129 protein-coding genes, 1 other RNA gene and 1 pseudogene are annotated in these 114,169 nt (G+C 43.2%); 18 read left to right on the plus strand and 113 right to left on the minus strand.

What is annotated here, in order from left to right:
- Window positions 1-278: 278 nt before the first annotated feature.
- From Q7S57_01155 to Q7S57_01175, 5 genes are all read right to left on the minus strand, one after another.
- Window positions 279-983: a DUF3800 domain-containing protein gene (locus Q7S57_01155; protein ID MDO8511853.1), complete on the minus strand. Its 705-nt coding sequence runs from the start codon at window positions 981-983 to the stop codon at window positions 279-281.
- A 47-nt stretch (window positions 984-1,030) separates the two neighbouring features.
- Window positions 1,031-1,426, minus strand: a complete 396-nt coding sequence (locus tag Q7S57_01160) for a hypothetical protein (GenBank protein ID MDO8511854.1) — start codon at window positions 1,424-1,426, stop codon at window positions 1,031-1,033.
- Window positions 1,423-1,611, minus strand: a complete 189-nt coding sequence (locus Q7S57_01165; protein ID MDO8511855.1) for a hypothetical protein — start codon at window positions 1,609-1,611, stop codon at window positions 1,423-1,425. The genes Q7S57_01160 and Q7S57_01165 overlap by 4 nt, the downstream gene beginning before the upstream one ends.
- A 410-nt stretch (window positions 1,612-2,021) precedes the next feature.
- Entirely contained in the window at window positions 2,022-2,783 is a 762-nt protein-coding gene (locus tag Q7S57_01170; protein ID MDO8511856.1) for a hypothetical protein, read from the minus strand.
- 86 nt (window positions 2,784-2,869) lie between these two features.
- Window positions 2,870-3,151: a hypothetical protein gene (locus Q7S57_01175; protein MDO8511857.1), complete on the minus strand. Its 282-nt coding sequence runs from the start codon at window positions 3,149-3,151 to the stop codon at window positions 2,870-2,872.
- A gap of 286 nt (window positions 3,152-3,437) precedes the next feature.
- On the opposite strand from Q7S57_01175, the gene Q7S57_01180 reads away from it, so the two are divergent.
- From Q7S57_01180 to Q7S57_01190, 3 genes are all read left to right on the plus strand, one after another.
- Window positions 3,438-3,614, plus strand: coding sequence for a hypothetical protein (locus Q7S57_01180; GenBank protein ID MDO8511858.1), 177 nt, complete (start codon window positions 3,438-3,440; stop codon window positions 3,612-3,614).
- Window positions 3,615-3,956: 342 nt separating this feature from the next.
- Window positions 3,957-4,727, plus strand: a complete 771-nt coding sequence (locus tag Q7S57_01185) for a hypothetical protein (protein MDO8511859.1) — start codon at window positions 3,957-3,959, stop codon at window positions 4,725-4,727.
- Window positions 4,724-5,302, plus strand: a complete 579-nt coding sequence (locus Q7S57_01190; protein MDO8511860.1) for a DUF3800 domain-containing protein — start codon at window positions 4,724-4,726, stop codon at window positions 5,300-5,302. The genes Q7S57_01185 and Q7S57_01190 overlap by 4 nt, the downstream gene beginning before the upstream one ends.
- Window positions 5,303-5,411: 109 nt before the next feature.
- On the opposite strand, the gene Q7S57_01195 is transcribed toward Q7S57_01190, so the two are convergent.
- The 5 genes from Q7S57_01195 to Q7S57_01215 all read right to left on the minus strand — a co-directional run bounded on the left by Q7S57_01195 (window position 5,412) and on the right by Q7S57_01215 (window position 8,747).
- Window positions 5,412-5,957, minus strand: coding sequence for a hypothetical protein (locus Q7S57_01195; protein ID MDO8511861.1), 546 nt, complete (start codon window positions 5,955-5,957; stop codon window positions 5,412-5,414).
- A complete protein-coding gene (locus Q7S57_01200; GenBank protein MDO8511862.1) occupies window positions 5,954-6,355 on the minus strand; it encodes a septum formation initiator family protein in 402 nt (133 codons plus the stop codon). The genes Q7S57_01195 and Q7S57_01200 overlap by 4 nt, the downstream gene beginning before the upstream one ends.
- Window positions 6,339-7,394 carry a S1C family serine protease gene (locus Q7S57_01205; GenBank protein MDO8511863.1) on the minus strand — a complete coding sequence of 352 codons (1,056 nt, stop codon included), beginning with the start codon at window positions 7,392-7,394 and terminating at the stop codon, window positions 6,339-6,341. The genes Q7S57_01200 and Q7S57_01205 overlap by 17 nt, the downstream gene beginning before the upstream one ends.
- A gap of 202 nt (window positions 7,395-7,596) precedes the next feature.
- Window positions 7,597-8,325, minus strand: a complete 729-nt coding sequence (locus Q7S57_01210; protein ID MDO8511864.1) for a hypothetical protein — start codon at window positions 8,323-8,325, stop codon at window positions 7,597-7,599.
- A 278-nt stretch (window positions 8,326-8,603) separates the two neighbouring features.
- Window positions 8,604-8,747, minus strand: a complete 144-nt coding sequence (locus Q7S57_01215) for a DUF5679 domain-containing protein (GenBank protein ID MDO8511865.1) — start codon at window positions 8,745-8,747, stop codon at window positions 8,604-8,606.
- 292 nt (window positions 8,748-9,039) lie between these two features.
- Here Q7S57_01215 and Q7S57_01220 point away from each other — a divergent pair, with 292 nt between their 5' ends.
- Window positions 9,040-9,225 (plus strand): hypothetical protein, encoded by a 186-nt coding sequence (locus Q7S57_01220; GenBank protein MDO8511866.1) that lies wholly within the window; start codon window positions 9,040-9,042, stop codon window positions 9,223-9,225.
- A gap of 144 nt (window positions 9,226-9,369) precedes the next feature.
- Here the strand turns inward: Q7S57_01220 and Q7S57_01225 are convergent, their stop codons facing one another.
- Entirely contained in the window at window positions 9,370-10,326 is a 957-nt protein-coding gene (locus tag Q7S57_01225) for an FAD-dependent oxidoreductase (protein ID MDO8511867.1), read from the minus strand.
- Between the two features lie 10 nt (window positions 10,327-10,336).
- Window positions 10,337-10,588, minus strand: a complete 252-nt coding sequence (locus tag Q7S57_01230; protein MDO8511868.1) for a glutaredoxin family protein — start codon at window positions 10,586-10,588, stop codon at window positions 10,337-10,339.
- A gap of 166 nt (window positions 10,589-10,754) precedes the next feature.
- Here Q7S57_01230 and Q7S57_01235 point away from each other — a divergent pair, with 166 nt between their 5' ends.
- A complete protein-coding gene (locus tag Q7S57_01235) occupies window positions 10,755-11,009 on the plus strand; it encodes a hypothetical protein (protein MDO8511869.1) in 255 nt (84 codons plus the stop codon).
- Between the two features lie 29 nt (window positions 11,010-11,038).
- On the opposite strand, the gene Q7S57_01240 is transcribed toward Q7S57_01235, so the two are convergent.
- The 4 genes from Q7S57_01240 to Q7S57_01255 all read right to left on the minus strand — a co-directional run bounded on the left by Q7S57_01240 (window position 11,039) and on the right by Q7S57_01255 (window position 14,508).
- Window positions 11,039-11,782 carry a prolipoprotein diacylglyceryl transferase gene (locus tag Q7S57_01240; protein ID MDO8511870.1) on the minus strand — a complete coding sequence of 248 codons (744 nt, stop codon included), beginning with the start codon at window positions 11,780-11,782 and terminating at the stop codon, window positions 11,039-11,041.
- A gap of 305 nt (window positions 11,783-12,087) precedes the next feature.
- Window positions 12,088-13,311 (minus strand): trypsin-like peptidase domain-containing protein, encoded by a 1,224-nt coding sequence (locus Q7S57_01245; protein MDO8511871.1) that lies wholly within the window; start codon window positions 13,309-13,311, stop codon window positions 12,088-12,090.
- A gap of 19 nt (window positions 13,312-13,330) precedes the next feature.
- Window positions 13,331-14,290 carry a serine hydrolase gene (locus Q7S57_01250; protein MDO8511872.1) on the minus strand — a complete coding sequence of 320 codons (960 nt, stop codon included), beginning with the start codon at window positions 14,288-14,290 and terminating at the stop codon, window positions 13,331-13,333.
- Between the two features lie 14 nt (window positions 14,291-14,304).
- A complete protein-coding gene (locus Q7S57_01255; GenBank protein ID MDO8511873.1) occupies window positions 14,305-14,508 on the minus strand; it encodes a hypothetical protein in 204 nt (67 codons plus the stop codon).
- 271 nt (window positions 14,509-14,779) lie between these two features.
- On the opposite strand from Q7S57_01255, the gene Q7S57_01260 reads away from it, so the two are divergent.
- Window positions 14,780-15,373 (plus strand): L-threonylcarbamoyladenylate synthase, encoded by a 594-nt coding sequence (locus tag Q7S57_01260; GenBank protein ID MDO8511874.1) that lies wholly within the window; start codon window positions 14,780-14,782, stop codon window positions 15,371-15,373.
- 37 nt (window positions 15,374-15,410) lie between these two features.
- On the opposite strand, the gene Q7S57_01265 is transcribed toward Q7S57_01260, so the two are convergent.
- The 55 genes from Q7S57_01265 to rplC all read right to left on the minus strand — a co-directional run bounded on the left by Q7S57_01265 (window position 15,411) and on the right by rplC (window position 56,877).
- Window positions 15,411-16,145, minus strand: coding sequence for a hypothetical protein (locus Q7S57_01265; protein ID MDO8511875.1), 735 nt, complete (start codon window positions 16,143-16,145; stop codon window positions 15,411-15,413).
- Between the two features lie 157 nt (window positions 16,146-16,302).
- Window positions 16,303-17,661 (minus strand): exodeoxyribonuclease VII large subunit, encoded by a 1,359-nt coding sequence (gene xseA, locus Q7S57_01270; GenBank protein ID MDO8511876.1) that lies wholly within the window; start codon window positions 17,659-17,661, stop codon window positions 16,303-16,305.
- 16 nt (window positions 17,662-17,677) lie between these two features.
- Entirely contained in the window at window positions 17,678-17,899 is a 222-nt protein-coding gene (locus Q7S57_01275) for a DUF5652 family protein (GenBank protein ID MDO8511877.1), read from the minus strand.
- Window positions 17,900-17,903: 4 nt separating this feature from the next.
- Entirely contained in the window at window positions 17,904-18,134 is a 231-nt protein-coding gene (locus Q7S57_01280) for a hypothetical protein (GenBank protein ID MDO8511878.1), read from the minus strand.
- Between the two features lie 80 nt (window positions 18,135-18,214).
- Window positions 18,215-19,009, minus strand: a complete 795-nt coding sequence (locus Q7S57_01285) for a helix-turn-helix domain-containing protein (protein MDO8511879.1) — start codon at window positions 19,007-19,009, stop codon at window positions 18,215-18,217.
- Window positions 19,010-19,246: 237 nt separating this feature from the next.
- Window positions 19,247-19,855 (minus strand): hypothetical protein, encoded by a 609-nt coding sequence (locus tag Q7S57_01290; protein ID MDO8511880.1) that lies wholly within the window; start codon window positions 19,853-19,855, stop codon window positions 19,247-19,249.
- Window positions 19,852-20,973, minus strand: coding sequence for a glycosyltransferase (locus Q7S57_01295; protein MDO8511881.1), 1,122 nt, complete (start codon window positions 20,971-20,973; stop codon window positions 19,852-19,854). The genes Q7S57_01290 and Q7S57_01295 overlap by 4 nt, the downstream gene beginning before the upstream one ends.
- Window positions 20,974-21,140: 167 nt before the next feature.
- The gene (locus Q7S57_01300; GenBank protein MDO8511882.1) at window positions 21,141-22,526 is read right to left on the minus strand and encodes a sugar transferase; all 1,386 of its coding nucleotides are present in this window, start codon (window positions 22,524-22,526) and stop codon (window positions 21,141-21,143) included.
- 147 nt (window positions 22,527-22,673) lie between these two features.
- Window positions 22,674-23,051, minus strand: an RNA gene (rnpB, locus tag Q7S57_01305) — RNase P RNA component class A.
- A gap of 40 nt (window positions 23,052-23,091) precedes the next feature.
- Window positions 23,092-23,484 (minus strand): ribonuclease HI family protein, encoded by a 393-nt coding sequence (locus Q7S57_01310; protein MDO8511883.1) that lies wholly within the window; start codon window positions 23,482-23,484, stop codon window positions 23,092-23,094.
- Between the two features lie 51 nt (window positions 23,485-23,535).
- Window positions 23,536-25,200: a single-stranded-DNA-specific exonuclease RecJ gene (gene recJ, locus Q7S57_01315; protein MDO8511884.1), complete on the minus strand. Its 1,665-nt coding sequence runs from the start codon at window positions 25,198-25,200 to the stop codon at window positions 23,536-23,538.
- Window positions 25,197-26,258: a glycosyltransferase gene (locus Q7S57_01320; protein MDO8511885.1), complete on the minus strand. Its 1,062-nt coding sequence runs from the start codon at window positions 26,256-26,258 to the stop codon at window positions 25,197-25,199. The genes recJ and Q7S57_01320 overlap by 4 nt, the downstream gene beginning before the upstream one ends.
- 54 nt (window positions 26,259-26,312) lie before the next feature.
- On the minus strand, window positions 26,313-27,578 hold the full coding sequence (gene eno, locus Q7S57_01325) for a phosphopyruvate hydratase (GenBank protein ID MDO8511886.1): 1,266 nt from the start codon (window positions 27,576-27,578) through the stop codon (window positions 26,313-26,315).
- 14 nt (window positions 27,579-27,592) lie between these two features.
- Window positions 27,593-28,846, minus strand: coding sequence for a phosphoglycerate kinase (locus Q7S57_01330; protein MDO8511887.1), 1,254 nt, complete (start codon window positions 28,844-28,846; stop codon window positions 27,593-27,595).
- Window positions 28,785-29,789 carry a type I glyceraldehyde-3-phosphate dehydrogenase gene (gap, locus tag Q7S57_01335; GenBank protein ID MDO8511888.1) on the minus strand — a complete coding sequence of 335 codons (1,005 nt, stop codon included), beginning with the start codon at window positions 29,787-29,789 and terminating at the stop codon, window positions 28,785-28,787. Before gap ends, Q7S57_01330 begins: the two co-directional genes overlap by 62 nt.
- 346 nt (window positions 29,790-30,135) lie before the next feature.
- On the minus strand, window positions 30,136-30,657 hold the full coding sequence (locus Q7S57_01340) for a hypothetical protein (protein ID MDO8511889.1): 522 nt from the start codon (window positions 30,655-30,657) through the stop codon (window positions 30,136-30,138).
- 145 nt (window positions 30,658-30,802) lie between these two features.
- Window positions 30,803-31,831 (minus strand): hypothetical protein, encoded by a 1,029-nt coding sequence (locus Q7S57_01345; GenBank protein MDO8511890.1) that lies wholly within the window; start codon window positions 31,829-31,831, stop codon window positions 30,803-30,805.
- A gap of 236 nt (window positions 31,832-32,067) precedes the next feature.
- Window positions 32,068-32,382: a hypothetical protein gene (locus Q7S57_01350; protein ID MDO8511891.1), complete on the minus strand. Its 315-nt coding sequence runs from the start codon at window positions 32,380-32,382 to the stop codon at window positions 32,068-32,070.
- A 239-nt stretch (window positions 32,383-32,621) separates the two neighbouring features.
- A complete protein-coding gene (locus Q7S57_01355) occupies window positions 32,622-33,956 on the minus strand; it encodes a Fic family protein (protein MDO8511892.1) in 1,335 nt (444 codons plus the stop codon).
- 339 nt (window positions 33,957-34,295) lie between these two features.
- Complete coding sequence (locus tag Q7S57_01360; GenBank protein ID MDO8511893.1) at window positions 34,296-34,823, minus strand: hypothetical protein; 528 nt, start codon at window positions 34,821-34,823, stop codon at window positions 34,296-34,298.
- A 19-nt stretch (window positions 34,824-34,842) separates the two neighbouring features.
- Window positions 34,843-35,343 (minus strand): hypothetical protein, encoded by a 501-nt coding sequence (locus Q7S57_01365; GenBank protein ID MDO8511894.1) that lies wholly within the window; start codon window positions 35,341-35,343, stop codon window positions 34,843-34,845.
- Between the two features lie 5 nt (window positions 35,344-35,348).
- The gene (locus Q7S57_01370) at window positions 35,349-36,266 is read right to left on the minus strand and encodes a hypothetical protein (GenBank protein ID MDO8511895.1); all 918 of its coding nucleotides are present in this window, start codon (window positions 36,264-36,266) and stop codon (window positions 35,349-35,351) included.
- A 151-nt stretch (window positions 36,267-36,417) separates the two neighbouring features.
- On the minus strand, window positions 36,418-37,290 hold the full coding sequence (locus tag Q7S57_01375) for a class II fructose-bisphosphate aldolase (protein ID MDO8511896.1): 873 nt from the start codon (window positions 37,288-37,290) through the stop codon (window positions 36,418-36,420).
- Between the two features lie 154 nt (window positions 37,291-37,444).
- Entirely contained in the window at window positions 37,445-38,221 is a 777-nt protein-coding gene (gene tpiA, locus Q7S57_01380) for a triose-phosphate isomerase (GenBank protein MDO8511897.1), read from the minus strand.
- A 77-nt stretch (window positions 38,222-38,298) separates the two neighbouring features.
- Window positions 38,299-39,339, minus strand: a complete 1,041-nt coding sequence (gene galT / locus Q7S57_01385; protein MDO8511898.1) for a galactose-1-phosphate uridylyltransferase — start codon at window positions 39,337-39,339, stop codon at window positions 38,299-38,301.
- The gene (locus Q7S57_01390; GenBank protein ID MDO8511899.1) at window positions 39,314-40,129 is read right to left on the minus strand and encodes a glycosyltransferase family 2 protein; all 816 of its coding nucleotides are present in this window, start codon (window positions 40,127-40,129) and stop codon (window positions 39,314-39,316) included. Before Q7S57_01390 ends, galT begins: the two co-directional genes overlap by 26 nt.
- A 169-nt stretch (window positions 40,130-40,298) precedes the next feature.
- Window positions 40,299-40,700: a Holliday junction resolvase RuvX gene (gene ruvX / locus Q7S57_01395; protein ID MDO8511900.1), complete on the minus strand. Its 402-nt coding sequence runs from the start codon at window positions 40,698-40,700 to the stop codon at window positions 40,299-40,301.
- Window positions 40,700-41,482, minus strand: a complete 783-nt coding sequence (gene map, locus Q7S57_01400; GenBank protein MDO8511901.1) for a type I methionyl aminopeptidase — start codon at window positions 41,480-41,482, stop codon at window positions 40,700-40,702. Before map ends, ruvX begins: the two co-directional genes overlap by 1 nt.
- Window positions 41,479-42,144, minus strand: coding sequence for a nucleoside monophosphate kinase (locus Q7S57_01405; GenBank protein MDO8511902.1), 666 nt, complete (start codon window positions 42,142-42,144; stop codon window positions 41,479-41,481). The genes map and Q7S57_01405 overlap by 4 nt, the downstream gene beginning before the upstream one ends.
- Before the next feature lie 182 nt (window positions 42,145-42,326).
- The gene (gene secY / locus Q7S57_01410; protein ID MDO8511903.1) at window positions 42,327-43,622 is read right to left on the minus strand and encodes a preprotein translocase subunit SecY; all 1,296 of its coding nucleotides are present in this window, start codon (window positions 43,620-43,622) and stop codon (window positions 42,327-42,329) included.
- A 206-nt stretch (window positions 43,623-43,828) separates the two neighbouring features.
- The gene (locus Q7S57_01415; protein ID MDO8511904.1) at window positions 43,829-44,629 is read right to left on the minus strand and encodes a hypothetical protein; all 801 of its coding nucleotides are present in this window, start codon (window positions 44,627-44,629) and stop codon (window positions 43,829-43,831) included.
- 455 nt (window positions 44,630-45,084) lie between these two features.
- The gene (locus Q7S57_01420) at window positions 45,085-45,612 is read right to left on the minus strand and encodes a thermonuclease family protein (GenBank protein MDO8511905.1); all 528 of its coding nucleotides are present in this window, start codon (window positions 45,610-45,612) and stop codon (window positions 45,085-45,087) included.
- Window positions 45,613-45,908: 296 nt separating this feature from the next.
- Window positions 45,909-46,349: a 50S ribosomal protein L15 gene (rplO, locus tag Q7S57_01425; protein ID MDO8511906.1), complete on the minus strand. Its 441-nt coding sequence runs from the start codon at window positions 46,347-46,349 to the stop codon at window positions 45,909-45,911.
- 1 nt (window position 46,350) lies between these two features.
- Entirely contained in the window at window positions 46,351-46,875 is a 525-nt protein-coding gene (gene rpsE / locus Q7S57_01430; GenBank protein MDO8511907.1) for a 30S ribosomal protein S5, read from the minus strand.
- Window positions 46,876-47,032: 157 nt separating this feature from the next.
- On the minus strand, window positions 47,033-47,413 hold the full coding sequence (rplR, locus tag Q7S57_01435) for a 50S ribosomal protein L18 (GenBank protein ID MDO8511908.1): 381 nt from the start codon (window positions 47,411-47,413) through the stop codon (window positions 47,033-47,035).
- 20 nt (window positions 47,414-47,433) lie between these two features.
- The gene (gene rplF / locus Q7S57_01440; protein MDO8511909.1) at window positions 47,434-47,991 is read right to left on the minus strand and encodes a 50S ribosomal protein L6; all 558 of its coding nucleotides are present in this window, start codon (window positions 47,989-47,991) and stop codon (window positions 47,434-47,436) included.
- A 155-nt stretch (window positions 47,992-48,146) separates the two neighbouring features.
- On the minus strand, window positions 48,147-48,533 hold the full coding sequence (gene rpsH / locus Q7S57_01445) for a 30S ribosomal protein S8 (protein ID MDO8511910.1): 387 nt from the start codon (window positions 48,531-48,533) through the stop codon (window positions 48,147-48,149).
- A gap of 14 nt (window positions 48,534-48,547) precedes the next feature.
- Entirely contained in the window at window positions 48,548-48,835 is a 288-nt protein-coding gene (locus Q7S57_01450; GenBank protein MDO8511911.1) for a hypothetical protein, read from the minus strand.
- A gap of 22 nt (window positions 48,836-48,857) precedes the next feature.
- Window positions 48,858-49,043: a type Z 30S ribosomal protein S14 gene (locus tag Q7S57_01455; GenBank protein MDO8511912.1), complete on the minus strand. Its 186-nt coding sequence runs from the start codon at window positions 49,041-49,043 to the stop codon at window positions 48,858-48,860.
- 24 nt (window positions 49,044-49,067) lie between these two features.
- Entirely contained in the window at window positions 49,068-49,682 is a 615-nt protein-coding gene (rplE, locus tag Q7S57_01460) for a 50S ribosomal protein L5 (GenBank protein MDO8511913.1), read from the minus strand.
- A 149-nt stretch (window positions 49,683-49,831) separates the two neighbouring features.
- Complete coding sequence (rplX, locus tag Q7S57_01465; GenBank protein MDO8511914.1) at window positions 49,832-50,185, minus strand: 50S ribosomal protein L24; 354 nt, start codon at window positions 50,183-50,185, stop codon at window positions 49,832-49,834.
- Entirely contained in the window at window positions 50,179-50,550 is a 372-nt protein-coding gene (gene rplN / locus Q7S57_01470; GenBank protein MDO8511915.1) for a 50S ribosomal protein L14, read from the minus strand. The genes rplX and rplN overlap by 7 nt, the downstream gene beginning before the upstream one ends.
- Window positions 50,547-50,855 (minus strand): 30S ribosomal protein S17, encoded by a 309-nt coding sequence (gene rpsQ, locus Q7S57_01475; protein MDO8511916.1) that lies wholly within the window; start codon window positions 50,853-50,855, stop codon window positions 50,547-50,549. Before rpsQ ends, rplN begins: the two co-directional genes overlap by 4 nt.
- A gap of 147 nt (window positions 50,856-51,002) precedes the next feature.
- Window positions 51,003-51,284 carry a 50S ribosomal protein L29 gene (rpmC, locus tag Q7S57_01480; protein MDO8511917.1) on the minus strand — a complete coding sequence of 94 codons (282 nt, stop codon included), beginning with the start codon at window positions 51,282-51,284 and terminating at the stop codon, window positions 51,003-51,005.
- A 147-nt stretch (window positions 51,285-51,431) separates the two neighbouring features.
- Window positions 51,432-51,854, minus strand: a complete 423-nt coding sequence (gene rplP, locus Q7S57_01485) for a 50S ribosomal protein L16 (GenBank protein MDO8511918.1) — start codon at window positions 51,852-51,854, stop codon at window positions 51,432-51,434.
- A 4-nt stretch (window positions 51,855-51,858) separates the two neighbouring features.
- The gene (locus Q7S57_01490) at window positions 51,859-52,119 is read right to left on the minus strand and encodes a hypothetical protein (protein ID MDO8511919.1); all 261 of its coding nucleotides are present in this window, start codon (window positions 52,117-52,119) and stop codon (window positions 51,859-51,861) included.
- Between the two features lie 10 nt (window positions 52,120-52,129).
- A complete protein-coding gene (gene rpsC, locus Q7S57_01495; protein MDO8511920.1) occupies window positions 52,130-52,771 on the minus strand; it encodes a 30S ribosomal protein S3 in 642 nt (213 codons plus the stop codon).
- Between the two features lie 210 nt (window positions 52,772-52,981).
- Entirely contained in the window at window positions 52,982-53,512 is a 531-nt protein-coding gene (gene rplV, locus Q7S57_01500) for a 50S ribosomal protein L22 (GenBank protein ID MDO8511921.1), read from the minus strand.
- Window positions 53,512-53,844, minus strand: a complete 333-nt coding sequence (gene rpsS / locus Q7S57_01505; GenBank protein MDO8511922.1) for a 30S ribosomal protein S19 — start codon at window positions 53,842-53,844, stop codon at window positions 53,512-53,514. Before rpsS ends, rplV begins: the two co-directional genes overlap by 1 nt.
- 1 nt (window position 53,845) lies before the next feature.
- Window positions 53,846-54,112, minus strand: a complete 267-nt coding sequence (locus Q7S57_01510) for a hypothetical protein (GenBank protein ID MDO8511923.1) — start codon at window positions 54,110-54,112, stop codon at window positions 53,846-53,848.
- A 9-nt stretch (window positions 54,113-54,121) separates the two neighbouring features.
- Window positions 54,122-54,958, minus strand: coding sequence for a 50S ribosomal protein L2 (gene rplB, locus Q7S57_01515; protein MDO8511924.1), 837 nt, complete (start codon window positions 54,956-54,958; stop codon window positions 54,122-54,124).
- 1 nt (window position 54,959) lies between these two features.
- A complete protein-coding gene (locus Q7S57_01520) occupies window positions 54,960-55,181 on the minus strand; it encodes a hypothetical protein (GenBank protein ID MDO8511925.1) in 222 nt (73 codons plus the stop codon).
- A 5-nt stretch (window positions 55,182-55,186) separates the two neighbouring features.
- Window positions 55,187-55,621 (minus strand): 50S ribosomal protein L23, encoded by a 435-nt coding sequence (gene rplW, locus Q7S57_01525; protein ID MDO8511926.1) that lies wholly within the window; start codon window positions 55,619-55,621, stop codon window positions 55,187-55,189.
- Between the two features lie 4 nt (window positions 55,622-55,625).
- Entirely contained in the window at window positions 55,626-56,267 is a 642-nt protein-coding gene (rplD, locus tag Q7S57_01530; GenBank protein ID MDO8511927.1) for a 50S ribosomal protein L4, read from the minus strand.
- A 1-nt stretch (window position 56,268) separates the two neighbouring features.
- A complete protein-coding gene (gene rplC, locus Q7S57_01535; GenBank protein ID MDO8511928.1) occupies window positions 56,269-56,877 on the minus strand; it encodes a 50S ribosomal protein L3 in 609 nt (202 codons plus the stop codon).
- A 454-nt stretch (window positions 56,878-57,331) separates the two neighbouring features.
- Between rplC and Q7S57_01540 the strand changes: the two genes are divergently transcribed.
- On the plus strand, window positions 57,332-57,961 hold the full coding sequence (locus tag Q7S57_01540) for a hypothetical protein (GenBank protein ID MDO8511929.1): 630 nt from the start codon (window positions 57,332-57,334) through the stop codon (window positions 57,959-57,961).
- A gap of 267 nt (window positions 57,962-58,228) precedes the next feature.
- On the opposite strand, the gene Q7S57_01545 is transcribed toward Q7S57_01540, so the two are convergent.
- From Q7S57_01545 to Q7S57_01560, 4 genes and pseudogenes are all read right to left on the minus strand, one after another.
- The gene (locus Q7S57_01545) at window positions 58,229-58,540 is read right to left on the minus strand and encodes a hypothetical protein (GenBank protein ID MDO8511930.1); all 312 of its coding nucleotides are present in this window, start codon (window positions 58,538-58,540) and stop codon (window positions 58,229-58,231) included.
- A gap of 247 nt (window positions 58,541-58,787) precedes the next feature.
- Window positions 58,788-58,964, minus strand: a pseudogene (locus Q7S57_01550) (30S ribosomal protein S10).
- Between the two features lie 97 nt (window positions 58,965-59,061).
- On the minus strand, window positions 59,062-60,744 hold the full coding sequence (locus Q7S57_01555) for a GH3 auxin-responsive promoter family protein (GenBank protein ID MDO8511931.1): 1,683 nt from the start codon (window positions 60,742-60,744) through the stop codon (window positions 59,062-59,064).
- The gene (locus Q7S57_01560) at window positions 60,719-61,480 is read right to left on the minus strand and encodes a hypothetical protein (GenBank protein MDO8511932.1); all 762 of its coding nucleotides are present in this window, start codon (window positions 61,478-61,480) and stop codon (window positions 60,719-60,721) included. Before Q7S57_01560 ends, Q7S57_01555 begins: the two co-directional genes overlap by 26 nt.
- A gap of 146 nt (window positions 61,481-61,626) precedes the next feature.
- Here Q7S57_01560 and Q7S57_01565 point away from each other — a divergent pair, with 146 nt between their 5' ends.
- Window positions 61,627-62,952: a radical SAM protein gene (locus Q7S57_01565; GenBank protein ID MDO8511933.1), complete on the plus strand. Its 1,326-nt coding sequence runs from the start codon at window positions 61,627-61,629 to the stop codon at window positions 62,950-62,952.
- A gap of 66 nt (window positions 62,953-63,018) precedes the next feature.
- On the opposite strand, the gene Q7S57_01570 is transcribed toward Q7S57_01565, so the two are convergent.
- The 8 genes from Q7S57_01570 to rpsL all read right to left on the minus strand — a co-directional run bounded on the left by Q7S57_01570 (window position 63,019) and on the right by rpsL (window position 70,823).
- A complete protein-coding gene (locus Q7S57_01570; protein ID MDO8511934.1) occupies window positions 63,019-64,125 on the minus strand; it encodes a hypothetical protein in 1,107 nt (368 codons plus the stop codon).
- 13 nt (window positions 64,126-64,138) lie between these two features.
- A complete protein-coding gene (locus tag Q7S57_01575) occupies window positions 64,139-65,485 on the minus strand; it encodes a radical SAM protein (protein ID MDO8511935.1) in 1,347 nt (448 codons plus the stop codon).
- A 195-nt stretch (window positions 65,486-65,680) separates the two neighbouring features.
- A complete protein-coding gene (rpsJ, locus tag Q7S57_01580; protein ID MDO8511936.1) occupies window positions 65,681-66,004 on the minus strand; it encodes a 30S ribosomal protein S10 in 324 nt (107 codons plus the stop codon).
- Window positions 66,005-66,093: 89 nt separating this feature from the next.
- Window positions 66,094-67,299, minus strand: coding sequence for an elongation factor Tu (tuf, locus tag Q7S57_01585; GenBank protein ID MDO8511937.1), 1,206 nt, complete (start codon window positions 67,297-67,299; stop codon window positions 66,094-66,096).
- 153 nt (window positions 67,300-67,452) lie between these two features.
- Window positions 67,453-69,573 (minus strand): elongation factor G, encoded by a 2,121-nt coding sequence (gene fusA, locus Q7S57_01590; protein ID MDO8511938.1) that lies wholly within the window; start codon window positions 69,571-69,573, stop codon window positions 67,453-67,455.
- Between the two features lie 81 nt (window positions 69,574-69,654).
- A complete protein-coding gene (gene rpsG, locus Q7S57_01595; protein MDO8511939.1) occupies window positions 69,655-70,125 on the minus strand; it encodes a 30S ribosomal protein S7 in 471 nt (156 codons plus the stop codon).
- 13 nt (window positions 70,126-70,138) lie between these two features.
- Window positions 70,139-70,381 carry a hypothetical protein gene (locus Q7S57_01600; GenBank protein ID MDO8511940.1) on the minus strand — a complete coding sequence of 81 codons (243 nt, stop codon included), beginning with the start codon at window positions 70,379-70,381 and terminating at the stop codon, window positions 70,139-70,141.
- Window positions 70,382-70,394: 13 nt separating this feature from the next.
- A complete protein-coding gene (rpsL, locus tag Q7S57_01605; GenBank protein MDO8511941.1) occupies window positions 70,395-70,823 on the minus strand; it encodes a 30S ribosomal protein S12 in 429 nt (142 codons plus the stop codon).
- Between the two features lie 308 nt (window positions 70,824-71,131).
- Here rpsL and Q7S57_01610 point away from each other — a divergent pair, with 308 nt between their 5' ends.
- Window positions 71,132-72,109 carry a hypothetical protein gene (locus Q7S57_01610; protein MDO8511942.1) on the plus strand — a complete coding sequence of 326 codons (978 nt, stop codon included), beginning with the start codon at window positions 71,132-71,134 and terminating at the stop codon, window positions 72,107-72,109.
- A 40-nt stretch (window positions 72,110-72,149) separates the two neighbouring features.
- Here Q7S57_01610 and Q7S57_01615 read toward each other — a convergent pair whose 3' ends face one another.
- Entirely contained in the window at window positions 72,150-72,773 is a 624-nt protein-coding gene (locus tag Q7S57_01615) for a site-2 protease family protein (GenBank protein MDO8511943.1), read from the minus strand.
- A 287-nt stretch (window positions 72,774-73,060) separates the two neighbouring features.
- Here Q7S57_01615 and Q7S57_01620 point away from each other — a divergent pair, with 287 nt between their 5' ends.
- Window positions 73,061-73,237, plus strand: a complete 177-nt coding sequence (locus Q7S57_01620; protein MDO8511944.1) for a L28 family ribosomal protein — start codon at window positions 73,061-73,063, stop codon at window positions 73,235-73,237.
- A gap of 67 nt (window positions 73,238-73,304) precedes the next feature.
- On the opposite strand, the gene Q7S57_01625 is transcribed toward Q7S57_01620, so the two are convergent.
- Together Q7S57_01625 and Q7S57_01630 are read right to left on the minus strand one after the other, a co-directional pair.
- The gene (locus Q7S57_01625) at window positions 73,305-74,063 is read right to left on the minus strand and encodes a hypothetical protein (GenBank protein MDO8511945.1); all 759 of its coding nucleotides are present in this window, start codon (window positions 74,061-74,063) and stop codon (window positions 73,305-73,307) included.
- A gap of 256 nt (window positions 74,064-74,319) precedes the next feature.
- The gene (locus Q7S57_01630) at window positions 74,320-74,664 is read right to left on the minus strand and encodes a hypothetical protein (GenBank protein ID MDO8511946.1); all 345 of its coding nucleotides are present in this window, start codon (window positions 74,662-74,664) and stop codon (window positions 74,320-74,322) included.
- 182 nt (window positions 74,665-74,846) lie between these two features.
- Here Q7S57_01630 and Q7S57_01635 point away from each other — a divergent pair, with 182 nt between their 5' ends.
- The gene (locus Q7S57_01635; protein MDO8511947.1) at window positions 74,847-75,215 is read left to right on the plus strand and encodes a hypothetical protein; all 369 of its coding nucleotides are present in this window, start codon (window positions 74,847-74,849) and stop codon (window positions 75,213-75,215) included.
- Here the strand turns inward: Q7S57_01635 and Q7S57_01640 are convergent.
- Entirely contained in the window at window positions 75,179-75,349 is a 171-nt protein-coding gene (locus Q7S57_01640; protein ID MDO8511948.1) for a hypothetical protein, read from the minus strand. The two genes, Q7S57_01635 and Q7S57_01640, sit on opposite strands and share 37 nt — an antisense overlap.
- On the opposite strand from Q7S57_01640, the gene Q7S57_01645 reads away from it, so the two are divergent.
- Window positions 75,348-75,959, plus strand: a complete 612-nt coding sequence (locus Q7S57_01645; protein ID MDO8511949.1) for an AIR synthase-related protein — start codon at window positions 75,348-75,350, stop codon at window positions 75,957-75,959. The genes Q7S57_01640 and Q7S57_01645 overlap by 2 nt on opposite strands.
- A 53-nt stretch (window positions 75,960-76,012) precedes the next feature.
- On the opposite strand, the gene Q7S57_01650 is transcribed toward Q7S57_01645, so the two are convergent.
- The 22 genes from Q7S57_01650 to lepB all read right to left on the minus strand — a co-directional run bounded on the left by Q7S57_01650 (window position 76,013) and on the right by lepB (window position 100,560).
- The gene (locus Q7S57_01650) at window positions 76,013-76,951 is read right to left on the minus strand and encodes an SDR family oxidoreductase (protein ID MDO8511950.1); all 939 of its coding nucleotides are present in this window, start codon (window positions 76,949-76,951) and stop codon (window positions 76,013-76,015) included.
- Window positions 76,952-77,679: 728 nt separating this feature from the next.
- A complete protein-coding gene (locus Q7S57_01655) occupies window positions 77,680-78,324 on the minus strand; it encodes a nucleoside-diphosphate kinase (GenBank protein MDO8511951.1) in 645 nt (214 codons plus the stop codon).
- Between the two features lie 201 nt (window positions 78,325-78,525).
- Window positions 78,526-79,389, minus strand: a complete 864-nt coding sequence (locus Q7S57_01660) for a ComEC/Rec2 family competence protein (GenBank protein MDO8511952.1) — start codon at window positions 79,387-79,389, stop codon at window positions 78,526-78,528.
- Window positions 79,386-80,927 (minus strand): ComEC/Rec2 family competence protein, encoded by a 1,542-nt coding sequence (locus Q7S57_01665; GenBank protein ID MDO8511953.1) that lies wholly within the window; start codon window positions 80,925-80,927, stop codon window positions 79,386-79,388. Before Q7S57_01665 ends, Q7S57_01660 begins: the two co-directional genes overlap by 4 nt.
- 260 nt (window positions 80,928-81,187) lie before the next feature.
- A complete protein-coding gene (ftsZ, locus tag Q7S57_01670; GenBank protein ID MDO8511954.1) occupies window positions 81,188-82,360 on the minus strand; it encodes a cell division protein FtsZ in 1,173 nt (390 codons plus the stop codon).
- Between the two features lie 316 nt (window positions 82,361-82,676).
- Window positions 82,677-83,921 carry a cell division protein FtsA gene (gene ftsA, locus Q7S57_01675; protein ID MDO8511955.1) on the minus strand — a complete coding sequence of 415 codons (1,245 nt, stop codon included), beginning with the start codon at window positions 83,919-83,921 and terminating at the stop codon, window positions 82,677-82,679.
- A 50-nt stretch (window positions 83,922-83,971) separates the two neighbouring features.
- Complete coding sequence (locus tag Q7S57_01680; protein MDO8511956.1) at window positions 83,972-84,355, minus strand: diacylglycerol kinase family protein; 384 nt, start codon at window positions 84,353-84,355, stop codon at window positions 83,972-83,974.
- Window positions 84,352-84,798, minus strand: coding sequence for an rRNA maturation RNase YbeY (gene ybeY, locus Q7S57_01685; protein MDO8511957.1), 447 nt, complete (start codon window positions 84,796-84,798; stop codon window positions 84,352-84,354). The genes Q7S57_01680 and ybeY overlap by 4 nt, the downstream gene beginning before the upstream one ends.
- A gap of 18 nt (window positions 84,799-84,816) precedes the next feature.
- Window positions 84,817-85,977, minus strand: coding sequence for a hypothetical protein (locus Q7S57_01690; protein MDO8511958.1), 1,161 nt, complete (start codon window positions 85,975-85,977; stop codon window positions 84,817-84,819).
- Between the two features lie 136 nt (window positions 85,978-86,113).
- A complete protein-coding gene (locus Q7S57_01695) occupies window positions 86,114-86,557 on the minus strand; it encodes a GatB/YqeY domain-containing protein (GenBank protein ID MDO8511959.1) in 444 nt (147 codons plus the stop codon).
- A 13-nt stretch (window positions 86,558-86,570) separates the two neighbouring features.
- Window positions 86,571-86,816: a 30S ribosomal protein S21 gene (gene rpsU, locus Q7S57_01700; protein MDO8511960.1), complete on the minus strand. Its 246-nt coding sequence runs from the start codon at window positions 86,814-86,816 to the stop codon at window positions 86,571-86,573.
- Window positions 86,817-87,137: 321 nt separating this feature from the next.
- Window positions 87,138-88,955 (minus strand): hypothetical protein, encoded by a 1,818-nt coding sequence (locus tag Q7S57_01705; protein MDO8511961.1) that lies wholly within the window; start codon window positions 88,953-88,955, stop codon window positions 87,138-87,140.
- Entirely contained in the window at window positions 88,939-89,253 is a 315-nt protein-coding gene (locus Q7S57_01710) for a DNA translocase FtsK 4TM domain-containing protein (protein ID MDO8511962.1), read from the minus strand. Before Q7S57_01710 ends, Q7S57_01705 begins: the two co-directional genes overlap by 17 nt.
- Window positions 89,254-89,278: 25 nt before the next feature.
- Window positions 89,279-89,413, minus strand: coding sequence for a hypothetical protein (locus tag Q7S57_01715; GenBank protein MDO8511963.1), 135 nt, complete (start codon window positions 89,411-89,413; stop codon window positions 89,279-89,281).
- Window positions 89,414-89,423: 10 nt separating this feature from the next.
- Complete coding sequence (locus Q7S57_01720) at window positions 89,424-90,029, minus strand: hypothetical protein (protein MDO8511964.1); 606 nt, start codon at window positions 90,027-90,029, stop codon at window positions 89,424-89,426.
- 5 nt (window positions 90,030-90,034) lie between these two features.
- Window positions 90,035-92,569, minus strand: a complete 2,535-nt coding sequence (locus tag Q7S57_01725) for an N-6 DNA methylase (GenBank protein MDO8511965.1) — start codon at window positions 92,567-92,569, stop codon at window positions 90,035-90,037.
- A 121-nt stretch (window positions 92,570-92,690) separates the two neighbouring features.
- Window positions 92,691-94,130, minus strand: a complete 1,440-nt coding sequence (locus Q7S57_01730; protein MDO8511966.1) for a putative DNA binding domain-containing protein — start codon at window positions 94,128-94,130, stop codon at window positions 92,691-92,693.
- 2 nt (window positions 94,131-94,132) lie between these two features.
- Window positions 94,133-96,682 carry a DEAD/DEAH box helicase family protein gene (locus Q7S57_01735; protein ID MDO8511967.1) on the minus strand — a complete coding sequence of 850 codons (2,550 nt, stop codon included), beginning with the start codon at window positions 96,680-96,682 and terminating at the stop codon, window positions 94,133-94,135.
- 522 nt (window positions 96,683-97,204) lie between these two features.
- Window positions 97,205-97,810 (minus strand): NYN domain-containing protein, encoded by a 606-nt coding sequence (locus Q7S57_01740; protein ID MDO8511968.1) that lies wholly within the window; start codon window positions 97,808-97,810, stop codon window positions 97,205-97,207.
- Window positions 97,811-97,999: 189 nt separating this feature from the next.
- A complete protein-coding gene (locus Q7S57_01745) occupies window positions 98,000-98,338 on the minus strand; it encodes a histidine triad nucleotide-binding protein (GenBank protein MDO8511969.1) in 339 nt (112 codons plus the stop codon).
- 87 nt (window positions 98,339-98,425) lie between these two features.
- Window positions 98,426-99,889 carry a histidine--tRNA ligase gene (hisS, locus tag Q7S57_01750; protein MDO8511970.1) on the minus strand — a complete coding sequence of 488 codons (1,464 nt, stop codon included), beginning with the start codon at window positions 99,887-99,889 and terminating at the stop codon, window positions 98,426-98,428.
- A gap of 23 nt (window positions 99,890-99,912) precedes the next feature.
- Complete coding sequence (lepB, locus tag Q7S57_01755) at window positions 99,913-100,560, minus strand: signal peptidase I (protein MDO8511971.1); 648 nt, start codon at window positions 100,558-100,560, stop codon at window positions 99,913-99,915.
- Window positions 100,561-100,846: 286 nt separating this feature from the next.
- On the opposite strand from lepB, the gene Q7S57_01760 reads away from it, so the two are divergent.
- Window positions 100,847-102,430: an LCP family protein gene (locus Q7S57_01760; protein MDO8511972.1), complete on the plus strand. Its 1,584-nt coding sequence runs from the start codon at window positions 100,847-100,849 to the stop codon at window positions 102,428-102,430.
- Between the two features lie 8 nt (window positions 102,431-102,438).
- Complete coding sequence (gene pth, locus Q7S57_01765; GenBank protein MDO8511973.1) at window positions 102,439-103,038, plus strand: aminoacyl-tRNA hydrolase; 600 nt, start codon at window positions 102,439-102,441, stop codon at window positions 103,036-103,038.
- A gap of 345 nt (window positions 103,039-103,383) precedes the next feature.
- Here pth and Q7S57_01770 read toward each other — a convergent pair whose 3' ends face one another.
- The 3 genes from Q7S57_01770 to Q7S57_01780 are packed head-to-tail and all read right to left on the minus strand — an operon-like array spanning window position 103,384 to window position 105,365.
- A complete protein-coding gene (locus tag Q7S57_01770) occupies window positions 103,384-104,655 on the minus strand; it encodes a hypothetical protein (protein MDO8511974.1) in 1,272 nt (423 codons plus the stop codon).
- Window positions 104,656-104,661: 6 nt separating this feature from the next.
- Entirely contained in the window at window positions 104,662-104,805 is a 144-nt protein-coding gene (locus tag Q7S57_01775; GenBank protein ID MDO8511975.1) for a hypothetical protein, read from the minus strand.
- 41 nt (window positions 104,806-104,846) lie between these two features.
- On the minus strand, window positions 104,847-105,365 hold the full coding sequence (locus Q7S57_01780; protein MDO8511976.1) for a hypothetical protein: 519 nt from the start codon (window positions 105,363-105,365) through the stop codon (window positions 104,847-104,849).
- Window positions 105,366-105,600: 235 nt separating this feature from the next.
- Here Q7S57_01780 and mfd point away from each other — a divergent pair, with 235 nt between their 5' ends.
- Complete coding sequence (mfd, locus tag Q7S57_01785; GenBank protein ID MDO8511977.1) at window positions 105,601-108,807, plus strand: transcription-repair coupling factor; 3,207 nt, start codon at window positions 105,601-105,603, stop codon at window positions 108,805-108,807.
- Window positions 108,808-109,083: 276 nt separating this feature from the next.
- On the opposite strand, the gene Q7S57_01790 is transcribed toward mfd, so the two are convergent.
- On the minus strand, window positions 109,084-110,088 hold the full coding sequence (locus tag Q7S57_01790) for a hypothetical protein (protein ID MDO8511978.1): 1,005 nt from the start codon (window positions 110,086-110,088) through the stop codon (window positions 109,084-109,086).
- Window positions 110,089-110,198: 110 nt separating this feature from the next.
- Between Q7S57_01790 and dprA the strand changes: the two genes are divergently transcribed.
- From dprA to topA, 3 genes are read left to right on the plus strand one after another with little or no spacing between them, the layout of a single operon-like run.
- Complete coding sequence (gene dprA / locus Q7S57_01795) at window positions 110,199-111,467, plus strand: DNA-processing protein DprA (GenBank protein MDO8511979.1); 1,269 nt, start codon at window positions 110,199-110,201, stop codon at window positions 111,465-111,467.
- Window positions 111,468-111,491: 24 nt separating this feature from the next.
- Window positions 111,492-111,881, plus strand: coding sequence for a four helix bundle protein (locus Q7S57_01800; protein ID MDO8511980.1), 390 nt, complete (start codon window positions 111,492-111,494; stop codon window positions 111,879-111,881).
- A 24-nt stretch (window positions 111,882-111,905) separates the two neighbouring features.
- On the plus strand, window positions 111,906-114,137 hold the full coding sequence (gene topA / locus Q7S57_01805) for a type I DNA topoisomerase (protein ID MDO8511981.1): 2,232 nt from the start codon (window positions 111,906-111,908) through the stop codon (window positions 114,135-114,137).
- Window positions 114,138-114,169 lie beyond the last annotated feature (32 nt).

A 114,169-nucleotide genomic window follows, 5' to 3' on the forward strand; every position in this document is an offset into this window, starting at 1 on the left:
TATTCTAAATCCGGCGCGAAAAGAAAGTTTTTCTGCGGTGTTGCGCGCAGGGCGCGCGGTGGCGGGGCTGGCCTCCATTATTCGGTTACGTTCAGCCGTTTCGCATAAAATGGGTTCGAGCCGTTTCAAAAAGACGCTCCAGAATCTGACTTTCCGTTTTTTGACCGCTAGAATTTGACAAACTAATAACTTACGCCGATACTAATCTTATAAACGTCCCCTCCTGATAACAAGAGCCCCTGGGCTCTGCCTCGCGAAAGCGAGGGTAGTCAGGGGGGTCATTGTTTTTTATACTGATAAAATTCGGAATTACCTTTTTCGAAAATAGAAAATTGGGTTTTAATAATTTGATTTTGCTGAACAATGTCATATGAACGCGAATCGCCGGACTCCCACTTCCGATAAATAGCCCAACCAAAATAATCTACCGCCTGATTGCACAAATCAAACTTTGAATCATGAAAATACAAAGCAAATGAGGTTTTTGCGTATTGTTTGATAAGTGACTTAAAAGTTTGTTTCAAAACTCCGCGTTTCTTTTTATCAAAGATGCTACTGAATACCAATACAACATGATCATATCCTTGCCATGTAGCGCGATTAAAAGAGTACTTTAACAACGCTTCGCCCATCTTCATGTATAACTCAACCGGTTGCTGATGAAACCGCGGGTTTGCCTTGTTTTTTTGCGCGATAACTGAATCAATTCTCATTTGATGATCTGGCTTAACGATAATCGAAAAAACTTGATCTCGGACGGCCTGTGTATCTTCGGAGGCGTGAAAATATCCTCTTTCTTCCATGCTTGTGCCACAACTGTAATTAGGCAGAAGATTGTAACGAAGATCTAAAAGCGGCGATGCAATATCAAATGGTTTTATGGCGCTTAGCGCCGTCAAAATAAAATATTTTGTCCCCGTCGGACTGAAATCAAAATTACCGGATTCATCAATGAAAATATAAAGGGTTTTTATATCTTCCATCTATCGTCAATAAATATTTTATAGAGCATTTTATTCAATTATTAGATTTACTTTTCTTTTTTCCTCAACTCATCTAGGTCAATATCTAAAATCATTTCAACTAAATCTTTTTGAGATTGCCAAATGGTTTGTGTAATAGATATAACTTGTTCATTACTGCGGTCTTTGTCTAACTTCTCGGATAATTTATCGTTGCTTTCCATCACCATTTTTACAAGATTGCTTTCACGAACCAGTTGAATGTTCATCCTAAAACAAGAAAGCTTCCATGCCAAAATAAATAACGCTATTCCGATAACTCCAAATAAAATTTTACTCTTAAAATCACCAACAAATAAACCACCAAGGGAAACCAAACCCGCAACATACGTTAAAACTCCTATTGGTCCAAATTCTCTTAAAACTTTTATTAAACTATCAGAAATTAATTTCCACATATTCATATCACAATTATTTTGCTAAAAAATAGCTCACCTGCCAATACGCCCTGTTTGTCCACAAATAATTTTTGTTCGATCATATCTTTTATTGTTTCTTTTATAACCCCTTCTTCGAAAGACAACTTAGTGACTGTGTAGAGATACCCTCCGGCGGCCTCTATTTTATTAATTTTCAGCTCACGATTCATCGCCTATTTAGAAGCAGATAAATCAATTCTAATACTAAGACAACAATTATTATTGAATTAATTGTTGACCAACCACTCTTTAAATAAACAAAATACAATAAGCACAAAACGAGAAGACAGGGTATGCACCATTTTAGAAACTTTAGAATCCAAATAGAATATTTATACGCAAAGATCAAGATAAGATTATTCGTTTCCTTTCCAGCTAATGTCCAACAAATCGGAGAACTTGATAAGATAATAAACTCAACAATTAAAAGGGTTCCTGGATATTGCGAATCTAGCACTCCTCTCAACAAGTAAACAGTTACGATGAGCCACCCAATCAATGGAATTAAGCCATAATCAAAATCGTAGTCATCAAGCACAACTTTATTCTTAGTAACAAGATATGGGATGTTCATATAAAATTATTTAATTCCAAAATTGTTCTTTAATTGTTTAACTTTTTCAGGATCTTCTGCTTTTTGAAGTTCTTTTTCGTATCTCTGTTTATTAATTTCCTTCTTTAATAATTCGAAATCTTTTAGCCAATCACCGTCTATGAAAGCCTCAACACCAAACTCACTCCACTCGCTGTCCATATCTGTATATTCAAGAGAGCAGTTTAAAGCTAATATTTTTGTTTCTTCTCTAAACAATTCGAGCAAGCCGTTCGTATTATTTTCTCCATCCGGTGTAACAAAAGTTGATTGATGAAATTCAAAACTGTAATTTTTTTCATTTAATACAATACTTGTAACTTCTTTTTCTTTCTTGTTTTCATTAGACTTCTTTCTAGACTTAGTCGCGTTAGTAATAATTTTTGGTACACACTCTCTTCCCTCATGTGCAATCCAGCTTGGATAGTATTTAATATCCCTAAAATAAAGTTTAGATATAAGTTCAGGAGCACCTTTCTGGTGGGCAATGTTTATACACTTCTCAACTTCCCCTTGAATCCGATATGCTTCTGTGCCCTCTCGAGGATTTGTACCAAAATAACTTAAAGGAAATTCATCGTCACTATTGTTTGTGTTACTTTTTTTAGCATTATTGTATCCATCGGTACCTGCATAAAAGAAAAAAGCAATCAACAAAGACCAAAAAACACTCCAACCTAAACCGACTCCGAAGAATACCTCCAGTAAAAAAACAACTAAAAATACAATTATTGTAGCTAGTGAACGCATGCCACTATAAACTTTCTATCAAAATACATTTATTTATAATATTTCATAATTTTATACAACTAATTCACTAAAAGCAGGCTGTTGTGTTATTTACTTAACTGTTCATTTATTTTTGAAATTTCTCTTTTCAGTGGTTCCACTTCCTCAGCTACCTGTTTTTTTACCATACGATTAAATTTTTCCATTAATGGTTTTCTTAACAACAAGGAGGTCACAATGATTGCTATTAACCAAACACTTTCAGAAGAAAAATTCATTATTTCACTCATGAACGAAATAATAAAATAACCCACTAAAACCGGAATACCATATATAAAAATATACAACAACAGAAATGGCCAAATTTCGTAAAGTTCGCGTAGTTTCATATGTTTGGAATAACACTTAATGGGCAGAAATACAAGAGACTAACTCATGTCATCCCCATCAAAAAGCGCCGTCGCTAAAAACCCGTTGCGTCCACGTTCGGATGTCGCGCGGGGGGGGCACGCTCGAACGACTACGAATGTTGCTCCACTTTGTTCGCGGTTTGGTTTCGTTCAGCCGTTTCGGATAAAATAGGTTCGAGCCGTTTCATAAAGACGCTCCAAGACCTGACTTTCCGTTTTTTGACCGCTTTTGCAGACTTAGCGGGTTTGTGTATAATAATGAATAATGTCTAAACAAATTAGAAAGAAGCGAGAGGATGCTAAGATGGGTAATATTGAAAAGCAATATAGCCGTGATTTTGGCGTTAGATCCGATAAAAAACTTGGCAACTACCTCAAGGAAAAAGGATTTCCCTCACTAAGTAAATTAATTGAAAACGCAAAACAACCCCCCAAACGTTGAGGTATTGGACGATCTTCACCCTTAGGCCTCGTCCATAAATAAATTTCCCATCTTATACTCACTGCATCTTTAACTGCAAGTACTTCTCAATCGTAAAACCTCTCACCGTACTGCTAGTACGCCTCAAGGTTTTACTCAATCAAAGTCCTCACATTTAAAGCGCATTGAGCATAATCTTGGGGAATTTATTTACGGACGAGGCCTTAGGAAATATTTGCGAAAAGGTTTTGTTTTATTGACAATGAGACGCTTAAAATTAATATTGCCATAGCTTTTGAGTACATCGTTTTTCTTATTGATACAGCAAGCAACGAAAGACACAAAAAATTAATTAAAAGTTCTTTGTATAAAGACGCAACCGTTTATACCGGGACGGTCGTTGAAGCTTGTTTACTCTATGTACTCACAAAATATTTAACACTTAATAAGGTAAGCAAGAGCAAAGTATTGACTCCCATCTGGAAGGAAGAGGCTTCTGGGATCATATATGATTTCAGTAAAAGACGAAGAATAAGACATATCCGAGAAAAACTAAGTAATGAAAGTCTTAAAGATTCAGTAAATTTTATTGAAATAAATCGGGCGTGCAAGAGGTTAAAGATACTGTCAAAAAAAGAATTTGAACTTGCGGAAGAAATAAGGACAGCGAGAAACAAAATCCATGTTTCTGGCCTAAAGGAAATAGATAATTCATACAGCAAGGAGCAACTTGATGCGATTTTTAATAAAGCAAACAAAATAATAAGAAAGGTGGAAAAAAAAATTAGGAAAACTAAAAAGAGGCACTTCCACATAGCGTTGTCGTTGCATACATACAGGTTGATTGGAGGCGCAAGGCGCGCGGTGGCAGGGCTGGCCTCCGTTGTTCGATTACGTTCAGCCGTTTCGGATAAAATGGGTTCGAGCCGTTTCAAAAAGACGCTCCAAGATGTAACTTTCCGTTTTTTGACCGCTTTTTTCGTTGGCAACGCCCGACGCCGAGTTTTGACCCATTCGACGCCACTCAGGGTTTACCCCGAGCAATCGTCGAGGGGTAAACAACCGCGCCTCCCAACGCGAACAGCGCGACCAAATCTGAACGGAACACAAATAGTGTATAATTTCAGTATATGAATCAAACTATACAAAAACTATATTGTTATGTTGACGAAACGGGACAGGACGCCAGATCGAGTGTATTTATTGTTGCGGTGGTGGTGAGCGAACAAGAACAAAATACGGTACGTCAACAAATTTTGAAGGCTGAACAAGAATCGGGTATTGGTCTTAGTAAGTGGAGTAATGCCGGTCAAAACAGGAGAATCAAATTTTTAAACATTGCACTTGAGCGAAATATTGGCAGTGAAGATTTGTTTTACGCCTCCTACAAAAAACCTATTCCCTTCTTTTTTCCAATGCTTGATCTCACGGCTAAAGCAATAAGAGCAAAAACTAAAAAGGAATACAAAATTAAAGTGTACGTTGATGGTATTGACCGCAAAAAGGCACGGGAACTGACAAACGCCCTGCGAATTGGAGGCATCTCGTTGGAGATGGTCAAAAGCAGACGCGACGAAAGTGAACCTTTTATTCGTTTGGCTGACCGGTGGGCGGGTTGCGTACGAGCCGGGCTAGAGGGAAACAAAGAAGCAAGGTTTTTGGTTGAAAAGGCAAAACAAGAAAAATATCTACGAGAAATCGAACACTAAAAAACCTCGGCTATTCCCTTGCGGGACCAATCATCGCCGAAACGGGCGAGCCTTTGCCGAGGTCTTATGAAGTTAACCTAGCCCAAATTACAAATCCTGTCAAGGTCGCCTATTTTGTCACCACGGTCTTACTCGCCTCGTCCCACTTGAGCCCCACATTCCACACTGTTACATTGGGGGCGTATTTGCTTTCCCAGGGGCTTATAATCCCCAACGCGGACATTTTCTCACGTAACAATATCGCACTAATTCCCTTTTCGGATAGATAAGTCGCCGAATTACCGCCATAAATCTCGTTCAACATATTTTTTCCGCCCGGAATAGCGTTAATTGTTTTTTCAACCGCCAAACTTGCCTGCTTGATATCCGCCTTGCTAATCCGCACTTTTTCATAATAAGCCGTTACTTGCGTCGCCTTATCCAGTAACAACGCGGACAAAAGCACCTCCGGTTTTTTACCAGAACCGTCTTTTTTTATCGCCTCGGTCCATTCTCGATAAGTTACGCAATAATATCCCGCGCAGACAACCGGTATCGGCACCCATTTTTGCAAACCAAACGGCGCTGTTGGATACACGGACAAGCCAACCAAGCCAAAAACCACAACCACAATAATAAGCACAAACCACACAACCGATACAAGAATGTTTTTCATAACACCGTTGACGCAAAAAACAAATTCCACCACTGACGCGGTATAGATATTTGCGCGTCAAAATTTTGTACCTGAATACCTTGCGCACCGGCCACGATTCCACTATTTGGAACAACTACGACATGTTCCCCGGGCGCTTGAAAACCTAATTTTTCATGAGCCGTTCTTTCCACATAATCATCCGTTTTAAGGTATTCAAGCAGATTTCTCAAATCGGCGATTTTCTGATTATTGTCTGTAATTTCCTTTTTTAAGCCACTCACATGTTGCTGTCGCTCCACCCTGCGTCTTAACTCTTGGCCATAAGAGACCATCACCAAAACAATGGAAATTCCTACGACAAAAGCAATAATCAATCGTAGGGGCTTATTTTTTTTTACTTTACTGTTGTTTTGCATTTAGGGCTTGGTTCAATACCGGAATCTTTAAGAAATCATTTCCCCTAATTACCCCCAATGTTACAGACTTACTTAAACGCGCGCCTTCGAGAAAAGTGCCCCAGAGCTGTACGGTTGGAAAAGTTTTGTCATTAATAGAATTAATGATATCGCCGTTTTCCAAACCGGCTTTTGCAAAACTGGAACTCTTGCCAACCGAATCAAGTTTAAACGCCGGACTTGTTTTACCATCTAAACCCTGTTGAATTGTCCACGCGCCATTTAGGTCGCTCAAAATAACAACTGCCTCTTCAGCACCATGCTTCAAATAATCTTGAAGCAAAAGATTAATTTCACTGGCGGGAAGGACGATCCCTTTTCCCGTATTTACGACGACTCCCAATAAATTACGCTGGGCGTCAAAAAATGGCGCTCCCAAATAGTTATTGCTTGGACGAGTAGCTAAAACAATTTGCCGCTCTCTAAAAATAAGATTATCCAAAGATTCCTCGGCCGAGAAATATTCTACCATCCCCGGAATTACAGTGGGGCCTGAACTACCGGTCGAACCAACAACGACACCTTGAGTTCCTGCCAAAATGGTTTCCACGGCCGGAAACTGGGGGGCAGAGAATGAACCTTCAGCACGATAAAACGAAATGCCTTTTTCAGGATAAACGCGCACCAATAAAGCATTAACGATTTTTCCATCAACAAGCATCACTGACATTGAACGCTTTTGATTGGCAATCATGGGCGTTATAAAAATTCCATCGACAGTTAATACTGTCCCAAATTGTACGAAATTATTATTTTCGTCTAAAACACGCACAACATTACCCTTTTCCGAATCAATTACGTCAAAAAACGAAGATGCGCCTTGTGTTTGAGTTTGAATTGTTTGAACAACACGATCGCCTTGTGGATTTTTTTTCAAGAACGCTTGCGTTTCCAGACGCGCCGTAATAGTCCCGGTAATTAATCCCAATACTGTAATAACGACCAATGTAATTAAGAGCGCTTTTACTGTTATGGTGTATGGTTGCTTTTGTTCATTCATAAAGTTTTTAGGGCTTGGTAATTAATAAACGCTTCAATATTATGTTCAATGCGCTTCAAAGACGACTGTCTTTGATTGAACAAAATCTTGAGACGTACTATAAGTACGTTGAAAGATTTTTGATTGAGAAGCAGTTGTATTTGAAGATGGATTGGACATAAGATGAAGCGTTTATTAATTACCAAGCCCTAATTACCGAGCCCTATATTACCGCCCAACGAGCCGTTCCTAAAATTAAAGTAATGGCGACTGTCGCGAAAAGAAGGTATTCCGTCGCCAGCTTGAGCGTTAATGTGGCATAAATATGGCTCTGGAGCAAATGAATTGCCACGTAAAATATGATGAAAAGTGCCCCACTAACCACCAAATAAGATAACGGCAAAAAAGAGAAAACACCCAAAAATTCACACATCAATAACGCCAGCAAAATACTCCAAAAAAATACTCCCGAGCGAGACAATTTCGCTCTACCCAAAACATGCAGTGATAATAAAAATGTTGATGCGCCAACCAGAAGTAAAACAACCGCCAAGGAAATTTGCAAATGGAAACGAAGTCCATATGCGCCGGCGGTAATTAAAAAAAATGTAACCGATGTAAAAAACCAATTCCAGGTTGGAAACGCCCATTCTATTCCCCGCGCCACCAAAAAGAAAAACCCGACCGTGCTGGCGATAATAAAGACTTGTTGAAACAATCCTTGCGACACGAAAAGATTAAAAAGAAAAACACTCGCGATATAGGCAAGAGGGAGAATCGTGACATAAAGCCCTCGTTCTTTTACATCCTCGCGTTGCGTTAAAACTGTCCCCAAAATCAGAAGTATGCAAAACAAAGCAAAATAACCCCAATAGTAATCAAGCCGAACCGTTAACAACTCAAGAAACAAAAAAAACATAATCGTTAGCGTAAGTGATGATTTGTCCGCCATATGAAAATGCACCCTTACAGCATACCACAAAATGGGCACATAAGGCCTCGTCCGTAAATAAATTCCCCATCTTATACTCACTGCATCTTTAACTGCAAGCACTTTTCAATCGTAAAACCTTTCACCGTACTGCTAGTACGCCTCAAGATTTTACTCAATCAAAGTACTCACATTTAAAGCGCATTGAGCATAATCTGGGGGAATTTATTTACGGACGAGGCCTAAAAACAAAATAGCCGACATGTTTAGTGTCGGCTATTTTTTATTTTGTTGCGAAATTACGCAGGCTTACCAATTCTAAACATCCCTGTGCCACAAACCGGGCATACGCCTTTTGTTGCAGGCTTACCATTCTTTAGGGTAACAGGTTCTGCATTTTTAATTTCCTGTTTCGCCTTACACTTCACGCAATACGCTTCCATTGGAATTTTACTTAAGAATCAATATGACAATTATAGCACTATTGCAAAATCAAGTCAAATATGTCTTAATCACCGTTTTTATGCTACAAAAATATCTAGCAATCAACGAACATTATCATGATCCCGAACACCAATTTTTAGGTCTTTCGTGGTATAAATTAGCTATAGTTTCTAAACATAATATAATTTTGGCTATTATCCAGTTTGGCGTGTAGACGCATTTTACTGCGTCCTGTGGTAGAATGAGCATAGACAAGTAAAATGATAATTTTTAAAGAAGGAGGTGTTTAAAATGGCAGAAGAAATAGAAGTACTAGTGGTGGTTAGTAAAGTTCGCGCTTTCTTGAAATCCAAGGACGCGATGATGTCGGGAGATCTGCTCGAAGCTTTAAACAAAAAAGTTTATGCACTCCTTGAGGACGCGGTAGCACGTTGTAAGGGGAATAAACGCTCCACAGTAAAACCACAGGACATCTAGGTAACCACTGATTTCAATTAAACTAAATCAACCACGGATAATACCCGCGGTTGATTTGTATTTATCGACACCCAAAAATTTTCCGCCATCAGGCGGACCCGCCGTGTTGGCGGGCAAAACACACACTACACTCAATTGATTTTGTTATTCAAAATTCTGCACGTACTCTGCGGCGGATAGGGCGGCGGTGCATCCTGAACCGGAGGCAACTATTATTTGCTTATCTCGCAGATCACTTACATCTCCTGCCACAAAAAAACCGGGGATATTAGTTTTCATTTCACGATCAGTTTCGATTTCGCCGATTCGATTCATCGCCAGACGCAATTCTTTCACGGGACCAGTAATCGGTATCAATCCTATTTCCACAAAGACGCCCTGCACGGCAATTTCCTCCATCACGCCCGTGTCCGTATGTTCAACAACAACTTTATCCACAAACTTTCCATTGCCTTTTACTTCCTTTGTTTTACCGTTCACGATCAGGCGCACCTTCCCTTCCGCCTGGGCTTTCTCCAGTTGCTTGATGCTGATTTGCTCGCCACTAAACTGCGGATTGATCGACACCACCGTGACACTCTTGGCAATATTCAACATCATCAACCCGGCCTTCAGCGCGGAATTTCCACCCCCGATAATCGCAATATCTTTGCCGTGATAAAGCGGACCGTCACAAGTGGCGCAATAAGTCACTCCCTTATTGCGATATTCTTGCTCACCAGGAATGCTTAACTTTCGCGATTCACTTCCCGTAGAATAAATCACCGCCTTGGCGGAAAATTCCGTGCCGTCTTTATCTAGGACACGAAACAAATTCCCTTGCTTCTCAATTGTTTTGACAAGCGAACGCTTGATGCAGGATTCGTCGGGAGAATAATGTTTAATTTGTTCCTCAAATTTTTCTGCCAATTCAAAACCGGTAGTATGCACAACTCCCGGCCAATTCTCAATTTCCCCCGAAACAAGCGTCGCCCCTCCAAAGGTTTCTCCAATCATCAAGGTTTTAAGATTATTGCGTAACGAATAAAGACCCGCGGTTGTGGCGGCCGGCCCGAGCCCGACAATAATAATGTCGTAGATAACACTTGATGAATCCTGCATTTTTTTAATATTATGCCGTTGCGACCAACGAAACCGTCAAACGTTCCTCGTCAAAACCAACAATTACTTCGTCTTTACCATCACCTGATATAAGCGTGACGGGAACGCCCATCTGCCCACTCTTATCAATCATTTCCTGCGCGGCGGCCTGATCTGTGGCAACATTTTTTTCCGTATACTCGATATTGTGCTCGGTAAAAAATTCTTTGGTCATTTTGCAGTAAATACAGGCGGAGGTTGTGTAAATTGTTACGTTTTTCATCTTGTTTTAGATAATTATTAGGATCCCTTTATTAAGGGGACGATGGACTAAGGATACTACTACCATTAAGAAGGGCAAGATGTATTCGCTTGTTTTTTTTCGCGAAGAATGTATATTGAAATGTCGTTTGTTTTTGATTAGTTCATTCTTTTGCAAAGGAAAAGCAATGCTTCAATATCTCGTGATTCCGCTAAGTGAAGGATACGACGTGAAACAATGGGTAACCATCCAGCGTCTACATGAGATAATCCGTGTCAGACTAAAGATGGAACACGGACCAGCTGTGATAGCAAAACAATTTTACTTAGACACCGGTGGTGAAGCAATAATTTACGAAAACGTCGGTGCTTTGGCCCACTCTTTGAGCTACTTCATCGCCGAACCAATCGTTCTCACGTTCGACGAAAACGAGCTACTGTAACCCACCGCGCCACCAACGACGCGGTTTTTTTATTGTTCTTCGGAACGAACAATAAAATAGGCAAAACCCAAAATTACAAAAATTGAAACATACTGCATCAAGGACAACCCCGCATACTTCTCCACCCCGAATTGACCGCCATTTTCATATAAAAATTCCAACAAGAAACGTGCGACAAAATACCAAATTAACGACAACCAACTAACCACACTAGCCGGTATTTTGCGGAATTTTTCCAAACTAATTATCACAATAAATCCAAATAAAGAAGATAAGGAAAAATACAAACCAAGATCGTGTCGTGAGATATCGCCAGTCCTAACTGCTAAAAAGAAGTTTGCTACGCGTCCAAGATGTTCATGAATCAAAAAACACCCTATACGATTGACACCCTCCGTCAAAAGCAGGGGCGGGCCAAGAATTTTTATAATCGCGCTTGGTAAAACGCGGTACTTTCGAATAAAGAAAAAAGTGATAACTATCCCAACAACAACTGCCCCCAAACTCGAAAAACCGCTTCCAGAACGTTCAACTAAGCCGGATAAGCTGAAACCCTTATTTAACAACACAAAAACCGCCCTACCGCCAACAAACGCACCAAGAGTTAACCAAAAAACCAGATCAACAATTGTTTTGGTTTTAATGTTGAATTCTTTTGCCCGTTTAATCGCGACCAATGTACCGGCAATTATTCCCAACGCTAAAAACAAACCCCAAACCTGAACAACTAAAAACCCAAGCGTTATTTTATCGATATAAAAATACGGGATCATGACAACAGTATACTCTTGGTGGTTAAGGTGACGTACGGCACCACGCCAAGTAATTCATTAAGCGGATTTAAAAACATTTTTCGCAAAAATGTTTTTACCTCGGAGACCGCCTTCAGGCGGTCGAGAATGAGTCTTAATGAATTATTTGGCGTGGTGCTACAGATTGATCTCATCCAAATTGATTTTACGCACCCGCACGGATCCCCTATGTCGCTCGAGAATTGGATCCCCGATCGCGGTCGGGGATGAAAATGCGAACTTGGATCCTCGATGTCGCTCGAGGATGATTTTGCGAACACGCAAAATCACTTTGCTTCGGTGAGGAAAACGGTAATATTTTTTTCTACATCTTTCGACAACACCGTCAAGACTAACGTGTCGCCTGGTCGCTTATCGCCAACAAATGATTGTAGTGATTTTTCACTTGTAACATCTTGCCCTCCAACCTTAGTAATAATATCCCCCTCTTTTATTCCCGCCTTTTCCGCCCCGCTACCGAGAAGCACCGCCGGAGCTTGTGTTCCACCACTCACAACCAATGCACCATGATCAACCGCTAATTTATTTTGATCTTTAATTTCCGGAGTAATAGAAACATAACGAACGCCGAGAATCGCGCGGACAACACGCCCATCTTTCTTATAATCACTGATTGCTCTCGATGCCTCATTCGCGGGAATAGCGAAACTGATATTTTCCGCGCTTCCCGCCGTCGCAGAATTCACCCCCACCACCTGTCCACTCAAATCCAATAGCGGTCCACCGGAATTCCCGGGATTAATCGCCGCGTCGGTTTGAATCACAGAATTTAAGGTCTCCACTTCGCCTGTATACGAATTACCGGCCTGCACCTGTCTGCCGATACCGGAAACTATCCCCGCGCTAACGCTATTGGGAAATTCACCCAGAGGATTACCGATTGCCACCACTATCTGACCAACTTTTATTTTACTCGAATCAGCGAACTGCAACGTTGGCAAGTTTGTCTTTTCCACCTTCAATATCGCCAGATCAAACAATGGATCTTGCGCGACCACTTTTGCCTTCAGACGATCCCCACTCTTCAAAACAACCTCATAACTGGCGCTTTCATCGCTGACCACGTGTTTATTGGTAATTATCAGACCACTGCTGTCAACAATAAACCCGGATCCGCCACCTACTTCTTGCGGAATCGGTGTGCCGGTAGGTTGTTGAACCTGAATTCTAAACGGCGATTGCCCAAAAAATTGACTGTCAAATGGATCAACGGGAACATTCCGCACTTGTTGGATGTTTTTGATAATTGAAATTGCGACAACGGCAGGACTGGTTTGATCAACAACATTAACAATCGAATCGCCACTTCCTCCACGCTGAGGCATCGCTGTATTCAAATTTACACCGGTATTAATTGGGTTTTTACTTACTCGCTGATTTACCACACCGGCACCGACCAAACCACCGATAAACCCGAGTCCCACACAAACCAAAAGCAACACCATCGTGCTACGATCATTTTTTACGCTAAGATTTTGGTCCTGTTCCATTTCTTCCTTATGTTAATGATTAATATATTGCCCCAACACTAACAGCCTCTCCTCTTTTTAATAATTGTAAAGTCTCCCTTTCGCTATCGACCTTATCGGCATTGCCGAGTGTTACGGCAATTATCATACCGTCTGGAGTCAGTTTTGCCAGTACAAGACAATACAATGCCTCATCCAAATAGCCGGTCTTGCTGGCAAGAAATTGGCCAGGTGTTCGTTCAAACAAATCATCCGGATTTTTGATTGTGTGCTCTCGCTTGGTGTTTTGTGTAATTATTTTATATTCTTTTTGAGAGGCGGCATCCAAGATCAACGGGTAACGCGAAAAAGCATATCCCGCCATCCGCGCGATATCATATGCCGTACCGGTATTTTTCGGCGAAAGACCACTCGCCTCTTGAAAATGTAATGACTCTAATTTCAACTCAACCGCTTTGCGATTCATCGCCGAAACAAAATCAGTCGCCGATAAATTAACATGCTTAGTAATAGACAGCGCGGCATTGTTTGCCGAACCGGTAATACTCGCGTAAAAAAGATCTTTTACGGTAACCGTCTCTCTTCCTGCAACAATACGAAGATTGCCCCCGATTGTATAATCATCCTGTAGAATAGTAACAACTTTTTTTAATGGAATTTTGTTGTCTAGCGCGACCATTCCACTCATTAATTTTGTAATACTCGCCATTGGCAACACTTCAAAAGCGTTTTCGGCGTATATCACCCTTCCCGTATCGGCATTAATAACAATCCCCGCTTTAGAGTGAAGGGTTTTTACCACAGGAACTGAATCAAAATTTTCACTAATCCCAACCTCTGACACAGTGTCTGTTTTTTGTACACCTTCGCCAAATACCCCCCAATTATCTTGTCCAATGGTTTTTTGATCCCGAGAATAAACAATTTGTATCCCAAAAATTACAACGACAAACACCACCACGACCGCCATCACAAATTTCGTGATTGCTGCCAATCGCATCTGACTATCGATTATTATTCGTCACCAAATTCAGCCTCTTCTTCTTTCTTTTCATCTTCATCTTCCACAACGGCGTGAACCCACTTACCGTTATCGTCTTCACAGGATGGACACACCGAAAAGTCGTCATCCCGCTCAAACTCGGTCATTTCCCCGCATGATGTACAGACATATTCTCCAGTCTTTAGAGTTGTATCTGAAATATCATATTCTGCCATTTTGTTTCTTTTTTAATAGTTATAGCCCCCAATTGTTTTAACTGTTTCGCATAATAGCAATGAGTGGAAAAGAATACAACAGGGAACTTTTATTTCTCAATTTTTTCGATGTAGTTCTATTAGATCCGAAATCTCTACAATATTAATTAGCCGCCCAAATTATCAATTTTCAATTCCCAATTTTCAATGAATGATCAATTTTGATAATTATTAATAAGATAGAAAAATGTTTTCTTGTATGTTTTTTACGTGAAGATTAAACTTAGCCCATATGATTGACACCCTACCCATCCACCATCATTCACGGGTTTTATTTCTCTTGAATAAAAGTGAGATCGTAGCTTTTCCCACCGGCACATCATATGGCTTGGGGGTGAATGCGCTCGATAAAGTGGCACTTGAAAAACTAGCGGAACTCAAGGGTCGCACGGGAGAAAAAGCCTACAGCATTTTGCTCCCAACAAAGGATAAGAACAAATTTGTTGATATTACGGAACAAGAAATAAAAGTTTTAGAAAAATTCAATGACAAACCGTTAACTTTGCTGGTAAAACCACAGGCAATCCTCGCGCACCTCGCAAAAGACGGTCGAATCGGCGTGCGAACGGCAGATCACCCATTCACTAAGGGCCTTGTGGATTTATTGGAATTCCCCATTACCGCCACCTCCGCAAACCATACGGGTGAAAATCCCGCCTATTCCACTGATGAATTAACAAAAATGTTTACCAAAGAAACCTTTATGGCGGTTGATGGGGGAAAATTGCCGGTAAACGCCCCCTCCACGGTAGCAAAATTTGAAGATGGCAAATGGATAATTTTGCGCGAAGGTTCAATCAAGAAAAAAGAACTGGAAGCGATATAGACCCCACAAAATACCGCTCTCTATTTTCCGGTTTTGATTATTTTAATGTTGTGATCGAATCGACAAGAGCCATAAATGCTGTTTCATCGAACAAGGGCTCTTCAGACCCGTAACTCATTTGCACCGCAACCAACCGACCATCAGCTAATTTTAGGTACACGACATCGTAGGGCGTCGATCCTTCTACTCGAACATAACGCGTTCCGGAAATTCCTTGTGCCGTAGTTATCTTTTCCTGTCCTTTAGAGAGTTTAGCATCGGAATCTTCCGCGTTCTTTGATGTTGGATATAGAGATATTGTTTGACCGGGAAGAAATTGTGGTAATTCATTTGCGGGAGGAACTTCTGCACCACCCTGCAACCGATTGACCAAGTTCACATAATCACTCTCTTGTTGTTCGGTGCCTTTAGTAATAGTGAGCGCGGAAAAACCTTTTGGCGAATTTTTTTCATCCATTGCGACAATTTTTGATGCCACACGATACCCTACGGGTACCGAATAACTAAATTTTCCACTTGAAAAATAGTCCGAAACGGTTTTTGACACAGCAATACTTGAGGGACTAGTCGACGAAATTGGAGTTGGTGTATTCAATTGAACAACTGAACTGGCGTTTGGTGTTCCCGTAACAGGGGGTTTAATGGATACTTTATTTTCAACAGTCGCCCTATTTCCAGCGCCAATCATTGAGAGCACAAGAACGATTATTATTCCCCCAAAAAGCGCCCCCATTATTCCGTACAAAAAAAGGTTTCTTGTTGATTTGCGCATATCTTTTTAGATTAAGGCTCTTTTTCTTCCTGCGCCGTGTCGGTCTTCAAGTGAAACGTGTTCTCAATTTTGCGAACGTGATTTTCCAGTTCCTTTAAACGGTCACGACAGCTTTTGGCGAGTTCCAAGCCTCGTTCAAATTTTGGCAAATCACGCTCTAAATCAATGTTGCCTGTTTCAAACTCCGCGACGATTTTTTCGAGTTCTTCGTAGGATTTGGTGAAATTTTGGGGGGATTTTGTAGACATTTTTCTGATGAATTTATGATTGAATCAATTATACCACGATGTAATACTGTTCTAATACTATCACCATTTTTAAGTTCCAGCGCGTCCCGAATCACTTTGCCGGCACTGGTTTTCGTTATCGAATACCCGCGCGCCAAAGTTTTTTCGGGATGCATCGAGTTGAGTACCCGCTCAACGGCAACTACTTTCTGCCCATATCGGTTTAGGCTTTCCGTATAAGCTGTGCGCATATTTTTCTGCATATTTTGCAAGCCTGACGCATTTTTTTGCAATGATAAAGAAAATATACGCCCGACATTAACCATTTGTTGCGCTAAAAACTGAACCTTCTCCACGGAATTGGCAACGGATTCGTGCAATCTATTCACGGCCCTCTGCACACCTCGCTCTTTTGTGTTGATATTTTCTTGCACATTATCCGCCATACGCTTGGTTAATTGATTGATTGACGCAATCAAATCTTCTCTTGTTGGGGTAAGCAATTCCGCGCAATTTGACGGGGTTGATCCTCGCACATCGGAAACATAATCGACTAGGGTCACATCGCGTTCATGGCCGACTCCGGTCATGGTTGGAATACGCGACCTGGCCAGCGTCCGCACGACACCTTCATCATTAAAAGCGTGTAAATCCTCTATACTACCGCCACCGCGCACCAAAACCAACGCATCCAAATCAGGCAAACTTTCATTTAGCTGCTCAATCGCCGAGCAAATTTCTTTTGTAGCCTCACGTCCCTGAACGGCCACAGAGATAAAATTTATTTCGATCCCGCCCCGACGCGCTTTAAGCACTTTTATGAAGTCTGTATATGCCGCGGCATCTGAAGAAGTAATCAAAGCAATTTTCTCCGGAAAACGCGGAAGACGCCTTTTGCGTGCCGGATCAAAAAGCCCCTCTGCCTCCATTTTTCTTTTTAATAACTCAAAAGCGCGCTTAAGTGCGCCTTCCCCGGAAGGCTCAACTATTTCAACGTTGATGCTAAATTTTCCAAATTTCGGGTAAATTCTCGGCACACCCCAAACCCGCACTTTCATTCCTTCTTCAATCGGCGTCCGAACGCGAAAAAGCATCGCGAAACAATTCACGATTGACGCTTCGTCTTTCAAACTAAAATACATCCACTTGCCTTGTGAAATATGCAAATCACAAACTTCCCCCTCTACCCAGGCCACCTGATCGGCCATAACCGCGTTTACCTGTTCAATAAACTCCGTAACCGTTAACGGTTTTACGGCTGTTTCTGCATTTTCATTTTGTCCAACCATTCTGCTTTTGAAAAAACTATTTTTCTTCGCTAGGCTTTTGGAAAAAAGCGAGATACAGTATTTCTAAAATGCCAAATGTATTAACTACCATAATCCCAATAAACCACGGCAGTTGTTTGTTGCGAGCAGAACGCCAAAGCGCGAAACCCTTCCAAGGGATCGTCCAAATAATTAGTAAAACCAGCCATTGCATTTTTGCCGGATCATTTAAAAGTGTGACAATAGCGTTAGTATTCATGGGGTCAATTATACATCTCCCTGCTCTCTTTTTCCAATCTACCAAAGTGAAAACCGCCGTAATCACTCTGCCCAGGGGCAAAAAAAGCGATAAACGGCGGTGATTGGTCTCCTGACCGTTGCGACGGATTCTTCCATGGGCCGTCAAGGCTTAATCGACCATGGCCCCACTCCTTTCCAAAAAAATGTGCAGTTGTCGAACACGACGCGCAACCGGTGCTACTTCCTGTTTCCACCCTTTTCTCCTTTCGGGCTTACGCACCAAGTACCCACAACCGTAGCGGGCACAATCAACCTAGCACAATTATTTTTTCTGTCAAGTAGCCTTGTCCGTTTTTTCTTTATTGTCGCCTAATTGTTTCCAAGCAACATCAAAAATCGCTTTAAATGAGTCCGCGATATCCACATGTTCAATCAAAACGCCGATTATTTTTTTTCTAAAAGAAACAATCGATAAAAGCGGTCCGTGCACGGAAAAATGCGCCTTGATCGGTAATTTTTCCTTTTCAATATAGCGACTTTCCCGCAAAGCTTTTTTATCAGATTCAGGTGACCGTTTTTCGCCGTCAGAAGTCGTGTAGATATTAAAAGATTTAATCCCCGCTTTAACCCGTACACCACGAATCTCTTCATCATACTCATTCGATGCCCTTGGAAAAAGATTTTCCATCACATCATCCGACCCCATTCCATACATCGGTTCACTGCTGATCTCAACAAACTCACGTTGCAGATTTTTTAGTCCTTCTTTACCCTCAAAAAGACGAATTGAGGGGCGTTCTTCCGACAGCGCATACAAAGCCCTTAGTTCCGGCAAAAGATGGTGCAATCGTACCCGTTGCTCGTGCGCGTCGCGTTCTCGCTTACGAATCAAATTATCAAGATCTTCCGGAGGTGAAGCGATAAATACCGTCTTTTTCCCGATTAGTCCTTTTTTGCAAAGGCCTTTGTGAATAAGCGAATCCAAAACAACATAGGCCGTAGGACGAACAATATCCGCCTTTCTTGAAATGGTTTGAACCGGCGCTTGCCCAAGTTGAAGTAAAGCAAGATACACCGCCGCTTCTTTTTCAGTCAAACCAAGATTTTCAATATATGACTTTATTTCCATAGTCTTTAATTAACACACATCGGGCTATTTATCAATGGCTCTTATTGTAAACACTCATTAGTTAAGGAAAGAATCGTCGCGTCCGATCACGGAACGGAGCAAGGTTGCTCCGTTCCGTGATCGGTGTTGGTTAGCGTCGACGACGAACACGGATTCCTGCTTGCGACAGGAATGACAACGCGGAAGTGGACACGACGGCTGTTTCCTTTTTTTCCTTGACCTGTGAGCGGTTACCGCTTATTTATTATTCTTAAACGCGTCTGCGATAATAACAGCATTAAAACCAAACACGAGCACTACCAGGCCGGCAATTAACGCATCTAAATATTTATCTCTCTGATGTAACACAACCAACGGTTTACCAACCAATACGGAAAATATTAACGAGCTATTCCCGTTATCATTAAGCAATTCAACGCGATCCTTTACGTTTACCACGATTGACTCTCCGATATCGTTTGCTTCTTTTGCGTTCTTCGCGGAAAAACTAAGATTAATAAATTGACCGGAAACTTTTTTAACGGTAAAAACTTTTTCCACATTACGAATTGAGCCCGTTAATAAAGGTACATTCGCTTTTTCATAAATTCGCGCGACAAAATCCGGCGATTTAAACCAACTGGCCAAAGTATTGGAAAATAAATCCGTCGCCTGCAAAGCATAATATCCATCATATTCGTAATTATTAGTCACCGGTCTACGCGGAACAGGGATTGAAATATCAACCGAAACATCCTGATACTGTGAGAGACGCGGAATAATCAAAACCGTTGCGACCATCGCCAAAACCGCAGAAATTATTATCATCTTGACGCACTTGCCAATTAAAATGGAAAATGGCGTCATACAGATACTTGTTTTTCAACACGCTTTCGAGGAAATTTATTCCACTCACGATTAATCATTTCCATAAAATTCACCTTAAATCTTTCGGTACTAAAAAGCAACGCTCTTTCGCGGATTTTATTAGGATCCAAATCCATTTTTAATACTTTTTGCACTGACGCGCTTAAAGATTCGACCGTTTGATCCGCGAAGAAAATTCCGGTATCAGAAGTAACGGTTTCCAACGCGCCACCGCCGGCAAAGGCAATAACAGGTCTGCCCGAAGCGGCGGCCTCCAAGACTGTTAATCCAAAATCCTCCTCCTGCGGAAATATAAACGCCCGACATTCGGAAAACATTTTTTTTATTTGTTCGTCGGACAGGAACCCATGAAACTTAATATCGGGTCCGGCAATTTTTTTAAGTTTTTCCTCCTCCGGACCGGTACCGACAATATCCAACGGTAATCCTAATCTATTAAAAGCCTCGATGGCCAAATCGATACGTTTATATGACATTAAACGGCTCACAATCAAAAATCGATTACCGATTGTTTTAGCAATATAATATGCTCCACAATCCACGGGCGGATAAACAACCATCGCGTCACGTTGATAATATTTCTTGATTCGCTTAGCGACAAAATTTGAAATTGCGACAAATGAATCAACTCTATCCGCGGCAAAGGAGTCCCAGAGGCGAACATAAGTTAATGGGAACGGGATAAGAGATCTCAACCAACTCGGCACCGTAAACTCTCTAACATAACGATGACTATCATCCCAAACATACCGCATAGGAGTAAAACAATACGAAATATGTAAAGTGTTTGGACCGGTAATAACTCCCTTACCGAAGGAGTGCGACGCGGAAATTACTAGGTCATATTTCGATAAATTAAATTGCTCGATAATTATCGGCATAAATAGTGGAAACAATCGATGACGCGACCTTGCTAAAGGAATATTTTGCAGAAAACTGGTTTTAATACGAGAACCATCTAATAACCCTTCAGTTACTTTTTTATCGTGCAATAAGGTATAAACCGGTGCGTTGGGAAACATATCCATAAGAACCTTTAAAACACGCTCTCCCCCGCCAAATTGCGTCAAATAATCATGAACGAGAGCGATACGCATACAGACAATATACTCTGACACACTTGAGTTTGCGAACCAAAAAATCCCAAACCCCAAATCCCAATGTCCAACAAAACCCTAATTTCCTAAAGCACAAAAGGCGAATTGTTGGTCATTTAGGATTTTAGAGTTTTGTTGGGATTTGGAATTTGGTCATTGGGATTTCGTTAGACGGCCGTCCTGTCCCACAACAATTTCCAAAGCGTGCGAAAAAATATTTGCAAATCCAGTTTCATATTCCACTGCTCAATATACTGTGTGTCCATTGTTGCCTCATCTTCAAAAGAAAGCTCCGAACTTCCACTGGCTTGAGCGAGGCCGGTCATCCCGGGCTTGATTGTAAACAAACGGCGATGTTCTTTGCGGTATTGCGCGATTTCCTCGGGTAAATGTGGACGCGGACCAATTAAACTCATCTCATTTCGAAGCACGTTCCAAAGTTGTGGCACTTCATCAATACGATATTTTCGCAAAATCCTGCCAATACGAGTAATTCTTGGATCGTTCCGCATTTTAAATAATGGGCCACTTCTTTCGTTTTGAGACATCAATTCCTTTTTTTGTTTTTCCGCGTCACTGATCATTGTTCGAAATTTTACAATACGAAATATCTTCTTGTTTTTCCCAATCCTTTTTTGTTTAAAGAAAATTGGACCGGTAGAATCCCACGCAATGATAAATCCAACCAAAGCAAGAAAGGGAGACAATAAAATTATTCCCAATATCGCGCCAAACAAATCAAAAGCTCTTTTAATTACCCGCCCCCAACCGTCCAACGGTGTACGTCTCAACTCTACAAGCGGATAACCGGCGAGCGTTCGCGTTATAACATTGGACGTTCTCGTAGAATACAAATTTGGCACATATTTATATTCAATTTTATAATCTTCACAAAAATCCATTAACGTAAATGTTTCTTTCTCATCTAGATATGGATCACACTGGATAATCTCATCAATTAGGTGTTTATCGTGAAGAGCATTGAGTTTTTTTTCATCGACGTGCCGTAAATGAGCGATCACTTTATAACCGATTCTTTTTTCATTTAAAAATCTTTTCTTAAGCTGTTCAGCAACGACAGTATCGCCCACCAAAACCACCAAATGAGCCCCAACGCCTTTTTCAAACAATCTAATTTGAATATATCTGACGACACGCCTAAAAATTGTCACCAATAAAATTGAGGCCAACCAAGCGGCCACTAACAAAAACCGTGATTGAAACAATTCCGCACGAAAAAACATCCACCCAATAACTGTCGCGACACTCAACGTCGCACCGGCACAAATTCTGGTAAATTCTTCAAATCCACGGCGCGTCGACCCCATTGAATAAAGCCCGAGGATACCAAAAATTACGATCGTCAGTATCCCAACCACCGCCACAAGAAAAACAAATTGACGAAGTGGCAAATCAAATCTAAACAACGCCGGTCTAATTGCGTTTAGAGTCGGACTAACACGAATTATATACGTCAAGATACTTGCCACCAAAATGGCTACTAAATCCAAAGGTACGAGGACTGCGTCAAAAAATATTTCTGAACGTTTCATATAATGTGAAGGGTGCTCCTACTTAGAGATATTAAACCCCAATTTTACCGAAAACACAAGCATCATAAATAGATTTATGAATGATGATTTATGAAAAATGAAGCGTTCGCGTATTCATCATTCATAAATCATTATTCTACGTTGCTCCAGCGGAGGGCAGCTGTACGCCGGGTTCTGTTCCAAAGTTGCCTCGGAGCATAACAATCCTTTGGCGATAGCCATCTATCTTGAGTATACTTTGCAGTATACCTCTCCTATGAATTAGGAAGCTCGCTACCTTTGTTTGCGATTGCACTAGGTGGGGCTTGCCCCGTAACACTGTTGCCAGCGTCACGCGTGGTCTCTTACACCGCGATTTCACCCTTACTCCGCTTGCGCGAAGCGGTATGTTTCTGTTGCGCTATCCCGATCCCGTATCGAGTACGGGACGGTTGACGTTATCAACCACCATTGTCATTGCCACAGTAAAGTGAACAAAGAGTGCCCGGACGTTCCTCCCTTTCGGGCGACCATCCACTGCCTTCCGCAACGACTATAATGACGTATTTTGTCTTTTTTGTCAAATTTAATTCGTGTCCAACGCCTTATTTACCAACTTATCCGCCGCCTTGTTTTTTTCTCTGGGAATTGAATAAAAAACAATAAAATCAAACGAATCTCTTAGAACAAAAACCCGACTGGCCAATTCGATCATCTTAGGATCTTTTATTCTATACTCCCCTTTTATTTGGCGAACCACCAACTCACTATCCAAATAACACTCTACTTCCGTTGCTTTGTTTTTTTGTGCTTCTTCCAAACCGCGAATGATGGCGCGATATTCCGCGACATTGTTGGTGGCAACACCGATCCTTTCGCCAATTTCAATTTTTTTGTCCGGCAGTTCAATGACAACGCCAATTGCCGCCGGCCCGGGATTGCCACGTGACCCACCGTCCGAATGAATCGTTGCTTTCATATCTTATGGGACAATCTTAACATTTTTAGGCCCTCACGCCACCCTACAACATTAATCTGAGACCCGCATATCAATAAGCATAATATCAACAGTAATGTTCCCTCTAAACTCATTTATTTTCAGCTCACACAAAACATCAGTCATTTGACCGATAGATAAACCAACCTCTTTCTTCCAATTAAAAGCTACCCCCGCCAATATGCCATTACTGAAATCAGGATGGTAAAAAACAAATCTTTTATGTTCTTTAGCTGAACCAATATCTCGCATTTCCCTAATTTCCAAATTCCTGATCATAAATATCGGTTTACTATTTCCTTCTCCGTGTGGTTCAAGACATTTTAAGGCCTGAACAAAATCCAAATCAATTATTGATGTTCCAATCTCGAGGTCGTATGAAATTACTTTATTTTCATTTGTTATGCCAAATTTTAATTCATTAAAATACTGTGAGAGCAACACTAAGTTCTTAGTCAAAAATGAAAAACCGCCAGCCGTAAAATGTCCGCCATATTTTGTGAGAATTTTTTTTGTTCCCGAAAGAATTTCCATAATATCGACTAATCCATCACCACGAATAGAGCCCGTACTTATTTCTTCACCGACATTTACAACTGCGGCTGGACGACCATATTCATCAGCCAGTTTTCCCGCAAGTATACCTAAAATACCAATTGGCCAATTACCTGCCACAAAAATGACACTCGAAAGATCTATGACATGGTTTAATTTTTCCTTAATTTCTTCTATTGCGTCAGAAGTAATCGCTCGCCGACTGTTGTTTAAAGCATCTAATTCTAAAGTTAATTTTTCTGCCTCAAGATGATCTTTCGTTCTAATTAGAGTATAAGCAAGATCAGCATGTTGCATTCTTCCGGCCGCATTTAGACGGGGAATAATTTTGAAAGCCAAAGCTTCGGCATCTAAATTATTCTTATAAATTCCTGAACGTGCCATTAACGCAATCAAGCCCAAACGTTTTGTTACAGCAAGTACTTTAAGACCAAATTTCACAATATGACGATTTTCCCCGTTCATGGGTACTCGGTCTGCAATTGTTCCTAAAGCGGCCAGATCCAGCAACCATTTCGCCTCATCTTCTCGATCAAAATGCGCCAGTAAGCTACGCGCAAATTTAAAAGCCAACCCCGCCGCACACAGATCAGGAAATGGGTATTTACTATCGGTACGGTGTGGATTAACAACTAAGGCATTTGGTAAAATTTCCGAAATAACATGGTGATCAATTACAACAACATCCACACCTCGCTTAACAGCCAAATTGATTGCTTGATGAGCAGAAGACCCATTATCGATCGTGACCAATAAATCCGCCACTTTTGCAATCTTCTCCACGGCCGTAATATTTAATCCATAACCATCATACTCGCGATGTGGAAGAAACGCTTCGACACTAACCCCGATTTTTTCAAATGATTCAGCAAGAATCGCCGTTGATGTAACACCATCAACGTCATAATCGCCGTAAATTGCAACTCGCTCCTTTTCTTCTTTTGCACGAATTATTCGCTCAATACTCCGGCGAAAATCAGGAATATCGTTCGCTTCAAAAAAAGCGCCTTCATAAGGAGGAGAAAGAATTTCCCCATTTAATGTCGACAAGCCACGATTACTAGCCAAAATACTCAAAATGTCTTCTGTGGTACAACTTTTATCTGTGGGTACAAGACACTCCCACCCTCGTTTATTTATCATTCTCCCCACCTTTTCTTTTCCCACCTCAACATATTATGAAATAACTTTCCAAATACAGACTCTATAAAAATTATGCGAATTTTATTAAATATTGATTTTGGAATCACTGTATATAAAATTGTATGCGTTCGAAAATAAATCCGATACGCAAATTGATACCTGCATTTCCTAAATATAATATTACCATATGTCAACACAAACCACAACGCCTTTAGATTGTTCCCTTCATATTTTAGTATTTCAACCCGCAGTTTATTTTTTGATTGTTCCAACCTTGCAAGAACCAGCGAAACCTCTTTATTCAATAATTTCGCGTGTTTTTCAATCTCACCCTGAAGTTTTACCGCAAAAAATAAATCCCTTTTAGTCGACTCTATTGACGCTGGATTATTTCCAACAGTATTGGTGCCATGAATTCTGTAGAAGTGCAAATATTTTGTAACATATGCCATTTTTCTAAAATACAAGGGTAATATATTCCACAATACAAAATCGGGGAAAACAACTTCTTCCGGGAGTCTACCGATTTGTTTTATGCATGAATTTCTCACTGAAATACCGCTGGTTGGTGGACAAAAAGGGGTTCTACCGGCTAAATACTCTCGCAAGTGGTGTTCGGCCAAACATTCTTGATCTCCCTTAAATTCACCCGGTCGATGTTCTATTACACATCTATTTTCATCAACAACTTTATAATAATTATATATGACATCAATAGTTTTATCACTTTCGAACGTATTAAATATTTCGCGCAATTTTTGTTTATCCCAATAATCATCGGAGTCCAAAAAACATACATACTCCCCATTAACATATTCAAGCGCTGTATTAATTGCGGAAGTATGACCGCCATTTTTTCGAAATATATATTTAATTCTTCCGGCATATTTTTCATTCAATATCTTGGCCGTCCGATCTTTCGACCCATCGTCAACAACGACTATTTCGACACTCGAGGCTGGAAAATCTTGGTTAAAAACACTATCGATTGCTTGCTCGATAAATCGCTCGGCATTATAGGCACAAATAACCACCGAAATTTTAATTTCTTTTTCCATAAATATCATTCAAAACCGACTCCCCGACATAAAACAGCAAGGTAACCGGAAATTTTAGGAACGTGATGAAAGTTCTCTTTCAATGACAAGCAATCGATTGTATTTTTCCACGCGCTCACTTCTGGACAGACTGCCGGTCTTGATTTGACCAGCGTTGGTGCCCACTGCCAAATCGGCGATAAATGTATCCGCTGTTTCACCCGAACGATGAGAAATTATCACGCCGTAATTATTTTTTTGCGCAAGCGTTATTGCGGACAGCGTTTCCGACAACGTGCCGATTTGATTAACCTTAATCAAAATCGCGTTCGCTGCTTTGGTGTCAATACCTTTTTGCAGTCGTTCAATGTTGGTTACAAAAAAGTCATCACCAACAATTTGCAAACCTCCTCCTAATTTTTCTGTCACCTGCGTCCAACCCTGCCAATCATCTTGGTTTAAGGGATCTTCAATCGAAGAAATCGGAAACTTTTTCGCCCACTCACTGTAAAGTGAAATAAGACGTTCGCGTGATAGCTTTACCGCCGGCGCATTTAAAACATAGGCATCTTCCGATTCACTGTAGAACTCGCTTGCGGCAACATCCAAACCAAATTTAATATCGGAATTAAGTTTATAACCGCCCTGTGCTACGGCTTCCGCTAAAACTTCTAGCGCCTCATCGTTGCGTTGCAATTTTGGAGCATAACCACCCTCGTCACCGACCGCCGTCGAATAACCTTTCTTTTTTAAAATACTTGCCAACGCATGAAAAATTTCCACGCCAACACGCAATTTCTGATTAAATTCCTTCGCTTGCGGAATAATCATAAACTCCTGTACATCCAATCCCGAATCGGCGTGCGCCCCGCCATTGATCACGTTCATCATCGGCGTCGGCAAAACAAAGTTTTTTGCTTTCAAGCCGGAAATACCGCGCAAGTAAACATACAATGGCACGTCTTGAAACTGCGCGACAGCGCGCGCCACGGCCAAAGATACACCAAGAATCGCATTCGCCCCCAGGCGTTCCTTGTTTCTTGTTCCGTCAGCATCAATCATTCTTTTATCCAATCTTTTTTGATCCCCTGCGTCTTCACCTGCAAGCAACTCGGAAATTTCTCCATTAATATTTTCTACCGCCCTCAAGACACCCTTGCCACCGTAGCGTTTTTTATCTCCGTCACGCAATTCGTGCGCTTCATGGATCCCCGTTGAGGCACCGGACGGTACGGAAGCTTCGCCAATCGTTCCATCATCCAAAACAACGGTTGCCCTAACTGTCGGATTACCACGTGAGTCTAAAATTTCTTGAGCGTAAATATTTTTTATTGTTGACATGAATTTTAAATATATTAAGAACGAAGTGCTTCGATGACCGGCATTTTATCTCCCTCTAGAAGTGCGATCATCGCCCCGCCACCGGTGGAAATATGCTGAAAACCGTCAATCAAATTCATCTTATAAAGAGCAATCACCGTATCACCACCCCCAACGACGGCATAAACATGTGCCGCGTGCATCGCCTTGGCTAATTCCCTCGTTCCTTCCATAAAGTCCGACAGTTCCGTCTTCCCCATCGGACCGTTCCAAACACAAGTACCGGCGCCATCGATAACTTTCGCGTAATCCTTACTTGTTTCCGGACCAATGTCGTAAATCGCGTCTTCCGACGTTACTTTTCCGCTTTCCAAAACCAACACTTTTTCTTCACCTGTTTTTGCGTCCGTTCGTAACACACGCACATCTTTCGGAATGTGAATTTTACCATCGTATTGTTTCAATAAATCTTTCACAAAACTAAGCATTCCCGGTTCAGAAATTGAATTTCCGATCTGTGAACCTTGCGCTTGAATAAACATATTGGCCACTCCTCCACCGGTGATTAACTGATCAACTTGTGGTAACAAATTTTTTAATAATGCCGCTTTTGTTTCAATTTTTGCGCCACTGATCGCCGCCACTATCGGTTTTTTGGGATTGCTCATTGCCTTTTCAAGTACCGTCACTTCATTGGTGAAATGTAATCCCGCATAACTGGGTAAAAACTGGGTAATCCCCAACACCGATGCGTGCGAGCGATGAGAATTGGCAAACGATTCGTTCACGTAAATATCGCCCAATACGGCCAATTCTTTGGCAAAACCGACATCATTTGCTTCCTCGCGTTTATCAAAACGCAAATTCTCCAAAAAAATTATCTCGCCGTCTTGCAACGCGCCTACTGCTTCCGTTACTTCCGCGCCAACAATTCCATTCATCACCTTAATTGGCACGCCCAAATGTTCCGCTAATTTTTGCGCGATAATTTTGACCGACAATTTTTCATCCACTTTTCCACACGGACGACCCAAATGCGTCATCAAAATAACACGCGCGCCACGACTGATTATATCCTTTATCGTATCCGCACAACTAAAAAGACGCACCTCACCACCCGGTTCCACTTCCCCATCTTCAATGGCGACATCCCCATCAATGCGCACCAGGATGCGCTTTCCTTTTACATCAACATTTTCGTTAATTGTTCTCAAACTCGGCACTGTATTAGTTTCGATTACCAATTGCGATCGCCTGCTCAACCAAACGATTGGTGTAACCCCACTCATTGTCATACCAAGCAACAACTTTAATTAAATTACCGGCAACCACATTGGTCAAAGCCAAATCAACAATCGCCGAATGCGGATCACCGATAAAATCACTCGAGACGGCCGGTTCATCGGTCACTGCGACAATTCCCGCATATCTTTCGCTTTCAGAAGCCTTTTTTAACACCTCATTTATTTCTTCCTTAGTAGTATCCCGTTTTATTAAAATACAATAATCCGCGATAGAAACTGTTGGCACCGGAACACGCATCGAAAGTCCGTCGAATTTACCAGTTAATGATGGCATCGCTTGCGCGGTCGCTTTTGCCGCACCGGTTGTCGCGGGAACGATGTTATAACCGGCCGCGCGCGCACGTCTTAAATCTTTACTTGGCCCATCGACCAAATTTTGTGTTGAAGTCATCGCATGCACCGTGGTCATCATCGCTTTTTCAATTCCAAAATTTTCTTCGATAATTTGCGCCAATGGTGTAATACAATTTGTGGTGCATGAACCGTTGGAGATAATTTTTTGATCAACCAACTTTTCTTCATTCACTCCCAAGAGAATAGTGTCCACACCTTCACCATCCGCGGGAGCAGATATAATCACGTGCTTAGCACCCGCCGTAATATGTGCTTGCGCTTTTTCACCTGTCGTAAAAAAACCGGTGCATTCTAATACCACATCAACACCCAATTTCGCCCAAGGCAAGTTTTTCGGGTCTTTTTCCGCCGTCACAGGAATCGCTTTGCCGTCAACAATCAAATTTGTTTCATCAAACGAAACCGGTCGGCCATAGCGACCATAGATCGTATCGTGCGACAACAAATGCGCCAGCGTTTTTGTGTCGGTTAAGTCGTTAATCGCCACCACTTCCAAGTTCTCTTTTTCGAGCGCGATTTTCAAAGCCGCGCGCCCAATTCGACCAAAACCATTAATTGCAATTTTTGTAGTCATGTCTAAATTATAGCAGGACGTATGTAATGTGTCAGGCGTCGTGATTGTAACCGCTCACAGGTCAAGGAAAAGACACGCCAATCACCTCCGAAGTGGAGCACGCTTGCTCTTCTTCGGAGGTGGTACCGGTTAGCGTTACGCGAACCTAAACCACATCGCAGGAGGTGCTGAAGCACCACCTCCGATGTGGCCGCTACGGCTATTTCCTCAACCTGTGAGGCCTCCCTTTCAGCGCCCCATATAACCTTGTGTGACGTGGGGATTCAAGGGCGGGGCGGGGATGAGTTCCGTCATCCTCACCGCAACACCACACCAAGCAATCGTTGTTTCAAAACCAACAGAACACTCACCTTTCCAAATTAATCTCTTCCACTATATTCAGTACGGAATCTCGCATTTCTTTCGCTTTGGCAAGCGCTTGTAACATCTCTTCTTCCTCGTCTTTTTCGAAACCCGCAGTTTTTCCGGCTTCATAAGCTTTCTGCAAGTTTGTTACAATCGACTCGGCCGACTTTTTCATTCCAACAGCGATCAATTCCGGCGTAATCGGTTCCCGTTTTAGTTCTTTTAGAAAATCACCGGTTCCACAAGCAAAACACTCCGCTTCGTCTTCCTGGTCATCGCTAGTCATCACCGTCTCACCGCAACCCTCGCACCGATAAGTAATAATCGTTTCCGGCATTTTAGTATTTTTCGCGTTCTCCGCGTTTTGTTCCGCGAAAACGTCCAAAAGTTCTTTTTCGCTCAACTCATATCCGCGCTTATCCGCCATCGCCATCGCGCGACAAATCGCGCAGTCATCACACTCCGCGAGCCCATCGTGTTGAATTTCATCAGCTGAATTATTGTTGATAATGTTTTTTGTCATAACCATATTTTATCACCAACAAAAAATATGGCAAAGACCGATCTCGCCTTAAAGAGATACCACGTCATCATTTTAATCTATAAACAAACTAACACTAAATTCTGTAAACGGTTCTATGTTTTATTTTTTTTCGATGATAATAACTTTACCTCCACCCTTGCTCTACTGCCCGCATCCCTACTTGCTCTTGCGGGACATTGATTGGCCCTTGCGGGGTTTGTTGGGCCATCATTACTTGCTGACGGCGAAATTCCATTGTGATTGTGTATTTTTTCGGCAACACCGCGCTTTCAATCACGGCGATGGTGTAAGTTTTTTTGTTTTGGCTATTGTTGGCACCCAACTCGTTTTCCGGATTCCAAACAGTATTTTGCAATTCCATTTCTTTTGCGTATTCCGCGTACAAATCCGACATCCACTGCGAAAGTTCCGCGTCGGCTTCCACGACGGACTTCACGCCCAGTTCTTCCTTGGCTTCCTTTCGGCCAACAAAATAAGTGTGCGAATATAAATCTTCGGTAAAATACTTCACGACTTTATCGATTTCGTCATCGCTCATTTTATTTTTATGACTCTTGAGCAGACGCTTGGCAATCAACCGGATTAAATTATGCGTGCGATTGACGTTACCGAGCGAAAGCGGATGAATTTGCGGGTTGGCTTCCACAAATTTATTGAAAATTTTTGTCAGGTCTTCGTCGTTTTTAATGCCAAATTTTGTTTTTGCCAAATCAAAATAAGCAATCACGTCTTCAACGGAAATGGGAATCCTGTTTTGCGGATTTACCGGATCGATTGGGTTAAAAACATTGGCCGTTGATGGGTCAATCGGCGAAATTTCCGAGAGATCGCTCATCACAATCTCGTCCGCTCCCAAAGCAATCATTGTTCCCGCGCTGTGCGCTTTATAAGGAATTATGACGGAATAAACATCGCAATACTCGCGAATCATCGAAACCAGGCGCCACGGAACCATTGTGTCCCCGCCGGCGGTGTAAAGAAACAAGTCAATTTTGGCGGTTTTACCGATTTTGCGAAGCTGTTCGCTCATAATCGGGATAATATCCATCGCCACGCGGGCGTTCACAGGGCCTTGTCTATCGCTTGTGACGTAGGTGATGACTTTCGAACCCCTTTTTGCCTCAATTTTTTGTAGAATTTGATTACGTTCCATAAATTGAATGTACGCCCGAAACATCAAAAAATCAACGCAGACTGGGTGTAACTGCTCACTGGTAGAAAATTTTTCGTAGCGATCACGTCGGAGGTGGTGCACGTTTGCACTTCCTCCGACGTGGATTACGGTTTGCGTTGACGTAAACCTTCTACCACTCCCGAAGAAGTGCCTCGGCACCACTTCGGGAGTGAGCGCGACGCGGACCCTTTACGACGATACGACCACTCTTTCTCCTATTTTTGAATAATTATTTTACTAAGCAAACTTGGTGCTACACGCCAATTATGACCGTCTTCGGTAAAGATACCGGCCGTTCTTTGATTTAGTCGCACAATAACGCCGACAATCGTTCCATTTGCATGCTCAAAAGAAACCTTGTCGCCAATATGAAAATTAACCAAGCACCTTTGCGCTTCTTCCGTGTGGCGTTCTTTTATTTTTTCGTAAACTCGACGATTAAAAAATTGAAGTTCCTCATAAGAAAGCATATCCAAAAAACCGTCGATTTTCGAAATTATTTCCGGCCTTGGCAGTTGCTTATTGTTCATCTGTCTTTCTGCGCTATGGGGACTGACGTAAATAACCTGTTCATATTCTGTTCAAGTACGCTTAAGAATACGGTTACTACGATTGAATAAAATCTTGAGGCGTACTGTAAGTACGGTGAGAGATTTTGTGATTGAGTAGTAATTGTAGCCTGCCACCCTGTAGCTCCATCGGAGCGGAGGGTGGTCAGAGATGTAGTGGACATAAGATGGAGTGTTTATTTATTACCAAGCCCTTAATCTCAATCAAACAATCCTGCTACTTTTTCCGTAGCATAAAAATAAACGGTCCTACCGACTTTCTTAACGGTCAAAAATTTTTGTTTTTCAAGACTGCGCAAATCTTTAATCGCGGTAACTCTGGATGTTTCATAAACTTTCATATGCGTCACCACGGAAGTTGTAACATCTTTATTCTTATAATAATAACGCAAAAGCTGAATTTGCCGATCGTTTAATTGATATTTATCCCGCGCAATTTTTGCCATCCGCGTATTCTCTTTCCATTTTCGCGCCGCATATTCTTCAAACTCGTGCATCGCCTGGTTTATTTTACTGATATTGTATTCAATAAAATAAGTGAGATCGTTATCGTCTTGTTCGGAATAAATATAGGCGTCGCGATATTGCGCTGGTGAATTTTTTATCACTTTCGAAAGAGGAAGATAACCAAACGCCCAATACTTTTCGCGCAATAAATACCAGTAGAAAAGCGCGCGCGCCATTCTGCCGTTACCGTCAACAAAAGGGTGCAAATATCCAATCCAAAAATGAATGATGATCGCTTTTATCACGGGATGCGTAAAGCCACTATCCAATAAATCACCATTGGCGTACGCGATAAATCTTTTAATTTCCTGCTTAACAAAAACCTCTTTGGGAGGGATATGATAAGTTTCATTCTTTGAACCATCGTCGCCGACAATAATTTCATCCTCATCTTTGCGGTAGCGAGCAATATCCGATTCAGCTAGCGTATCCTTTGTAAGCGTTCTGTGAAGAGATAATAAAAGTTCCTCATTCAGCTTTTTATCCTTTAATTCAGTTTCGATAAGTCGCATTGCCTGATAATTATTTACGATCATTTGTTCGTCTTTATTTTTTGGCTTTCTTCCCTCAAGCAAAATTTGCTTGGCGGCTTTACGACTGGTATGCGCTCCTTCAAGTTGCGATGACGCAATTGCTTCCTCCATTACACCACGACTCAAGAGACGGTGTTGCAAATCGTCATTAATCTGATTTCCCGGAAGAAACAAATTACCGCCCAATTTCATATCGATTTCATGAAGAAATTGTTCAAATTTTGGAAGATAAGAAGTCCAAGAAAATAAAGGACCCGCCTCCGCTTTTATCACACTATTTCGCCTGTCGATAACTTTGTTTCGTATTACTTTTATTACCGCCCACAGTTCCAAGTTGGCAACACCCTCCGTTGTCCAATGTTTAACCTTCTCCCAATGAACATAGGGAGAAAATGATTTTTGGATTAATGCCTGCACTTTTTCATTCTGAAAAAGCTCCGCAATCTTTTGGTTGGATACACCGGAAATATCCGGTTTTTCTATTTTTTTGAGCATAAATTACTAAATAATGACTAATCCTATACCATCTTGAGTGTTTTACTGATGTGTATAGTCTATACACATTGTATACACATTGTATACACATTGTAAATAGCCACAAATGTAGCTCCTCACCGGTTTGAAAGTTCGTCTTTGCGAGCCCTTTCAAGGGCGAAGCAATCTCAGTGCATTTTGTTTCTCGCGGGAGATTGCTTCGGCATTGAAATGCCTCGCAAAGACGGCGTTTTTCGAATTACTTTCAGACGGGTGAGGAATTACCCACAATTTACTCCCACGATTGGCAAATTACCGCTTACAATACAGCAATTTTACCAGAATTCCACATTAACCCAATTATACCACTCTCCACCGCACTGTGAACATTGGAGTGATATTTGTTTTTTGCTGAAGTTGCGCTTCTACTCTTTCCAATAGACCTTCTTTTTTCACATCCACTTCGTCCTGCGCCTTGTAGAGCCTTTGGCGCATTTCGTTACGCTTTTTTTCCAAGTCTTTAATCGCGCGCTGTTCTTTCACTTTTTCCGCCAAATTCAGGATTTTTTTGGCGTTTGTTTTCATCGTCTTAATATCAATGTCCGTTCGCTTGAGTTCTATCTCTAAACTCTTTTTTACGTCTTCCGCCCACTTATCAAGTTTATCCACTTCGTCCTCAAAAAATGCACTGTTTCTTTCAAAAATACCCGAGGTCAGCGTGGCAATTTTTTCTTGTTCTTTTTGCCGTAACTCTTCATTATCAATATCCATGTTTTTTTGAATTATCTCCGCGTCAAGCGTAGATAATTTTTCTAAACTATCCGATGGACTCTTCTTTGTCAGCTCGTAAGCAAAGTATTTTGCGTGATAGGCGGTAATTTTAGACATAGTTTAACTGACAATTATATTATTTTTTATTTTCTTCTTTTTTGTGTTCGCGGATCATTTGTTCCTGCTCTTTGTCGGTTATTGGACAATCTTCACAGCGATACGTACCCAAAAAAGACATATATCCGCCCTCGGACAAAATAATAAGCTTCTTGCATTTACCACAATAAGTCGGTTCAAACTTGGGCGGATTTTCCAATTTTTCAAAATTATATTTGTTCGTGCCGTACCAAACATACATTTCCAGATTGTGTGCAAAACCTTCTAAACATTTTTTACACGTTTTCCAGTCTCCCGCATGTTCTTCTGTGTGATGATAACCACAGAGTGTATACTTACGATGGTTGCGAGAACAAATATCGCGCGAATATGAAAAGAGCTCATAATCACTTTCGTTGCCACAAATCCAGTTACCGCAACATTCGGTTTGAAATCGCTTTTTGCGCGAATTGCCACACAACCCGCACGGCGGGACAATCTGGCGAGTTTTGGTAATTTTCTTAACCGGTTTTTTAGACATCTATTTTACAATCCAATTGTTTTTTGACGTTCTAACGCCGGTTTTTCTTCCGACGTTGATGATACCGCGCCGTGTCTAATTACCGTCACCGCCAATTCTTGCGCTTGAGCTGATGCCTGTTTGAGATCTTGCTGAAGTTTAGTGATTATTCCTTCCTGTTCGACTGATTTTTCCTGCAGGTGTTGAATTTTTAAATCTTGAATCGCTTTCGCGGAATCCCATTCCTTTCTTGCTGTGTTCATTATCGCGCCCTGTTCATTGCGCACGATAAAACCAACGGCTTTTTCTTTTTCTGCCAACTGTTTTTCCAGGTTTTTCGGAAATTCTTCGGCTTGTTTTTGCAGAGTCACCAATTCCGTTTCGCGGGTTTTAAGCGCTACTTCTCGCTCCGCCAAACTTTTTTCTTTTTGCGTTAGCTCTTCGGAAACCTGCGTGTCCGTCCGCTTTTGTTTCAGTTTCGTGGCATACTCAAATTCTTCCTGTTCGCGCGTCCAATCGCGCTTTTGATTTTGTATTTCCGTTTCCAGCGCCAGTTTCTTTTGCGCGATGTCCGCTTCCAGTTCGTGCTTTTTCTTTTCCGCTTCTTCGATTATTTTCTTCAACGCGTCCGCGCCCACCTGCACATTATATTGCGTTTCCAAAACGGCGCGTGAAACTTCAATCGCCTTTTGCATTTCGGACAACCGTTGGGCTTCCGCCAACAACTTTTTCTCCAAATCGACAATCGTCGTTTCAATGCCGGTTTTCAATTCTCCAACAGACTTGGAAATTTGTTCAGTTGTTTGTTCTTTGGTTTTGCCCAATACTTCTTGATTTTTCGGGTCGTAAGCGACATTGGCCAACATTTGCAGTTCATCGTAGCGCTGTTTCAGTGATTCGTATTCCTCCATTATTTCCGCTTTTTTCATTTTTTCGATAGGCATAATTTTCACGAGAAGGATTAGTACTGTGAGCTTATAACTGGACTTTGCGGTTGTCCAGACTAACAGCACTAACCAACACCACTCCCGAAGAAGTGCCTCGGAACCACTTCGGGAGTGAACACGACGATGAAATCACTCAGTCAATTCTTGTTTACGCTTTTCCAGCACTGCCCAATAGTTGCACTTTTGACGCTACTACTACTTGGACGGCCTTACGGACTGGTGTAAGTATTTTGCGAGGATCGACCGATACAATTTTTGTTTTTTCTTCATCATTCATTCCTTTTTCAATAGAATCATGAAAAGCCTCACGCAACTCTGTGTCTATATTTACTTTCGCGATACCCATTTTTACTGCTTGAGTAATTTCCATTGGAGGTAACCCAGATGCGCCGTGGAGGACCAGTGGTACTTTCACGACCTTATGAATTTCTCGCAATCGTTCGAAGCGAATTTTTTCTTCGCCGCGAAACGCGCCATGAATTGTACCAACCGACACGGCCAATGCATCTACGCCTGTTGCAACAACGAAATTAACAGCTTCCGTTGGATCAGTAAGCATCGATTCATCCATTTTTATATCGGAAGCGACCATTCCTTCTTTACCTTGAATTGCGCCAATTTCTCCTTCCACCCAGACGTCATTTTGATGTGCTAATTCTACGACTTTTTTTGTTAAAGCAACATTTTCGTCGAATGATAATTTGGAACCATCGATCATCACTGACTTATAGCCGACGTGAATACATTTTTGAACAATTTCGAACGAACGACCATGGTCGAGATGAATAAATATTGGAACAGAAACTGATTTTGCGACATCACTAATAATGTCGCGCAATGTTTCTAATCCGGCGTATTCAATCGCGCTTTCAGAGGTTTGAATAATTCCCGGGGAGTTTTTTTCCTGCAGACCCCAAGCAATTGCTTGGGTCATTTCCAAATTTGATGTATTAAACGCCCCGAGTGCCCAACCTTCACGGAAGGCTTGTTCATATAAGGAATGTGGGTTTTTGATGAGCATGGTATATAAAATATTATTTTTGAGATTGCTTCCACCCTTCGCCTCTTGGCTACGGAGTGGCAGGCGGCGCTGAAGTGCCTCGCAAAGACGGACGCTTACTCTTACTCACTAAAACCCACCCCCGCCCTCCTTTAACAAAGGAGGGAATCGCCGACTACGCTAAACTCGCGACCTCGCGGATTATGGCTACTAACTCGGCTGGTTTAGTGGACGCGCCACCAACTAACGCTCCATCTACACCCGGTTCGGACACAAACTTCTTTACCGTTTTCGCGGTTACGCTACCACCGTATAAAACGCGCATCTTGTCCATATATTTATTGCCACCCGCTTCGGAAATTATTTTGCGAATAAGATTAATAATTTCTGCCACTTCTTGTGCTTCGGGTTGCGGTGCTTCCAGTCCCGGCCCCGCACTGATTGCCCAAACCGGTTCGTAGGCAAAGGTGATCCGCGGAAAATCCAGCAGTGAAATATCAGCCAACACCCTTCTAACTTGTTCCCGAATTTTTTCGATCGTTTTCTCTGCTTCATGTTCTTCAAAAGATTCCCCGACGCAAATAATCGGATGAATACCATTTTTAAGCGCCAGTTTAGTTTTTAGGGCAACAATTTCGTCTGTATCACCGTGGTATTTTCGTCTTTCGGAATGACCAACAATACAGTGACGAACATAGTCTTTTACCTCACTAACTGACACATCGCCCGTATATGCACCGGACTCCATGAAATGAATGTCTTGGGCTGCAATCTCCACCGTGCTTCCGTTACAAATTTCTTTTATCGCGGACAAAAGAGGATAGGAAGGGCTGATAATAACGTCCACTGGTTCATCGCGTAATATTTTTACTAAGCTCTGTGCGGCGGCGATGGACGCTTTCGCGTCTAAATACATTTTCCAGTTTGCGACTATTAGGGGTTTGCGTTGCATGTTGTTTGTTAAAACTAAATCATCTTTCTTTGACCAGGGACCGACCTTGGACAAACCTGTCCAAGGTCGGTCCCTGGTCAGAATTGGCCCCGTAAATACTCGGCGTCATCTTCCGGCAGAGTTGTACTAATTTCCACTCCCGTGGCCATTTCGAACCCGGCCGACATTTGCATTCTTGGCAAGATATGAATCTGCCAATGAAAGTGCGCGTATTGATCTCGCGGATAATATGAGCCGGTGTCATCACACGGCGAGGAATAAAGATACATATTATATGCCGGATTATCAAAACCCTTATTCAGTCCTCCCGTGGCCCGCTTGAGCACTTCAACTAGTTGAGGTAATTCCAAATCGGTTAATCTTTCAAAACCGGCATGATGCTCTTTGGGAAGAATCCATTGTTCATAACTAACACGCGGTGCAAAGGGGGCCAACAAAATAAATAAATCATTTTCAAAAATAACCCGCGTTTTTTCACGGCGTTCAAATTGGACAATATCGCAATAACCACAATGTTTGTTTTTCTGAAAATATCTTTCCGCCCCGTCCAACAAATCCAAAACCTCATCAGTGGGAATAATCGGTAAAGCAAAAATTTGCCCATGAATGTGTTCCAAAGACGCGCCTGCACCCTGCAAATGATTCTCAATTACTTGCACGTAGTTTACCGTTGGTTTTTTTGTAAAATACAGATAACGATCGCGCAATGCTTTCAAAAAATACATTAGATCTGTTTCGGAAGACTTGTATGGATAACCGTTATGCTCACGGCCTACCACCACCTCGTGAAAACCAACCCCCTCCATGGCGCGATATAAACCTTCCTGCCTTTCCGCGACGGTGTCTTTTTCAATAAAAGCCGGATATTTATTGGGAAAAACACGGACCCGCCAGTCCTCTGTGTTTGGTAAATCCAATGTCGTCGGTTTCTGTGGAAATTTATCTTGATTACAGAACGGACAATCCGGTTTATAGTTAGGAATTTCTTCCTTCATTTCGTGCCCCTTATTAAAATCCTCCGGTTTTTTCGTCCGCGCAGTCGCCAAAACAACCCATTTCCCCGTTATTGGATCCTGCCGAAGTTCCGAATCTTTAAATGACTTGGTGGAATGGGTCATCGTATATTTTGCGCCAAATATTTCGTCGAATCCGAAAAACTTCCCCCAATACTTCAATATATGCGCCAGCCGACACGCGACTATTTGGATCGTTTAGCCAAACTACCGGTGCTTCTTTCATCTTAAAACCAAGCCGTTGTGCCACCGCCAAAATTTCAACGTCAAATCCCCAGCGATCGATAGTTAGACGAGGACAAATTTTTTCCACTGATGCGCCCGTAAACATCTTAAACCCACACTGCGTATCATGAATACCTCGTACGGCCATTATCTGAATCAAGAGGTTCCCCATCTGTCCCGCTAACTCCTTATACCAAGCTTGATGAATTTCTACATCCGAATCACTCAAGTGACGCGAGCCAATCACAATATCATATCCCTGTTCCTTAAAATATGGGAAAAAACGGTCAACATGATCGATGGAAGTAGAATTATCCGCATCCATAAAGACTCGATATTTACCAACAGCTTGCATTAAGCCATATCGAACGGCGTAGCCCTTGCCGTGATTCTTCGCGTCAGGATACTGGACAGCCTCAAATTTCTGAATTCCTTTTATCGCACCGGCCTGCACTTGCGTCTTGGTGGCAAAATCACGCACCACATCACTTGTTTTGTCTTTTGAACCATCGTCTACCACCAATATCTCGGATGAATAATTCTGCTTTTGCAAAAACGCAACAACACTCTTTAGTGTTTCCGGGAGTCGTTTTTCCTCGTTATAAGCGGGAATGATGACGGAGAGGTAGGTGGTAGCTTGTTTTTCCACCGGGTTTGATGTTTCAGACATGGCTAGATTATAACATGACTTTCGATTGACATAAAATGCCGAAAAAATTATCAATTTTCAATGGCCAATTTTCAATTAATGTTCAAACTCCAATTTTCAAACAACGACGTCGTAATTGATAATTGAGCCATTGATAATTAATTGAAAATTGGGAATTGATAATTGAAAATTATCTTTTCCTGTTTTTCTCCAACCAAGTCTCCAGCAACAACCGCGCCGCTTCCGCGTCCGGACTCTTCATCCCTTTCATTCGTGCCGCCATCGCGCTGGATTTGGTGGAAAAACGTTCGTCCACAAATTCTAATGGCAACCCGAGGTTATTCGTTAACTCATTGCCAAAAGACCGCACAATCGATGCCTGCGGGCCCTCTTGGCCGTCTAAAGACAACGGTAAACCCAGCAAAATTCTTTCCACGCGTTCATTGTTTGCAACCCGCCGGATTGCCTCAAAACATTCATTACGCGGTTCGGCCGGAACGGTTTTTAATGCCAACGCAAATTTTTGGTCGGTATCGGTAATCGCCAACCCCACCCGCACCGACCCGTAATCAATTGCCAGTACTGTACCCATTATTTTGTCGTTGTGAGCACGCGCGTTCCGTCTTTCGTAATCGCGACAGTTACCTCTTCATGCGCGGAAAACTTCCCGTCTTCAGTCAATACTGTCCAACCGTCATCGGCCGTTACAATTTCTTTTTTACCCATATTCACCATTGGTTCAATGGCGATAACCGTACCGATTGGCAATGAAACGCCTTGTCCTTTTCGGCCATAATTTGGCACGTTCGGCGCTTCATGAAGCGCAAAACCCACGCCGTGACCGACCATCTCGCGCACCACCGAATAACCGGCTTTTTCCGCCACTTTCTGCACCGACGCGCCAATTTCACCCGTTGTAACATTTGGTTTAACCACGTCGATTGCGGCTTGAAGTGATTGCTTTGTCGTAGCAATTAAACTTTTCGACGCCGATGAAATTTTTCCCACCCCAACCGTCATTGCCGTATCCGTATAAAGTCCGTCGTAAAGACAACCAATATCCAAACTGACAATGTCACCTTCTTCCAAAGGTTGATCATTAGGAATCCCGTGAACCACCGCGCTGTTTACCGAAACACACAAAGTTGCCGGGAAGGCTTCTACCGCTTCTCCCGACGGAGAATAATTTTTAAAAGCCGGTTGTGCGCCTTTTTCCAAAAGTTTCTTTTCGGCCGTTTGATCTAATTCAATACCTGTGATCCCAGGCTTTACCATTCCCGCCACTTCTTCCAAAACAGTACGCAAAATTTTTCCACCTTTAGCCATTCGCTCGATTTCTTCGGTGGTTTTTAATTTTATTTCTAATTTGTTCATAATCCCAGTCTTTTTCTTATCACTTTTTCCACATCTTCAGCAACTTCCGTGATTGGGCGAGCACCATCAATATGCTCACTTAAACCAAGACTATCAAGATAATTGATTACCGGCTGAGTGCGATATTTGAATTCCTCCCAGCGATTTTCCATTGCTTCCGGAACATCGTCGACACGCTTCACCAACTGAGCACCGCATTTTTGACATTTTTCTGTTCCAACTATCGCGGGCGTATTACATTTTTCACAAACCATTCTTACCAACAGACGCTCGCGCGCATTCATAATCGGTATATCCAAACAAATTGCCAAAATTTTTCCAACATGGTCTTTACCCAATTCAGCCAAAAGCGCTTCTACTTCATACAAAGTCCTGGGCGATCCATCAAACACAACCCCGTTTCCGCGAGCAAGAATCTCCTTCGTTTTTCCAACAACAATTTCAACCACAATTGGCGGAGGGGCCAAGGTGCCGGCATCAATTATTGCCGTGATCATTTTAGCAACCTCGGTCGACTCTGTTCGCATCGAACGCAAAATTTTCCCGGTTTCAATTCTTTCAAAACCGAGGCGTTCCTGAACAAAACGCGCCTGGGTTCCCTTTCCGGACCCCGGTGCGCCCATGAACATAATTACTCCTTTACCTTTTTTGGAATTTTCCATCGCGCCCATAGAATAACTTGATTTTTATTTTTGAGCAAGAAACACTACTTTTAAACCCCAAATCCCAATGTCCAATGTCCAACAAAATCACAAATCCAAAAACCCAAAACGACGTGTTTTTGGGATTTAGATAATTTAGGATTTTGTTGAGGTTTGGGGTTTGAAAATTGGGATTTTCAGCCTCAGCTGTTCTCGTACTCGCGCATCGTCAACTGCGCGTCGATTTGTTTCATTGTTTCAAGAATAACGGACACGACGATGAGCAAGCCTGTGCCACCAACCGTCAAAGTGCTCATTTTTGTAAAACCCTGTGCGACTAATGGCAAGACCGCGATTATCCCTAGGAAAAGCGCGCCGGCTAATGTAATTCTGTTTGTAACGGCCTTCAGGTAAAGCATGGTCGCGTGACCAGGACGAATCCCCGGCACGAACCCGCCCTGTTTCTGCAAGTGTTCGGCAATACGTTTCGGATCAAATGTAACGGCGGTATAAAAATAAGTAAACACAACAACAAGCAAGAAGTAGAAAATGCCATAGAAGGCACTGTTATTAAACAAACCCACAACACTGCGAGAAATTTCCGCGATTATGGTAATTGAGGATGTTGCGAAAAATTGTGCGATCACTCCTGGAAATAAAAGAAGTGACAAAGCGAAAATAATTGGAATGACGCCGGCCTGATTAACACGCAACGGCAAGTGAGTTGATACCCCACCCATTAATTTTCCACCACGAACGCGTTTGGCATAACTGACCGGAATATTACGCTGGGCTTCTGTCACAAAAACGACACCGGCCGTAACTACAACGGCAATCAGCAAAAACACCAAATAAACCGGAATTTTGGTCGGATCATACAATGAAACGGTTTGCTGTAACGATTGTGGAAGTTGCGCGATAATACCGACAAAAATAATCAACGAAGCACCATTGCCCAGTCCTTGTTCGGTAATAATTTCACCAAGCCACATCAGCAATATTGACCCAGCCGTGACGGTAATAATTGTGATGGCCATTTCGAGTGGCGTGAAAGTGAGTTGTGCGCCAACACCGCCGGAAGCGGACCCACGCTGTAAAATTGTCAGGAAACCAAAAGCCTGCACGATACCAAGCGGTACCGCCATAAGCCTAGTATACATTTGAATTTTTTGACGACCGGCTTCCCCTTCTTCCCGTTGTAACTGTTCAAACTTTGGAATAATAACAGTGAGCAACTGCATTACAATCGAAGCCGTGATGTACGGACCAACTCCAAGCATTGCCAAAGATAGTCTCGACAAACCGCCTCCGGAAAAGATGTTCAAGAGACCGATAAGATTATTTCCTTCAAAGAAACGCCTTAAGCTTTCCGCCTCAATCCCGGGAACTGGGATATGAGAAGCGATACGAAAAACCACTAACAGCCCAATCATGATTAAAAGTTTTTTTCTAAGATCGGGAGCCTTGAATAAGGCACTAAAACGGGCAAATGGTTGCATACCCAAACATGATAGGATATTTATGACTTTTTTGCCAGTGTATTGAGGTCGGACATCGCGCTAGGGTCGGACTTTGTGAAAGGTCCGACCCTCATTGGTAGCGCCGTAGACCAATCAAGGTCGGACCCCTTCGCGGAGTCCGACCTTGAACAAAAAAATCGGGTGCTCGCAAATTGCGAACACCCGTTGACTCGACTCTCGAAAAGCTACACTTGCACGACCGCCTGCTCGCGACGCTCCTTGTCGGCGATGACGGCCTCGAGCGCCCCGAGGCTTAAACTCCCAGGACACTTTGTGTGAAACCGTACATCTTCCGGACCGACCTGCATCGGATTGGGATCAGAACCGGTATTGAACACAAACAGCATATAGCGATCGTCAGCCAACCTATATGTTTTGTGCACCTCCGGGTTTTTTCGGTCACCACGGACTTCACTGAAAATCAGCTCTCCTTCATCCATGGCACGAGACCGATCCTCGACGATGTACTCGACAACTAATCCCTCGACAGTAGTTCTCGTTTTGACAATTTCCTTTTGGCGCTTTTCTTCCGCTTCGAACTTCACCGAGGCTTCATCGGAGATGCGTCGCGCCAAACGCGCACGCAATTCGGATTCGTGAGACCCATCGGATTCGGGAACCACAGCCTTCTTTTCCCGCCAATCATCTCCCAGTTCCTTCAGGCAAGCGGCAAATTCCTCATTCTGCCTCATGTGTCGCACAAACATCCTGTTGGCCTCTTCGATGACCTCGGGCAGTGTTTCCGGGTGAATAAACGACAGAGTCTCGAAATGGCGACGACCATACTTCTGAATAAATAGGGTTGAATCATTCGGATCGTTCGGATTCCACACGGAGGATGAAACCAACTCCCTCCGATTTTCTTCATCATCTAGTACGTTCATAACCCACCTCCAGATGAAGCCGATCAAAACAGCCGTCCCCCAAAAACCGAACCACACAAAAGCAAACCACCAGCCCACATTCGGATTCTCTAGACTAAACATAACCCCCTACCCTTTTACCGAGACCCGCTCGGCACGGTTCCGTCATATAGGCGGAAAACTTGCTCCCGTTTACGTATCCGCGTATAGCGAACTTTGGGAGCGACCAAACAAACCCACCGGCATTAAACGCCAGCGAGTAACTACTCTCAATTTATGCAATTTGGGAAAATACAGACAGATAAATCAGCCCCTAATTATACTCCCAAACAGAGTTTTTGTAAATAGTGTGGGATTTTTAGGGATTTTATTAGCTTGGGTTGGCTGATTTTTACGAACATTGACGAACGACGACACATTAAGGAGTATCCTGCGAAAGGATACTCCTTAAACGGACGTGACAACCAAAACGAGAGCGCGTGAGCGCTCTCGTTTCTATTATTACTTGAGATTGCCCGCCCCTTCAGGGGCGAGGCTCGCCCAGATGGGCGGCTTCGGCCTCGCAAAGACTACGCTGACTATTTCGTCTTAGTGTAAAATCCGTCGCACTTGTTGGCGGCCCAGAATCCACGCTTTGCGGCTTTTGCTTCTTTTTCAAATTTCATAAATGTTTTTTGGTAGAACGATGGCTTCTTGGCATTAACGGCTTTTGCGTAACCGTCGCGAATCATCATTGTGCCAAAAACGCGCCCGTCTTCCATCACGACATTGCGAAGCAAGTTGCCGTTCTTGTCTTCATTGCCCTGTGTTTCGTCCTCAATTAATGTCACAAACGCGCTTTCGGCGATTTTCTTGGCGCGTACCCACGAGTCTTTGCTGTAGCACTGCGCTTTCGTCGTTGCCGTCAGGCGATCCGGCGCGTCCATCCCGATTACCTTCACGAATTTGGAATCGCCATTTATGGAAACCTGCAGCCAATCACCGCTCAACACCGACAACACTTTGACATGTTCGTCCTTGTGCGGTGCCGCCACAACCGGCATAATTGGAAAAAGGCTCGCCACAAATGAGAGTGAAACGACACTTGCTGCTAGCTTCTTAAACATAGTTTGTGTTTGATTAATAATATTACCTGTAAATTGTAGCACAAACCGAAAGACGGTACCTGTTGATAAAGCAGTACTTTTAAATTCCAAACCCCAATGACCCAGCCGTCGCTAAAGCTATGGCCGGCAGGCCAATGTCCAACAAAATCCTAAACACACTAAAACCCAAAGACGCGTTTTGGGATTTAGGAAATTATGGTTTTGTTGGGATTTGGGGTTTGGACATTGGGATTTTTGAGGCCATTTGTCCCCGTCCAAATCTCCCCTCGCCCCTCTTTGAAAAAGAGGGGAACACTTTATTTTTTTATGCCTACCGACCCGCCGGCTTTTTCGATTTTTTCCTTCGCGGATTTGGAAATTGGCAAGTTGATTTTTAATGCTTTGGTAATTTCGCCATCTCCCAAAACTTTGACAGGATATTCACCCGGATTAATGAGACCATTGGCAGTAAGAGATTTCAAATCGACAGTTGCACCGGCCGGAAAAACGCGCTCCAAATCCATAATATTGATGGCTTTGGTTGGCGGTTTTTGCTTGCGAGAAATACCGCGAGTTTTTGGTAAACGTTGATAGATTGGTGTTTGACCACCTTCGAAACCGGCACGAATACGGGCTCCGGCACGGGATTTTTGACCTTTTGTACCGCGACCACTGGTCTTACCGGTACCAGAAGAAATACCGCGTCCTAGACGCTTTTTTCGGATCTTCTTCCCTATTCTTAATGAATCATGTCGCATTTTATTCTCCTTTCTTTACTTCCGGTTGAGCTTCTACTACTTCGGTTACTTTAGCTTTTTTCAACGGTCGAGCTTGCATCGCGGTAAGGGCCATTATTGTCGCTTTTACGACATTCAAGCTGTTGTGGGAACCCATCATTTTGCTGGACAAATCACGTAAACCGCCAAGCAAGGCAACCGAACGAATAGGGCCACCGGCAATAATACCGGAACCTTGCGGAGCCGGTTTTAAGAAAACTGTGGCGCCACGAAAGGTGCGAGTAATTTCATGCGGGATTGTTCCGCCTTCAATAATGAAGCGAACGACGTTTTTCTTAGCCGATTCTTGCGCTTTGCTAATTGCGTTTTGCACATCCGCGCCCTTGGAAACACCCAAACCGACATTACCGCGCTTGTCGCCAATAATTACCGTGGCGCGAAAACGGAAACGACGTCCACCTTTAACCACGCGCGTCACACGACGTAATTCAACTACGCGATGGTCAAATTGGTCGTCACTTTGTCCTGGAAATTTTTGGAATGCCATACCCAGTATATCAACTTCCAATTTGAACAAACTTTGTTTGTTCAAAACTGGCAAGCATTAAGGTTAATTTATTTCGCTTAGTCATATGTTTGATTGATGAATAATCTATTTTCATGAAATTGGAAGTTGTATTACTGGGCATGGTAATTAGTTTATATTAGAATTCAAGTCCGCCACTTCGAGCGCCATCGGCTACAGCCTTCACTACGCCGTGATACAAATAACCACCGCGATCAAAAACAACTTTCTTAATACCGGCCTTTTTGGCCTTTTCCGCCAAATTTTCACCTAGCGCAAAACCTTTTGCAACACGCGCGGTACGCTCTTTAGTTGCTTTGATTTTCTTATCTAATTCTTGATCGCGCGCCGAAACAAGTGTTTTGCTGTTGGCATCATCGATCAGTTGCAAAATCAAATGTTTGTTACTGCGATAAACAGACAAACGAGGAAGTTCCGCAACACCGGAAACACGGCTACGAATGCGGTTGTGGCGCTTTAAGCGATTAACTTTTCTTGTGATAGATGGAGATTTAAACATATATTTGAATACTAGTTAACTTATTTGCTATCGGTACCGCCAACAACCTTACCAACCTTACGGCGAACATATTCGCCAACATAGCGGATACCCTTTCCTTTATATGGTTCCGGTTTGCGGGTCTTGCGGATAATTGCCGCTGTTTCACCAACCAAATACTTATCAATACCGGTAATAGTGATAATACCTTTTTCAACGGCGAAACTGATGCCAGCCGGCGCAGGAATTTCCACTGGATGCGAATAACCAACCAGCAAAACAAGCGTACTGCCTTTCACTTCCGCGCGGTAACCGACACCTTGCACTTCCAATTTCTTTTCAAAACCAGCCGTAACGCCGGTGACAAGGTTTTGAACTAACGCGCGAGACATTCCCCACAAGGCACCGATACCACCGATTTTTTCATCAGAAGTCTTCGGACGAACGACAATCGTTTCGTTTTCCAAAACGGCTTCAACGGCCGGATGCAAAGTCAAAGAAAGCGTGCCCTTAGGACCGGCAACAGAAACAGCACTACCATTAATTGTGACGGTGACGCCAGCAGTTACTTTGATAGGATTTTTACCAATTCTTGACATACCCAGTATATCAACCGCCAATGCAAGCGTTGAAACGCTTGCAAAAATCGGCCGAGATGAAGAATAAAGATGACATTTGAGTGATTCTAGAGTTTAATATAATTCTATTAACTTTGCAATAATTGGCGGTTGTATTACTGGGCATAATATTATAATTACCAAACTTTACAAATAACTTCTCCACCAATTTTCTGACGGCGCGCTTCTTTGTCGGTCATCAAACCTTTTGAGGTGGAGATAACCGCGATACCGATACCGGACAAAACATGAGGAATTTCATCTTGACGCACATACCAACGACGGGACGGTTTGCTGACGCGCTGGATATCATTAATCACCGGGACAGTATCTTGATACAAAAGTGTCATTTCTAAAACACGCTGTGGGCCTTCTTCCATCGTTGTAACCGGACCAATCATGCCTTCTTTGCGAAGCACATCGGCAATTTGATGCTTAAGTTTAGAGTATGGAACACGTACAACAGTAAGCCTTGCCGCCGAAGCGTTCTTGATACTCGTTACCATGTTTGCAATTTGATCCATAATATAGAATATTGTTAGATTAAACTATTTTTATCAGCAAATCCTTCACCGGACACATTTGGGGTTTTTATCAACTCCCTAATTTTCAATTTACAATTATCAATTTTCAATGAATTATCAATGCTTCCAGCCTTCGCCAAGGCTTCGGCCGGCAAGAAATTTTCAAACAACGACGCTACGCTCCGTTTTGATAATTTAAATAATTGAAAATTAATTGCAAAATTGATCATTGATAATTGATAATTTGCAAACGTTAATTTACGAATTTCCCCCGTTGCTTTGTTTGAGATTAATGATTTCATAAGAGTATATAAGTATGTTCTATTACCAAGACGCTTTTTTCACTCCGGGGATTTCACCACGACTGGCAAGCTCTCTGAAGCAAATACGACACATATCGAAATCACGCATATACCCACGACGACGACCACAACGGAAACATCTTCGAACAATTCGTGTAGAAAACTTCGGCTTCTTCTTTGCTTTCGCGATTTGTGAGGCTTTAGCCATAAGTAAATATTAGATTCGTAATAATTAAGCGTGCTTCTTGCTACTCGTCTTTTTTTGAACTCCGAAAACCTTCGTGTCTTCAATCGCCGCGTCTGTCAGCGGGAAACCAATACTTTCAAACAAAACTTTCGCTTCTTCCTTATTCTTGGCAGTGGTAACAACCGTAACTTGCAAGCCGAAGATCGTTTCAATTTTCTGCGGATCTACTTCCGGAAAGGCAGCCGCTTCGCGAATCCCGACGGACATGTTGCCATTCTGATCGATACATTTGCTTTGAACACCACGGAAATCTCGAACACGAGGAAAAACAACATGAATCAGTTTCTTCAAAAAGTCGTCCATACGCTTACCACGCAATGTAACCATTAAACCGGCAACTTGATTTTCGCGAAGTTTAAAACCGGCAATGGATTTCTTGGATAATGTTTGGGCCGGTTTTTGGCCGGTGAGCAAAACCAAACCTTTTTCCACGTCTTCCAAAAACTTACCTTCTTTGGCGTGCTTACCAACACCCGACGCCACAACAATGTGATCAACCCTTGGTAAGGACATCAAATTCTCACGTTTCAATTTTTCTTTCAAAATTGGCAACGCGTTTTGGAGATATGTTTCTTTGGAGTTGAGACTAGACTTCGTCATACCCCGTATATCAACCGCCAATGCAAGCGTTGAAACGCTTGCAAAAACCGGTCGAGATGAAAAATAAAGATAACATTTGAGTGATTCTAGAGTTTAATATATTTCTATTAACTTTGCAATAATTGGCGGTTGTATTACGGGGCATATATTTAAGCAATAATAGCTGAACATTTTTTGCAAATTCGATCACGGGTACTCTTGCCGTCCGTCGCAACCGTGCGTCTTAATCCGACGCGCGTGGCTTTTCCGCAAGACGGACAAATAAGCATTGTGCGAGAAACCGGAACCTTTGACGGAATAGCAACCGTTTGTCCTTTTTCACCGGCTTTACGCGGACGAATGTGTTTCTTTACGATATTGGCGCCATCTACAACCAAACGACCTTCTTTAGGAAATACAACCAACACCTTTCCCGTCTTGTCACGATCTTTACCGGACAACATTTTTACGGTGTCGCCTTTCTTAATCTTTATCTTCAACACTTTTTCAAGTTTCTTTACCATACTTCTGGGGCTAATGAAATAATTTTTTGATAACCTTTATCACGCACTTCACGCGCGATGGGTCCAAAAATACGCGTTCCCATCGGTTCCTTCGAATCTTTTTGCAAAACCACCGCCGCGTTCTCATCAAAACGAATATGGGAACCATCCGCGCGAGAAACTTCTTTGCGTTGACGAACAACAACCGCTCTCACCACATCACCCTTTTTTACCAAGCCACGCGGTTGCGCCGATTTAACGGAACAAACAATCATATCACCCATATAAGAATAGCGACGACCGGTGTTACCGATAACTTTTATACACTGCAAAAGTGTCGCTCCGGAGTTGTCGGCAACCGAAAGCATTGTGCGCATCTGAATCATACTGTTTCTCCTTTAATTACGGCCGATGTAACAATACTCACTAAGCGAAAATTCTTACGGGCGGACATTGGACGACATTTTTCAATCGTCACCTTATCATTCATTTTCGCTTCCCCTTTTTCATCATGCACCAAATATTTCTTTGAACGACTATATTGCTTGTGTAATTTCAAATGCCATACCAAACGGTCCACTTTAACCGCAATTGTTTTGGTCATCTTTCCTGCAGACACGACAATCCCAGTCAACCGTTGCGGGTGTTTTTCAGATACTACTTCTTCTGTTTTTTGAGTAACTTTAGTCATGGCCCCGTATATCAACTTCCAATTTGAACAAACTTTGTTTGTTCAAAACTGGCAAGCATTAAAATTAAAACTTTTTGCACGTTCATATTTTTTCTGATTAAGTAATTCATTATTTTAAAATTGGAAGTTGTATTTCGGGGCATGACTTTATTTCGTAGATGAATGAGAATTATTCTCATGTTCCGTAAGAATTGTCAACCCTTCGACGTTGCTCAGGGTTGACCCCTCGACTCGGCTCGGGGATAACCGTGACTCGTGTAGAACGGTCAAGCATCTCGCTAATTCATGACGGACCATCGATAATTTCTTAACATTTTTTTCGCTTCCCTTCGCCGACCCAAAACGCATTTGTTCAATTTGGGCACGCAATTCTTCTACTTTGACTTTCAAAGTTTCCGGCGCAATTTGTCTTAATTCTTTTGCTTTCATACCCAGTATATCAACTTCCAATATAAGCAATCGCGGATTGCTTATATTTAATTATAACTAAGCTTGCATTCTTCATATTATTCTGAATCAAATTTTGCTTGGAAATAAATTTCATAATATTGGAAGTTGTATTACTGGGCATAGGATTTACAAAGATGATGTTTTACAAACAAAGGCGGTTTTTACCGGCAATTTGTCGGAAGCCAAACGGATCGCGCGTTTTGTTGTTGCTTCATCCAATCCGTCAACTTCTAAAATAATACGCCCTCTGCGCACAACCGCCACAAAGTGGTCGACCGCGCCCTTACCGGATCCCATTGGTACTTCCGCGCCCTTCTTCGTAATCGGCTTGTCCGGGAACACACGGATCCAAACTTTACCGGAACGTTGCATAAAGCGTGTCATCGCGCGACGCGCCGCTTCCAGTTGACGCGCGGTAATCCAGCGACTTTCGAGCGCGCGCAAACCGTACTGGCCAAACGCTAACGTTGAACCGGCAACAGAGACTCCTCGCACCGAACCTTTTTGATGCTTACGGTGTTTGACTTTTTTGGGATTCAAAAGTGGCATAATATTAGAAAATTTCAGCTAAATTGCGTTTATCAAACATTTCTGTAATCGAAGTTAAAATGTTTCGCAATATGCCACTAATTTTCAATTTACAATTATCAATTTTCAATGAATTATCAATTCTTAAATTATCAAACAACGACGCGACGTTAATTTTTGAAAATTTAGATAATTGAAAATTAATTGCAAAATTGATAATTGATAATTGATAATTTACAAAACTCATTTTCTTATCCGAATCATTTTGTGACATAAGCATCTTCATAAATTCATTATTATTCGCTAACTTTGTCATCGGTATACATCCAAACTTTGACACCGATCGTACCAAAGGTTGTAAACGCGGTCGCTTCACCATAAGTAATGTTGGCACGCAAAGTGTGTAAAGGAAGATTTCCATCGCCCAACCATTCCGTGCGGGCAATATCCGCGCCATTCAAACGGCCCTTAACCTTGATACGCGCCCCTTTGGCACCGGATTGCATAATACGACCTATCGATTGCTTCAAGATTCTGCGGAAAGGCATGCGACGTTCCAGTTGATCGGCAATTGATAATGCGACAGTACCGGCATCGCGATCCGGACGCTTAACTTCTTGAACATTTACGCGAATATCTTTTTCACTGCCCAAGCGTATACGCAATTCTTTACGCATTTCCTCGATACCACTGCCACCGCGTCCGATTACGACTGCCGGACGCGCCGTCTTAATATTGAAAGTAATGGCGCGCGGTGTGCGTTCAATATCAACAACATGCACCATACCCGTGCGAAACTTATCGCGGACTAATTTACGCAAGATAGTATCTTCTTTTAACTGGGTACGATATTCCAAAGGACGATCAGCAAACCACCTGGAAGCCCAAGTACCTGTAATACCGATACGTAAACCGCGGGGATGACAACGATGAGACATAAAGTATATTTTAAATAAAGCTATTTTCCAGAAATAAATTACTGCTATTTTCCTTTCCTGATTCAGTTACGCCCAAAAATCTCAAACTCCAAATCCCAAATCCCAAAAACTTACTCGACGCAAAACCCGCGACGCGATTCAATGCGTTTTTGGACATTTGGTCATTGAGATTTTTTTGGAAATTGGTCATTGGAAATTGGAAATTATCGTTTATCCTTCGCCTGCACGTCTTTGGAATGCTTGACGTGAACTCTTCGGCGAGGCGGCCTTTTTTACCGCGCCGGTTGAAGTCGCTTCTGTTTCCGTGCTCGTTTTCTCTTTCTTCACGGCAAGATCCTCCGCGGATAAATCTTCAATCTTTCGTCTTACAATTTCAGATTTCTTTCCTTCAATCTTCTTCTTACTTGGCTCACGTTCTGCTAAAAACATATCAATGTGGGAAGTCTTCTTTTCAATGCGGAAAGCGGCACCTTTGGATCTTGGCATAAAACGCTTAAGTTTCGTTCCACCACCAACTCGCACTTCCCTAACAAATAACTTCTCGGCATCCAATTCATAGTTATGTTTCGCGTTAGCAACCGCCGATTGCAAAAGTTTCAACAGAGGACCGGAACTGCGTTGTGGCAAAAACTGTAGAGTAGAAATCGCTTGCTTTATTGAAAGACCGCGTAGCTCTTTAGCTACCAAACGCACTTTGCGAGGGGCAATCCGTATAAAACCTAGTCGAGCGTGTATGTCCATTACTTTCCTTTCTCTTCCGGCGCCTTCAGAGCGGAGGACGCGGCTAACGCAACTTTTTGCGCTTCTTCCTTGGCCATCTGACCACCGTGACGAATAAACTTACGCGTCGGAGAAAATTCACCAAGCTTGTGCCCAACCATATCTTCCGTGCAATTTACGGTAATAAAATCTTTTCCGTTATGCACCTGAAATTGAACGCCAACCATTTCCGGTGTAATCGAGCAAGCTCGGGACCAGGTCTTAATTGGCGTACGATCGCCCGGGCGCTTATTTTGCACCTTCTTAATTACCCGTTCGTCCACGTAGGGACCCTTCTTGAGAGATCGAGACATGTTAGGAAACCTTTAACGAAAAATTAAGCAACTTACAACCATCTTCATTCAAACGATTATTCTCCTTAACAAGCCCCCAAATGTTCAATTTCCAATTACCAATTTTCAATAAATTATCAATGATTAAATTATCAAATAACGCGCTCACGTCGTAGTATTTTGAAAATTCGAACTTTTGAAAATTATTTGAAAATTGCAAAATTGATAATTGAAAATTACCAATTCTTCTCAAGCTCTTCATTGTTTTATCCACAATAGATGGTTTCATAATTTACTTTTATTTCTTCTTCCTTCTTTGAATAATAAACTGATTGGAATACTTCTTCTTATTTCTTGTCTTCACACCAAAAGCATGTTTACCCCACGGGGTTTTTGGATGACGCAAACCGATTGGGTTATGACCCTCACCACCACCGTGCGGATGATCACAGGGATTCATGGCTTTTCCGCGGACACTTGGACGAATCCCCAAGCGACGATTTCTACCGGCAGCACCAATGCGTTCAATACGATGATCGGAATTACTGACTTTGCCAATTGTAGCCCAACAACCGGCCGGCACCAAACGGATTTCACTGCTTGGCATTTTCAAGTGGGCGGAACCGCCTTCAACTTCTTGTAAAATAGCGGACGAGCCGGCAGAACGAACGATTTGACCACCTTGTCCCGGGCGCAATTCAATGTTGAAAATTTCCGTACCGGATGGAATCGCCGTAAGTGGCATACGACAACCTATGCTCGGTTCCGTCTTTTCACCGGTTATCATTTTGTCGCCAACCTTGGCGCCTTCCCAGGCCAAATGATAACGCTTTTCACCATCCATATAAGCAACCAATACGATAAAGCTTGTACGAATTGGATCATATTCCAAAGATTGAATCACACCTGGGATATCCAGTTTGTCTTGATGAAAATCGATCATGCGGTACATTTGACGCATTCCACCACCGTGATGACGCGTCGTAATACGACCAAGGTTATTGCGACCACCGGTCTTGCGCACAGAACTTCGAAGACGCTTTGGCGGACGGGCATGTCTGCTTAAAACACCGTAATCAACAACGGATGTTTTTCGGCGGGCCGGACTGGTTGGTTTGTAAATCTTTACAGGCATATCAGGAAGCTTTTAGGTTACAACTTAACTTATTCACATTTAATTTATTGATAACAACTACTGAATCTACAAAATCCCTAATTACCAATTTCCAATTACCAATTTCCAATGAATGCCCAATTCCAAAATTTCCAAAAGGGACTACGCCAACATGCTTTGAAAATTTAGACATTTGAAAATTTGCAGTGGTATCAATATTCATTTTTGGGCAAATATTTTTCATAAAAGTCATTTTGTAAAATCAATAACCTCACCCTTGCGCACAAACACCACTGCTTTTCTGTATCCCGAAATCCTGCCCTCAATCGCGCCACGCATGCGCTTTTTTGGATGCACTGTCACAACATTGACGCGCGTCACATGCACCTTAAAACGTTTTTCCACAATCTGGTGAATTTCTTGCTTAGTAGCGTAATCGGCAATTTGAAATGTATAACGACCATCCGCGGAAAGGATGGCGGATTTTTCCGTAACAATCGGACGAATCAAAACATTGGCCTTAATTCCCTTAAAAGACGAAAGGTCGACGGAAGTTTTTTCTTCCTTTACTTCCTTGACTTTTTTTGCAGGTTTCTCGACACCATTTTCTTTTTTGTCCAACGCTTCTGCCGCGACAATATCAGCCTTGGTTTCTTTTTTCTTGAATACGGAGAGAATACTCATAATGTTATACTTTATCGCTGATACGGGTTTCTAAAACAGCGATGCCGGCCTTATCGGTTACAATTGTGGTTGTACGAAGCAAATCGTTGGCCGTAATCACTTCCGGATTTTTCACAATCACATCTTGCAAATTTCGACTGGCGCGCAAGTAGGGCGCGCGGGTGACTTTATCGCCCGAAACCAAAAACAAAACGATCCCTTTTACCGGCAACTTACCAAACGCCGCGACCAACTCTTTGGTCTTACCTGTGATTTTTGGTAAATCATTTAAGACAACCATTTCTTCATCCTTAATTTTTCCAACCAAAACACCGGCCAGGGCCGTGCGATTCATACCTTTCGGGGTGTGTGACGTGTAGTTTCGTTCCGCGCGAGGACCAAAAGCGACACCACCCTTACGCCAAATTGGCGAACGACTGGAACCGGCACGCGCGCGACCAGTCCCTTTTTGTTTCCACGGCTTAATACCGCCACCACGACGTTCGGAACGATCTTTGGTGTGAGCGCGACTAACGCGCTTGTTGGTATCGAAATTAACGGCCACTTGATGTAACAAAATCGGCGAAACGGTTTTATTGTCCCAAGCGGAAAAACTGTCTTGCGTCGCCACTTTCTTTCCTTCTAAGTTTAAAATATTAATTTCCATATTACTCTCCCACAATACTTAAAAGCGAATTCTTCGGACCGGGAACGGCGCCACGCACAACCAAAATGTTCGTATTTGGCACAACATCAACAACTTGAAGACCCTTGGTTGTAACCTTCGCGCCACCCATCCGACCAGCCATACGCATACCTTTCAAAACGTGTTGGGGCCAACCGGAACCGATGGAACCCGGGGCACGTTCGGCGTGCTTTGTACCGTGCGTCGCGTTGTGGCCATGAAAATGATGTCGTTTTACGACACCGGCAAAACCCATACCTCGAGATGTTCCTGTCACATTGACGATATCACCGACCTTAAACGTATTGACGTCTACCACATCACCACGTTTTAAGTCAGTCTTTTCAAAATTATAGGCCTTCAATGTTCTAAAATGCGGAAGTTCTTTCAGGTGACCAAGTTCGGCTTTTGTCATATTCTTTTCTTTTTTCTCGCCAAAACCAAGTTGCACTTGCTTGCCTTTTTCACCCATTTCACGAACCAAGGTAACTTGGCAAGGACCGGCTTGCATTAACGTAACAGGAACGGACTTTCCGTCCGTTTCAAAAATCGTTGTCATGCCGATCTTTTTGGCTAAAATTGCTTTCATTATTCTCTTAATATAAAAATTTTACCGGGGCCTTCACCGAAGAACCCGTTCTCACGAGCAGACCCGCCAGTTTCCTGTTTCAGGACTTGGCCGGGATGGGGACTAGTTTTAATGAGCTGTGCAATATGTATACAGGGGAACGGATATCACGTCAAGCCCTGCTGACAACGAAATCCTATTCGCTTATAGAAGCCATATTTTAGACTTTTTCCTCATGAATTTTTAATTTGAAATTTGAAATTTTTAATCAATTTGAAATAAACTAATATCTTAATTTGAAAAACGCGTTTTTATTTATTTCAAATTTGTGTATTAAAAATTGATTTCAAATTAAAAATTTCAAATTTCAAATTCGCGAACACGCGCCTATTGACTTTTTCCCCGTTTGGGAGTACAAATATTTGTTACTGACTTCTGTTTTTGGATTTCACCTCCTGTTTTTTCAAAGGAATTTACAATGGAAAAGGGACAACATTTTGCGCTTTTGGCCGTCGAGGACAATACTCTCCACCTCCGCGATCTCATGCAAGTGATCGGCGAGTTGCCCGACGACTTTCCACTGGACTTGGAAATCAAGTGCGTGCGTTCATTGCGGGAAGCTCTGAACAACCTCGAGTCCGCCGACGGTGTCATTACTGACGTCTTCTTTCCCGAAATCCCTGACGGAGACGCCACCCAGCCAAACGGCAAAAAAGTCGTCGAGGCCTGCATCGCGGCACAGAAACCGGTGGTGTGGATTACGTCTACATATCACCACGGCACGATGACGAACGCTGTGAGTGAGTGGGGTCGCGATCGCGGTCTCGAGATGTTCGACTGCCCTAACGCCGGCCGTGGAAGCGAAGAAGCGCCACACAAGCCATGGAAGGAGGCGCTATACGGCCTGATCTACACGGCAGTAGAGATCGAGATGAAATTACTACAGTTCAAGGACGGACAGATTCAGCGGAGAGTAAACTATAATAAAGATTTCAGCCTGGCGGCAGGAATCTATCGCGAATTGATGCTCCTCTATCTTTCCGCCGAAAATATCAAACCATACCCAGTCATGAAAAAGATGCTCGATATGGGTTTTCCGCGGAAGTAGCGACGCCCGCTTGCAACTCCGGCAGAATCCCTCCCCACCTCCCTTTGAATAAAGGGAGGAATCGCACACCCCAGCCAGGTTTTCCAACCTCGCTGGGGATTTTTATTTTTCTCTTCAGAGAAAAATACCCCCCAAAGCTTTAGCGACGGGGGGTAAAGCCAGCTATCCCCCTCCGCTCCGCGTGTTCGCGGAGCTACGGGGGATTATTATAATATAATTTTCCTTCAGAAAATATATATTATAATAAAAAACGGCTCGTGAGAACCGTTACTGCCCTACTACCGCTGGCTGGTGCAAAAAGTCAACCATCTGTCGCCAACGAACGTACCGCGCACGGAGACTGGTCGGAACTATGCCCAATGTTTCCTCCATTGCCACTTTTTGTTTCATTTCTTCGATAGGAGGCAACGCCTTAACATACACCGGCAATCTACCAATCATTTCCTGCAAAAATTTGACCGTCTTCGCGTTGTCCCCCGCGCGTAGAGCTGTATCGTGGCGCACCAACGCTTCAGTCGACAACCATCTGTGCAACTCCCGAAACAACTCATCTACCGTGAAAGTGATTTCCGTGGCCATACAACCCATCCTTTTCTGTTGTTGGTTGACTACCGATCTGAATGAACATTTTCTACTTAAATTAATCTATGACCAATTGTTTTTTTCGGCAAGCATGTATTTACAAAAGACCGCCCTTCGGGGCGGTCTTAATATTTTATTTGGATCCCGCTCTTCAGAGCGAGGCTCGCCCAGATGGGCGGCCCCGATGTCCACCCTCCGCTAAAGCTACTGGGTGGCAGGCGCTCGGGGATGACCCCTGAAGGGGTCACTTCATCGAGACGTCGACACCCGCCGGGATTTGCAAGCTTTGCAACGCGTCTACCGTCTTGGGTGTAAAGTTTTGAATGTCGATGAGGCGCTTATGCACCCGAATTTCATACTGATCACGCGCGTCTTTGTGCACAAACGTTGAGCTGTTCACCGTGTAACGCTTCCGTTCTGTTGTTTCATCGGCGTGCAAAACAAGATGAAAGTGTTAAAAAGTCTTTCTCAACAATAAATGATAAGAAACACCCACAAAAAAAATCTGACTAGTGAAGTCAGATGCTATTAAAAAGTTTTCCATTAAATTTGCTCATCCATTTCTGAAACGGATGCAGAACCGCTTGTTTCACGTCCCCGATCCGCTGTCCTAACTCACCACACGTCTGCAAATACGTATTGTTTGCATCCTGTCCGTGGTCAATCAGGAAGAGCGCGCAATGCTCGAGTTGTCCGAGACGCCGACAGTAATCGTAGTGAAAGTTTTCCCTAAGACGACCATCGAGCCTTTGACAGAAGAGCACTGCAGAGTGGCCGTCAAGGACATGCCGATCACAAAACTGCAGAAACAACACATAGCGCACTACTTCGCCTTGAAGGGTGTCAGGTGCTATCATGGCAAATTTTGCTACGATACCGCTCTCTGCCATCAACTGTCCTAGCACTTTGCCCACAAACACCTCGTTCATCTTTTCTCCGCAAACATCAACAACCTTGTCCTTTCGACCAACAAAGCAGATAAGAGGACAACTTCGTTTGAAACCGACAACTTCCACAACATCATTTAGTCGGTAGCGATAGAATCCACCCCCTGTTGTAACTATTACTGAATACCTTTTCCCCACGTTTAACTGATGTGCCAAACACACACTTTCGCTATCATCCTCCTCGAACTCAAAAAAATGCGAGTTAACAGACAGCGCCGAACCACTATTTCTTAGAGGAAAAGATACGAAAGCCTCCGTCGCCATCAAACCCTTGGGCTGAACAACACAGTTTGAAAAATCACGCTGAAGCCGACTTGCTGCCACCTGCGCATTTCCATCCGCCCAACAACTAATAAGTCGAAGATTGGGCCAGATTGCCTCGTAAATATTCGCTTGTTTCCCCGGAGACAATATCTGCCCCAATTCCTCGGCTCGCGCTGGAAGCCTTTGGAGACGTTTTCGAATGCGACCAGCTACCTCTTTTTCAACATTGAGTTCAACTGACAGCGCACCCTTACGAATGTCCCAAATCAACCTATCAGCCCAACTGTATAATGGCGAAAGAAGCAGACTTAGAAATGAGGGGTTCCAAACGGAAATCCATGTTAATCCTCTCTCCTGTAGCAAAAACCTCAGCGTGGCGTACCTAAACGAATCCATGTCTGAGACCAACGCTAATTCTGACGGTGCAGCCATCACGTGTTCAAAAACCGATTGCCCCACCACTCCAAGATAGTTTTTTTCATCATCAAAACCAATTGGAATTCCACCCTGCGTATGGCGAACCTTGACCCCAACCGGCGTCACCGACCAGTAAGCTTTGCCGCCAATGATACTGGGGTATTCTGTCATAAGCGAAAAAATCCACGGCGCTATTCCCTCCTGAAACTGCGCGATCAATGACTTGGTGTATGGCACGAGTTTGGATGCCATTGTTGATCCGCTTGTCACACCAAATCTCTGAACCCTCTCGCTGGTCAAAACACCATTCTCCCCCCCTTCTATGCGTTTCACATACGGAACTAAATCTTCATAAGAACGAATTGGCACTAGTTGTTGGAAATTGGAAATTGAATGAATTTCACGGAATTGATGTTCTTGTCCAAACGCTGTTTCCCTGTTCCCGACAACAATAGCCTTGAGACACTTTGTTTGAGCGATTTCCACTTCGTTAATTGAGTTATACCACCTTCTCGCCCCAAAACTGACACTAGCCAACCAAACACTGTTACAAATGGTGGTTGTGAAGTTCATCTTCTCTCCTTTGCTTCCGACATGAACCAAGTAAGCGAATCGCCGTAGCCGTAAAATTTGCTCGGGCTATCGGTGCCACACAAACAAGTTCCGTGCCCGTTAGATATGTAGGGTTTTTCTCAAAAAAGAAACGTGTGTAAGTATCGAGTTTTTGAGGCGGTTCTGCATCAATACTCCCCGGCACCAGACGTTGGGTTTCTCTTGAAAATAATACTCGACCGCTACCAGGATCATATTCTTCAGGATATTTCAACAAACCGAAAGCATCTCTCACGACAAGATCTTGAGCCTGATCTTCCCCATCAGGCCTTGGTAAGAAATGCCGAAAAAAGAACGGCAAGACCCGGTAAGTGCGCCACCCCTTAGACATTAAAATATAGTAGACCTCGCGTGCAGGATGAGACTCCAATACATGCACGAAATAGCGCATAATTTCGACACCGAAACCGGCACTACAGCGGCAAGCGTCGACTACAACTGTGTCCCCAGAGAATACCCCCATCACACTTCTCCCAAAGACCTGAAGGTCTAAAACCATGAGCGTCGAAAATCCGACGATTTCTCCATTTGGCAAATCGCGCCGAAGTAGCATGACCACTTCTTTTTCACGCAGATCGTGTGCAAACACTTCTTTGTCTACACCCAAAAATACGCGTGTTAGAAGCCAAAACATCCGTTCTGTTTCTTGAACCGTCAGATCCTCAACTGTTTTCGTAAATCCTAATATTTTGGACATGATTATCCCCTCCAGGAAAAGTTGTCAAAAAAACACTACGTACGTTAGTACTAGCACAAATGCTTGCATTAGCAAATATTAGTTGCTACCTTGAGCCAGCAGAAGTTTTTTCCCAATGAAATAAGCTAAACAAGGAGTACTTTGACATGACAAGAATACTGTTCATTATGCCCGACGCGCACATGCACAAGTTGAAATTGTTTGGATTCACAAAGTCTTTGCGTGAAGCACCACTAACCCTCACCACTCTCGCCTCGATGGTTCCTAGTGGCCACCACATAACGATTGTCGACGGCAGTATTGACCCAATCCCCATGGACTACAAAGCGGACATAGTAGCGATAAGTTGTATAACGGGCACATGTCGACAAGGCTACGTATTGGCAGATCATTTCAGACACAAGGGTTCATACGTGGTTATTGGCGGAGTGCATGCTTCAATCCTGCCTGACGAGGCACAGGAACATGCAGATACTGTAATAGTGGGACCAGCGGAATTCTCCTGGCCGACATTTCTTACCGACTATTCTTCTGAAAAACAAAAGAAGCGTTATGGAAGTATCGACTGCTACCACGACGACGTTCTCAGGGATGTGCCTTTACCAAGAAGAGATCTCCAAAGAAATAGCGGTTACACACTGCCGGCAACAGTCCAAGCAACAAGGGGTTGTAAACATCGATGCGATTTCTGTTGCGTCAATGCAGTGTGGCCGAGATTTGTTAAACGACCCATAGCAGACGTGATCAGAGACATTTCGTCATTGCCTGGCAAGAGGATGGTTTTCAACGATGTGAGTCTTGTCGACGATGTCGAATACGCAAAAGAACTCTTTAGGGCAATGATCCCTCTCAGAAAACATTGGGGTGGATTAGCGACTGTGCTTGTGGTCAAAGACGATGAACTCGTTGATTTAATGATGCGGAGCGGTTGTAAGTATCTTCTGCTTGGGTTTGAATCGGGAAATCAAGGTGTGCTAAAAGACATTGCCAAAGGGTTCAACCACGCAATCAACTACCACGAAGTTGTCGATAAACTACACGCGCATGACATAACAATCCAGGGCTGCTTCGTTTTTGGTTTCGATCACGACACAGAAGATGTCTTTGAAAGTACGGTGGCAACAGTAGACGATCTTGGAATCGACATCCCTCGCTATTCCATTTACACACCATACCCGGGAACACCACTTTTTGAACGATTGCAATCCGAGGGAAGAATCATCAGTCTTAACTGGAATAATTACGACACAATGCATGTAGTATTCCAGCCAAAGCTAATGACACCAGAACGCTTGTATGACGGCTTCAAGTGGTCCTACAAACAAACGTTTAAAATACCGCGCATCGCAAGACGAACAATGTGGAACGGAAGGCACCCATCGGTAATCAATTTCGTCGGCAATCTCGCATACAGAATCTTCGTAAGAAGATTATATCGAGAAGAAAGATTCGCCCGTCCATTTATGCCCTAGTCAAACGTCACTCCGAAGTGTGACGTTTTTTTAAAAACCTTGCTATGTGCAATAGCAAGGTAATTTCTACAAAGTCGCCAATTCGAGATGCGACGTCTTGAGACATGGAAGATCTACTCCGCTATCTGCCCAATACACCAAGTATATATTACTCCGAAGCTGCCTACAGGCATACTTGGAAGCAATCCCTGACAATCCATTTCCTACACAAAGAGCAACGCAGAGGTAGTCATGCCCTCTGCCCGACCAGATTTGACATGCGCGACTCAAAAGAGATTCGAACACTCCGCGATCATCATCTTCTGAACTCATAAAACAAGCACTCAATGTTTTAACTTCACCTCCGATCTTAGGAATAATTGGTTTGCCAAGTAGACGAGAATTGCAGTTTAAGAATGGTCGCAACAAACTCAACCTACAGGACAGACCAGTAACCACGGTTTGCTTAAATGATTGCTGATTCCACACACCAAATGTCCCCAAAATACGACCCCTTGATTCGCAAACAAGCAAGTCATCACTACTGAAACCAAGAGAAAAGTCGTTTTTTACAAAAATTTCTTCAAACCGATAAGTGGGCGCAAATTGATAACGCTGATTCCACCGCTCAAGACATTTATGGGCTAAGGGCAATTGATGATAAGGACATTTCTGTACATCAACATCAACTTTTCCACACATATTTCTTTTTTTGATTGGTATTAAATACGTTACAAGTGTGCCGATTTGGTGGTAAACAGGATGACCCGCCCGTGGCCTTTGCAAAACACTCTGAAATCGACCGTTCTCCTCCAAAATTGTTGTTAAGTAATATGGGACCTCTCCGTCTTCATGCAGTGTTCGCAAGTGGCGATGAGCTTTCGCTAGTGTCATACCCCCGCGAAATTCTGGTAAAAGACGGAGCATATTCAAGTAACCAATCGCCTTCTTTTCACCATCAACGTATAAGTTTCGCACACTTCGACAGGCAAAACCCACAACATCACCCGCAACTCCCGCTCGACAAACAATCGTCTGATTCTTTTCATTTCCAATTTTTCCAACTGCAAAAAAACTTGGCTCTCGCAAGAACGCAAGAGATATATCGCCGGGCATTGGTGTCCGACGCAGGATGTTCCTCATTGCCTCATCATCTGCCGTGTTGGCGAAATCAATCACAGATCTGGTGTTCACTTTTTTGTCCTCTCTAGTAGATTGGTTCGGGAAGTGTTGGTTTTTCCCCTAACGGCAGGCCATCACGTTGAGTTATCTCCCTGCGCAAAAGCCAATTGACATATGCAAACACTCCGGCCTTTTTGACTGAACTGCAGTTTCCTCGAATATTACTTGCCCTCCTGACAATACTTCGGAAACTATAGAATTTGCGACGAGCTTCAATACACGCTTTGTGCAACTCCTCGGCGGATATTCCATTTGGTCTGAAAACAATATCGCCAAACCGAAACGATGGTGACAACCACCACTCATCATCCGTCAACTGACCACCACTCTGGAATTGCTCGTAAAGTGGCGTGCCAGGAAACGGAACAAGATGGTTAAATGCCCCAATAAAGAGTCCAAAATCGATAGCCGCCTCCGTTGTTCTTTGGATATCCTCCTTGGTCTCATTGCCATAACCGAAAACAAATGTCCCATAAAGCGCTATTCCATAACCATGAATGATGTCGATGAGTCTTTTGTAATCTCCCAATTTGATGTTTACCTTCTTGCCCATGCTAGCTAGTGTGTCACGCCGGAGAGACTCAAAGCCTATGAGTATTCCAACGCAACCACTCCTAGCCATCAATTCAAGCAGTTCGCAATCATTGGCCATCGTTAACGTGCCCTGACCCACCCACTTGATCTTATGTGGGATTAGCTCCCGACAAAGGTCTTTTGCGTGCGCCGGATTACCCACAAAGTTATCTTCGACGAAAAAAACTTCTCTGTTTTGAAGCAACGCAATCTCTTCAACAACACTGTCAATAGAACGCGCCGTATACGTTGAAGAAGTGACTGCGGCAATCGAACAGAAATTGCATCCAAATGGGCATCCGCGCCCGGTTTCAACGCATGATAATGGAAAATACGATCTTGTTCCGAAAATTTCCCTCCTTGGGAGAACAAAATTGTATGACACGGATCGATCTTGCGAATATCGTCGCTTCAGGCACCCTGCTTGCGCATCACGCATCACTTGTCCCCAAATTAGTTCTGCGTAACCAATAACAATACTATCGGCATACCTTTGCGCTTCTTCGGGTCTCAGTGTTACATGATATCCACCAAGAACAGTTTTCACGCCTCTTTGGTGATATTCCCTAACAATCTCGTATGCTCTTTTTGCCGTGTAAGCCTCAACCGTAATCGCAACAAGATCTGTTGACAAATCAAAGTTGATATTCTCAAAACGGTCATCAAAAAAAGATACTTCCACATCAACTGGTGTGAGGCCAGCCAGTGTAGCAATCGGAAGCGGTTCCATTTGCCAAGTACGCACATACTTTCCACCAGGCCTCTTCCCAACACTTGGCATAATAAACGTAACCTTCATCTTTGAATCCTTATGTTCGAATTGTGAATGAACTCAATACTAGATCCGTGCGACAACACTATCACAACCAAATATTTTAACAAATACAATTCCTGACCAACGAATCCCTCGATCGCTACGCGCGTGGTATTAGGGAAAGGAGCAAATCAAACATAAGACCGCCCTTGCGGGCGGTCTTATCTATAGTATATTTTATTATTTCATAGACACATCTACACCTGCCGGGATTTGCAGGCTCTGCAACGCGTCTACCGTCTTGGGTGTAAAGTTTTGAATATCGATGAGGCGCTTGTGGACGCGAATCTCATACTGATCACGCGCGTCTTTGTGCACAAACGTTGAGCTGTTCACCGTGTAACGCTTCCGTTCTGTTGGAAGCGGTACCGGACCAAAAACGCGGGCTCCGGTTCTGATCACCGTATCGGCAATTTGCTTTGCCGATTGATCCACGAGCTTGTAATCATAAGCCTTGATCTTGATGCGAATTCTCGGCCCCGTTTGTTCCGGAGTGACAGCCACGGCTTCCGCCACAACCTCATCCGTAACATCTTTGGCGTCGTCAATTATTTCGTCCGTAGGCATGATATTAAGGTGCAGTAATTAACAAATTATTTGAGAATCTTGGTAACGATACCGGCACCGACTGTGCGACCACCTTCACGGATAGCAAAACGCATTTGTTGTTCCATGGCTACTTCCTTAATCAATGTTACAACACCCTTCACTGTGTCACCCGGCATAACCATTTCCGTACCTTCCGGTAAAGCGACTTCTCCTGTTACATCCGTTGTGCGGATATAAAATTGCGGTTTGTAGCCCTTGAAGAACGGCGTGTGACGTCCGCCTTCATCTTTTGTCAAAACGTAGATTTCACATTCAAATTGAGAGTGAGGCGTGATGGATCCCGGCTTGGCCAAAACTTGACCACGCTCGACATCTTCTTTCTTTGTGCCACGGAGCAAGACACCGGCGTTATCTCCGGCCAAACCTTCGTCCAAAGTTTTGTTGAACATTTCAATACCGGTAACAATCGACTTGGCGGTTGGACGCAAACCAACGATTTCTACTTCATCGTTTGTGTGCACCTTTCCTCTTTCAATACGACCGGTAACAACTGTTCCGCGACCTTCAATGGAGAAAATATCTTCAATGGAGAGCAAAAACGGTTGATCAATGGCGCGAACGGGTTCCGGAATGGCTTCGTCCAAAGCAGCAACCAAATCGTAAACGGATTTTGCACCCGGATCTTCCGCGGAAGTGGCCTTCAACGCTTGCAAGGCGGATCCGCGAATGACTCTGGCCTTTTCGCCATCATAATGATACTTGGAAAGAATTTCGCGCACTTCGGCTTCCACCAAATCAACCAATTCCGGATCATCCACCGCGTCAACTTTGTTTAAGAAAACGACAATTTCCGGAACACCAATTTGGTACGCAAGCAAAACGTGTTCACGAGTTTGTGGCATTGGACCGTCAATAGCCGATACGACCAAAATTGCGCCGTCCATTTGCGCGGCACCGGTGATCATGTTCTTGACATAATCAGCGTGGCCAGGACAGTCAACGTGGGCATAATGACGCTTTTCCGAGGAATATTCGGTGTGCGCGGTAGCGATTGTTAAAATTTTAGTCGGATCACGACGACCTTCTTTTTCAGAAGCTTTTGCGATATCATCGTAACTTCGATCTGTCGCCAAACCCTTAAGGGACATAACGTGCGTCAACGCTGCGGTTAAGGTTGTCTTTCCGTGATCAACGTGACCAATGGTCCCGACGTTAATGTGCGGCTTATTTCTCTCAAACTTTTCTGCCATAATGTTTTTCTCCTTGAAAATTAAGATTATTTAGACTTGTACCGCTACAACCTTACAATTTCCGAACTACCAGGAATTATATAAGTTGACGCGATAGTAGTGACAGCACGACTGTAACAAAAAGCAACGATTTATGCAAATTTTTCGTTAATTTTAGTTTCCGACGCGATGCTTTTTGCCCGACCGACCCTCGGTTACCTCTTTTGCTACGTTCGTGGGCACTGCTTCGTAGCGATTAAACTCCATTGTATAACTTGCGCGACCTTGTGTCATTGAACGCAACGACGTCGCGTAACCAAACATCGTCGCCAACGGCACAAAGGCATCAATCACCTTAACATTCATACGGTCGTTCATCCCTACAACTTGACCGCGACGCGCGTTAAGATCTCCCACAACGTCACCCATATAATCTTCCGGCGTAGTGACTTCAACTTTCATAATCGGTTCGAGAAGGACCGGGTTAGCAGCCTTAACGGCTTCTTGAAAAGCTTTGCTACCGGCAATTTTGAAAGCGGCTTCGGAAGAATCGACATCGTGGTAAGAACCATCAAAAAGCGTCACAACAACATCGATTGTCGGATAACCCGCCAACACGCCGGAATCGGAAGCTTCTTTTACGCCCTTTTCAATGGCCGGCACAAACTCTTGCGGAATAACGCCACCTTTAATTTCACTGACAAACTCCACGCCCTTCCCGCGTTCGAGTGGCGCGACGCGCAACCAACAGTGACCATATTGACCACGTCCACCGGACTGACGAATATATTTTCCTTCCGCTTCCGCCGAACCGAGAATTGTTTCTTTGTAGGCCACTTGCGGGGCGCCAACATTGGCTTCCACGCCGAATTCGCGACGCATCCGATCAACGATAATTTCCAAGTGCAATTCACCCATACCGGCAATAATCAACTGCGATGTTTCAATGTCGGTACTGATACGGAAAGTTGGATCTTCATCAGACAATTTCTTAAGCGCCATACCCATCTTTTCCTGATCGGCCTTGGTTTTTGGTTCGATGGCAATCCGAATAACCGGTTCCGGAAATGTAATGCGTTCCAACATAATCGGGTTTTCCTCGTCACACAAAGTGTCACCGGTTGTGGTGTGTTTCATTCCAATCAACGCGCCAATATTTCCCGCGGAAAGACTTTGCACTTCTTCACGCTTATCGGCATGAATCCGCAAAATTCGACTAATACGTTCCTTTTCGTTGGCATTTGCATTCAAAACGTATGTTCCGGTATTGATATTTCCGGAATAAACACGGAAAAAAGTAAGCTGACCGACATAGGGATCGGTGGCCACTTTAAAAGCCAGGGCCGTAAACGGTTCGGTGACATCGGGATGACGTTCAATTTTTACTTCCGGATCATCAATGTCGGTACCCATAATTGCCGGAACATCCATCGGTGATGGCAGAAGTTCGATCACCGCGTCCAAAGCAAATTGCACGCCTTTGTTTTTTAAAGCAGAACCGCATAAAACGGGAACCACTTTATAGGCAATCACGGCACGACGCAACGCGGAATGCAATTCTTCATAGTTCATTGTTTCACCGGCCAGATATTTTTCGGTTAATGCATCATCGCTTTCGGCGATTTTTTCCACAAACTTATTGCGCCATTCTTCGGCTTGCGCTTTTTGGTTTTCCGGAATGGGAATTTCGACGATTGTTTCACCGTGCGGACCATCAAAACGAAATGCTTTTAGTTTTAACAAATCGATGACACCGGAAAAATCTCCCTCACTGCCAATTGGCAAAAAGGCCGGTATCGCGTTTGGCGTTAAACGAAGAAGAATACTTTCGTAAGAACGGAAAAAATCCGCGCCTGTGCGGTCTAACTTATTGATGAAACAAACGCGCGGTACTTTGTATTTATCGGCTTGACGCCAAACTGTTTCACTCTGTGGTTCCACGCCGGCAACACCATCAAACACAACAACCGCGCCGTCCAAAACACGCAAACTACGTTCCACTTCCGCGGTAAAATCAACGTGCCCGGGAGTATCGATCAAATTCAGACGAAAACCTTTCCAAAAACAAGTGGTGGCGGCCGAAGTGATTGTAATACCGCGCTCGCGTTCTTGTTCCATCCAATCCATTACCGTTTCACCTTCGTGCACTTCCCCGATTTTGTGAGAAATACCGGTATAAAAAAGCACACGTTCCGACATCGTGGTTTTACCGGCATCAATGTGCGCTACAATGCCGAAATTTCTAATCTTTTCGATTGGAATCGCGACGGAAAATTGATCGTCTTTTTCGGGCATTTGATGTTGTTTGCGCTAATAATTAAATTTTGTTCTTCTTTTTGATGCATTCCGAGTTTTTCTCGGAAACATTTTATCTTCTTAGAAGTTGAAATGCGAGAACGCCTTGTTTGCTTCGGCCATTCTGTGCACTTCGTCGCGCTTCTTAATCGCGCCACCCTCTTTTTTCGCGGCATCCAAAAGCTCGGCCGCCAATTTATCAAAAAACTTAATTCCATTTCGGTCGCGTGTGGCTTGAATAATCCAACGCATTGCCAAGGTGAGTCGACGTTCCGCGCGCACTTCCATCGCGATTTGGTAGTTCGCACCACCAACGCGCTTGGCTCGCACCTCCAAAACGGGAGAAACGTTGCGAATCGCATTATCAAAAATACTCAATGGATCTTGTTTGGTTGTTTCGCTGATGACGTCAAAGGCATCATAAACAATCGATCTGGCCAAAGTTTTTTTGCCACCCTTCATTAGATGGTTGGCAAAACGCTCAATCATAACGTTTCCAAACTTTGGGTCTGGGAGAATTTCGCGACGGGTTTTAATAGCTCTTCGTGGCATGGGGGGAGTATATTTAAATTAAACTATTTTCACAAGTTAATTTTACGCCGGATGGTAATGTGTTTTTAAGAAGCCCCCAAATTTTCAATTTCCAATTACCAATTTTCAAATAATTATCAATTCCAAAATTTTCAAACAACGACGCGACGTTCCGTTTTGATAATTGCCCGCCACATCGGCGGGTCCGCCTGCTGGCGGAATAATTAGCAAGCTTGCTGATACCGGCCGAAATTCTATTTTTTAGAAATAATTTCATAGGTAAGAAATATCTACTTCTTTTTGTCTGATGGTTTTTTTGTTCCATAAATGGAACGACCGCGACGACGCGTTTCCACACCTTGCGTATCGAGGACGCCACGGACAACACGATAACGGACGCCGTTCAAATCTTTGACGCGACCACCACGAACCAAAACAACAGAATGTTCTTGCAAGTTATGCCCTTCACCCGGGATGTGAGCGGTAATTTCCATCCCATTGGTCAAACGCACGCGGGCAATTTTACGCAAAGCGGAATTTGGTTTGCGAGGAGTTTGCGTTCTTACCTGAATACAAACGCCCCGCTTAAACGGGCTACCCTTAGAAAGATAGACCGGACGATTTTTCAAAACATTGAACATTTTTCCCAAAGCTGGGACACGAGATTTTTTTACGGCTTGCTTGCGGGGTTTTCTGATTAACTGATTAATTGTTGGCATTGATGGCAATATAAATAGAGGATTCTTCGCAAAATCAAAAAGAAATTGCGTGTCATAGGAACTTTACGGAAAGAACGAATTGCCGTCAAGAGGCCATTAACGTGAATGCTGAATAACGAATGATGAATGATGATGCGACGTGGACAAAACATGCTTATTGGCCACCTGTCATCCTTTCCTCACAACAACTATCGATCAGAAACTCCGTCCGCAGGAATTTGCCTTTTTTCTATCTTTTATTATAATCATCCCGCGTTCGTTACACAATTTCGCCAAATTTGGCAATCGCAACTTGAGGAGCCTGAACCATGTCGACCGATTCAACAACAACAGAAACGATCACCCCTCCGCCAGTAGCAGATCCCACCAAAGAAACCGACCCGCGTTTCCCGCTTGAGCAAATTATCGGCACCGAACCGATGAAAGTTTGCAAAAATTGGGCAGACTGGTTAGACGAGTGGCAAAGCGCGGGCTTCTTCCAACGACTTGGCCTGCTTGAAGTGGGCCTTTTGATGCCCAGGACTACACGCGAAGTGGTTTGTCAGCAATTTCGATTTTTCGTTACCCTCTCCGATTACAAAACAAGCAAAGAACCTTGTATACACAACGTAAGGGAGTGGGGGGCATTAAGCGCGAAAGCCTCGGAAATGCTGGTCCGAGAAGTATTCACCAACAACGCCGACAAATATTCCCAGCCATCATGGTCTTGGCTTTTGGACACTCCAGAGTTGTTCGAAACCGTGTTGTGGTACTTCCGACCAAGGTTTTCTACCAGACAAATCAATCTTGTGGCAATCGACTACACTGACTCCGACGAATCCAAAGCCATTATGCGTAAATTTTTGCGCGATTTTTGCCGGCTGGCTTGGACCGAAGAAAAATGTGAAAAGCGACCATGGCTCGCAGAAAAACGCCCACAGATGGTTCCCATCCTTTGCGGACTAGGCGGACCGGCAATTTGGGAAGCGACGGACCAGCACGGCGTAATCAGCTTCGATGACGAATGTCTGAAAGCGCTTGAGCAAACAGTTCTTTCCGTCAAGGTCACTTTGCCACGCGACTCGGTCTATCGGTTTCCCAAAAACGTCCAGGATTCCGTGAATTGTGGCGTCGAATGTGCCCGTGTCCTTCTTGTTCTTCAGGCGATGGCCACAGAAGAACTTCGGTACACACAGATCGATGCCCACGAAGAACGAATTGCCGAATTGCGCGGACAAATGGGCCAACTACAAATGGAGCTCGCCGCTCTCGGAGGCGATCTGCCCGACGAAAAGCCAGGACAGTAATAACGACAACCGGAAGGTTAATCCTCTCCGGTTTTTTTATTTACCCCAGGAAAATATGTAGGAAAAATTCTACAGGTAACCGCACGATTACATCCAAAATCAAACCGTTGGTTAAACTATCGATAATTAATAACCCAAGAAGATACATATAGCCCTGACGTTCCATACTATAAAGCAAGCCGGCGTTGTTTTTAAAAATATAAGGCAAAATCGCCGAACCATCGAGCGGTGGTATGGGAATTAAATTAAACATCATTAATACTAAATTAATGGTAATAATCGCAATAAATAATGTTTGCAAATTTGTGCCCGCCGGCAAAAAACGAAAAATTAACGCAAAAATACAAGCCGTGAGAAAATTGGAAACCGGACCGGCCAAAGCAACCAGCAAGCGGTCACGAATCGGTTTTTTAAAATTATAAGGATTTATCGGCACCGGTTTGGCCCAACCAAAGATAAAGCCTGTCCCCGTCATTAAAAGAAGGCCCGGAATAAGAATAGAACCCACCGGATCGATATGTTTTAGCGGATTAAGACTAATTCGCCCTTCGATTCTAGCCGTAGGATCACCCAACTGATCCGCCACATAAGCGTGCGCGGACTCGTGAATGACGATGGCGAGGATAAAACCAATGATGGTGGCGAGGATAGTGAGGGTGATCATGGATGGATTATAGCACAAAGTTTGATAAAAACTTGTGTTTTAAATTTTCAATCTCGTTCCAATGATTTTAACAACTAAATTATCAATTTTCAATGACCAATTTTCAATTAATGATCAATTCTTAAATTATCAAAAGACGGCGTCATAATTGATAATTGAGCCCTTGATAATTAATTGAAAATTGGTCATTGAAAATTGATAATTTTGTCGTGGGACTACTTTTCTTGCCTAAATCACGTCTCCGTGTTAAATTCCTTCAGTATTTAATTCTATTCCCCATCCCTATGATGAAAGTTTGCCAGCGTTGCGAGAAGAAAACCCAATCTTCTTTTAGCCGAAGCCACTCGAATATCGCTTCCAAGCGTCGCCAATACCCAAACTTGCAAAAGTGCAAAATCGCCGGAATCCGGATGCTTTTGTGCGCGTCTTGTATCAAGATCGCCACAAAAGAAATGACGAAGTAAAAATCTATTTTTTAAAGAAAACCATCCCCGCGTCCGCCAACTGACAGAGCGAGGATCTTGGTAAAAATCATGCCGGACTAACTTCCGACGACTTTGTTATTTTCTTTTCAATTAATTCCGGAAATCGATTGTTTGTAATATCAAAAACTGTAATCTCAAGGAAATTAAGCTTAAGATGATTAACAATATCGTACTTACGCTTGACGTTATTGTCATATTTTTTGTTTGCCCCCTTCAAGCCAAAATATTCAATGAACAACCCATGATCTGGCAAATAAAAATCTGTATTAAGCTTTGATGACGGATAGTTTATATTTCGTTCATGTTTAATTTTGCGATCATATAACCAGTCATCGATAATTTTTTCAGTAAAAGAATCACACCAGTGCCCATCTTTTGCAAGCATACGCTTCGTAAACTTTTCCGGATTTGGAACAAACCCTGCGGCAACAATTGCGTTATTCCAACTACCGAAAAACTTCTTACAAATTCTAAATTTGTTGAGTTCATATTTCAGCGGAATACATCCATTTTTCTCATGAAATTCCTTGATCAGGCGCAAGATATCAGTCTTGTTGAATTTAATTTTGAACTGGTATTTTCTCAAACGAATTCTTGCTTTTCTTTTTTCTTCCAGTGTCCACTTATGAGCCTTTAATTTATGCCGTTCTTCAATCGCGATTTTCTGATCAAATGAAACATTAATTCCCTTTGTCCACAAAAATGCAGAACCATTGCTGATTTTTAGCTTATGAGCAATTTCACGGTGCGTGTAACCTTCTGTTCGCAACCGCCTGGCACTATCTTTGGTGATAATTGTGTACATTTGCCCCAATTAAATATTTTTTTATTGCAATAGAGTTCATTAGCCCTGATACTATTATAGTTCGGGGTGTCGTATAGTGGTAGTACATGCCCATGGGGTGGGTAGAGCCCGGTTTCGATTACCGGCGTCCCGACGATAAAAAAAGAACAGCCTGTGGCTGTTCTTTTTTTGAGTCCGGCGCTGAAAGCGCCGTTACATCTGTCTAACCTCATAAACCAACAAAAAAATACCCCGCCGTTGCTACGTGGGGCTTTGCTTATTGCTCTTCACTTTCTTCATTGCTCAGTGCGTCACGCATGCAAACACGGAAAGGAGTAATCCAAAACCGATTAGGTGAACTAGCATACTCTTTTTCCGTACAATAACCCCGACGACCGTGAAGCTCCATCGTCCCGTCAATTTCGAGCGCGTCTCCGAGTTTAACTCGTTTGAGTAGTTCGCCAGCACCAACTGGCCGGCCGTCCGACAGATGCCAACTGGTCGCGTTTGAATCAACAATCATTCGCGCCAGCAAAGGTGGTTCACCGTCAATAGGAAGCACCAAAAATAATCCGCTAGGGTTCGCTTCCCTAACAACGGCTCTAACGTTTCTTAATTGCATAACAGTGCTCCGAAAAAGTGTTGGGTAACGAACTAAAACATGATCGTATTAGCATATTTGTTTATTACTCGTCAATAATCAGCACCATTGTAAAAAAATATAAAACCCGTTATGTTACCAAATAGTTATCAGAAAACGTTTTCTGATAGTTTTGTACGTTACCCAACTCTGGAGATCGAACCATGAAAAAGACTGGACTGACTTACGGTGGTGACGCCGGCATCAACTACGAAGACATGGATCCGTTCAAAATTGAGGCGCAAGAAGAAGGCCTGAAAGTCGCGCTCGCGTTGAACTTCCCGGAAATCACAAGAACGCGCGGAGAAAGTGCTTACGTTTCCGTGACACCCAAGGGGGAATTGCTAGCGCAAGTCGTCGAGGGTCTCGGTTCGGAAAATCAGGTAGCGGATTGGCTTTACGACAATCGTAGCCTCAACTTCTTCCGTGAGATCGGTTGGAGCAATACCGCCACGGCGCTCAACGACCTCATCACGACCGGTGCCGCACCATGGACTTACATGATGTTTCTCGCCGTCGGTGCCTCAAGTTGATTCCAAAACGAACGACGGCGACGCGCCATAATCGAAGGATGCAAACTTGCCTGTCTAAAAGCCGGATGTTCATATGGCGGTGGTGAATCGCAAACACTTACCGACGGACAAGTCAGCGAAAATTCCTTCGTCATGGCCGGCTCGGCAACCGGAGTGTTTGCGCGCGAAGACGACTTAATCGATCCAGACCGCATCACGGCGGGCGACTCAATCATCTTGGTCGATAGTTCCGGCGTCCACGATAACGGCATTTCTCTTCTACGGACAATCGCCAAACAGTTGCCTCAAGGATATGACACGCGACTTCCCGACGGTTTCCGGTTCGGACCGACAATTCTGAAAGCGACGTGCATTTACGCGCCCTACATGGCCCGACTTCTCAACAATGGGATTGTTCCGCACTACGCTGTGTACATTTCCGGTCATGGCTGGTGCAAGCTGATGCGCGCGAATCAGCCGTTTGAGTACGAAATCGACACGTTGCCTCAAGAACAACCCATATTCCCGTTTATTCAGACCGCCGGTCCGGTGACGACTCGCGACATGTATAAAACCTTCAACATGGGTGCGGGATTGGCCCTGTACATCGCCCCCAAAGACGAAGAACTGGCGATCAGCCTGGCCGAACCCAGCGGTTGTACTGCTTTTCGTGGCGGTACAGTTCGCCAAAGCGACAAAAAACGGGTTTCAATTTTGCCGCTCGACATTCGGTTCGACGAATCAGATCTCCAAATCCGTTGCTAGTCCAAAGACGACAGCAACAATAAGTCACGAATCGGTCCGCCGGTTCGTTTTTTTTATATTATTCCCCTGAAATACCCAATCGTCTTTTTCAAACCTTCTTCAAGCTCCACTTTTGGTTCCCACTTTAGGAATTTTTTGGCGAGGGTGATATCAGGCTGGCGTTTCTTGGGATCGTCATCGGGAATTGTTTTGTACACTATTTCCGATTTGGAACCAATTAATTTTACAATCCGGTTTGCCAGTTCTCCAACGGTTATTTCCACCGGATTCCCCAAATTTACCGGACCAATCATTTCCGTGTTCTCCATCATGCGCACTAACCCGTCAACCAAATCATCGACGTAACAAAAACTACGCGTATGGGTTCCGTCGCCATAAATAGTAATCGGTTCGTTCTTCAACGCCTGAATAATAAAATTAGAGACCACCCGCCCATCGTTTGGATGCATCCTTGGACCATAGGTATTAAATATCCGCACAATGCGAATATCTACATTATTTTGACGGTGATAACTCATAAACAAAGATTCCGCGACACGTTTTCCTTCATCATAACAACTGCGCAAGCCAAGTGGATTAACGTTACCCCAATAAGTTTCTTTTTGCGGATGTTCGTTAGGATCGCCATACACTTCCGACGTCGATGTTTGCAAAATTCGCGCTTTCACGCGCTTGGCGAGACCCAACATATTCACTACTCCAACAGTAGAGGTTTTAATCGTTTTAATCGGATTGTATTGATAGTGCACTGGACTGGCCGGACAAGCGAGATTATAAATCTGATCCACTTCTACCGTTAACGGATCCGTCACATCGTGCCGAATCATTTCGAAATGTTTATTATCCAGAAGATGACGAACATTTTCTTTAGAACCGGTAAAAAAATTATCGGCACAAATTACCTCGTGACCATCATTCAAAAGACGCTCGCACAAGTGACTACCAATGAATCCCGCCCCACCGGTTACTAATACCGTTTTTTGGTTTTTCATCTATAAAAAGTAGCAAGATTTTACCAATATTGACAAGTAGTATACGGGTCGGACTGCTGTAGCGGTCCGACCCGCACTGGTTCGTCGCCACCAACCAAGAGGTCGGACCGCTCGGCAGTCCGACCTTATAATAGCGTTTTCATTGACAAAATAAGTAGAATAATATATACTTTTTCCTCATTGGTTGAGACCTGGTACATTTCAAAACTCATATCATAATCTTGACAATCGTTTTCACGATTGTTCTCCCGCATGGGGGTACCCAATATTCTTTGTATTGTTCGTTTATAAATTTGGTGCCTCCATGCGGGGGGTTCTTTTTTTGCGGGGGGCTACCTGCAACAGAGGAGCCTGAATATGTGGCGTAATTTTTCTGCCCGAAATATGGTCGGTTACTCGCTTTTTCTCGTAACACTCGTGTTGCTTGAACAAGTGATGATCTGGCTGGAACACTAACTTAAAGGATTTCATTCAGAGGTAGCTAGGACTGTTCTCAACAAACAGTCCTTTTTTTATGTTCAAGCTCTAAATTTTTAATTTGAAATTTGAAATTTTTAATCAATTTGAAATAAATAAATATTTTAATAACGAATTACGTCCATCGCGGTATTTCAAATTTTTATATTTCAAATTGATTTCAAATTTCAAATTAAAAATTTCAAATTCGAAGCCCCTAATACCAAATTTCCCACACAAGCGGGAAATGGTTTTTTGTCTGATAAAAAGTCCTATTTCTTTTTGGGCGTATCCCACTCCGCGTCATGCAAAACTTTATCCATGACGTTTTCGTAATCATAGATTTCAGCTTTCGTGAACCAAAGCGCGATTTCACGTTTCGCTTCATCCGGTTCCGATGACGCGTGAATCAGATTGCGAACCGAACGGCCTTCCATATTAGCCATTTCAATCGTGTCAATTGTTAAATCACCACGGATACTGCCAACATCCGCCGAAATAGGATTAGTACTGCCGACCAACTGGCGCACATTACTAATCGCGTGAGTTCCCTGCCAAACCATCGCGACGACAGGACCGATTGCCAAATAGCGACCAAGCTGATTACGAATCCACTGACCGATTTGAATCGGTGTGCGACTATCCGACAAACCATTTTTCTCCATTCCGGCTTTGGCTTTTTCACCCAACGCCGTTAAATACGCAACATCGTTTGTGTAATGCTTTTCCAAAATTTCTTTACTCGGCCAAACCATCTTCATTCCCACAAGCTTGAGACCGGCTTTTTCAAAGCGACCGATGACATCTCCAATCAAGCCACGCTGTACTCCATCCGGCTTAATCAAAACCAACGTCTGCTGACGCTTGATCTCCATTATTCTCGAATCAACCTCCGACTTTTTTTGAGATTTAGGCATATGAGTAACAATATAGGGGAAAACCCATTTATTGACAAATGAGTAATACTTGAAACCAAATGTTTATAAATACCTCCAAAATTACCAATTATCAATGACCAATTATCAATTAATTTTCAAGATTCAATTTTCAATTTGATACCGTAATTGATAATTTATGAATTGATAATTAATTGAAAATTGGGGATTGATAATTGAAAATTAGAGTTCGCATTCTTTCTCGCACCTCAATTTTACAGACCCAGACCCCACATTACTTTCCAGAGTGATCGTTCCCATCCGGTCTGTTCTCTCAACTTTTACTCCGCCAAGTCTTTTTAATGTTAATGGATTCGGATGCCCATACATATTTTTTACCCCCACTGAAATAATCGCCATCTTGGGTTTTACAAAATCCAAAAACGTGGTGCTTGAAGATGTTTTACTGCCGTGATGTCCAACCTTCAAAATATCAGCAGTCAAAACACTGCCATATTTTTTCGCTAAATAATTTTCCGTTGGTGCTTCTATGTCTCCGGTGAGTAATAACGAAACCCCCGGAACAATTAATCTTGCAACTACCGAGGCATTATTGATGTTTGTTTTGCTCCATGTGAGTAATTTTTCATCCGGCGAAAGAATGTCTAATTTAATATCATTATAAATAATAGTTTGCCCCGCCTCGGCGAAAACTATCGGAATTTTTTTATCCATAACGCTCTGGAGAAATATCCGATAATTTTTTTTATTCTCGATAATTTTTGGCAATACAACTGTTCCAACCTCATATTTTTTTACAACATATAATAATCCACCGAGATGATCTTGATCCGGGTGCGTTAGAACAACCACGTCAATTTTACGGTCCCACGCCGGACGATTTTCACCAAGACGTTGCAAAACGGTTAAGTCGGGTCCACCATCTACTAAAACATCAAAATTCCCCTGACGCATAAGAATCGCGTCACCTTGACCAACATTCATAAAACTCACAAAAACTTTGCCATCGCGAGAATTTTGCAACCACAGAGCCATACCAAGAACCAACGTCCCCACTATTATCAAAAATATCGCTCTGCGCTTCATTTTTTCGCCATATCACTTAGTTGTTCAGTGCGGACACTATTTTTGTTCACACTGAACAATTCCCGTATCGGCCAAAATTGACGCCTTGTTGAACGAGACAAAATAATCGATAGAACAAATAAAAGAAAATAAAAGAGCACAAGATATCCGGCCTTAAATTCTACCAATTGAATATTGGCACCGGGGAGTTTTGCCGAAAACTCGACTAGCCCTAAAAATATATCAGTAAGCGCGTGAGTGATAAAAAACAGAAAACCTTGAAGGAACGGTATCCAGCCAAAAATTAAAACCGCTACCCCCAAAAGCATCAAGGGTGGATAAAGCGGTGCCGCAAATACATTAGCAAGCAACCCAATAAGCGAAACCCGGCCAAATGAATAGGCGATAATCGGTGTTGTTGTAAACATCGCGCACGCGGTCATTAAAAAAATATTTTGCAAACCAAAAGATTTCGCGCGAAAAGTAAAACGTTGGCCAATGGGATAAAAAACAATTAATCCCCACATTGCCAGCGCGGATAATTGAAAACCCAAATCGGCCAACAAAATTCGCGGATTCGCCATTAGCATTAACACGACAGTCACTAAAAGAATCCGAACGCCATGGGATTTTCTTCCAGATGCCATCGCAATATAAACCGCCGCAACCATAATAACCGACCGAATACCGCTCGGAGGAAAATCAACAAGCGCGATAAATAGCGTGGCCAAAACCGCGGTAACAATCATCGCGTAAATTCGCGGTACGCCAATCATGGTTGTAATAAAAAATATCGCGATGGCCAACATACTCACGTGTTGCCCGGAAATAGCCACCAAGTGCGCTAAACCGGAATTGGAAAAGTCTGTACGCAAACTTTTTGGAACATCCCGCATATATCCCAACAATGTCGCCGAAAAAAGCCCCGCGTCCGGTTCCGGCAACAAAACAAAAAACTTCTCTCGTAAATCATTCCTTATCGTTGTAAGTTTATTTTCCGCGCCACTTTGCATCACTTGTATTCGCGGATTAAGCATCGTGGCAAAAATGCCATAACGGGCGTAATACCGACGCGGGTCAAAGTGTCCCGCGCTTAAAGAAAAATTGTCCGGTATGGCAATTTTTCCGATAAATTGAATATCATCTCCCGTTTGGATACTCTCCGAGACCGCTGTTTTTATTTCAAGCACGCCGGGCAATACATTACTTGTATTTTGAATTTTTACATTTTCAACTTGTACTTTTAGTGATAATCCGTCTTCTTCCACACTCTGAACACGGCCTTCATATTTTGAGATATTTCCGGCAACATTTTTCCAACTTGCCATGTTTTGCACATCACTCCTGACAGCCAAATCACTAAACACCAAACCCATAAGCAAAGAACCGCTAAAAATTAAGCCATATCGTACCGCCTGATACCGTCCAAAAACACAGAAAATAAAACATACAGAAAATAACAAATAGAAAACATTCGCCACAACAGGAGAAAAAGTGCTTCCAAGTATTACCCCCGCGATATACCCAACGCAGAAATACGGAATTATTTGAGGATACATAGTTTTATGATAGTACGTTTTTTGGAACAGGGTGAACACAGAACTGCCATAGCTAATTTTTAATTTGAAATTTGAAATTTTTAATCAATTTGAAATATCGTAATAGCTTAATTGAAAAACGCGCGATTATTTCAAATTTAAATATTAAAAATTGATTTCAAATTGTAAATTTCAAATTTCAAATTCGAGAGACCTTAAGAAACAAAAGCCCCGCCTTTCTTAGCGGGACTTTGTTAGTATTATCGTTTTATATCTCTACCCTAGCTTTTCATTTTTCGACGAATGAAAGTTGGTATATCCAAATCTTCTTGCGTACTCGGTTGCTGGATCGTCTTTTGCGGTGGTGGCACAACCGGGTGCGGTTGCGGTGGAGACATCGGATGTTCAACTGGTCGTGAATAAGACGGAACAGAGCTTACCGGACGTTTTGTAATCAAGGTTCGCGGTTGATCACGACGCTGTAATGGTTCTTTCTTCGCGGAATCAAAACCGGTCGCCACAACGGTGATACGCACCTCATCATTAGCTTGCGTCTCATCAATCACGGCGCCGAAAATAACGCGTGCGTTTGGATCGGCATTCTCGGTAATAATACGAGCGGCTTCTTCCACTTCATACATTCCCAAATCAGATCCACCGCTAATGTTGAACAAAATACCTTTCGCGCCATCAATGGAAACCTCCAAAAGCGGGCTATCGATGGCCGCCCTGGCGGCCTCAACGGCACGATTCTCACCCGTCGCTCGACCTATCCCCATTAAAGCAGAACCTGCGTCGGACATAATTGCCCTGACGTCGGCAAAATCGACATTAACCATACCGTGTTCTGTAATCAAATCCGTAATACCCTGAACACCTTGGCGCAACACATCGTCCACAATTCGGAACGCATCCAAAAGTGAGGTTTTTTTGTCGATTACTTGAAGTAAACGGTCGTTTGGAATTACGACGGCCGCGTCCACACGTTCACATAATTCCGCCAATCCTTCATCGGCGATAATACGGCGTGCCTGTCCTTCAAACGAAAACGGTTTGGTAACAATCGCGATTGTTAAAGCACCGCTTTCTTTGGCGATCTCCGCCACAATCGGCATCGCTCCTGTTCCGGTTCCACCACCTTCACCACCGGCAACAAAAACCATATCGCTCCCTTTTAGCGCTTCATGAATTTCCTCGCGACTTTCTTCCGCGGCTTGCTGACCGACAGACGGATCCATACCGGCACCTAAACCCCTTGTAAGAGTTTGACCGATGTGAATCTTTTGATCCGCGCCGGAATGATGCAAAGCCTGCGCGTCCGTATTGACCGCAATAAATTCCACTCCTTTTATTTTTGCCTCAACCATTCTATTCAATGCCGCGTTGCCGGATCCGCCGACACCAACGACTTTTATTTTTGGAAGTGTTTCTATTTTTGGTTTGACTTCTGCCATAAATCTTTGTTTCAATTCCTTAGTGGGTAACACGGCCAGAATAACACTTCAAAAAACCTTGTCAAACAAGCATTTGTTAAACCTGAACACTATTATTGTTCACGATGAACAATAAATGTATATATTTGCCATCTACGCATATGAAGAACGCATTAATTTAAAAGATGTATTTGGTATTTTGTATATGGTATATGGAGCGTAGAAAGCTTGCTGGTTTTCATATACTATATACCAAATACTATATACTTTTTCTAAACCAATTTTAAATAAAAAGACCCACCATGGTGGGTTAGCAAATTCAAAACAGCACCTATTACTAAGGCATCAACGACCGAAACCACCCGCGAATTTTTGTTACTGTTGGGCCAACGGACGATAAATTCGGCATCTTTGAACTCGGTTTTGATTGATGCGTGTCCATGGTATGAAAAATCAATCCAACCGCCGTGGCCCATGCCGGATCATATATTTCATCAACAATTCCCGGCAATGGTTGCGGATAACCCAACTGCGCCGGTAACCGTAATTCTTTTTTTGCCAGTTCAACAACGCCGTGCATTTTTGCGCCCCCGCCGGTAAGAACCACACCGGCCGGCAACAACCCTGAACGTTGCACCATTTTTAATTCTTTATTAACCATTAAAAATATCTCCGCCAATCTTGCCTCAATAATTTCCGCGACATGACGACGCGGAATTTCAGTCTCTTCTTCCTGTTCATCCATATGTTTCAAATTGATAATTTGCGTTTTCTTTACTTCGTCCGGTATGGCTGTGCCCAATTCGACCTTAATTTTTTCCGCCACGTCAATTGAAGACCTTAAACCGATCGCGATGTCATTGGTAATATGCATCGATCCAATCGGCAATGTTGCCGTTTGAAGCAAACGGTTTTCTTCAAAAACGGCAATATTTGTCGTGCCACCGCCCAAATCTATTAAAATTACACCAAGTTCTCTTTGTCTCTTGGAAAGAACCGCCTTCGCGGCAGATAACGGCGCGTAAACCAAATCTTCCACGGTCACACCCGCCTGATAAACACACTTCGTTAAATTTTTTATAAATGGCGCGGACCCCTCAATAATATGGGCGTCCACTTCCAATCTAACACCCGTCATCCCCAACGGATCGGTAATGCCATCCTGACTATCCACAACAAACTGTTGTGGAACAACATGAAGTATTTCTCGATTTGATGGAATAGAAATTGCTTGCGCCGCATTAATCACGCGCGTGATATCGTCTTCACTGATTTCTCCATCGGCGCGAGACACCGCAATTACACCGCGACTGTTTTGAGAAGAAATATGCGCCCCCCCAATACTAACCGTGGCATGCTCAATCGGCGAACCGGCCATTTGTTCCGCCCGATCCAAAGCACTACTCACAGATTGAATCGTTTCTTCCACGTCGGTAACGACCCCTTTTTGAATACCGGAAGATGGAACTACGCCAATCCCCACCACCGAAGGTTTTTCATTTTCCGGCGATCGAACCGCCACCACAACTCGCGTTGTGGTAGTGCCGACGTCTAAACCTACGATTAAATCTTCTTTAGCCATAATTCTTATACGTTATCATACCACGATAAACAACAAACAATTTACTCCCTCTAATTGCCATCACTTAAATTCGTTAAGCAATACCCCGCTGTTTTGTTTAACAGAGGTGGAATGAAAATAAATAGTCCCACCAATACCGCGCAAATAGACGCCAAAAGCACGGCGGCGGCGGCCAAATCCTTTGTTTTTTTAATGGCTAAATGTTGCTCCGGATGCACCCGATCCGCGAACGATTCTATTGCCGAATTAACATATTCCATCGCTATTACAAAAAAGATCGTCAAAATAAGCACCGCCCAATCAAGCGACGACAAACAAACAAAAAAACTGGCAATAAAAACCACCACACCAACAATGATATGTAGACGAATCGAACGATCGTGTTTTATCCCCACCATAAGGCCATGGAGTGCATATTTAAGGCGTCGAATCATATCTTTTCAAAAAAATTAATAATTTTGTTCGAAACTTTTTCCATCTCGTCCTGTTTCAGATCGGTATCATGATCATATCCGCACAAATGCAATAAACCATGTACCACCAAAAAATTCAATTCTTTTTTTTCTTCCCTGCCTTTGTTTATTGAATTTTTTAGCGCAAATTTTGGGTTTATTACGATATCACCCAAAGAAACATTCCCCTCGGGATCTTTATCAAAAATACTGTCGTCCTGAAGTGGAAAAGACAAAACATCCGTTATTTTATTAATTTTTCTAGTGATTCTATTCAGTTTACGAATTTCCGCATCATCCACAAAAAAAATGTTTACCTTTGATTCTTTTGGTAAATTTAAAACTTTCCCCGCGCATCGCATTAATTCTTCAATAACATCCGCGGAGACGCGCATCTTAGTATTATTTTCAAACTCAACCTTCATGTTTCTTTCCGGAAAATACTAGATACTACAACGCGCCGGACCGGAAAGTTTGTCGTTGGGAGACGCAATGAACGGATTATACCCATTAACAACTTCTTGACCATCCAAATACCCATCTCCATCCGTATCCGGATTATTTACATCCGTCCCCCAACATTTTTCATCGGGATCCGCCAAACCATCACGATCGGTATCAAGTTTTCCACCACTCACTAACGGGTCGTAACCGGCATCAATTTCTTGCTTATCGGTGTATCCATCCCCATCCGTGTCGGCTTTAAATGGGTCCGTGCCCAACTTGGTTTCTTGCGCGTCAGTTAGCCCATCACCATCCGAATCGGTCAATAAAAGCGTATCCGCGCTTGGCGTCGGTGAAGCAACGACAATATCGGATGAAGGATTTGGCGTAAATAATGATGAGTCTGTTGGTGACGTAGGTGGTGGTGTACTACCGGAACGAGTCAAAAAATACCAAAGCGACATAAAAATTACCGCGATAAATAACAGCAACACAATGACAACAATCGCCAATCGTCGCGGGCGAATATTTCGATCAACACTGGCCTCCGGTGGCGCGGTGGGCGGTGGGACACTTTTTCCCGATGCCTTAATATCATCATCACCGGATTTATTTAGAAGTTCCTCGATATCGTTTTCAACAGCACTTTCCGGAGCCACGGGCGCCCTCGGCACTCCAATTTTTGACCTCACCGATACGGTGTCAACAATTTCTTTAGCGGACGGTTCTTCTTTTACCTTATCAATCAACGCGTCTTTCTCTTTAATAACTTCAGGGATATTTTTTGGCCCTCTGCTTATAGACGAACCTTTTAACGCGGTACCTATGCCAAATTTAGCGGTAGAACTCTTCATCGGACTCGTGGGTGCGGACGGTAACGGACCCCTCACACCAGGCACAATCTTTGGTATCGATCTCGGGACGGCTGGAATTTCTTTAACGAGTTTTTCGTCGATAAATTTTACTTCATTAGGCAAATCATCCGAAACATCATCCACAAACGGTAAATCGGCAGGAGGTTCAACTCCGCCCCGCTTTGGCAAACTAGGTATCCCCATTGATGAACTCTTTGGTAAAGCGGGTTTTGCCCCGGCACCCAAAATATCATCGGATGAATTTGTTCCCTGATTATCCCCTGAATTTGTTGTTTGTGTGTCCATAATGTTAATTTATGCTTTATTACGATTTATTAAGTATGATGCATAACCTCACTTTTATTCAAGGCCATTAAATGAATGATGATATATGATTTATGAATGTTGGATGACATATTCATCGTTCGCGTTTCATAAATCATTATTCATTAATCATTCTTTCAACAACCGCTTTCACCCGTCCCCCATCCACTTGTCCTTTTAATTTCCCAAGAATCGCGCCGGTAATCTTGCCAATGTTTTTTTCACCGGTAATTTGGCCGATAAAATCCACCACAAATTTTTCCAGATCGGCATCGGAAATTTGTGCCGGCAAATATGCCTCCAAAATTTTCTGCTCCGCGAGCTCTTTTTCAGAATCGGCCATACGTCCCCCTTTCGCAAAAGCTTCCGACGCTTCGCGCCGTTTTTTAATCTCTCGCTGAACAATCTTTTGAAGTTCCTCATTTGGAAGTTCTTCCAGCCTTAACGCAATCTTTTGATTTGTTATTTGAGACTGAAGCAGGCGCAAGGTGGAAAGACGCAGAACATCGCCAGCCTTCAAGCTCAAGCGCAAGTCTGCCGTTATTTGTTCAGCGAGCGTCATTTATTATATAGTTTTAAAAACCGCCGGAACGTTCGTGAGTACGTTCTTCCAATTTGCCCAATTTCTTTAACGTATCTCTTTCATCCTTAAGTTCGGTTTTGCGAATCGCTTCTTTTCTCTGGCGTTGCTTGCTTTTCGGACGTTCGTAATAACGGACCTTTTTGGCCTGAATAATCACTCCGCTTTGTTGCACCTTACGGTGAAAGCGACGCAAAAGACTATCGAGCGATTCGTGCTCTTTTTTCTTCACTTCAAACATGAATAAAACTCACCTCTTTCTTTAAATTTGAATGCCTAAATAGTAACAGGGCAACCAAAAAGTGTCAAAATTCTGTAGACAACCGTCAAACAGGGTCCGTCCCTGCACGCCAGGGTCGGACCCTGATCGGCGTAGTAAAAAGTTTTCGTCGTCGCATACCCCTCTTTCCACACCACACGTAACTTTAGTAAAATGTGGTTTCAAAGAGAGCCACCCATTTGGGCGAGTCGCTCTGATGAGCGGGAATCAGCGTCGTCGAGAGGGTGCGTCCCTGCCGAGCAGGGTCGGACCCTGATTTGCGTCAAAAAAGTTTTCATCGCGTCACCGTAACGTCGCACCAAGCAACCGCCGTTTCATCTCCAATAGGACTTCAATCGTCTGCTGACTGATTTTCTCTTTCCCGATAATTTTATCAACTTCATATGCAAACTTGTTGCGAAGATCGTCTACTTTATCCATGTAATTAACAGGCTTATTCTTCTTTTCTTTTAGTAATCCCTCTTCAAAGTCGCTCAAGAAATTTCGCAAATCACTTAACGGTTTGTCTAGCTTTTCATAATCACCCTTGATTATCGAAGGGTCATTAGCTTTTTTCTTATCCAAAAGTGTTACCAATATTTTTTGAATCGCGACAACCGCATCACCAATCTTCTCGCCGATTTTTACACCATCCGTTTCCGATACCGTCTCATCAACGGTCTTGACTTCATTCATACCAATCACTCCTTCTTTGCTTTCATCGAAAACACCGTTGTTATTAACATAAGTTGAATCAACGTAGTAATCTCCGGCGGTGTTACCGCTTATTTTGAGCGTATACTTCCCTACTTTTGGATTACGAATGGTAACAAGGATAATATCGTCAGGGTCGGAAGGGTCATCGTCAAAATTGGCATTGTCTTCACCGAGTTGGTTTTCAGTCCGTGAAAGTAGCTTCCCGTCGGGATCGGTCACTTCGAAAGCGACGTTGGGAGAGACGGTAAAGGAGAGCATACTGTCGGGAGCGACATATTCATCGCCATCCGCTCTGGCAAACGGTGTAATCAGGAGATTTTGTGCCAACGCGCGAAACGGCTGGGGTAAATACCACATGATTGGTGGATTAATAAACCACGGAATTGTAAAACGTGCGTCATCGGGAATTTTGATATGCGAAGTACCCTCCAACTGGAAATCATCAATTTCGGAAATACCGGCACTGGCTACTAAAACGGTTTCATCTCCCTGCGTTGAGTTTGCCACTGGCGGATCTGGAATCGGATGGCCATCGCGCCAACGCGCGAGTGTTGCGTCCGCCTGTTCATCAACGGGGTTCACGGTAATTTCTCCCATTGTTTTTCCGGTCAAACCATAATAAATTCGCGTGTTATCACCGACGTGTGATTTCAGAACAGCGATATTGTTGTTCAGGTTGATAAGGAAATCGTTTTTGTCTTTCATCTCACTCAACGTCACCATTCCCGCTCCGTCTCTGACAAAGGGCACGGTGGGCAACAAGTCCTTAATTGACGGGAAGAATTCGCGGAAAGAGAGAGGGGGAAGGATGTCTTTTTTGTTACGTGTTCTTTTTAATGACCACTGAATATTATTAAAAAATGATTTATAAAAATAGTTCCAACTCTGCGGATATAGCCCTCCCTCCCAGACAACATATGCATCCGACGCCCCATAATTTGGCGTTCCCATCATTACCAATTTATTAACATCGTGCCCGTAACTATCGTTTTGAATATACGCACGCGAAAGCAAACCGCCCATACTGTGTGCTACCAAATCAACGTGGTCTTGCCCGCTGATGCGTTTCGCTTCATCAATCTTCGGTTTTAGATATTTCGACCAATTTTCTGAAACGGGTTTCCGCCAATCGTAATGGGCGATAAAAAGTGTTTTTCCTTCTTCAAAACCCCTTGCCTTCAACTCATTTATTAACGCTTTGTAAACGTTTCCACCCCACACAAAACCCCATTTGTTATCTTCTTTGTCCTGGTACATCAGTTTTTTATCGAACGATGCCAACATTCCCGGAACAATCACGACGGGGCAAACAGGATCACATCCGGCGTGAACAGCGAGTGCAGGACTAAAAAGAACAAGAACAGAAAGAACGATGTTGAATAATTGTCTATATTTGTCCGCCATAAATTCCACGGACAGTTATCCCGCCCATTATTTCAATAATCCACCACGGCAAATTATATCCAAGCCAAAAAAGTATAGCACTAACAATAATTACTATAATAATCATCTTTTTTGTAATTTCCCTTTTTTTCTTTTTTTGCCACAGAAGCCAAGCCCAGGGAAGTATGACAAGTACATATGAAAGATAAATTGTTGAATATCCCAACAAAGCAGCAGTTATTCCAGCCATTTTATCTGAAAAAGTCGGATACCCCGCAGGATTCTCCCCCAACAACTTCAATAACATATCCACAATCATATTTATATTTTAGCACTCCGCAGCTTTAATACAAATATATGGCGATACAAGAAACATCCGGCTCCCCTTTCCGTGTTTGGCCACCATGAGCAGTAGTAGCAAAACGAGTTGCTTTTTGAAGATTAACAAAAGTACCTGACATTTTTAGATTATCCTTCATACATATTTAATCAAATAATTACAGAGCGTACCGCCATTCGATCTAATGAATTATTATATTTCTGAAGTAATTCAGGGTTTTTTTCGATAATTAATAAGTTGTAATATTTTTGCCATGCTTTCTTAAAATCACGAAAATATGCGTTATTATGAAACCTTAATCTTTTATCAACAATTTGCACGCCAGCATCTTTATCAATACATCCTTCACAATAAAAAATACCTTCTCCGTCAGTATATCCATCTGATTGATTTTGAACCAATGAATCTGCTTTTATAAAATATTCGTGTGCTAAACCACAACGAAATAGCGTATAAATATTTCCTTCCTTGTCTATGAAATCTACATCCTTAAATTTCTGCTTAAATTCTTTGTAGTGATTCTTATCACTATTCCACTCAAAAAACTCCAGCGCCTTATTAAACTGTTCTTGACTTTTTCCCTGTAAACCAAGCGTTCCATTTGCAAGTCCACCAAGAAATTCTGTGTTAGATAACAGAGCCAAAGCCACAGTATAATTTGCTTTCGCCTTGATACAATTTTGAATATCGTTAAAGATAAAACCAAAAATATATTTCTTAAAGTATTCTTTTATTAACTCTTCATTTCTTTCCATATTTTTTATTTCTCCCAAAGTTTAGCGATAGCTTCTTTGGTTTTTTGTTCGTAGATTTCGATCAGTTTTTTGGCGGATTCTACCAATGCGCGCTCGGCTTCGATTTTTTCCACTATTTGTTTTTGTATGGCGAGAGATGGAAGAGGAATTTCTATCTCAAGAAGATTTCCTTTACTAATTCTTTGTCTTGTGGCCCCCGATAAATCAGAGTTGATTCTCTTCTGATATTCATCGGTTTGGGTTATTGATACAAAATATTTTGCATTAATTGGATTATCAAACCGAAAAATTGTACAGTCTACAGCTGTTATTGTTCTTTTGTTTATTTCTGGAAGTATACAGGCTCGTCCGACAGGATCTGGTAATCTTGATAGTAATACATCTCCAACAAAAATTTCTGTGCATTTTAATCTCTTAAATGTCTCATTAGAAATATATCTTTCTTTGCCGGCCTTATCTATGTATTCACCAATACCAACATTACCCGTCTGAATTAACCTAATCCCACTATCAGATTGGTCTTTTGATTCTATCCAATCGCCATCATCAATAAATTTTGCAATCCTGCCCAACTTCACCTTTTTCCACTCGGGGTCGATGTCGATTTTGGGTTTCCAGTTTTGGACTATTTGTTTGGCTCCGGCGATTATACTCGCGTAGCCGTCCAACTCCGCCACAATTTGTTCTTGAATTTCGAGAGGCGGAAGAGGGATTTGAAGTCTTTCAAAATTTGATTTTGAAATTTCAGCAAAAGTGCCTCCACTCGACATTGCTTTCATTTCATCAACCAACTCTGTAAGTGCCCACGCTATGTACATATAGTCGGTTAATTTTTTATCACGGATGACTACATTTTTGAAGCCTTGATTAGTGGCCAACTCAATAGAATTTGTAGCTATTCTTCCAATAGTAGCCCGTGAGGATACAAGTACAGAATGTCTGGGTAGTAGTTTGGCGGATGAATTTTTCAGCCCATCCTTTGTTATTTTTCTCTGCGTTTCTTTTATGTCATTCAACAAATTACTTGCAGGTAAATCTACTAACGTCGCCCAATTTACATCTCCATTCCAATATTTTTCATTTTTCGAGTCTGGAGTACCACCTGATTCAATATTAAAATATTTTTCATTTCCCAACTTCACCATTGGCCACTTGGCATTGGTGTAGTCGGTGGCGATGCGGTAGCGATCGCCGGAGAGGTTATAGTCGCCATTTTCGGCAATTTTTTCTTTTAATACGGCGACAGCCAGAGATTGCTTCCCCACTTCGCCAAGGCTTCGAGAGGCAGGCGCAATGACGGGCGACGCTTGCCATTTTTTTAGGATTTCCAAAGCTATCGGCAAATCGTTTTTGCTGATTGGTCGCTTGGTCGCGCCGAGGTCAAAGCCGTCTTGTTCTATTTTTACAAACAGAATTTCTTTGCTTTGTTTTGCCAGCTCATTATTGAAAAGCAAAATACTCGTTTTCACTCCGCTGTATGGCGCAAATACGCCAGACGGCAAACTAACTACTGCATAAAGTCCGTCCTCTACGAGATTTTTGCGAAGCTGTTTGTGCGCTGTGCCTGATTGAAAGATAATTCCTTCCGGCACAATGATACCGGCGCGTCCCTTTGGTCGCAGGTGGTTCATAATGTAATCAACAAACAAAACTTCTGAACGACTTGATTGAACACTGAATTTGCTGTGCGGTTTGATCCCGCCTTTTGGTGACATAAACGGTGGATTGGCGAGAATCACATCAAACTTATCATTCCAGCGTTCTTCACTGGAAAGTGAGTCGTATTGGAAAATCTTAGGATTTTTGAACTGATGCAAATACATATTGACCTGCGCAATACGCACCATCGTCGGGTCTATATCATAACCCTCAAAATTGTTCATTATTTTCTTTCGCTCATCTGGCGTTAGTGATTTTTCTTTCTTGTCCGGATCATCTTTACCGTCATGTTGTTCCAGAATATGTTGGTACGACTTCATCAAAAACCCGCCCGTGCCACAAGCGGGATCAAGCACTTTGTCATCTTTCGTTGGATTTACAACATCGACAATAAAATCAATGATGTGGCGAGGCGTGCGAAATTGCCCAGCGTCCCCCTGGCTCGACATAACGGAAAGCAGATATTCGTAAGCGTTACCGAGTTCCTCCGGATGAGAGTAGTCAAAGTAATCAATCTCTTTCAAAAATAGTCCGAGCGTTTCGGGTGAGCGATACGGCAAAAAAGCGGATTTAAAAATTCCACGGAAAAGTTCCGGCAATTGTTTGGCTTCGGAAAACTTCAACAGCGCATCGGAATATAAATTCATGCGCTCCTGATTTCCCATCCGCGCGTCCATTAATCGTGTCCAGGCATAACGCTCTAAATTACCAACGAAAAAAGATGGTTCGCCACCCGCCTTGATAGCCGCTTGATCCATATCATCCATAAATTTGTAAATCAGCGCGTTGGTAATTTGATCGATTTGCGATGTGGGATTTGGCACGACGCCAACCAATACTTGGCGAGCCGCGTCGATATGACGTTTTGTGTCTGCGTTCATATTATTTCAATTTTTTAAGATTAACCGCCTTTCTACTACATTCTCACTACATGATTTTTTGGCTAAGATAGGCCATTTTTATGAATTTTATCAACAATATTCATAAAACCACTACATGCTTTTATGCCCAATTTGGTACATATTCTTTCTGTTTTTCAGATTCCTTAATGAAACCTTTTTCTATTGTTGCCTTAATAATTATTGAAGCAGTTGGATAGTTTTTTTCTCCGATACTAAGTCTCTCTCTAAGAGTTGCATTTGTCATTCTTGATTTTTCTATATATTTCAAAACACAATGCTGAAAACACGCACGTACTTTATCATCCAAAGTCATCTCCTTTAAATCTTTATGTGCATATAGAGTGACTTTCGTAAAATCATCATATTTTTCAAAACTAGGTGCTGGCAATTGGTATAAAGCCACGTTAACTAATGCTCGATCAATACCAGTCCCTCCCTCTTCACAAACACCAATTTGCCTCATAAACGAAGCTAAGTCTTCATTTCTAGACCGTGGAGGGTGATCAATAAATCTATCCGTTTCAATTAATGGTTCCCCCGTATTGGTTATTTCAATTCTATTATCAAATATTTCTATCATTGGTCCAGCGCCTGATATTGAAAGATCTTGATGAATAAGTGCATTGGCAACAAATTCACGAATTGCAACTTCTGGATACATCTTTGCTTCTTTTCTCAATGCTTTGGAGATTACTTCATTGTGGGGAAGCTTGTCGTTTACATAATCAAGTAAATTCTCAAATGCAATTGCATATCCAAGTGCTCCCACTTGCTCTTTTACCCTTTCGACCTTTGTATTGCCTTTGTAGAGTACAACTCTTACAGATTTTCTCCTGACCGTTGGAAAATCATTCAAATTTTTAGCAAACAAAATAGCTCCAAGATTTGTAATATCGTAGTTGTTATTAAAAACCTTTTTTACTAATCCATGCTGAGCCATTTTTTCAACAAATTGGTTCGTTTCACTTGGAATCTCTTGCTTTGTAAGAGAAAAATATTTTGAATAGTCTAATAAGCCCAATACATCTGCAATAGTCAAATTTTCCTGCGCTATTCCTTTTTCAAAACTTTTTTTATTAATATTATCCCAAATCTTTCTTTCTTTCTCAGGATAGTCATTTAGTTTTGGAGTAGCTGATCCAACCCTGATATAAGCTATGTTATTAAACTTTACTGGTTGGTTTGTAGCGGGTGGAATCTCAAAAATGACAACATTTTTTTCTTCGTGCTGGAATTCGTGAATAGTGAAATTAATCCTCGGATTTAAATGTTGTGACAGCCAAAATTCTAACTGATCATTGCCAATCTTTTCTCTGCTGGGAAAAAAATTTGTACCAACAATTTCATGATTATCATCCTTGATACCGAACACAATGTAAGCGAATTTTTTATCCTTCAGATTTGCAGAGTTTGATAACGCTGATATCCTTTTGCCAATATCGTCTTTATTATAGTTATTTTCCTTGAATTCAACTGTTTCATCTTCAATTGGAAGTAAAACTAAATTTTTTAATAATAACCTTAATTGCTCTTTATCCATATCTATAAATTTGTTAAATGATAGGCATAATCACGGACATATTGCGGGACGACTGACTTGAATCCGTTGAGTTGTTGATATTCGTCAAAATGAAATGATGACTCCGTATTAAAACGACCGATTTGACGGCTCGTGACGATTTCACGGACTTTTTCATCCGTCACATACGCTTTAAAAAACATTTTGACTGGCGCGTAGTGCGTTTGATCCACCGGATTCACTTCCATAAACTTTTCCCATTCTGATTCGAGCAGGTCATCTTTCATCTCAAAAGTTTCTTTGTCGCCAAAAGCTACCTGCAAAAATTCTTTGACGGTAATACGGCGATCAACGCCAAAAATCTTTTTGATCTTGTCGAGGTTGAGGAAATATTTTGGCTTATCAAAAACCTGCTTTTGGGCAAAATTTTCGGCTTCTTCGGTGTCGCCGTTTTCCCACATATTTTTGAGTTTTTCGTTGCCAAGCACATCTTCTTCCACGGCACGCTTGAAGCCCTCACGGTCAATGCGCATAATCACGCCCTCGGGAGTTTCGGAAAGCGTAGCGAGTTCGTCGCTGGTCGCCAGGTCTATCGGGCCTTTTGCCCCAATAGGCTCGTCGCCCACAACACCAGCGCCATCTGCACCTAAGCCAGTGCCGTCAGAGCCAGTTGATGGTGTGATAAAAGGATAAGTAAGTTTTATTTTTTCATCATAATCAAATTCATTTTCAAAATATTCGCAGGTAGCAAAGAAATCAAAAAACTTGAATTTTTCTTTTGGTTCTATAACTGGATCGTTTTGATAATCGTTATATTCAAACTGCCATTTCCTTGTGCCTCGTCCTTTGATCTGCACAAAATCAGTCGGACTAAAAACCGGACGCATCAGCGCGATATTGAGTAAATCTTGGCAATCGTAGCCGGTTGTCATCATTCCTACAGTCACGGCAACACGAGTTTTACTCGAGTCGTAGCCTTCGGGGTGGTTTGTTTGTCCACCAAGACGATTATTGGCAAAATTGATGGTCATTTGCTGGGCACTCGCTACTTGCGAAGAAACTTGCATCGCGAAATTGGATTCGCTGTATTGTTCCGGCCATTTTTCAAAAGCAATTTTGTTCAAGACATTGGTTAATCGAGAGGCATGTTTTTGAGATACGGCAAAAACTATCGTTTTCCCAAACAAATCCACGCCAAGTTGTTTGGCAACGGGATCAAAAAGTCCGTTATCAATGAGCGCCTTACACATAGCAATATTGGTTTCTTCGTTGAAAATTTTGCGCTCGTAGTGGCGTTCGTTGAAAGTCTCATCAATTGTTTCGCCACTTTCGGTGAGAGTGTGGACGGCATAGCCTTCTTCCGAAAGAAGTTCCGTCGTTATGTTTGTGCGAGCGTCCACGAGAGTCGGCTTGATGAGATAGCCCTCCTCCGCGCCTTTTTCCAGATCATATGAAAAAGTCGGGTTGCCGGCTTCACAGCCAAATGTTTTATAGGTGTCAATCAAAAGTCGGCGCTCATATTCTCTTTGACTATCTGCGCCTTCAGCATCAAAACCTCTTAGATAATTTTTTGGCGTCGCGGTAAGACCAAGTTTGTAGCCGACAAAATATTCAAAAACCGCACGGCTGTTGCCACCAATGGAACGATGAGCTTCGTCGGAAATAACCAGTTCAAAATCGGTTGGTGAAAATTCTTTTTTGTAACGATCACCGGCAAGAAAGGTTTGGATCGTGGAAACGACAATGCTGGCCTTTGCCCACGAATCTTTGTTTTCTTTGTAGATAACGCTTCGATAATCCTTGCCAAGATATTGAACGAACGCTTTTTGCGCTTGAACTTCGAGCTCAAGGCGATCAACGAGAAAAAGTATTCGGCGAGCATTGCCGGATTTGAGAAATAGTTTTATGACCGCGGCAGAAATAAGCGTTTTTCCTGTTCCCGTTGCCATTTCAAACAAAAATCTTTGGCTTCCATTCTTTGCGCATTCTTGAAGCGCTTTGATTGCTTGCACTTGGTATGGACGAAGTTGCTTGAGTTTATTGGTTTTCAAAAACTCTGTGCGAGTAGATTCATCTTGAAAAGCAGGGTCTGTCGCGAAGGTTGGAATTTGTGTCGAGACGATATAATTTTCATCAACAACCGTTTGCGCAAGCTCGACAGGATTCGGCGTATACTTTTCATATTGAGTTATCGAATCTTGTGTTGGAAAACGAGAAATTGTGTCGGGATTACCGTGTTTGGTATCCCAAAAATAATGAATATTGCCGTTTGAGAGGATAACAAAACGAGCACCGGCGTTGCGAGCGTAGTTTCGCGCTTGCTCTTTCGCTGACAGCGGATCAATCGCTTCTTTTTTGGCCTCTACAACAACGAGGGGACGCTTATCTTTATCTAATAAAAGAAAGTCAATAAAACCGTGAGTTTCATTTTCAAAATCATCACCCAGTTCGGCATATTTTACGCCCGGCTCAAGGTGGATATTGGCTTTGCCGTTTTTATCATCTTCAAAACGCCAACCTGATTCTTCGAGTAGTTTATTTATTTTAATTCGTGCCTTTGCTTCTTTTGACATAATGTATTTAAAGTAACGCCGAACGACCAATAAATCAACGCTTAGTTGATATGGATCAAGTACAGGATTATTGCTCGCCGACTAACCACTTTTTTGGGGACAACGAGCGACAAACGCCAATCAGGGTCCGGCCCATGAACCACGCTACGGTTCAGGGCCGGACCCTCTACTGCGACGACGAAATCCCTCCCAACCTTTGCCCATCAAGGCAACACCGTCGACACGTGTGCAACCGTACCGACAAACAAACAACTTGACAACCTTATTTAATTACGATAGGATGAAATCACATTTGGCAGTAGTGTCAAATGACATCAACTGCAGGATCCCGCGGCAACGCGGGATTCTTTGCGTTTAGGCCTCGTCCGTAAATAAATTCCCAATCTTATACTCACTGCATCTTTAACTGCAAGCACTTCTCAATCGTAAAACCTTTCACCGTACTGCTAGTACGCCGTAAGGTTATACTCAATCAAAGTACTCACATTTAAAGCGCATTGAGCATAATCTTGGGGAATTTATTTACGGACGAGGCCTTATTTTTACCGATAATATCTCACTTCTAAAATCCGTAATATCGAAATAATGATGACAGGCTGGCGGGAGTTCTTTGGCTACATGTCCGCTTCTTGAGAAAACGATCGTCATCTTTCCTTTCCCTCTTAAAACTTTCAGCAAATATTCAAAATCACAATCGCCGGAAAACAAAATAAACGTATCGTATTTTTCTATTTTATCTATCGCGTCTACGGCGATTTCAACGTCAAAATTCGCTTTGCGGTGCGGATGTTCCGGCGCATGATCAAAATATTTCTTCATCTGCTTGGTGGAAAGCTTATACCCCGCTTTCTTCAGCATATACATAAAATTTCGATGGGACTCACTTTCAAAATCGGCAGAATAATAACTGATAGCGGTCAACTCCCCCATTTTTTCGAAAAACATTTTAAGCTGCCGATAATCTACCGTCCATTTTAATTTTCCCGGTTCAAAATGCTTAAGATTGTCCGGAATATCTTTTGGATTAACCCACATACTGCGTACCGATTGCTCAAGATTCGCCGCATCAATGAAAACACTAATTCTGCCGCGAAGGACGTCTTTTAGCTTGATATGATATTCATTCATATTGGATTATTTATTTAGAGTTTTACACAACTGTGACAATTTTACCACGTTCGTGTTTTGTTTGCAATAGCGTGTTTTGGACGTTTTTTAAGGGGGACGACGAGCGACGAACGCCAATCAGGGTCCGACCCTGCGCCTCAGGGACGGACCCTATATCTATCGGACCCTATTCTACTTTCAAAAACAAATTTAGAGCGGACGCAGTTTTTCGCCACCTAAAAGATGGATATGTAAATGCTGTACGGTTTGTCCGGCATTGACGCCGATATTGGTTAATAATCTGTAGCCACCATTTTCCAATCCTCTTTCTCGCGCAATTTTCGCGCCGATGCGCATCAATTTTCCAACCAACTCATCATCGGCTTCTTGCATTTCCGCAACCGAAACCAAATGTTTCACGGGAATAATAATTACGTGTGTTTTATATTTTGGATAGAGATCGTTAAACGCAACAACGCCGTCCTGCTCATAAACAATATCGGCCTTTATTTGTTTCGCGATAATTTTGCAGAAAACGCAGTCAGACATAATGTGACGTGAATTAAGATTTATGATTTATGAATGATGATGACGACGACGCTTCATTAATCATATATCATCAATCATTATTCACGTTCACGTATGGCTCGTCAGAATTTCTTTGTGCAATCTCTTTTTCAAGGCAGGTACAAGTGAGTCTAGATTCAAGTCTAATGTTTCTTGCATCCCGCTTTCCATATTGCGCAAAATAATGGTGCTGTCTAAGGCTTCTTTTTGCCCCAAAATCAAAGTCCATTGCACCTTTAGGCGATCGGCATTGCGCAGTTGCGCTTTGATACCGTCTTTGTGAAACGCTTCGGCAACTTTAAAGCCGGAACGACGCAAATCATCCAGAAGTTTTACGGCGCGACGGCGTCCAAGATCACCCAGATGCGCCAAAAATACATCCGGCATATCGGTATTTTTTACTTCAACACCTTCCGCTTTCATTTGCATAATTACTCGCTCTACCCCACCGGAAAAACCAACGGCGGGAGTAGCCGGACCACCAAGAAGTTCAACCAATCCGTCGTATCGACCGCCACCACCCAACGCCATACCGCTCAATGGATCCCCGGCCGGTAACGTTGAGATTATTTCAAAAGCAGTTCGGGTGTAATAATCCAAACCGCGCACCAAACGTGCGTTTTCCCTAAATGGAATGCCCAAATCTTGCAAATAACGAAGAACGTTTTGATAATGTGCTTTACAATCTTCACAAAGATTTTCGGTAACTTTAGGAGCGGTATTGCCAACCATTTGGCATTTTTCTTCTTTACAATCAAAAATACGGAGTGGATTTACCTTTGCTCGGCGTTTGCAATCGACACAAAGTTTTCGCGTATTATCCTGCACGTGTTTTTTCAATGCGTTAAGATATGATGGACGACAATTTTTGTTAAGACAGCCAACAGAATTGATATCAATTCTAAAAGCATCGAGTTGCAAAGCCTTATAAGCTTCATAGGCTAAATGAATTACTTGCACATCGATTATTGGATGGCCTTCCCCGATTACTTCCACGCCAAACTGTGTCAATTGACGATAACGACCGGCCTGCGGACGGTCATGACGAAAAACCGGACCTTGATACCACATCCGCACCGGTTGTGGCTTACTACTCATTCCATGTTCCAGATAAGCGCGGGCAACACCGGCCGTAAATTCCGGACGTAATGCCAAACGTGTTGTTCCACTGCGATCCTTCACAAAAAACATTTCCTTTTCCACGACATCCGTGGTTTCACCGATACTTCGCTCAAAAAGCGCCGCTTCTTCCACAACTGGAACAGAAACTTTTTTCATATTAAAACTAATGGCGACCTGTTTAAAGGTGTCATTCACAATATCCCAATAACGCATATCATCCCACAAAACATCTTGCATCCCCCGCGGAGAACGGACGACCAACGCGATTGGCGCGCGCGCGCGAATATCTTCTTCCTCTTCTTCCGGCGGACGTTGCATTCCACGACGTTGCTCGGTGCGCGCCGGCACGCCTGGTTTTACTTCTTCTTTCTTCTTGTCATTTTTGGCGTTTTCTTGGGCCGTTTGAACCATAATAATATTGATGAAAAATAATTTTAGGATTGAGGCGACACGGTCGCTTGCGACGGAACAATACCACCATATTGCGGAGTTGCGAAGGCCGACGCTTCGTTTATAGGAAAAAGACGCAACCAGGCGCGACCGACGATCAAATTACGCGGAACAGCCCCCCAAAAACGCGAATCGGAGCTGTGCTCACGATTGTCACCCAGTACGAAATATTCATCCTTACCAAGCATAGAATCAATGTTTCCGACCGTGATATCGGTAGTTGGAAGATATTGTCCCTCATTAAGTTGCAGTCCTTTTGGGTATTCATTATTGATTACGACGATTTTATCTTCACTAATTGTCACGCGTTCGCCCGGCAGACCGATAATTCGTTTGATGTAGAACTGGGACGGATCTTTTGGGTAACGGAAAACAACCACGTCACCGCGTTTTGGTGATCTGATGCCTAGGTTGTACGACAATTCATCAATCACCAGATACTCACCATCGTGAAAATTTGGGACCATGCTTTCACCACGCACAAAAAACGGCTGGGCAATATAGGTCCGAATCGGCAAAATAATTAACGCACTGATAATAAAAACTTTCGCCAAACCCCAAATACTGGAAAATAAATTTCTCAAAGCCGACTCTTTTCTTACCGGCCCGTCACTTTGTTGTTGTTCTTCCATTGAATAGAATAATGATAATAGTGAGGTGAGGTTAGCACAAAAAAGAGGTTAATGCTAGTGATAAATGACACGGTGAAAAAATCCCAAACTCCAAACCCCAATGTCCAACAAAATCCTAATTTCCTAAATCCAAAACACTAACAATTTTGGTCATTATTATTTTAGGGTTTTGTTGGGATTTGGTCATTGGGTTTTGGGATTTAAAGACCAATTAAGTTCGCCACAACTCATCAAATCCCGTCGGCTTGCTTGTCTTGAGTATCAGTCCTACAATTCACAAGGTAACATGAGTTCTCGTGTATCTCTTTCGTCAGACGAACGCGCAAACATCTTGCGCGAGATAAGATCCGCCGATGACGGCGCTTCTGTTCCTGTTCGATCGTCAAAAGGCGGTAGCAATAAAAATAGCGGTGGCACCATCAAAGCCCCATCGGGAAAACGAAAAAGGGGCCGTGGCCTACGACGCACAATTTATGTCATCGTAACACTGCTCGTCCTTTGCGGTGGACTATTTTCCGCAAAAATACTTAAGGTCGGCCAAAACGTTCTCAACAAAGACCGTTCAATTTTCGCGCAATTAGTCGATCTTATTATCCCGGGTGATCGCAAACTGGTTGGCGAAAAAGACGGCCAAATCAATGTTCTACTCGCCGCCATCGGCGGAAAGGGTCACGAAGGCGAAAACCTGACCGACACAATCATGGTGGCAATGATTCGCCCCCAAGAAAAGAAGGTTGCGTTACTGTCTATTCCCCGCGATTTATTTGTGCGTCTTCCCGGCTCAACATCTTTCACAAAAATTAACGCCATTAATGCCTACAAAGAAAACGTCAAAAAGGGCGAAGGCATTATCGCCTTGGGTCAAAAAGTGGAAGAAATTTCCGGCCTCTCTATTCATTACTACGCACGAGTTGATTTCACTGCTTTTAAACAAGTTGTCGATAAAATAGGGGGCGTTGAAGTTACCGTCCCCGTTTCCTTCTACGATTACTGGCACAAAATTTCTTTCCCGGCCGGGACAGAACTAATGAGTGGTGATCGCGCCCTTTCCTATGTTCGCGCACGCTATGTTGATGGCCCCGAGGGTGGCGATTTCGCTCGCGCCGCGCGTCAGCAACATTTACTACTGGCAATGCGAGAAAAGATTTTCTCCGCCAACACCGCGTTTGATATTCGCGCCATTACCGGCATTCTCGATGCTTTGGGAGACAACGTCGCTACAAACTTTAATTTGTGGGAATTAAAAGGAGTTTTTGAAATGGTGCGCGGAATTCCAAAAGACAACATCCACACAGCCGTCTTGTCGACTGGAAACAATGGTCTCCTAACTGGTGGGACAGAAATTTTAGAAGGTGTTCCAGCTTCAGTTATTCGACCACGTGCCGGCGCCGAAGATTATTCACAGATCAAAGAATTTGTCAGCAGTATTTTTACATCTGCAAAAACCGACGCGTTGGCCACACCAAACTCATCTTCAAAACCAACCGCGACTCCCGCAACATCGCCTTCAGCCACACCGTCGCCATCATCTTCATCTCCTGACGCAACAAATTTAAAAGCCGAAAAACCGACCGTAGAAATTAGGAATGGCACAAATATCACAGGCTTGGCATCACGCACGTCGGCTAAACTAAAAATAGCAAACTTCATAATTCAAACTGTTGGAAACACGGCGAAACGTGATCGCACATCCACCATCGTCATCGATCTTACCGCCAATAAAAAACCGGAGAGCCTCAAAACAATTTTAAGCACGCTAGGTATCAGTAGTTCAGTTTCTCTTCCAAGCTCCGAAAACTCTTCAAAAGCAGACTTTCTTATTCTCCTCGGTACCGATTCTGCGGGAAGTGTACCAACGGCGACGCCATAAATAATTCTATGTCCGAGTTTAATCTGGACGACATAAAAATAATCGTCGGTTTAGGAAATCCGGGAACCGAATATGAGCAGACGCGTCACAATGCGGGCGCAATGATGTTAACGTATCTGCAGAACCAGTGGAATTTCCCCGAATTCAAACACGACAAATACTCGAATGCGATGCTGTCGAAGGGTACAGGGGACAGGGGACAGGGGACAGGCCGCGAACGCGTCGCAAACGCGTCGGCAACCTCTACCCTCTACCCTGTCCCCTGTACCCTCGTCTTCCCGCACACCTTTATGAACGAATCCGGCCAAAGTGTCGCCTATCTCATGGAAAAAGAACACCTGCAACCGGAACAGTTATTGGTTTTACATGACGACAAAGATTTTAATTTCGAAGAATTGAAGTTGCAAAAAGAAATCTCTTCCGCCGGACACAAAGGCGTACAATCAATCATTGACTGTCTGGGAACATCCAACTTTTGGCGCCTAAGAATAGGCATCGGCCCAGTCCCGGAACCAATGACCACCGATATTTTTGTGTTGCAGAAATTTAATACAGACGAAACAAAAAAACTGGATAGTATTTTTCAGCGAGCGGTAGAATTAATCTAAAAATTTTGTCAAAGTTTCAAACTTGCTTTCCGGCTACACCCTAACGTGAAGGATTGCGAAGGCGGAAAACAAACGGATCATACGCAATAGTCTTGGAGCAATTAGTAGTTAGACCCAATTATGGCAAAATCAACATGAGTAATGGACAAATAGCCTTCCCAATACAAAATTAGAGCTTGCAGTAAAGCTGAAGCTGTAGTTTTGTGTTGGAAATACTATAAATCTGCCAGTGTTAGCCAATAAACACGGGCTTGAGATGGTTTTGGTGTGTCACAATCAATTTCAGCACCATAGGCAAATTAAGTCTTTTGGTGTTTTTGGAAATGTGAAATTTTTTCGCTTACATTAGTTTACTCCAAGACTATTGCGTATGATCCAAACAAACGATTCGTTCGGATCCCACCCTCTCGCCGGCTCCGACCAAGGGCCGTTCAGCCATAAGCCGTCTTCATTCCGTTCAAGGCCGAAGACGCCCGGGTCGCCAACGGAGTCAGTAATCTGTTTCATACCAATGTATAACCGTTCATTCATTGGTTGATCGAGATACTGTAAACGATAATTTGGACCAACTTCCGCAGGACAGCGTTCTAAACCAAGCTCAAACGCACGCTGATAAATTTCTTCTGTGGTTGCACCACTTTTAAAACCCAAATCCTTGACGGTAAGACGAATGAGATTTATTTTTTCCATTGATTCTTGCGTGGTAAAATCTTTGTTATCCAGCATGCTTTTGGTGTAGGCGCTGATGTTAACGATTGCTTGCTCTGATTCTTGCTTCAATTGATCTTTTGTTTTGCCGCCAATTTCTACGCTTGTTCTTCTTATTCTTCCTTCTGGAAAAGTGGTATAAATGTGTTCAATATTATATTGTTGGATCTTATCAAAAATACCGGGTTCCAATTTTCCAACATACGCTTTCGTGTTTTCGTTTATTTCTGCTTGTGTTCTGGCAATTTGGGCGTTTGCACACTCAAAAACAATCGGCATATCTTCATCAATGTTCCGTTGGCTTCGTAACTCTTCAATTCTGGGGTCCCGTTGATAACCAAAACCTTCGATTGGACTATCCAACTCATACAGAAAAACTAACTCCTCTTTAGATAATCTAACCGCGGAATTTTCCAAAAACATGAGATAAAATTCTTCATTAAGCTTTTCCATCTCCAGATACAAAAAAGAATCCTTATACCATTCTCTTGTTTGCTCAATTTCGGCAATTTTATTTTTTATATTAGAAATATCAACAAATTTTTTCGCAATATCCGTTAGTTTTCTCATATCTGAATTTTTCTTTTCGTATTGCGCACCATCGGGAAACTCTTTCAGTTTATCCTTAACAACATCACCAACATATTGATCAAGATTTTGCTCCACAGCAATACCGCGCACTTCGGCGATACTTCCTTCTTGCATACGAATGGCAACTCTGGGAATGCGCGAGTTGCCGTCTTGGTCATTGGAATAATAAACGTAAAAATCGCCGGTCTTGAGTTGTGCTTCGGCGGTAGATTCCCCGGCCGTACACCAACCCGTCCCATGACCCTGCAATGACTCTACTAGTGGGATATGATCGGTTCCTTGATCGTATTTAACCCATTTCCCTTGAGTATTTATCAACTGCTCTTATTGAGCAGGGGTGACTTTTTCAATCGCCCAAGCGTAAAGCTTGCCGAAGTTTTCGGATTGAAGAAGTTGTTGAAATTTTTCTTTATCTTCCCCCTCATAAGTGTTTGGCTCTTTATTCCGTTTCTTTTCGATTGCGTCCAAAACATAAGCCAGTGCTTCACGATTAAGATCGGGAAACGGTTTTACCGTTCCTTTGGATCGCTTTGTGAATTGGTGTGTTTTTTGTCGTAGTCGCCAAGTGCGAGAACACTGCGGAAAGCGTAATATTTGAGCCAGTCGGGATAGGTGGCGTCCTTTGAGGATAGATAGTCTACCCAGTTGTCCAGTGTACTTTGTTGATCGGCAATAATAACCTCGGCGTGCTGTTGGCGTATTTCCGGGGTAATTTCAACGTCGCCATGACCCCGTTCACGCACAAGACGACGTTGGTTCTCAAAATAGACTTCGGGAATATCCTCTTTTTTAATGACAAATTTTTTATGAAGCACGGTCTTTAAAGCTTGCATGCCTCTTTCGCGGTTATCAGGATCCTCGCGTTCAATTATCTCCTTGAAACGGTCCAAATAGTTTTGGATGCGGATTTCCGGTTTTTGCGACAGTTTTTCATCCGTGCGCTTTTCGGTACGGTCGGCAGTCGATTCCACCTCGTCACTGTTGCCGAGATCGAATTTTTCTTTAAGAAAGCCGGGATTTTCACTCATAAAAACATCTTACTCTTTTTACACGTTGACGTAAAAAATACCGGCATTTTGTCAACCCATAAAAAGTAAGTCCAAAACAGTAAATGTTTTAGTCATTTGGATTTTTGGAAATTTGTTGGGATTTGGAGTTTGGTCATTGGGGTTTAAAAAGTTTTGTAATAAAATAATTACAATTCCATACAAAATTTGCATAATATCACGTATCATATATAATGCATTCACATAACTATCGGGAATGAATATCCCGCGAATCTCTGTATTACAGGACCTTTGGAGCGCCGTCGAAAATGATAAACAAATCGAAGCGCCGACTCTTCCAGAGAGCATCCTTCCCCTATTTTTAGCAGGTCTTCCGATTTCCAAATCGGGTAGGCCAATTGTTGTGGTACTCGTAGAAAGATCGACAATCACCTTACCCGGAATTTCTCGTTCCATCGCTTTTTGGAAACAAATAAAAATCGGCGATACCGAATACGCCTCCAACTATCCGCTGACAATTTTACCGGTTCTTTTGCCACAAGAAAGATCGGGTGACATCCCAACGCCACGCCTAAGAGCCTATTGGCAGGCCATTACCGCATTAAAAAATAATCACCCGCGCTTAATCCTCGCCACGCAAAAAGAACTGCAACAACCCTCACCCAAACTATCTTCCGACCTGGGTGCCCTGCAACTCAAAGAAAAACAAACCCTCTCTCCAACTATTCTCATCGAAAAATTAATTAATTTTGGTTACAGCGAAGAACGCCTCTCCGAGGAACCCGCCACTTTTTCTCATCACGGCGGTATTGTGGATATTTTTCCCTTTCACTCCGACACGCCAATGCGCATCGAATTTTTGGGAAATGAAATTGACCACATTAAATCACTGGCGCCACGCAATCAAAACGGTACCGATACAAAAAAATTATTTGAACGCATCGCCCAAACGGATGGCCGAACAAGAAATATCTTTCCATTGGCACTGCCACCGTCACTACCGGTAAGTTTCCAAAAAATAATCGAGACTGCCTACATTATTGCCGAAGAAGGGGCCCTAACGGGAACAACACCAAAACCGGATATGTTGTTGCAACCATTTTCCGCCATCTCCGCAATTCGTGAACCATCGGCGTGCGGTGGCGATATGGAAAAATTCAAACTGCTTGTTTCCGAAACACTCAATAAAAATAAAGTAATCGTTTTGACGGCGCGCCCCGAAGCCACAAAAACAGCATTACCGCAAGACGAAAAACTGCAAATTATTCCCGCCGAAACAGCGGCGGACGCCAGAGGGTTTATTGCCACAGAAGACGCAATCGCCGTCTTCACCGATGCCGATATCGGCGAATCGGCGGAAGAAGATCCCCTTTCTTGGGATAGCGGGATGGCCTACTCAAGACGCTTTTCCGCGGGCAGTTATGTTGTACATCGCGATCACGGCATCGCGCGTTTCCGCGGAATTGAAAGAAAAGAATTACGCGACTCGGCCCGCGATTACTTGGTTTTGGAATATGCCGCCTCCGACAAACTTTTTGTTCCTGTGGAAATGTCCTACAAAGTCACCGCTTACATCGGTGCCGCCAATCCCGTCATTCATCGCCTTGGCGGAAGCGAATGGGAATCAACCACCAAAGAAATCCGCCAAGAAACGGCGGAATTGGCCAAAGAATTGCTTCAGCTTTATGCCGCGCGCGAAACACAATCCGGCACTGCTTTTCCCCCGGAAACTACCGCAGAACGCGCCCTGGCCGATTCTTTCCCCTACGACGAAACACACGACCAAGAAACCGCCATTCGCGAAGTAACCAAAGATATGGAACGCGCCCAACCAATGGATCGGCTGGTTTGTGGCGACGTGGGATTTGGAAAAACGGAAGTGGCCATTCGCGCCGCTTTCAAGGCGGTAAACTTCGGTCGCCAAGTGGCCGTACTTTCCCCCACAACGCTTTTAGCGCAACAACATTTCGACACCTTCCAAGAACGTCTCAAACCGTTCAATTCTCGCTGTGCCATTATTTCTCGCTTTCAAACTACGGCCGAACAAGACGAAGTGGTTCGCAAATTGGCCACGGGAGAAGTGGATATCGTCATCGGTACCCACCGTCTATTATCGGAGGATGTAAAATTCAAAGCCCTGGGCTTAATGATTATCGACGAAGAACAAAAATTCGGCGTCGAACAAAAAGAAAGTTTGCGCAGAATGCGGGCCAGTGTGGATGTACTTTCGCTTTCCGCTACTCCCATTCCACGCACACTGAACATGGCGCTTTCGGGCCTGCGTTCTTTATCGGTAATTGCCACGCCTCCGGGAGGACGTCAACCGGTGATTACAAAAGTAACGCGAGAAAACGATGAGCTGGTAAAAAAGGCGCTACAAACCGAACTTGAGCGCGGTGGTCAAGCTTACGTTTTATGGAATCGCGTCGAAACCATTGAAGCGGCGGCGGAACGAATTAGAAAAATTATGCCGAAGGCGCGCGTGGTGGTCGGCCACGGTCAAATGCATGAACAAAAACTGATGCAAGTGATGGAATTATTCGATACCAAAAAAGCGGACATTTTGGTTTGCTCCACAATTATTCAAAATGGGATCGATTTGCCGAACGTCAACACCTTGGTTGTTTTTGATTCCCCGTCTTTTGGCTTATCTGATTTATATCAATTACGCGGACGCGTTGGTCGAGGTAACAAACAAGCCTTCGCCTATTTCTTATACCACCAGGGCCGTTTACCGTTTGAAGCCCGCAAGCGTTTAACCGCATTGCTTGAAGCCGTAGAATTAGGAAGCGGGTGGACGCTCGCGTTGCGTGACTTGGAAATTCGCGGCGCGGGAAATCTTCTCGGAAAAGAACAGCACGGCACAATTCGCGCCGTCGGTGTGCATCTTTTTGGTGAACTGTTAAATGAAGAAGTGGAACGCCTGCGCAAGGGCGCTGCTGAACAAATTATTACCGATGTACAAATCGACTTGCCAATCAAAGCCTATTTACCGGAAGAATACATTCCCAACACGGCGGAAAGACTACAAGCTTATACCCGAACCGGATCAATCCGTTCTATGAAAGACCTTGTCGCCACACGACATGCGATAGAGGAACAATTCGGTCCACTTCCGGAATCGGGCGTTAATTTTTTCCAAATTCTTAAACTGAAACTACTGGCTGCTGTGGCGAACGTAAACGGAATCGTCGCCTCAACCAATCCGATGGCGAGCAAACGCGATATGACCGCGAAAAAAGATTTACGCGTTACGTTAACTTTACAAGACGGCCTCACGCCAACTATCGCCTACACCGCGATTGCCGACAATCCACGTTGGACTTTCACCGGCGCATCAATGTCCATTCCCGTCACCGAACTAGGCGCGGATTACATGACAAAAATCGAACACACATTGCATCTAATAACTGAAGCGCGCGAAAAAGAACGCCTGACGGGGAAGGCGAAGAAGAGGGTGTAGAGTGTAGGGGGTAGATTCCTATAATTGTCCTCTAATTTCCTTTCTATTTCGGTATTTAGATTTGTATACAGTATTTGGTATATAGTATATGGATTTATTGAGCACATACTATATTTTGGCATTTTTATATATATTATATTTTGTCGAGCACGAAATCATCCCCCGTCGCCCTGATGAGCTATGGGGGATTATTGTTTTTTACGAAAAACAATAAAAAAACCGTACGACTACCTGGTCGTACGGCTACTAAAGAGCTTGAAACTGGTAACGTCGCCGCTACTTGATCTGGCGGATTTCGCGGGGGCTTTTGCGCACCCCTTGAAGTTGCTTGTGGCAGCGCTGTTTCAGCATCGCCACCTGCTCCGGCCCGCCGAACACTTTTGTGATTGCTCGCGCATCAAGACTCTCGAGCGCACTGATGTACTGTGTCGCGCCAGTGAAATCTTTCCATCCAACAGACTCATCGACGAGGCCTTTCAGTCTTATCGCTTCGACGATAAACAGCTCGATCAGCCGCTCGTCCAAAACGGCCAGCTCGGGATCATCCGGAATGAAAGTGTAACCATATCCGACCGATTTCCGGACCATTTTTCTTTTGATGGGCTCAATACCCTCAAGCAGAAGTTTGGCCCCAGCAAGATCACCAGCTTCCATTCGTACCCGACACACCGCGAGAGACTCCTCTCGAAACCGTCGTGCATCCTCCTTAGCACGAACCTCGGCTTCCACGATTTCCCTCTCGACGGCTTCTTTGGCTGTTCTCTCGGCTTGAGCCTTGCTGTTAACCGCAGAAATGACCTGCACACGAAGTTCGTCATGTTTCCGTGTCAGTTCCGCGAGCCGCTCTTTCAAAGCCACAAGTTCATCATTTCGCGGCTTAACAAACGGAATGAGATACTTTTTCGTCTGAAGCAATCCTAAGCCTCGACTTGTCCAAAGCAACCTTTCTCCCGCTCGATCGAACGCATTTCGTGCGCCCGGATTGGCAATAACACTGGCATGTCCATCTTCAGCCTCGGCCAGGTATTTACCGCAATCGACGAAAATGAGATCGGCCCATTCCTTGTTCCGCTTATCAAGTTCGCGAAACAACCTGCTTCGCGCAGCCCCATATTGCCTCCTTAGGTCTTGGCTGCTCGTTTCAAGGATCGCATCCGTAAGCCAACTTGTGCAAGAGGCCAGTTCCGCTGGTTTAGAGGACTGGCTCGCCAACAATTGGGCGGCGTGACCGAGAAGCCACGTATTGTCGCGATCACGATCAATTTCAAACCCATCATACATTGGATTTTCTCCTGTTATATTTATTCAGTTTTCCCACAGAACAACGGAAAATCGTACCCCCAAATTGGAGATTTGTCAATAGTACCGTTTGCGAGAATAATATGTAGGTAATGGCAGAAATAAACACAGAAACGGAAACAACAATTCAATCGCCTGTCATTCCTACTGAAGCAGGAATCAGCAACGACCAGAAAACGGATTCCTGCTTCGGCAGGAATGACGATGTTGCCAACGAACTCTCTATCCTCCAAGCCCTCGCAGCCTTCCGACCAAATATCAACGCGTCAAAATTACACGCCCTCATTAAATACGCTGGCAGTATTGAACAGGCTTGGGCAGTACCCGACGAAGCGTTGGAACAATACGGCTGGACTGCGGAACAACGACAATTATTTAATGCTCACCGAAAAAATTATCAACCGGAAAAAGCACTGGAGCGCCTTTACCATTTAGGCATAGAGTTTATTCCCGACACTTCCCCTAAATTTCCAAAATCACTTCTTGATATATTCGATCCACCGCTTGGTCTTTATGTTCGCGGTAAACTTCACCAAAACAGTTTGAACATTGCTTTTGTGGGCAGTCGCAAAGCCACACCCTACGGAAAAACCGTTACAAACATGTTGGTGCGTCCGCTTGCCGCCAAAGGCGTCGTCATTATTTCCGGGTTAGCTTATGGCATCGATGCCGAAGCCCACCAGGCCACACTACAAAGCAATGGCACCACTTGGGCCGTCATGGGCAACGGTTGCGACGAAATGACTCTTTATCCACGCGCCCACCGCCAGTTAGCAAAAGACATTATTAATAATGATGGCGCGGTAATCAGTGAATATCCACCCGGCACACCGGGGCAACCCTATTTTTTCCCACAACGTAACCGCATTGTCTCCGGTCTTTCTCGCGCGATTGTTGTCGTGGAAGCAGGGCTACAAAGCGGTGCCCTAATCACCGCCCGCTTGGGCCTTGAACAAAATCGTGAAGTTTTCGCCGTTCCCGGCCCCATTACTTCGGAAATGTCCCAAGGAACCAACGAACTGATCCGCGATGGTGCGACACCTGTGAGTAGTGCCGAACAAATTATGGACGCGTTGGAACTGTTCTCTTTATTTGGCGGAATATCTCCCTCAAAAGCCGCGAGACAAATCTCCCACAAAGACATCGATGCCGTTTCAAATATTGTCGCAAGAACCACTTCCAATCAACCGCAAAATGACCAAGAAAAAGTCTTAACTGTCCTTTCTACAAATCCGCTCGCTATTGACGAGATCGTAAAAGCCAGTACACTCCCGTCTCAAGTGGTAGGTTCTATTTTAACTCTTTTGGAAATTGAAGGTTTAGTCAAAGATATCGGCAATAAAAACTACACCAGAATTTGAATAATGATTGATGAATGATGATTTATGAATAATGAAAAAAATACCAAAATTACAGTTTTTACAGACCTTAACGCATGGAAAGAATCCCACAAACTTGTCTTGCTCACATACCAATTAACAAAAACATTTCCTAAAGATGAAATGTATGGCTTAATTAGCCAAATGAGACGAGCGGCAATTTCGATAACATCAAATATCGCGGAAGGATTTGGCAGGCAAACTTATCCTGAAAAAATCCAATTTTACTCGATTGCCAAAGGTTCATTATCGGAATTGCAAAATCAACTAATAGCTTCCAGGGACACAAATTTGTTAAATGAAGATTCTTTTCAGAACGCGTTTAAACAAAGCATTACCGCCCATAAACTCATCACGGGATTAATAAGAAGGTCGCGCGAAATTCATCAATCATAAATCATCATTCATAATTCACGTATCATGAAACTAGTTATCGTCGAGTCCCCCGCTAAAGCAAAAACGATCGCCAAATACCTTGGTAAGGGTTATGTGGTAAAAGCATCCTTTGGTCATGTGCGTGATTTGCCAAAAAGTAAAATCGGCGTGGACGTGGAAAATAATTTTGAGCCGGTTTATGTAGTACCGCCAAAAGCCAAAAAAACCGTCGCCGAACTGACACAAAGCGTTGCCAAAGCCGAGAAAGTCTACTTCGCCACTGATGAAGACCGCGAAGGAGAAGCCATTGCCTGGCATTTGGCAAAGATATTAAAGGTAAATGAAAAAACGGCGGAACGCATTACGTTCGACGAAATTACCAAGTCGGCCATTCAGCACGCCATTGAAAATCCGCGCAAACTCAATTTACAACTGGTAGACGCCCAACAAGCGCGCCGTATTTTAGACCGTTTAGTCGGTTATGAATTATCACCGCTTCTTTGGAATAAAATTCGACGCGGGCTTTCGGCTGGGCGCGTGCAATCGGTGGCGGTGCGCTTAATTGTCGAACGCGAACGGGAAATTGAAGCATTCAAGGCTGATGAATTTTGGTCGGTGGAAGCAAACCTAAAAGCAAAAAATGGCGAATTTTTGGCAAAACTGCGCGCGGTTGATGAGCAAGTGCTGGACAAACTAGCGATTAAATCCGGCGCGGAAGCGGAACAAATTAAGAAAACCCTGGAAGGCGCCGTTTGGTTGATAGACAACATTGAAGAAAAACAAGTCAATCGCAGTCCCCTTCCTCCTTTTACCACCAGCACACTGCAACAAGCCGCGTCCAACCGTCTTGGTTTTTCCACCAAAAAAACAATGATGCTCGCCCAACGTCTTTACGAAGGTATTGAACTAGGCGAAGAAGGTGCCACCGGTTTAATCACCTATATGCGTACCGACTCCTTAAATTTAGCGAATGAAGCATTAACCAAAATTCGTGAACTAATTCAAAAAGATTTTGGCACGGATTATTTACCGGCCGAACCGCGCTTCTACAAAAATAAATCGCGCGGTGCCCAAGAAGCCCACGAAGCCATTCGTCCCACCGATGTTAATTTGAAACCGGAATTTGTCGCGCAACACGTGGAACGCGACATGGCGCGCCTTTATGAATTAATTTGGCGCCGAACAGTCGCCTGCCAGACCGCCAATGCCAAATTTAAAGCCATGACCGTCGACATCAAAGCAAGCAAATATTATTTTCGCGCCACCGGTTCATCGGTTGCTTTCGCGGGTTTTCTGCAAATTTGGGGGATCGATAAAACCAAAGAAGTAATTCTTCCTTCGCTCGCAAAAAATGAGACGTTGGAATTATTAGTACTGAATACTTTACAACATTTTACCCAACCGCCCGCTAGGTATTCGGAAGCCAGTCTGGTTAAAGCATTGGAAGAAGCCGGTATTGGTCGTCCTTCCACATATGCGCCAACCATCGACACGGTTCAAAAACGCGGTTACGTGGAAAAAAGTTTAGAAGACAAAAGGTTCCGTCCAACGGATATTGGAAAAGTAGTAAACGATGTTTTAGTAGAACATTTCCCCGAAATCGTTGATATTCAGTTTACGGCCCGCATGGAAGAAGACCTCGACCAAATCGCGGATGGCAAAAAAGAGATGGTGCCGATCTTAAAAGCTTTCTACACTCCTTTCAAGAAAAACCTCAAAGAAAAAGCCAAAACGCTCAATAAAGACGACATCACCACCGAAAAAACCGATCTAAAGTGCCCCGATTGCGGAAAACCGGTAATCTTACGGCTTGGGCGCAATGGTAAATTTTACGGTTGCTCCGGTTACCCCGATTGCAAATATACCGCGCCAAGCAGTGAACAAGAAAAATCAGAGATGGAAACGGCGCCGACTGGAAAAATCTGCCCCGATTGTAACAAGGATTTAGTGCTCAAACGCGGACGCTTTGGCGCGTTCTTGGGTTGCGCCGGTTATCCTGAATGCAAACACACCGAACGGATCGAAAAGAAAGTCGGCGGAATTTGTCCGAAGTGCAACGTCGGGGAAATTGTGGAACGAAAATCCAAACGCGGAAAATATTTCTATGGTTGCAATAAATATCCGGAATGCGATTTTGTTTTGTGGAGCAAACCAACCGGTGAAAAATGCCCGACCTGCCAAAGTCTCCTCATCTTCGGAAAAAACAATACCGCGGTTTGTTCCGGTAAAGAGTGCGGTTTTTCCAAGGATTACGAAGCGAAGAGCGAAGAGGAATAAATATTGAAAACATCCCGCCTTCAGGCGAGGCT

It is taken from the genome of bacterium (genome assembly GCA_030647555.1).
GTDB lineage: Bacteria > Patescibacteriota > Andersenbacteria > UBA10190 > CAIZMI01 > CAIZMI01.

What these genes read in the sequence shown, in the direction of transcription:
- Q7S57_01155 (MDO8511853.1), bottom strand. Translation starts at nt 983, where the DNA reads ATGGAAGATATAAAAACCCTTTATATTTTCATTGATGAATCCGGTAAT.
- Q7S57_01160 (MDO8511854.1), bottom strand. Translation starts at nt 1,426, where the DNA reads ATGAATATGTGGAAATTAATTTCTGATAGTTTAATAAAAGTTTTAAGA.
- Q7S57_01165 (MDO8511855.1), bottom strand. Translation starts at nt 1,611, where the DNA reads ATGAATCGTGAGCTGAAAATTAATAAAATAGAGGCCGCCGGAGGGTAT.
- Q7S57_01170 (MDO8511856.1), bottom strand. Translation starts at nt 2,783, where the DNA reads ATGCGTTCACTAGCTACAATAATTGTATTTTTAGTTGTTTTTTTACTG.
- Q7S57_01175 (MDO8511857.1), bottom strand. Translation starts at nt 3,151, where the DNA reads ATGAAACTACGCGAACTTTACGAAATTTGGCCATTTCTGTTGTTGTAT.
- Q7S57_01180 (MDO8511858.1), top strand. Translation starts at nt 3,438, where the DNA reads ATGTCTAAACAAATTAGAAAGAAGCGAGAGGATGCTAAGATGGGTAAT.
- Q7S57_01190 (MDO8511860.1), top strand. Translation starts at nt 4,724, where the DNA reads ATGAATCAAACTATACAAAAACTATATTGTTATGTTGACGAAACGGGA.
- Q7S57_01195 (MDO8511861.1), bottom strand. Translation starts at nt 5,957, where the DNA reads ATGAAAAACATTCTTGTATCGGTTGTGTGGTTTGTGCTTATTATTGTG.
- Q7S57_01200 (MDO8511862.1), bottom strand. Translation starts at nt 6,355, where the DNA reads ATGCAAAACAACAGTAAAGTAAAAAAAAATAAGCCCCTACGATTGATT.
- Q7S57_01205 (MDO8511863.1), bottom strand. Translation starts at nt 7,394, where the DNA reads ATGAATGAACAAAAGCAACCATACACCATAACAGTAAAAGCGCTCTTA.
- Q7S57_01210 (MDO8511864.1), bottom strand. Translation starts at nt 8,325, where the DNA reads ATGGCGGACAAATCATCACTTACGCTAACGATTATGTTTTTTTTGTTT.
- Q7S57_01215 (MDO8511865.1), bottom strand. Translation starts at nt 8,747, where the DNA reads ATGGAAGCGTATTGCGTGAAGTGTAAGGCGAAACAGGAAATTAAAAAT.
- Q7S57_01220 (MDO8511866.1), top strand. Translation starts at nt 9,040, where the DNA reads ATGGCAGAAGAAATAGAAGTACTAGTGGTGGTTAGTAAAGTTCGCGCT.
- Q7S57_01225 (MDO8511867.1), bottom strand. Translation starts at nt 10,326, where the DNA reads ATGCAGGATTCATCAAGTGTTATCTACGACATTATTATTGTCGGGCTC.
- Q7S57_01230 (MDO8511868.1), bottom strand. Translation starts at nt 10,588, where the DNA reads ATGAAAAACGTAACAATTTACACAACCTCCGCCTGTATTTACTGCAAA.
- Q7S57_01235 (MDO8511869.1), top strand. Translation starts at nt 10,755, where the DNA reads ATGCTTCAATATCTCGTGATTCCGCTAAGTGAAGGATACGACGTGAAA.
- Q7S57_01240 (MDO8511870.1), bottom strand. Translation starts at nt 11,782, where the DNA reads ATGATCCCGTATTTTTATATCGATAAAATAACGCTTGGGTTTTTAGTT.
- Q7S57_01245 (MDO8511871.1), bottom strand. Translation starts at nt 13,311, where the DNA reads ATGGAACAGGACCAAAATCTTAGCGTAAAAAATGATCGTAGCACGATG.
- Q7S57_01250 (MDO8511872.1), bottom strand. Translation starts at nt 14,290, where the DNA reads ATGCGATTGGCAGCAATCACGAAATTTGTGATGGCGGTCGTGGTGGTG.
- Q7S57_01255 (MDO8511873.1), bottom strand. Translation starts at nt 14,508, where the DNA reads ATGGCAGAATATGATATTTCAGATACAACTCTAAAGACTGGAGAATAT.
- Q7S57_01260 (MDO8511874.1), top strand. Translation starts at nt 14,780, where the DNA reads ATGATTGACACCCTACCCATCCACCATCATTCACGGGTTTTATTTCTC.
- Q7S57_01265 (MDO8511875.1), bottom strand. Translation starts at nt 16,145, where the DNA reads ATGCGCAAATCAACAAGAAACCTTTTTTTGTACGGAATAATGGGGGCG.
- xseA (MDO8511876.1), bottom strand. Translation starts at nt 17,661, where the DNA reads ATGGTTGGACAAAATGAAAATGCAGAAACAGCCGTAAAACCGTTAACG.
- Q7S57_01275 (MDO8511877.1), bottom strand. Translation starts at nt 17,899, where the DNA reads ATGAATACTAACGCTATTGTCACACTTTTAAATGATCCGGCAAAAATG.
- Q7S57_01285 (MDO8511879.1), bottom strand. Translation starts at nt 19,009, where the DNA reads ATGGAAATAAAGTCATATATTGAAAATCTTGGTTTGACTGAAAAAGAA.
- Q7S57_01290 (MDO8511880.1), bottom strand. Translation starts at nt 19,855, where the DNA reads ATGACGCCATTTTCCATTTTAATTGGCAAGTGCGTCAAGATGATAATA.
- Q7S57_01295 (MDO8511881.1), bottom strand. Translation starts at nt 20,973, where the DNA reads ATGCGTATCGCTCTCGTTCATGATTATTTGACGCAATTTGGCGGGGGA.
- Q7S57_01300 (MDO8511882.1), bottom strand. Translation starts at nt 22,526, where the DNA reads ATGAAACGTTCAGAAATATTTTTTGACGCAGTCCTCGTACCTTTGGAT.
- Q7S57_01310 (MDO8511883.1), bottom strand. Translation starts at nt 23,484, where the DNA reads ATGAAAGCAACGATTCATTCGGACGGTGGGTCACGTGGCAATCCCGGG.
- recJ (MDO8511884.1), bottom strand. Translation starts at nt 25,200, where the DNA reads ATGATAAATAAACGAGGGTGGGAGTGTCTTGTACCCACAGATAAAAGT.
- Q7S57_01320 (MDO8511885.1), bottom strand. Translation starts at nt 26,258, where the DNA reads ATGGAAAAAGAAATTAAAATTTCGGTGGTTATTTGTGCCTATAATGCC.
- eno (MDO8511886.1), bottom strand. Translation starts at nt 27,578, where the DNA reads ATGTCAACAATAAAAAATATTTACGCTCAAGAAATTTTAGACTCACGT.
- Q7S57_01330 (MDO8511887.1), bottom strand. Translation starts at nt 28,846, where the DNA reads ATGAGTGGGGTTACACCAATCGTTTGGTTGAGCAGGCGATCGCAATTG.
- gap (MDO8511888.1), bottom strand. Translation starts at nt 29,789, where the DNA reads ATGACTACAAAAATTGCAATTAATGGTTTTGGTCGAATTGGGCGCGCG.
- Q7S57_01340 (MDO8511889.1), bottom strand. Translation starts at nt 30,657, where the DNA reads ATGACAAAAAACATTATCAACAATAATTCAGCTGATGAAATTCAACAC.
- Q7S57_01345 (MDO8511890.1), bottom strand. Translation starts at nt 31,831, where the DNA reads ATGGAACGTAATCAAATTCTACAAAAAATTGAGGCAAAAAGGGGTTCG.
- Q7S57_01350 (MDO8511891.1), bottom strand. Translation starts at nt 32,382, where the DNA reads ATGAACAATAAGCAACTGCCAAGGCCGGAAATAATTTCGAAAATCGAC.
- Q7S57_01355 (MDO8511892.1), bottom strand. Translation starts at nt 33,956, where the DNA reads ATGCTCAAAAAAATAGAAAAACCGGATATTTCCGGTGTATCCAACCAA.
- Q7S57_01360 (MDO8511893.1), bottom strand. Translation starts at nt 34,823, where the DNA reads ATGTCTAAAATTACCGCCTATCACGCAAAATACTTTGCTTACGAGCTG.
- Q7S57_01365 (MDO8511894.1), bottom strand. Translation starts at nt 35,343, where the DNA reads ATGTCTAAAAAACCGGTTAAGAAAATTACCAAAACTCGCCAGATTGTC.
- Q7S57_01370 (MDO8511895.1), bottom strand. Translation starts at nt 36,266, where the DNA reads ATGCCTATCGAAAAAATGAAAAAAGCGGAAATAATGGAGGAATACGAA.
- Q7S57_01375 (MDO8511896.1), bottom strand. Translation starts at nt 37,290, where the DNA reads ATGCTCATCAAAAACCCACATTCCTTATATGAACAAGCCTTCCGTGAA.
- tpiA (MDO8511897.1), bottom strand. Translation starts at nt 38,221, where the DNA reads ATGCAACGCAAACCCCTAATAGTCGCAAACTGGAAAATGTATTTAGAC.
- galT (MDO8511898.1), bottom strand. Translation starts at nt 39,339, where the DNA reads ATGACCCATTCCACCAAGTCATTTAAAGATTCGGAACTTCGGCAGGAT.
- Q7S57_01390 (MDO8511899.1), bottom strand. Translation starts at nt 40,129, where the DNA reads ATGTCTGAAACATCAAACCCGGTGGAAAAACAAGCTACCACCTACCTC.
- ruvX (MDO8511900.1), bottom strand. Translation starts at nt 40,700, where the DNA reads ATGGGTACAGTACTGGCAATTGATTACGGGTCGGTGCGGGTGGGGTTG.
- map (MDO8511901.1), bottom strand. Translation starts at nt 41,482, where the DNA reads ATGAACAAATTAGAAATAAAATTAAAAACCACCGAAGAAATCGAGCGA.
- Q7S57_01405 (MDO8511902.1), bottom strand. Translation starts at nt 42,144, where the DNA reads ATGGAAAATTCCAAAAAAGGTAAAGGAGTAATTATGTTCATGGGCGCA.
- secY (MDO8511903.1), bottom strand. Translation starts at nt 43,622, where the DNA reads ATGCAACCATTTGCCCGTTTTAGTGCCTTATTCAAGGCTCCCGATCTT.
- Q7S57_01415 (MDO8511904.1), bottom strand. Translation starts at nt 44,629, where the DNA reads ATGTTTAGTCTAGAGAATCCGAATGTGGGCTGGTGGTTTGCTTTTGTG.
- Q7S57_01420 (MDO8511905.1), bottom strand. Translation starts at nt 45,612, where the DNA reads ATGTTTAAGAAGCTAGCAGCAAGTGTCGTTTCACTCTCATTTGTGGCG.
- rplO (MDO8511906.1), bottom strand. Translation starts at nt 46,349, where the DNA reads ATGCGACATGATTCATTAAGAATAGGGAAGAAGATCCGAAAAAAGCGT.
- rpsE (MDO8511907.1), bottom strand. Translation starts at nt 46,875, where the DNA reads ATGGCATTCCAAAAATTTCCAGGACAAAGTGACGACCAATTTGACCAT.
- rplR (MDO8511908.1), bottom strand. Translation starts at nt 47,413, where the DNA reads ATGTTTAAATCTCCATCTATCACAAGAAAAGTTAATCGCTTAAAGCGC.
- rplF (MDO8511909.1), bottom strand. Translation starts at nt 47,991, where the DNA reads ATGTCAAGAATTGGTAAAAATCCTATCAAAGTAACTGCTGGCGTCACC.
- rpsH (MDO8511910.1), bottom strand. Translation starts at nt 48,533, where the DNA reads ATGGATCAAATTGCAAACATGGTAACGAGTATCAAGAACGCTTCGGCG.
- Q7S57_01450 (MDO8511911.1), bottom strand. Translation starts at nt 48,835, where the DNA reads ATGAAATCATTAATCTCAAACAAAGCAACGGGGGAAATTCGTAAATTA.
- Q7S57_01455 (MDO8511912.1), bottom strand. Translation starts at nt 49,043, where the DNA reads ATGGCTAAAGCCTCACAAATCGCGAAAGCAAAGAAGAAGCCGAAGTTT.
- rplE (MDO8511913.1), bottom strand. Translation starts at nt 49,682, where the DNA reads ATGACGAAGTCTAGTCTCAACTCCAAAGAAACATATCTCCAAAACGCG.
- rplX (MDO8511914.1), bottom strand. Translation starts at nt 50,185, where the DNA reads ATGGTAAAGAAACTTGAAAAAGTGTTGAAGATAAAGATTAAGAAAGGC.
- rplN (MDO8511915.1), bottom strand. Translation starts at nt 50,550, where the DNA reads ATGATTCAGATGCGCACAATGCTTTCGGTTGCCGACAACTCCGGAGCG.
- rpsQ (MDO8511916.1), bottom strand. Translation starts at nt 50,855, where the DNA reads ATGACTAAAGTTACTCAAAAAACAGAAGAAGTAGTATCTGAAAAACAC.
- rpmC (MDO8511917.1), bottom strand. Translation starts at nt 51,284, where the DNA reads ATGAAAGCAAAAGAATTAAGACAAATTGCGCCGGAAACTTTGAAAGTC.
- rplP (MDO8511918.1), bottom strand. Translation starts at nt 51,854, where the DNA reads ATGCCACTTTTGAATCCCAAAAAAGTCAAACACCGTAAGCATCAAAAA.
- Q7S57_01490 (MDO8511919.1), bottom strand. Translation starts at nt 52,119, where the DNA reads ATGAAGATGCTTATGTCACAAAATGATTCGGATAAGAAAATGAGTTTT.
- rpsC (MDO8511920.1), bottom strand. Translation starts at nt 52,771, where the DNA reads ATGTCTCATCGTTGTCATCCCCGCGGTTTACGTATCGGTATTACAGGT.
- rplV (MDO8511921.1), bottom strand. Translation starts at nt 53,512, where the DNA reads ATGGACATACACGCTCGACTAGGTTTTATACGGATTGCCCCTCGCAAA.
- rpsS (MDO8511922.1), bottom strand. Translation starts at nt 53,844, where the DNA reads ATGTCTCGATCTCTCAAGAAGGGTCCCTACGTGGACGAACGGGTAATT.
- Q7S57_01510 (MDO8511923.1), bottom strand. Translation starts at nt 54,112, where the DNA reads ATGAAACCATCTATTGTGGATAAAACAATGAAGAGCTTGAGAAGAATT.
- rplB (MDO8511924.1), bottom strand. Translation starts at nt 54,958, where the DNA reads ATGCCTGTAAAGATTTACAAACCAACCAGTCCGGCCCGCCGAAAAACA.
- Q7S57_01520 (MDO8511925.1), bottom strand. Translation starts at nt 55,181, where the DNA reads ATGAAAAATATTTGCCCAAAAATGAATATTGATACCACTGCAAATTTT.
- rplW (MDO8511926.1), bottom strand. Translation starts at nt 55,621, where the DNA reads ATGAGTATTCTCTCCGTATTCAAGAAAAAAGAAACCAAGGCTGATATT.
- rplD (MDO8511927.1), bottom strand. Translation starts at nt 56,267, where the DNA reads ATGGAAATTAATATTTTAAACTTAGAAGGAAAGAAAGTGGCGACGCAA.
- Q7S57_01540 (MDO8511929.1), top strand. Translation starts at nt 57,332, where the DNA reads ATGGAAAAGGGACAACATTTTGCGCTTTTGGCCGTCGAGGACAATACT.
- Q7S57_01545 (MDO8511930.1), bottom strand. Translation starts at nt 58,540, where the DNA reads ATGGCCACGGAAATCACTTTCACGGTAGATGAGTTGTTTCGGGAGTTG.
- Q7S57_01555 (MDO8511931.1), bottom strand. Translation starts at nt 60,744, where the DNA reads ATGAACTTCACAACCACCATTTGTAACAGTGTTTGGTTGGCTAGTGTC.
- Q7S57_01560 (MDO8511932.1), bottom strand. Translation starts at nt 61,480, where the DNA reads ATGTCCAAAATATTAGGATTTACGAAAACAGTTGAGGATCTGACGGTT.
- Q7S57_01565 (MDO8511933.1), top strand. Translation starts at nt 61,627, where the DNA reads ATGACAAGAATACTGTTCATTATGCCCGACGCGCACATGCACAAGTTG.
- Q7S57_01575 (MDO8511935.1), bottom strand. Translation starts at nt 65,485, where the DNA reads ATGAAGGTTACGTTTATTATGCCAAGTGTTGGGAAGAGGCCTGGTGGA.
- tuf (MDO8511937.1), bottom strand. Translation starts at nt 67,299, where the DNA reads ATGGCAGAAAAGTTTGAGAGAAATAAGCCGCACATTAACGTCGGGACC.
- fusA (MDO8511938.1), bottom strand. Translation starts at nt 69,573, where the DNA reads ATGCCCGAAAAAGACGATCAATTTTCCGTCGCGATTCCAATCGAAAAG.
- rpsG (MDO8511939.1), bottom strand. Translation starts at nt 70,125, where the DNA reads ATGCCACGAAGAGCTATTAAAACCCGTCGCGAAATTCTCCCAGACCCA.
- Q7S57_01600 (MDO8511940.1), bottom strand. Translation starts at nt 70,381, where the DNA reads ATGAAATTATTTCTAAAAAATAGAATTTCGGCCGGTATCAGCAAGCTT.
- rpsL (MDO8511941.1), bottom strand. Translation starts at nt 70,823, where the DNA reads ATGCCAACAATTAATCAGTTAATCAGAAAACCCCGCAAGCAAGCCGTA.
- Q7S57_01610 (MDO8511942.1), top strand. Translation starts at nt 71,132, where the DNA reads ATGTCGACCGATTCAACAACAACAGAAACGATCACCCCTCCGCCAGTA.
- Q7S57_01615 (MDO8511943.1), bottom strand. Translation starts at nt 72,773, where the DNA reads ATGATCACCCTCACTATCCTCGCCACCATCATTGGTTTTATCCTCGCC.
- Q7S57_01620 (MDO8511944.1), top strand. Translation starts at nt 73,061, where the DNA reads ATGAAAGTTTGCCAGCGTTGCGAGAAGAAAACCCAATCTTCTTTTAGC.
- Q7S57_01625 (MDO8511945.1), bottom strand. Translation starts at nt 74,063, where the DNA reads ATGTACACAATTATCACCAAAGATAGTGCCAGGCGGTTGCGAACAGAA.
- Q7S57_01630 (MDO8511946.1), bottom strand. Translation starts at nt 74,664, where the DNA reads ATGCAATTAAGAAACGTTAGAGCCGTTGTTAGGGAAGCGAACCCTAGC.
- Q7S57_01635 (MDO8511947.1), top strand. Translation starts at nt 74,847, where the DNA reads ATGAAAAAGACTGGACTGACTTACGGTGGTGACGCCGGCATCAACTAC.
- Q7S57_01645 (MDO8511949.1), top strand. Translation starts at nt 75,348, where the DNA reads ATGGCCGGCTCGGCAACCGGAGTGTTTGCGCGCGAAGACGACTTAATC.
- Q7S57_01640 (MDO8511948.1), bottom strand. Translation starts at nt 75,349, where the DNA reads ATGACGAAGGAATTTTCGCTGACTTGTCCGTCGGTAAGTGTTTGCGAT.
- Q7S57_01650 (MDO8511950.1), bottom strand. Translation starts at nt 76,951, where the DNA reads ATGAAAAACCAAAAAACGGTATTAGTAACCGGTGGGGCGGGATTCATT.
- Q7S57_01655 (MDO8511951.1), bottom strand. Translation starts at nt 78,324, where the DNA reads ATGCCTAAATCTCAAAAAAAGTCGGAGGTTGATTCGAGAATAATGGAG.
- Q7S57_01660 (MDO8511952.1), bottom strand. Translation starts at nt 79,389, where the DNA reads ATGAAGCGCAGAGCGATATTTTTGATAATAGTGGGGACGTTGGTTCTT.
- Q7S57_01665 (MDO8511953.1), bottom strand. Translation starts at nt 80,927, where the DNA reads ATGTATCCTCAAATAATTCCGTATTTCTGCGTTGGGTATATCGCGGGG.
- ftsZ (MDO8511954.1), bottom strand. Translation starts at nt 82,360, where the DNA reads ATGGCAGAAGTCAAACCAAAAATAGAAACACTTCCAAAAATAAAAGTC.
- ftsA (MDO8511955.1), bottom strand. Translation starts at nt 83,921, where the DNA reads ATGGCTAAAGAAGATTTAATCGTAGGTTTAGACGTCGGCACTACCACA.
- Q7S57_01680 (MDO8511956.1), bottom strand. Translation starts at nt 84,355, where the DNA reads ATGATTCGACGCCTTAAATATGCACTCCATGGCCTTATGGTGGGGATA.
- ybeY (MDO8511957.1), bottom strand. Translation starts at nt 84,798, where the DNA reads ATGAAGGTTGAGTTTGAAAATAATACTAAGATGCGCGTCTCCGCGGAT.
- Q7S57_01690 (MDO8511958.1), bottom strand. Translation starts at nt 85,977, where the DNA reads ATGGACACACAAACAACAAATTCAGGGGATAATCAGGGAACAAATTCA.
- Q7S57_01695 (MDO8511959.1), bottom strand. Translation starts at nt 86,557, where the DNA reads ATGACGCTCGCTGAACAAATAACGGCAGACTTGCGCTTGAGCTTGAAG.
- rpsU (MDO8511960.1), bottom strand. Translation starts at nt 86,816, where the DNA reads ATGTTTGAAGTGAAGAAAAAAGAGCACGAATCGCTCGATAGTCTTTTG.
- Q7S57_01705 (MDO8511961.1), bottom strand. Translation starts at nt 88,955, where the DNA reads ATGGCGGACAAATATAGACAATTATTCAACATCGTTCTTTCTGTTCTT.
- Q7S57_01710 (MDO8511962.1), bottom strand. Translation starts at nt 89,253, where the DNA reads ATGATTGTGGATATGTTATTGAAGTTGTTGGGGGAGAATCCTGCGGGG.
- Q7S57_01715 (MDO8511963.1), bottom strand. Translation starts at nt 89,413, where the DNA reads ATGAAGGATAATCTAAAAATGTCAGGTACTTTTGTTAATCTTCAAAAA.
- Q7S57_01720 (MDO8511964.1), bottom strand. Translation starts at nt 90,029, where the DNA reads ATGGAAAGAAATGAAGAGTTAATAAAAGAATACTTTAAGAAATATATT.
- Q7S57_01725 (MDO8511965.1), bottom strand. Translation starts at nt 92,569, where the DNA reads ATGAACGCAGACACAAAACGTCATATCGACGCGGCTCGCCAAGTATTG.
- Q7S57_01730 (MDO8511966.1), bottom strand. Translation starts at nt 94,130, where the DNA reads ATGGATAAAGAGCAATTAAGGTTATTATTAAAAAATTTAGTTTTACTT.
- Q7S57_01735 (MDO8511967.1), bottom strand. Translation starts at nt 96,682, where the DNA reads ATGTCAAAAGAAGCAAAGGCACGAATTAAAATAAATAAACTACTCGAA.
- Q7S57_01740 (MDO8511968.1), bottom strand. Translation starts at nt 97,810, where the DNA reads ATGAATGAATATCATATCAAGCTAAAAGACGTCCTTCGCGGCAGAATT.
- Q7S57_01745 (MDO8511969.1), bottom strand. Translation starts at nt 98,338, where the DNA reads ATGTCTGACTGCGTTTTCTGCAAAATTATCGCGAAACAAATAAAGGCC.
- hisS (MDO8511970.1), bottom strand. Translation starts at nt 99,889, where the DNA reads ATGGTTCAAACGGCCCAAGAAAACGCCAAAAATGACAAGAAGAAAGAA.
- lepB (MDO8511971.1), bottom strand. Translation starts at nt 100,560, where the DNA reads ATGGAAGAACAACAACAAAGTGACGGGCCGGTAAGAAAAGAGTCGGCT.
- Q7S57_01760 (MDO8511972.1), top strand. Translation starts at nt 100,847, where the DNA reads ATGAGTTCTCGTGTATCTCTTTCGTCAGACGAACGCGCAAACATCTTG.
- pth (MDO8511973.1), top strand. Translation starts at nt 102,439, where the DNA reads ATGTCCGAGTTTAATCTGGACGACATAAAAATAATCGTCGGTTTAGGA.
- Q7S57_01780 (MDO8511976.1), bottom strand. Translation starts at nt 105,365, where the DNA reads ATGAGTGAAAATCCCGGCTTTCTTAAAGAAAAATTCGATCTCGGCAAC.
- mfd (MDO8511977.1), top strand. Translation starts at nt 105,601, where the DNA reads ATGAATATCCCGCGAATCTCTGTATTACAGGACCTTTGGAGCGCCGTC.
- Q7S57_01790 (MDO8511978.1), bottom strand. Translation starts at nt 110,088, where the DNA reads ATGTATGATGGGTTTGAAATTGATCGTGATCGCGACAATACGTGGCTT.
- dprA (MDO8511979.1), top strand. Translation starts at nt 110,199, where the DNA reads ATGGCAGAAATAAACACAGAAACGGAAACAACAATTCAATCGCCTGTC.
- Q7S57_01800 (MDO8511980.1), top strand. Translation starts at nt 111,492, where the DNA reads ATGAATAATGAAAAAAATACCAAAATTACAGTTTTTACAGACCTTAAC.
- topA (MDO8511981.1), top strand. Translation starts at nt 111,906, where the DNA reads ATGAAACTAGTTATCGTCGAGTCCCCCGCTAAAGCAAAAACGATCGCC.